The sequence below is a fragment of the Klebsiella sp. PK18 genome, from assembly GCF_057784655.1.
This window is the reverse complement of sequence record NZ_CM173493.1, coordinates 3,630,675-3,746,017: the sequence shown is the minus strand read 5'-3', so window position 1 is coordinate 3,746,017 and position 115,343 is coordinate 3,630,675. Positions and strand designations below refer to the sequence as shown.

The following is a 115,343-nucleotide window of genomic DNA, read 5'->3' as shown; positions in this document are numbered from 1 at the left end:
CATAGCGCCAGCGGGCACGAAGGGTTACAGCGTATGTTCGGTTCGGGCGATGATATCGTCCTGGGTATCCGGCGACAGGGCGGTGAAGAACGCCGAGTATCCGGCGACGCGGACCACTAAATCGCGGTACTGGTCAGGGTGTTTCTTCGCCTCCAGCAGCGTGTCGCGGGACACGATGTTGTACTGGATATGCCAGCCTTTGTGCACCTCGAAGAAGGTGCGCAGCAGCACCATCAGCTTCTGCTTGTCGGACTCATTCTCCAGGGTGGACGGATTCAGCTTCTGGTTAAGCAGCACGCCGCCGAGGATCGCGCCGGTGGGGAGTTTGCCCACCGAACTGATGACCGCTGTCGGCCCCAGATGGTCGGTACCGGAGGCCGGGCTGGCCCCTTCCGCCAGCGGGGTGTGCGCTTTACGGCCATCCGGTGTCGCCATCGTCTGGGCGCCGAACGGAACGTTGGCGGAGATAGACGACGTGCCAGCGTAATAGTTGCCGCCGATTGGGCCGCGGCCATAGCGCGGGTTGTGATACTGCTTCAGCTCGTCGATATAGGTCTGGTAGGCCCGCGCCAGCAACTCGTCGACGCTGTCATCATCGTTACCGTACTTCGGCGCGCCGTTGATCAACCGCTGGCGCAGTTGCTCGTGGGTCAGACCGTCGAAATCTTCCGCCAGCGCCTTCGCCAGTTCCTGCTGGCCGATGGCGCCCTGATCGAAGACCAGTTTTTTCACCGCCGCCAGGCTGTTGCCGAGGTTGGCGATACCCACCTGCAGGCCGGAAACCCAGTCATATTTCGCGCCGCCTTGCTTGATGCTTTTCGCCCGTTCGATACAGTCATCCACCAGCGCCGAACAGAGAATATCGTGGACGTTTTCCTCCAGCATGGTATCGACCACGTACTCAATCTCAATGGATTTACGGGTGTAGTAGCGGATCTGGTTATCCCAGTCTGCCAGCACCTGGTCGAAATTAGCGAAGTTGCCTTTCGACAGGGCATGCTCCTGGGGCAGGAATACCTGACCGCTGGTGGCATCGCGGCCACCTTCCAGCGTCGCCAGCATCACCCGCGCGAAGTTGATAAAGCTCATGCCGGTGCAGCGGTAGCCCCATTTGCCGCCAACCGCGGTTTCGATGCAGCCGATAGCGGCATAATCGTAGGCGTCCTGCGGCTCGATGCCGAGTTTGATAAATTCCGGGATGACGATTTCGTCGTTATTAAACGCCGGCATGCCGAAGCCGCAGCGGATCACCTGGACGCAGGCGTCGAGGAAGTCGTTGCTCATCCCGGCATGGTAACGCACGCTGAGGTTCGGCTGGGTAGAGCGCAGACGACCACAGGATTCCAGGATGGCATACGACAGCGGGTTGACGGCGTCCTGCGGCTGGCCGTCGACCAGGTTCTGGCCGCCAATGGTGACGTTCTGGTACAGCGGGCTGCCGGCAGAGGCCTTGGAGTGCGAGCCGGAGCGAATTTTGTTGACCTCCAGCAGCTTCAGCCAGCAGCTGTGCAGCAGCTCAATGGCCTGTTCGCGATCCAGCGACTGCTGCAGTTCAACGTCGCGACGGTAGTACGGATAGAGGTACTGGTCCATACGGCCAAAGGAGACCGAGTGGCCATTAGATTCAATCTGCAGGATTAGCTGAATGAAGTAGCACAGCTGCAGCGCCTGCCAGAAGGTTTTCGGCGGCTCATGGGCGATGATGTCGCAGTTTTCGGCTATCGTCAGCAGTTCGTGGCGGCGTGATTCACGGGATTCTGCTGTCGCCATCTCGCGCGCCAGCGCGGCGAAGCGTTTGCTGTGGTCGCTGACCGCTTCCAGAACGATATCAATCGCTTTCAGGAACTGCTCGCCGTGCAGATCTTCCAGCACCGTCAGGTTAATGCGCGACCGGCGTTCGGCGACCTTGGCGCGCATACCGTCGAGGCCTTTCTCCAGCAGCAGCGGGTAGTTGACCGCCAGGTGAGCGTCACCGGAAGTCATGTTGCCTTCCGCCTTGATAATACCGGTGGCGAGGAGCGCCTTCTGCTCATCGGTAAACATACCGTAGCAGCGGTCCTGTACGGTCTGCCCGCGCCACCATGGGCACACTTCATGCAGCACGCGTTTGTTCTCTTCGCTGACCGAGAAGCCGGCGCCGGGGCGGTCGGCAAGATCGTCGATCTCTTTCTCAATCCAGCTGACGGTGTATTCCGGGAAAATCGGCGCAGCGCGCACTTCGCTGGCCTGGTTGCCGACGATCAGTTCGTCGTGCTTGATCCAGATGGTGCGCTCGGCAAGGTGATGTGCCAGCGCCAGGGCGCGACGCACCGGGATTGGCTTATCAAGATGCTGCTGATACATCTCGGTGTAGTGGCGGGCGCGTTCGGTACAGACCGGCGGTTTGACAATATGCACCAGCGCCATTTTATGGGCCTGGATGCGGGCGCTGAGGGTATTGAGTTTGAGAGTCGTCATAAGGTTATCCTCGTAAGATCGCCGCTAGCCCCTTGCTCCGCGCATAATCCTGCGCGAAGGCGAGCAGCTCAGGAGCATCCAGCGGTTTGTCCGGTGCGGTGTAGGGCTGACTGAGTAACTGGTATTTGTTCATTCCCAGCGTGTGGTACGGCAGGAAATGGATCTCGCTGACCTGCAGGCGGTCGGCGGCAAAATCGGTGATCGCGGCAATGTCGGCTTCACTGGCGTTGAATCCCTGGATCAGCGGCACGCGAATAATCATTTTTTTCCCTGCCTGCGCCAGTCGCTGCAGGTTATCCAGCACCCGGCGGGCGCTGCCGTCGGTCCACTGCTGGAAAACGGCCTCGTCGACGTGTTTCAGGTCGGCGAGAAACAGGTCGACAAAGGGTAAAGCCGGTTCAATGTATTTCCACGGCACGTGCAGGCAGGTTTCCACGGCGGTGTGAATACCTGCCTGATGGCTGGCTTCGAAAAGCGCCTGCGCCAGCGTCGGGTTCATAAAGGGTTCGCCGCCGGAAAGGGTGATGCCGCCGCCGCTGCGATCGTAGAACGGTTTATCACGCAGCACCGTCGCCATGATCGCTTCGACGTTTTTCTCCTCGCCGCAGACCGTTAGCGCGGTGGTGGGGCAGCAGTCACGCAGCGCAGTAATATGCTTGTCGTTAACGTTTTGCCGATCAATGATCAAACCATCGAGGGTACGGGTGATAACCTCCGGCGCCGCCTGCTGGCACAGATCGCAGCCGGCCAGGCACAGCCGCGAGTCATACAGCAGATCTTCGCTGCGGGCGCGGCTTTCCGGGTTCTGGCACCAGCGGCAGCCCAGCGAGCAGCCTTTCAGGAAGACGACGGTACGGATCCCTGGGCCGTCATGGGTGGAGTAGCGCTGGATGTTGAAGATCATGGCTTATCCTCTTGTTTGCGTATGAATATAAAAACACCTTCGAATGAAGGTTATATTGACGCAAATCAACAAGCGGGATGGGGCTAAGCTCCTGGGGATAAAAAAACGAGAGAGGTCACAAAACCACCGACGACCCTCGTCGCCGGTGTGGGGGTTAGTGCGAGCCGCATACCTCGCACTGCGGATGACGCATCAGCTTCATTTCACGAAACTGGCAGGTCATGGCGTCGTACATCACGATTTTTCCGCTGGCAGGGGTGCCGTAGCCGGTCAGCAGTTTAATGGCCTCCATCGCCTGCAGCGAACCGATGGTGCCCACCAGCGGGGCCATTACCCCGGCTTCGACGCAGGTGAGGGCATTTTCGCCGAACAGACGGCTCAGGCAGCGGTAGCAGGGTTCGCCATCCTGATACGTGAAGACGCTGATTTGCCCCTCCATGCGGATCGCCGCCCCGGAGACCAGCGGGGTGGTGTGCTGGAAACAGCCGGCGTTGAGCTGGTTACGAATGGCGACGTTGTCGGTGCAGTCCAGCACCAGATCGTGATCGGCAATCTGCCCCGCCAGCGCGGTCTCATCCAGCAAGGCATTGAGCGGGACCAGCCGGACGTGCGGGTTAATGCGCGCCAGCGCCTCGCGGGCAGAATCCACCTTCGGTTGGCCGATGGTCGCGTCGCTGTGCAGCGTCTGGCGCTGGAGGTTGGACAGCGAGACGGTGTCGAAATCGAGCAGGGTGAGCTGACCCACGCCGGCCGCCGCCAGATATTGAGCGGCGGCGCAGCCGAGCCCGCCGAGGCCGACCACCAGTACGCGAGCGGCTTTTAGCCGCTCCTGACCGTCGAAATCAAAACCGCGCAAGATGATCTGCCGGTTATAGCGCAGCATCTCCTCGTCGCTCAGCTCAACGGCCATTACAGCCCCCCAAACAGATGATTAAAGGGCTCGACTTCGACCCATTCGCCCGCTTCGACGTGGCCGCGTTCGCGCTCCAGTACGATAAAGCAGTTACCGAGGCTGAATGAGCTGAAAATGTGCGAGCCCTGATGGCCGGTGGTGGTCACCACCAGCTCGCCGTCGGGGTTGCGCTGCAGAATACCGCGCTGGAAGTCGAGACGGCCCGGCGACTTCTTCAGTCGCGTGGCGGCGCGTACCCGCAGGCGGGTTGCCTGAAGCGGGCCGTGCTTGCCCGAGAGTTTCGCCAGCAGCGGCTGCACCAACTGACAGAAGGTGACGGTGGCGGAAACCGGGTTACCCGGCAGGCCGCAGAACCAGCTGCTACTGAGTTTGCCGAAGGCGAAGGGTTTCCCCGGCTTGATCGCCAGTTTCCAGAAGCCGATCTCCCCCAGCTCTTCAAGAATGGTTTTGGTGTAGTCGGCTTCGCCCACCGAGACGCCACCGGAGCTGATGACCACGTCGGCCTGCTGGTCGGCGGCGATAAACGCGTCACGCAGCTTCGCCGGGTCGTCAGGAATAATGCCGAGGTTAATGACCTCGTAGCCCAGCTGCTGCAGCATCAGGTGCACCGCCAGGCGGTTGGTATCGTAAATCTGGCCGTCGCCGAGCGGTTGACCCGGCAGCTGCAGCTCATCGCCGGTTGAGAAGACCGCGACGCGGACCTTGCGCACCACCTCGACCTCGGCAATGCCCAGCGAGGCCAGCACCGGCAGCTCGGCCACCGTCAGGGGCGTCCCCGCCGGGAAGACCACCGCGCCGTGGGCGATATCTTCTCCGCGACGGCGAATGTGCTGCCCGGCTTTCACCGGCGCGGTAAAGTGCACGCCGGCGTCGGTCTGTTCGGTCTCTTCCTGCATGACCACCGCGTCGCAGCCCGCAGGCACCGGCGCGCCGGTCATGATGCGGATACAGGTGCCGGTGGGCCAGGTCTCGTGAAACGGTTGGCCGGCAAAGGCCTTACCGGCGACCGGCAGCGCCGCGCCGTCGCGAAGGTCGCTTAGCCGGACGGCATAGCCATCCATCGCGGCGTTATCAAAGCCGGGCACATCCAGCGGGGAGACGATGTCATGGGCAGTCACACGCGAGAAGGCCTGCAACAGCGGTACAGTTTCCGTCGCGTTCAGCGGCGTAATACGATCGAGCATCTGGGCGAGGGCTGTGTCGAGCGGCATCAGTCCGGCGGTAAAATCCATGGGTCACTCCTGCGGGCAAAACAGCGAAAACGCCTATTATGGCAGAAAAGCGGCGCGGGCTGTATGCCACCTGGGTACGAGGCTTTACATCGCCCGCCGCTCTTTCTATATTCAAAAATTGTATAAGACATTCAGCAATATAATGATATCAATACCCTTATTCCTGACGTGACCGGCGCCGCGCCGCGGTACGACGGGGCAGGGGCGATCCACTTCATCGTTAAGGACTGGCGAAATGGGCAAGGCGGTTATAGCAATTCACGGCGGCGCAGGGGCGATTTCTCGCGCGCAGATGACGCCGGAGCGGGAGCGAGAGTATGCGGCGGCGCTGTCGACTATCGTCGAAAGCGGGCAGAAGATGTTGGCTGCGGGCGCCAGTGCGCTGGATACCGTAACCGAGGCCGTTCGGCTGCTGGAAGAGTGCCCGCTGTTTAACGCCGGGATGGGCGCGGTATTTACCCACGATCAAACCCATGAGCTGGACGCCTGCGTAATGGATGGCTACAGCCTGCAGGCGGGCGCGGTGGCCGGGGTCAAACATTTGCGTAATCCGGTGCTGGCGGCGCGTCTGGTACTGGAGGAGAGCCCGCACGTGCTGCTGATTGGCGAGGGCGCGGAAAATTTCGCCTTCTCCCGGGGGATGGAACGCGTGGAAAACGATCTCTTCTCCACGCCCGAGCGCCTGCTGCAGCTGCAGGAGGCGAAAGCGGGCGGGGAGATTATCCTCGACCACCACGCCGCCCCGCTCGATGAACGCCAGAAAATGGGCACCGTCGGCGCGGTGGCGCTCGACCTGGCTGGCAATTTGGCGGCGGCAACCTCCACCGGCGGCATGACCAACAAATTGCCCGGACGCGTCGGCGACAGCCCGCTGCCGGGCGCGGGATGCTATGCCAACAATGCCAGCGTGGCGGTCTCCTGCACCGGCACCGGCGAAGTCTTTATGCGCACCCTGGCGGCCTACGATATCGCCGCCTTAATGGAGTATGGTCAGTTGAGTCTCTACACCGCCTGCGAGCGGGTGGTGATGGAGAAACTGCCGGCTCTCGGCGGTAGCGGCGGGCTGATTGCCGTCGATCGCGAAGGTAACGTCGTTTTACCGTTTAACAGTGAAGGCATGTACCGCGCCTGGTGCTATGCCGGCGATACGCCGACCATTGGCATTTATCGCGAATAGAAGAAGGGAGAGGGAGAGTGTCGCAAACTCACGAAACCGATACCTGCGAAGTGCTGGTAGTGCGCAACCTGAACGTGGCCTTTCGCCAACAGGATGCGCCAGAGGTGCAGGCCGTGCGTCAGCTATCCTTCAGCCTGCGTCGCGGCGAGACGCTGGCGATAGTGGGTGAGTCCGGTTCGGGAAAATCGGTGACCGCGCTGGCGCTGATGCGTTTGCTTGACGCCGCCAGCAGCGAAGTGAGCAGCGAGGGGCTGTGGCTGCGGCGGCGTAACCGGCAGGTGATCGCGCTCAATGAGCAAACGGACGCCGAGATGCGCCGGGTGCGCGGCGCGGATCTGGCCATGATTTTTCAGGAGCCGATGACCTCGCTGAATCCGGTTTTTACCATCGGCGAACAAATCGCCGAATCCCTGCGCCTGCACCAGGGGCTGGGGCGCGAAGAGGCGCTGCGCGCGGCGAAAAAGATGCTCGACCAGGTGCGTATTCCCCAGGCGGAAGAGATGCTCTCACGCTATCCGCACCAGCTCTCCGGCGGCATGCGCCAGCGGGTGATGATCGCCATGGCGCTCTCCTGCCGGCCGGCGGTGTTGATAGCCGATGAGCCGACCACGGCCCTGGATGTCACCATCCAGGCGCAAATTTTGCAACTCATTGCCGTCCTGCAAAAGGAGATGGCGATGGGGGTGATCTTTATTACCCACGATATGGGCGTCGTGGCCGATATCGCCGATCGGGTGCTGGTGATGTATCGCGGTGAGGCGGTAGAGACCGGCAGCGTTGAGGAGATCTTTCGTTCGCCGCAGCACCCTTATACTCAGTCGCTGCTGGCGGCGGTTCCGCGGCTGGGGGAGATGCGGGGTCAGGATCTGCCGCGCCGTTTTTCGCTTCCCGGTCAGCCGCAGGCGGAGACCGAAACGCCAGACACGGTGGCGGCGGGGGAGCCTATCCTGCAGGTGCGCGACCTGGTGGCCCGTTTTCCGGTGCGCGGTGGGCTGCTCAATCGCGTGACGCGCGAAGTGCATGCGGTGGAGAAGATCAGTTTTGATCTCTGGCCGGGAGAGACCCTGTCGCTGGTGGGAGAGTCCGGCTGCGGCAAGTCGACCACCGGCCGGGCGCTGCTGAGACTGGTCGAAACCCAGGGTGGCACCATTACCTTCGACGGCCAACGGATTGATACGCTCTCCGGCAGCAAGCTGCAATCCCTGCGCCGTAATATTCAGTTTATTTTTCAGGATCCTTACGCTTCGCTTGACCCGCGTCAGACGGTCGGTGACTCGATCATGGAGCCGCTGCGGGTGCATGGCCTGCTGCATGGTGAAGCCGCGCGTGAGCGGGTTTCCTGGCTACTGAAGCGCGTGGGGCTTCAGCCGGAGCATGCCTGGCGTTACCCCCATGCCTTTTCCGGCGGCCAGCGGCAGCGGATCTGCATTGCCCGCGCGCTGGCGCTGAATCCGAAGGTGGTGATAGCCGATGAGTCGGTGTCGGCCCTGGATGTCTCCATTCGGGCGCAGATTATCAATCTGATGCTCGACCTGCAGCGCGAGATGGGTATCGCGTTTCTGTTTATTTCCCATGATATGGCGGTGGTGGAGCGCATCAGCCACCGCGTGGCGGTGATGTATCGCGGTCGCATTGTCGAAATAGGCCCGCGCCGTGCGGTGTTTGAAAACCCGCAGCACCCCTATACCCGTAAGCTAATGGCCGCCGTACCGGTGGCCGACCCGGCCTACCGTCATCCGCAGCGAGTCCTGCTGTCTGATGACGTCCCGGGCAATATCTATAAGCGGGGCGAGGAGATGGCCAGCGTGCCATTGCAGCAGGTTGGGCCGGACCACTTTGTCGCCCGCGAATCCGCCGATGTGCTGGGCAGAGCATAACAACACATAACGCACCTTTTCAGGAGAATACGATGACACAACCTGTTTCACGCAAATGGTGGCTGGCGCTGAGTATCGCGGCGGCCCTGGCGAGCGCCCCTGCCTTTGCCGCCAAAGATGTGGTCGTGGCGGTCGGGTCTAACTTTACGACGCTCGATCCCTATGATGCCAACGATACCCTGTCGCAGGCGGTGGCGAAGTCCTTTTATCAAGGCCTGTTCGGCCTTGATAAAGAGATGAAGCTACAAAATGTTCTTGCCGAGAGCTATACCGTGTCACCGGACGGCCTGGTGTACACCATCAAGCTGCACAGCGGGGTGAAATTCCAGGATGGCACCGACTTTAACGCCGAGGCGGTCAAGGCTAACCTCGACCGCGCGCGTAACCCGGATAACCATCTCAAGCGCTATAACCTGTATAAAAATATCGCCAGCACCGAGGCGGTCGATCCGACCACGGTCAAAATTACCCTGAAGCAGCCCTTCTCGGCGTTTATTAACATTCTCGCCCATCCGGCGACAGCGATGATTTCGCCGGCGGCGCTGAAAAAATATGGCAAGGATATTGGCTTCCATCCGGTGGGTACCGGGCCGTATAAGCTCGACACCTGGAACCAGACAGATTTCGTGAAGGTCAGCAAGTTCGATGGTTACTGGCAGCCAGGCCTGCCGAAGCTGGACTCCATCACCTGGCGTCCGGTGGTGGATAACAACACCCGGGCGGCGATGCTGCAGACCGGCGAAGCGCAGTTTGCTTTCCCGATCCCTTACGAACAGGCGCCGCTGCTGGCAAAAAACAGCAAACTGGAGCTGGTGGCCAGCCCGTCGATCATGCAGCGCTACATCAGCATGAACGTGACGCAGAAGCCGTTCGATAATCCGAAGGTGCGTGAAGCCATCAACTATGCGATTAACCGTCAGGCGCTGGTCAAGGTGGCGTTTGCCGGATACGCCACCCCGGCGACCGGGGTGGTGCCGCCGTCGATTGCCTACGCCCAGACTTACACCGCCTGGCCCTACGATCCGGCGAAAGCTCGCCAGTTGCTGAAAGAGGCTGGCTACCCTAACGGTTTCAGCACCACGCTGTGGTCATCACATAATCACAGCACCGCGCAGAAAGTACTGCAGTTCACCCAGCAGCAGCTGGCGCAGGTGGGGATTAAGGCGCAGGTGACGGCGATGGACGCTGGTCAGCGGGCGGCGGAAGTGGAAGGTAAAGGGCAGAAAGAGAGCGGGGTACGGATGTTCTATACCGGCTGGTCCGCCTCCACCGGTGAAGCCGACTGGGCGTTGTCGCCGCTGTTCGCCTCGCAAAACTGGCCGCCGACGCTGTTTAATACCGCGTTTTACAGCAACCCGCAGGTGGATAACGCGCTGAGCGAGGCGCTGAAAACCACCGACCCGCAAGAGAAAACCAAACTCTATAAAGAGGCGCAGGATATTATCTGGAAAGAGTCGCCGTGGGTACCGCTGGTGGTCGAGAAACTGGTCTCCGCCCACAGCAAGAACCTCACCGGTTTCTATATCCAGCCGGATACTGGCTTTAGTTTTGAACAGGCAGATTTAACACCGTGAAGGATGGGATGATGCTCTCCGGCGCCAGCGCGCGGGGGGCGGTTTTTCCGCGGGGCGGGTTGCGGAGGTATGATGCTCAACTATGTGATTAAGCGCCTGCTGGGGCTGATCCCCACCCTGCTTATCGTCGCAGTACTGGTGTTTCTGTTCGTCCATATGCTGCCCGGTGACCCGGCGCGGCTGATTGCCGGACCGGAGGCCGATGCCCAGGTGGTGGCGATGGTGCGCCAGCAGCTGGGGCTTGACCAGCCGCTGCATGTCCAGTTCTGGCACTACATCACCAACGTGCTGCGCGGCGATTTTGGCATTTCCATGGCCTCGCGGCGTCCCGTTTCCAGTGAAATAGCCAGCCGCTTTATGCCCACGCTGTGGCTGACGCTGGCCAGCATGAGCTGGGCGGTACTGTTCGGGATGGCGGCGGGGATCGCGGCCGCGGTGTGGCGCAATCGCTGGCCCGACCGTCTGGGAATGGCGCTGGCGGTGAGCGGCATTTCGTTTCCGGCTTTTGCTCTCGGCATGCTGCTGATGCAGGTGTTTTCGGTTGAGCTGGGCTGGCTGCCGACGGTGGGGGCCGACAGCTGGCGGCACTATATTTTGCCGTCGTTGACCCTTGGCGCGGCGGTAGCGGCGGTCATGGCGCGCTTTACCCGCGCGTCGTTCGTTGATGTGTTGCATGAAGACTATATGCGTACCGCGCGGGCGAAAGGGGTGAGCGAAACGTGGGTGGTGCTCAAGCATGGCCTGCGCAATGCGATGATCCCGGTGGTGACCATGATGGGGCTACAGTTCGGCTTTCTGCTCGGTGGGTCGATCGTCGTGGAAAAGGTGTTTAACTGGCCGGGACTTGGGCGCCTGTTGGTCGATTCGGTAGAGATGCGCGATTACCCGGTAATTCAGGCGGAAGTCCTGCTCTTTTCGCTGGAGTTTATTCTTATCAATTTAGTGGTGGATGTGCTGTACGCGGCCATTAACCCGGCTATCAGGTATAAGTAAGGTGCGATTGCTCAACTGGAGAAGGCAGGCGGCGCTGAACGCCATGCCGGGTATCAGACCCGGCGAGATCCATACCCCATGGCATGAGTTCTGGCGGCGCTTTCGTCGCCAGCCGGTGGCGATGGGCGCTGGTATTTTCGTGCTGTTGCTGATTGCGGTAGCCATCGTTGCGCCATGGATAGCGCCGTACGATGCGGAAAATTATTTCGATTATGACCGGCTTAACGAGGGGCCCTCGCTGGTGCACTGGTTCGGTGTCGACTCGCTGGGGCGCGATATTTTCAGCCGGGTGCTGGTCGGGGCGCAGATCTCGCTGGCTGCCGGGGTACTGGCGGTGCTGATTGGCGCGGCTATCGGCACGGTGCTTGGGCTGCTGGCCGGCTACTATGAGGGCTGGTGGGACCGGCTCATTATGCGACTTTGCGACGTGCTGTTCGCCTTTCCGGGGATCCTGCTGGCGATCGCGGTGGTCGCTGTCATGGGCAGCGGGATGGCCAACGTGATCATCGCCGTGGCGATCTTCTCGATCCCGGCGTTTGCTCGTCTGGTGCGCGGCAATACGCTGGTGTTAAAGCAGCAGACCTTTATTGAATCGGCGCGCAGCATCGGCGCCAGCGACGCCACCATTCTGTTCAACCACATCCTGCCGGGGACGGTGTCATCGATCGTGGTTTATTTCACCATGCGTATTGGGGTATCGATTATTTCGGCGGCCAGTCTGTCGTTTCTTGGCCTCGGCGCGCAGCCGCCCACCCCGGAGTGGGGCGCGATGCTCAACGAGGCGCGGGCGGATATGGTGATGTCCCCGCACGTAGCGCTGTTTCCGGCGGTGGCGATTTTCGTGACCGTGCTGGCGTTTAATCTGCTGGGCGATGGCCTGCGCGATGCGCTGGATCCGAAGTTAAAGGGGTAGGGTGAGGGAAAGCACCGCCGTGCGGTGCTTTATATTATTTGCGGCTTCAGCGCACATTGCGCTCCCGGTTAATCTTCTGCGTTATGTCTCTCATGGCGCAGGGAGCGGTGTGGAGCGAAACGACTGCCGGACGGTTCCCTCGCCCTCCGGGAGAGGGTTAGGGTGAGGGAAAGCTTCGCCGTGCGGTGCTTTATATTATTTGTGGCTTCAGTGCACATTGCGCTCCCGGTTAATCTTCTGGGTTATGTCTCTCATAGCGCAGGGAGCGGTGTGGGGCGAAACGACTGCCGGACGGTTCCCTCGCCCTCCGGGAGAGGGTTAGGGTGAGGGAAAGCTTCGCCGTGCGGTGCTTTATATTATTTGTGGCTTCAGCGCACATTGCGCTCCCGGTTAATCTTCTGCGTTATGTCTCTCATAGCGCAGGGAGCGCACAGGGGGCGGCCAGTCGCCGCCGCCCCCTGTACCCCCGGGCTCCGGCCAGCAACATCGCCACTGCGTGGTGCCTTCGACTTATCCCTGCAGGCTTCGGGTCGGGCCGAGGCAGCGTCCGTGCAAAACACGGCCCTCAGCCCGCATCCATGCGGGCTGCCCCGGCCTTCCGGGAACGTCTCAGCGATGTTGAGGCCGCCAGCACCGGCAGTTTCAGCGGCCCCATGTCCAGCGGCGATTCACATATTGGGACTGGACCCTGCAGGCCGGGTAAGCGTAGCGCCACCCGGCAAAATAACGGCGCAACAGGGCTGCCTGGAAGATAATCAATGCTTGCCCGGCGGCGCTGCGCTTGCGCGGACCTGGGGGGTGAGCCTACGGGAGGACCCCGTAGGCTGGGGAATGCGATAAGCCGCTATCCGGGAAGCTGGACTAGACCCGGGTACCCCACAGGTCGTATTCGTCGGCATGCTCGACTTTCACCCGCACCACGTCGCCCGGCTTAACGCGGGTTTCGCCGTTCAGGTAGACCGCGCCGTCGATTTCCGGGGCGTCGGCCATGCTGCGGCCAATGGCGCCTTCTTCGTCAACTTCATCCACCAGCACCAGGATTTCGCGGCCCACTTTCTCCTGCAGACGCTCGGCAGAGATCTGCTGCTGCAGCTGCATAAAGCGGTTCCAGCGCTCCTCTTTCACCTCTTCCGGCACCTGATCCGCCAGTTCGTTGGCGGTGGCGCCTTCAACCGGGCTGTACTTGAAGCAGCCGACGCGGTCGAGACGCGCCTCTTTCAGGAAGTCGAGCAGCATCTGGAAATCTTCTTCCGTTTCGCCCGGGAAGCCCACGATAAAGGTAGAGCGCAGGGTCAGATCCGGGCAAATTTCACGCCACTGCTTAATGCGCGCCAGCTGGCGGTCTGCAGAGCCAGGACGCTTCATCAGCTTCAGAATACGCGGGCTGGCGTGCTGCAGCGGAATATCGAGGTACGGCAGAATTTTGCCTTCCGCCATCAGCGGGATCACATCGTCGACGTGCGGATACGGGTAAACATAATGCAGGCGCACCCAGATGCCGAGCTTCGCCAGCTCTTCGCACAGGCTGACCATGCTGGTCTTCACCGGCATGCCGTTGTGGAAACCGGTACGGTGCTTGACATCGACGCCGTAGGCGGAGGTGTCCTGAGAAATCACCAGCAGCTCTTTTACGCCGGCGTCAGCGAGGCGTTTGGCTTCCGCCAGCACTTCGCCAATCGGACGGCTCACCAGATCGCCACGCATGGACGGGATGATGCAGAAGGTGCAGCGATGGTTGCAGCCTTCAGAAATTTTTAAGTAGGCGTAGTGACGCGGCGTCAGCTTAACGCCCTGTTCCGGCACCAGGCTGAGGAACGGGTTGTGCTTCGGCTTCGGCGAGTAGTGGTGGACGTGCTCCAGCACCTGCTCATAGCTGTGCGGGCCGGTGATCTCCAGCACCTTCGGGTGAACTTCGCGGATCTGATCCTCTTTCGCGCCGAGGCAGCCGGTGACGATCACCTTGCCGTTCTCTTTTAACGCTTCGCCGATCGCTTCCAGCGATTCCTGCACAGCGCTATCGATAAAGCCGCAGGTGTTAACGATGACCATATCGGCGTTGTCGTAGGTGGGGACGACGTCATAACCTTCGGTGCGCAGTTCGGTCAGGATACGCTCTGAGTCCACGAGATTTTTTGGGCACCCTAATGATATAAATCCAATCTTAGACATTTTTTTGTACAATCAGTTGCTCACAATGCCGGGGATTATATAGATGCCGCAACTTTATAGCTACATCAGGTGGTCAACAGATAGGCAGGATAAAGGGACTACCAGAACCAGACAGGTAGCGGCGGCGAAAGCCTGTGCTGAAGAAGCTGGCCTTGAAATGGTTGAAATTATCGAGCCTGGCGTAAGTGCTTTTCGCGGAAAGAACAGGGCGGGTAAGTTGGGCGACTTCATAGACGCCGTAAAAAACGCTGCTATACCGTCTGACTCATGGCTTTACTGTGAGAATCTTGACCGCCTTTCACGTGATCTGGTGGATGAAGTGTAAGCGCACCCGTTTTAGTTCCACGCACTTTTTGAGATTTCCGGAGTTTCAGCCATCATCCGGTATTCTTCCGGCGTCAGGTTATTCAGGGATTCATGGGGGCGCTCGCTGTTATATTCAGCCAGCCAGCGCTCTGTAATTTCACGTGCTTCGTTCAGTGTTCTGAACAGATAAAAATCCAGTATTTCTGTCCGGTACGTCCGGTTGAATGGTTCGATAAAGGCATTCTGTGTTGGCTTGCCGGGCCTGATAAATTTCAGCATCACACCATGCTCTTCTGCCCATTGTGCCAGCGTCAGCGAGACCAGCTCCGGACCGTTATCCATCCGCATCTTCAGCGGATATCCGCGGTTTGCCACGATCCTGTCCAGCACTCTGACAACCCGCTGCGCCGGGATATTCAGGTCAATTTCGATCGCCAGCGCTTCCCGGTTATAATCATCCACCACGTTGAAGGTCCGGAAGCGTCTGCCGCACACCAGCGCATCGTGCATAAAATCGATCGACCAGCTCTGGTTCATCGCCTCTGGTGTTGCCAGCGGAGCCGGATTGCGCACCGGCAGGCGCTGTTTTCCCTTACGGCGAAAATTCAGTTTCAGCAGGCAGTAAATCCGGTGAACGCGCTTATGGTTCCAGGCGTTGCCCTGCCTGCGAAGGACCTGAAAAAGCTTTTTAAATCCGTATCGTGGATAGCGTTCAGCCGCCACGGTCAGCGCCATAATTACCGGCTCATCCCGTCGCGTATCCGGCTGATAATGAAATACCGTCCTGCTCAGCGACAATGTCCTGCATGCCTGACGTAAGCTCATGGCAAACTGTGCGGTCAGATAGCTGACCAGCTCACGCTTTATCGCTGGTTTTAAAGCTTTTTTTCAATAACGTCTTTCAGGGCGCGGCACTCGAGGCTCAGGTCCGCAAACATCTGTTTCAACCGGCGGTTTTCATCTTCGAGGTCCTTCATCTTTTTGATATCAGAGGCTTCCATACCGCCGAACTTCGCTTTCCAGTTGTAGTACGAGGCCTCAGAAATCCCGGCTTCGCGGCACACATCTTTGACGGTGCGTCCGGCTTCGACGGACTTCAGAACGGCGATGATCTGGTGTTCGGTGAATCGGGCTTTGCGCATGGCGATCTCCTCCAGGAACATAATCAGTATGCAGGAAGATCTCTAAATGTGAATGGTCCGCTTTACCGGGATGCTTACAACCAAGAATAAAACCGAAGTTGAAAAATCTAAAGACGAACTTGAAACAGAAAAAACGAATGAAGCACAGGAAACAAACCGTGAAGAGATCAAAGCTGGTAGAGGCTGGAGATCATTCTTAGGTTATGCATGTACTATCATTATTACATACAACTACATTATAGTACCTCTTTTAGATTACTTTGGTATCGTTGTATTCTCGTTGCCACTATCTGACATTATCAGAATTCTAATTTTGCTACTTAGTGGTAACCAAATATAAAGCCCCATAAGGGCTTTTTTAAATTTTAAATGGGTTGCTTATGTTGTTTTTTAAATGTATAAAAGCAATTGGGTTGTTAATAATGTATGCAAAACAATTTCATTGGTTTATGAAGCAATTAATAAGAAATTATGCTATATAGTGTTAATTATTTTTATAAAACACTTGAAATTAAAAGCTCTTTGTTGATAACATTACATGTATTTTGTTGATCTAATGTTGATAAATCGACCGCACTTGAACATAAGTTAATATATTTTAGGGGCATTGGTTGTGAAATATATAATCTCCACGGCTGTGGTTCTGATTTTTACATTTTTGTTATTGTGCTCCCTGTTTGTTTTTAATCCTGCTCTATTCAAAGATGTTAAAATTACTGATTATATAAGTGCTATATCATCGATGGCATCGCTTTTAATAGCTTTTTATGCCTTCTATTTTGCAAAAGATTATTTAGGTCAGGAAAAAAGAAAGAATGCAGCAAAATTAGCTTTTGATATAATTCAAAAGGATTTGCCACAGATTTCACAATTAGATGAGGTTTTTGATAGCCTCTATGTTTTGGAGCATACTATAAAACGGTTTCATAAAAGTTTGCCCCCCGATGAAGAGCATTATTGTATTGAGGTTTTTATTAAGTATAATGAAAAATTAAGTGCTGTAGTTAAAGATTTACATAATAAAAATAACATATTAAAAACAAACTTGCTGAGTGCATCTATACTTGGTTGCAAAATTAGAGATGATGTTGATACTTTTGATAAAATTCTGAGAAATCACCAATTTTTGATGCTTAGTGTGATTGGTATTCGAGAAGTCCTTATAACTTCATTAGAATATGAAAATAATGAAGAACTTGGTCAGTTTGTTAACCCAGGTAAGGTAGAGTCACAACTTGACAAGCTCAATGACTCTATTACGCAATCCTTATACTATTACAAACAGTTCAATAATGAAGTCTCTAAAATACAAAGTGATACTGTCGATGTGGATAGTTTATTTGTTTTTAAATGATTAGATTAATTATTAGATGTTATAGATAATTATTTTAGGCTACATTAAATTGTAGCCCAAAAAATTTATTCACATTTCCAGATCGTATTCTGTACACCACTACCTTTAGGTAGATGTGGGTTCATATTGGCACTATGAACATATGTTGCCTTTTCCTTTCCATACTGCAGACATGCTTCATTTGCTGTTTTTTGTAAGCTATCTAAACCATACCAACCGTCAGACTGAATACTAACAGTTTTACCATCATTATATTGTACTGCTGCACATCCCGCTAATGTTAACGGGATAAGAATCATTATTAGGGATTTCATTATTATTTCCTAAATACCCGTACAACTACTGTACAAGGGGATCTTATGGCAAGAATTACTAAAAAGGAATCAGCATTACACATTCAGGTTATGGATCTCATCCACTCTGAGAAGCAACTCACACAAGACAATAAAGAGTTTATCTTCAATAACTACAAAGGCGATGGTATAGGGGCTACTGGTGCTTTCTTCACACCTGAAATGCTCGCGTGGGATTTCATACTTGATGCTGGTTATACTGGTCAATGTATTGAACTTTGTGCGGGTATAGGTCGCCTCAGCTACTACCAATACTTGAGAAACAACCCAACACACATTACCTGTGCTGAACTCAATCCAGAGTATGTAATGATCGGGAAGAGGTTGCTACCAGAGGCAGAATGGATCATTGGTGACGCTCTCCAGTACTCACCAGACCGTTTCTACGATGTTGCCTATGGCAATCCACCTTTCGGTAAGATCAGCACATCAGAAGCGTATACAGGTCGTTATACAGGCTCAGAGTTTGAATACAAGGTGATAGAACATGCAAGTACCTTATCCTCATATGGGATATGGATCGTACCGCAAGGTTCCGCAGGGTTTAAGTACTCAGGCCATAGGTACTATGACGCTTCAGTACAGACAGCTAAGTACCAGAAGTTCGTGAAAGAGACGGGGTACACGTTCCAGCCTGGTTGCGGTATCGACACCAGTATCTACAAAGATGAATGGAATGGCACGAATGTGATTTGCGAGGTGGTGACGGTTGATTATTAAAAATGTGATTTTAAGCAAGCGTAACGCAACATATAGTGCCTATATTTGCTTATTGCACCACATGGTGTATTTCACGCAGCAGGTAACTTGTATGGGTAAGAACCAACACGTAGTAACGCATTCTGATGGATGGGCTGTAAAAGGTGAAGGTAATGAACGAGCAACTTCTGTACATTCAACGCAAGCTGAAGCTATAGAAGCTGCTCGTGAGATTGCTCGACATCAACAAAGTGAATTGTTAATTCATGGACGTGATGGGCAGATTCGTTCTCGTGACTCATATGGCAACGATCCATATCCGCCTAAGGGATAAATTTTAGGAAAACAAAAGAGGCCAATGGCCTCTTTTTTTTGTCTTTTCAATAGAAAACGTTGAATGAATATTTATTAGGCTGATTTTATTTATTGATTGTTAGGGCAGCCCAGGGAGACGAAGCCGATTTTCGGCTGGTGCGTGACATTGCTCATAGCTTAAAAAGTGTTCAGTTATTGGAATGGTCAGGGCAGGAATTCTACAGATCTTTGCGAAAAAGAGTATAGCTCCGTCACGGTTAATGGTGAAAAAGCGCTCGGGTGAGGAGCGCGTGGGCTTCAGCACCGGGTCAAAACCGCCATTCCTGATAAAAACGCCCGTCATTTACGTTGTAATCTACAAAATGATAACAATTTCTTTACTAAATACCTCGATGACCGCGAGGAGAAGAGGCAAGGAAATGACACCAACAGGCTCCCCGGTGGCGATAGCCACCCTGCCATTCAGTAATCTGGAGATCCCCCCGCAACCGCCGCAGATCCAACACTCCCTTGAGCAGGGGAATGTGCTCTATCTGCCGCAGCTGGCGTTTTCATTAACCGCCACGGAGCAGGCATTGCTGACCCCTGAGCTGGTCGCGCCGCGGCGCAAGAATATCAGCTATCAACCCGACACCCGCACGCTCAGAGGCGTGGCGGATAAGCAGAAAACGGCTGCCATCGCCCGGTTGATGGCGCGTTACCACCAGATGACGCTGCAGCTGATCGACGCGTTATTGCCAGGCTATGGCGAGGCGCTGCACCATCCGCAAACCAGTCTGCGTCTGCATCCCATTACCGCCTGGCGTGAAACGACCTCCTGGCGCAAAGACGATTCGCGCCTGCATGTGGACGCATTCCCGTCGCGCCCGGTCAAGGGTGATCGTATTCTGCGCATCTTTTGCAATATTCATCCCCGCGGCGAACCGCGAACCTGGCGGACAGGGGAGCATTTCGATACCCTCGCGGCACGCTTTCTGCCGCGGCTGAAACCCTGGTCGCCGTCAGGCGCCTGGCTGCTGGCAGCGCTGGGGATCACCAAAAGTCGGCGTAGCCATTACGATCATCTGATGCTGGCCCTGCACGATGCGATGAAAAGCACCCCTGAGTACCAGCGACAGGGGGTGCAGCAGGAGATCGACTTTGCCGCCGGCAGTACCTGGATCTGCTTTTCCGATCAGACCCCGCACGCCGCGATGCGCGGCCAGTATCTGCTTGAGCAGACCTTTCTGTTGCCGGTGAAAGCGATGAGTCACCCGCAGCTCTCGCCGCTGCGGGTGCTGGAAACGCTCCTGCAAAAGCCGTTAGTCGCGCGCAACGTGTAGCGCCCGGCGTGGCTACCGGGCAGAGGATTATTGCGCCGGGGTAACGGCCCCGGAAGGCCTGGCGCTGGGCTTTTTCGGCTCGCGCTTATCCTTCAGGGTGAAAATGGAGATCAGCGTAAAGAGCCCGGCGATGCCGCCGAGGATCAGATAGGTGTCGGCGAAGCCAATGGTATCGTACAGATAGCCTGCCAGCGGAGAGTAGATGGCGGTGGCGATCGAGGCGACAAACAGCACCAGCAAATAGACCGTCGAAGAGAGCTTGTGGTCGAAGTTGGCAGCGATGAATTTAAAGACCGATACCAGAATTAACGGTTTCTCCAGGGCATGCATCATTTTCACCGCGCCAATCCACACCGGACCGAGGGGCACGGCTGACCCGACAATACGTACCGACATGATCAACCCGGCGATGATCAGCGCCCATTTGGCGCCGGTCCGGTTAACAAACCACGGCATCAGGCATAAGAACAGCGTTTCGCCGCACACCTGAATGGAGGCGAGGATCCCATACCAGCGGTTGCCTTCCTCCGGCGTCGGGAACTGCAGCGAGAAATACTGGGCAAACTGCTGATCGTAGGTGTCATAAATTTGCGTGACGAACAGGGTAAAGAGCAGCAGCATCCAGAACTGACCATTCTTCGCCAGCTCGAGGGCATGGGAGACCTTCAGCGATTCGCTTCGCGCCACATCGGCGTCGGTTAATTCAATTTTGGTCAGCATAAAGCAGATGGCGGCGATGACGATGGCAAGGCTGGCGAGCCAGAAGGCCAGATTAGGATTGCTGTCGATATATTTACCCACAATCCAGGCCGCCGCTGCCCAGCCTAACGAGCCCCACATCCGCACCCGACCGTATTCGAACTGGTAGCGACGGGAAATCTTATCGATGTAAGAGTCGATCACCCCGCAGCCGGAGTTAAAGATGATCCCCAGATAGATCCCCCCCAGCAGCGCGCCGAACCAGAAATTGTGCACCAGCAGCGGCGCGTAAACATAGATAAAGAAGGGGCCCACCGGCAGGAGCAGGGCGACCAGCAGCCAGATAAGCCGTTTTTTCAGGCCGAACTTGTCGGAGATAAAGCCGAAGAAAGGTTGCATCAGCAGGGCGATAAAAGCGTTGACCGAGTACAGCAGGCCAGTCTTCGTGGCGCTGATGCCAAGATGCTGGGTGGTCCAGATGACGAAGAAAGCCATGGTCGACGACCAGGCGAACAGGTAGAGGAAATCGAAAAGACTCAACAGGAGGTAGTTTCTTTTACCGGGCGTCATGTTTCAGTTCCTTGCAAACGGGCAGAGAGATTATCAGCGATCCGCGGGCAGCGTTCGCTGTTTTTATGAAATGTTATACGTATTACATTAATGATTTGTTATGGCATTCTGGCTGGCGATCGCGCAATAGCATTTGTGGTGTAGTGTGATCTTAGCAGCACTATTTCCGCCTTTTAATGGTAATAATCGCGAGTTGATTTCTTTTGAAATTAATTGTGATCGTATACCATTATATTTGGTATATATCCTACAAAGCGGTAAGGTTGTCACATTGTAAAGGGTGTTACAGGCTTGGGAATAATTGACCTGGCGCATCATTTTGCACAAAAAATAACCGCATCATGAGAAGGGTAAAGGACGACAGAGGAGGAACTGTGATGACCGTTGACAGACAATATCGCCACCTTTTGCAGAAGCTCATCAATGCCAATATCGATATTGATGCCTATCTGCAGCTGCGAAAGGCTAAAGGCTACATGTCAGTCAGCGAAAATGACCATCTGCGTGATAACTTGTTTGAGCTTTGCCGTGAAATGCGTGCGCAGGCCCCGCGCCTGCAGAATGTCGTTTCACCGGAGGAGAAGGAGGCCCTTCGCCTGGCGGGCGAGTCCCTCGCCGCCGCTGCAGTATGCCTGATGAGCGGGCATCATGATTGTCCGCTGTACATCGCTGTTAACGTAGAGAAGCTAGAACGCTGTCTGACAGGATTGACTTCAAATATTCATAAATTGAATAAATTGTCGCCAATCACTCATGCCTGATCGGCTGAAACTCAGGGGAAGTGGACGCTTCCCCTGTTAAAGGTTATGTAAAAATCCCCGCGCAAATTTCCCCGCTGGCTACCCTTTAGCGCAGAGCTGACTAAAGGAGAATGCCATGCGTCCGATCCCGCTGCTGTTGATATTGAGCGCCTTAGCGCTGCCAGCCCTGAGCCAGGCCGCGGTGCGGGTGGAGGTATTGCAAAACCGGCTGGCCCATCCGTGGGGCCTGGCGTTTCTCCCTGACGATCAGGGCATGTTGATTACTTTGCGCGGCGGCGAGCTCAAGCGCTGGCAGCCAGGTAAAGGCCTGTCGGCGCCGATATCCGGCGTGCCGCAGGTGTGGGCCAACGGCCAGGGCGGCTTACTGGATGTGGCGCTGGCGCCGGATTTTGCGCAGTCGCGGCGGGTTTGGCTGAGCTATGCGGAAAGCGACGCCAGCGGCAAAGCGGGCACCGCGGTAGGCTACGGGCGGTTAAGTGAGGATGCCACGCAGCTGTCGAACTTTACCGTGGTGTTTCGCCAGCAGCCGAAGCTCTCCGTGGGCAATCATTTCGGTGGCCGGCTGGTGTTCGACGGCAAAGGGTATCTGTTTATCGGTCTGGGAGAGAACAATCAGCGCGCCACCGCCCAGGAGCTCAGCAAGCTGCAGGGGAAAGTGGTCCGCCTGACGGAGAGCGGGGACGTTCCACCGGATAATCCCTTTGTCGGCCGGGCTGACGCCAGGCCAGAGATCTGGGCCTACGGTATTCGCAATCCGCAGGGCATGGCGATGAACCCATGGAGCGACGCGCTGTGGCTCAATGAGCACGGCCCCCGCGGCGGGGATGAAATTAACATCCCGCAGGCGGGGAAAAACTACGGCTGGCCGCTGGCGACGCATGGCATTAACTACAGCGGCCTGCCGATCCCGGAGGCCAAGGGCAAGACGGCCCCGGGTACCGAGCCTCCCCTGTATGTCTGGCCGGTCTCCCCAGGGGTGAGCGGGATGGCCTTTTACGCGGCGCAGACTTTTCCCCAGTGGCAGCATAAGCTGTTTATCGGCGCGCTGAAGGAGACGTCGCTTATTGTCTTATCGGTGGACGGTAATCAGGTCCGCGAGGAGGGGAGGTTACTGGAGGCGCGCGGGAAGCGTATCCGCGACGTCCGCGTGGGACCCGACGGCTATCTGTACGTATTAACCGACGAGTCTAACGGCGAACTGTTGCGCTTGAGTCCGGAGGGTTAACCTCAGGTGACCGGGATCTTCACGACCGCGTGCCAGGCGGGGCGCTGGCTAATCTGCTGATACCAGCGCTGCAGATGGGGCCGCGGTTGCCAGGTATCGAGGATCGTCAGCAGATTGTAGACGAAGGGGGCAACGGCAATATCGCCAAGGCCGAAGTGCTCGCCAGAGAGCCATGGCGTTTTCGCCAGTTCGTCATCAAGCATGGCAAACAGCGATTCACAGGCGCCGATCCCCGCGGCGATGACCGCCGGATCGCGCTGCTCCGGCGGCGTCCTGACCAGGCCCATTAACACCGGGCGATGGGCGGGAGAGAGCGTGCCGTTGGACCAGTCCATCCACTTTTCCCCTTGCGCGCGCTGCGCCGGTGCGGCCAGCCACAGGCGATCGACGCCGTACTGGGCGGCAAGGTAGCGAATAATGGTATTTGATTCCCACAACACCACCCCGGTAGCATCGTCTTTTAACAGCGGCACCAGCCCGTTCGGGTTCATCGCCAGATATTCCGGGTCATGATTGAGACCAAACTCCAGCCCGGCGAGGATCTGCTCATAAGGAAGATCCAACTCCTCCAGCACCCAGCGTACTTTCTTCACGTTGGTCGAGTTATTACGTCCCCACAGTGTAATCATTTTCGCTCCTGAGTTTGTTTCACTGCCGTTGCAGCGCGATCGGCGATCATGTTGGGATAAAGTTAATATTTAGGCAATCACGATCAAAAAAGTTGTTCTGATTAAAGCACAGCGGCACGTTATTGCGTAAACTTTAAAAACTTTACCAACTCGCTGTTTCTTTAAGGTCATTTGTACGCTTTACTCACCGGTTGCTGCGGCGCGGTCAGAGTGGTGCGGCATATTTTGTTTGGAAAGGATACTTGGGTGGCTCTTATGATGCATGACGCTTTTTCCCTTCGCGGCCTCGCTGCAGGTTGCGCGCTGTTATTTCTTGTCGCACCTGCGGTGCAGGCTGCAGAACAACTCCCCGACGCCCCTTCGATTGACGCTCGCGCCTGGATCCTGATGGACTACGCCAGCGGGAAGGTGCTCAGCGAAGGCAATGCCGATGAAAAACTCGACCCGGCCAGTCTGACGAAGATCATGACCAGCTACGTGGTGGGGCAGGCGATAAAAGCGGGAAAAATCAAGCTCACCGATATGGTGACCGTCGGACGTGATGCCTGGGCGACCGGCAACCCGGCGCTGCGCGGCTCATCGGTGATGTTCCTCAAGCCCGGCATGCAGGTCTCGGTGGAAGATCTGAATAAAGGGGTCATTATTCAGTCCGGTAACGACGCCAGCATTGCCATTGCCGACTACGTGGCGGGTAGCCAGGACGCATTCGTCAGCCTGATGAACGGCTATGCCAAAAAAATGGGGCTGACCAACACCACCTTTATGACCGTCCACGGCCTTGATGCGCCGGGTCAGTTCAGTACCGCCCGCGATATGGCGCTGCTGACCAAAGCGATGATCCACGATGTGCCGGAAGAGTACGCGGTACATAAAGAGAAAGAGTTCACCTTCAATAAAATTCGCCAGCCGAACCGCAACCGTCTGCTGTGGAGCACCAACCTCAACGCCGATGGTGTGAAAACCGGGACCACCGCCGGGGCCGGCTATAACCTGGTCTCCTCGGCCACCCAGGGTGATATGCGTCTGATCGCCGTGGTACTGGGGACCAAAACTGACCGCATTCGCTTTAACGAGTCAGAAAAACTGCTGACCTGGGGCTTCCGCTTCTATGAAACCGTGACGCCGATTAAACCGGATGCCACCTTCGTTACCCAGCGCGTGTGGTTTGGCGACAGCAGCGAAGCGAAACTGGGAGCCGGCGAGGCGGGCTCTATCACCCTGCCGAAGGGCCAGCTGAAAAACCTGAAAGCCAGCTACACCTTAAATCAGCCGCAGCTTACCGCGCCGCTGGAGAAGGGGCAGGTGGTCGGGACTATCGACTTTAAGCTGAATGATAAAACCATCGAGCAGCGCCCGCTGATCGTCATGGAGCCGGTGAAAGAGGGCGGTTTCTTCAGCCGGATGATCGACTTCGTACTGATGAAACTCCACGGCTGGTTCGGCAGCTGGTTCTCCTGATGCCATGACCGCGCCCGGCGGGGCGCGGTCAGTGACGCCTCAATACAGCAGGGAGATCTGCTGCGCCTTCGCCAGCGCGACCAGCTCATCATCCGGGCAGATATCGCTGGCGATCACGTCAAATTTCGCTAACGCCCCCATGCGCGCCGGACGCACTTTGCCAAACTTACTGTGGTCGACCACCAGCACATGGTAGCGCGCGTGACGCATCGCCCAGTGCTTGACCGGCAGCTCCTCCAGGTTATAGCAGGTCGCCCCCTGCTCGCAGTCAATGCCTGCCGCCGAGTAAAAGGCGATGTCGGGGCTCAGATGGCTGAGGGTATCCTCAAGGCTCAGCGGCATAAAAATCGCGTTGCTGGCGTGAAATTCCCCACCGCACAGGACCGCCCGGCACTGTGGTTTCTCCTGCAGGGCCAGGAAGGTATTCAGGGAGTAACAGACGCCGGTGAAGGGCAGGGCATCATCGATGGCGTCAATGATCCACGGCGTGGTGGTCCCGCAGTCGAAGAAAGCCATCTGATGGGCCTCCAGCAGCGCGGCCGCATGGCGAGCGGCGCGGCGCTTTTCCTCGACCAGCCGGGTTTTTTGATCGCTTAGCAGGTAATGGGTGGCGCTGCGCGGCTCCAGCACAATGTATCCGCCGAGCAGCACAACCGGGCCGCTGTGGCCATTGAGGTCGCGACGAATGGTCATTTCCGACACCCCAAGCAGGGAGGCGGCTTCTTTCAGATGTAGCTTATCGCTGCGTTTGAGTGCCTGAATGAGCTGACTGATACGTTCGTCACGGCGAGTTTCCATATTCCCTCTGCGCTAAAATCGCCCTGCGGGGGCAGGGCGTTAGCGGGATTTTACCTGTCGCTTACGGGTTAGTCACGCGGTGGCCGCAGCGACGGCTGGCGTTTAGCCGCGTACCCAGCCTTTGCGGATCGGCAGGGAGAAGCAGAGACGATACAGTCGCTGCAGCTGGCGATACAGCGCCGGGCCGAACGTATGCCAGATCAGCGCCGCGCCAAGGCAGTCGCACATTCCGGCCAGCAGACCACCGACCATATCCAGCGGCCAGTGCACGCCGAGATAGACGCGGGACCAGGCGATGGCGGCGGCGATGGCCATCAGCAGCGCGCCGGACCACAGGCGGTGCCAGAACAGAAAAGCCAGGGCAAAGGTAAAGCTGACGGTGCCATGATCGCTGGGGAAGGAGTCGTCCGCCGCGTGATGCAGGAAGTTATAGCCTACGCCGGCGACAAACGGCCGATCGTGCGGATAGAGGTGGCCGATCGCCCACGACACGGTCAGGCTAATTATCAGCGCCAGCATCAGCTTAAACACCATCTGCCGCTGGGCAGGCCCCCACAGCCATAATGTCACTACCAGCAAGGGCACGATCAGAATCAGATCTTTGGCGATCAGGATCGCCACCTCAATGGCCCACTGCGGCGAGGCCGGCGTCGCGTTGATCAGGGCGAACAGCGCGTAGTTAATATTTTCCAGCATAGACTTCCAGGCTCGTTGGTCCGATAGCAAATAAGCCGCCTACCCTAAAAAAAAGCGGTGTGGAGATAAAGCAGCATTGTCTTAAAGATCAGGTTGTTAAGAAATCTTGCAAATGGATTTCAATGCTAACCGCCTGAAAAGCGCCAGTATATCGTTTGTCACATTGCTGAAACATAAACGGAATATATACGCAGGCTGAATAGCAGGGGGAGAGTCTGGAGGGGGGGCGCAATTCGCAATATTGTGCGGTGTCACCCACAATTCACTATCTCCGCGCCGGGAGTTTCATTACACTTTGCGCGATTTTTGATAGATAAGAGATTTCATGCAAAATTATTCGCTTTCAGGCCGCCGCCTCGGAAGGCAGGCGTTGCTGTTCCCGCTATGTCTGGTGCTGTACGAGTTTTCCACCTATATTGGCAACGATATGATCCAGCCGGGTATGCTGGCCGTGGTTCAGGAGTTTCAGGTGGGCAACGAATGGGTACCTACCTCGATGACCGCCTATCTGGCCGGCGGCATGTTTTTACAGTGGCTGCTGGGGCCGCTGTCGGACCGTATTGGCCGCCGCCCGGTGATGTTGACCGGGGTGGTGTGGTTTATCGTCACCTGCCTGGCGACGCTGCTGGCGCAGACCATTGAGCAGTTTACCCTGCTGCGCTTCCTGCAGGGGATCAGCCTGTGCTTTATCGGCGCGGTAGGCTATGCGGCGATCCAGGAGTCTTTTGAGGAGGCGGTGTGTATCAAAATCACCGCCCTGATGGCCAACGTGGCGCTGATTGCTCCGCTGCTGGGGCCGCTGGTGGGCGCCGCCTGGGTGCACGTGCTGCCGTGGGAGATGATGTTCGTCCTGTTCGCCGTGCTGGCGGGCATCTCGTTCGTCGGGCTGCAGCGGGCGATGCCGGAAACTGCGACGCGGTTGGGCGAAAAGCTGTCGGTCAAAGAGCTGGGTCGTGACTATCGTCTGGTGCTGAAAAACCTGCGCTTCGTCGCCGGCGCGCTGGCGACAGGCTTTGTCAGCCTGCCGTTGCTGGCGTGGATTGCCCAGTCGCCGGTGATTATTATCAGCGGCGAACAGGCCACCAGCTATGAGTATGGCATGCTGCAGGTGCCGATTTTCGGCGCGCTGATTGCCGGTAACCTGGTGCTGGCGCGCCTCACTTCGCGCCGTACCGTGCGCTCGCTGATTATCATGGGCGGCTGGCCGATCATGTTTGGTCTGATCCTCTCCGCGGCGGCGACCGTGGTCTCTTCCCACGCTTATTTGTGGATGACCGCCGGCCTGAGCTTCTACGCCTTCGGAATTGGCCTCGCGAATGCCGGTCTGGTGCGCTTAACGCTGTTCGCCAGCGAGATGAGCAAAGGCACGGTCTCGGCGGCGATGGGAATGCTGCAGATGCTGATCTTCACCGTCGGCATCGAGCTCAGCAAACATGCTTATGAACTGGGGGGCAACGGCTTGTTCAGCCTGTTTAACCTGCTGGGCGGGGTACTGTGGCTGGGGCTGATGATCTACTTCCTGAAAGATAAAAGCGTCGGCAATTCGCAGCAGGCGTAACCGGTGGCAAACCCGGATGCACAAAGGCATCCGGGGTCTTATCAGGCGAACGGCGCTTCGCGATTTAACACCTTATCAATAATCTGCAGCACGCCTTCTTCGTTGTTGTGCGGCGCGTGATGGCTGGCGACAGCTTTGACGTCTTCCCGGGCGTTGGCCATGGCAAAGCCAAATCCGGCGTGCTGCAGCATCTCGATATCATTGCCGCTATCGCCGAACGCCACCACCTCATGATCCTCAATGCCCCAGCGCTGCTGCAAAATGCGCAAGCCGTTGGCTTTGTGCACCCCAGGCATAATTAAGTCAATACTGCCGTAGCCGGTGGCCACCGCGGTGACCATATCCCCCAGCGCCGCGTGCAGCTTCGGCTGAATTTCCGGGATCAGGCTGTCCGGTACGTTGAGACCAAATTTGAGGATCGCGTCATCAAGGTGGTTAAAATCATCCACCAGTTCGAGGCGGTGATAATACTTCGCCGCCACATTCTTCAGCGCGTCGTTATAGCGGTTGAGAGTGTAGGCGCTGCGCTTCCCGCAGGCGATGATTTCGATATTCGGCAGGGTCTGCAGATGATCGACCACGGCGTTGAAATGGTGGAGCGGCAGTTGGCAGTTGAAGACGTCTTCATTGCCGCTCACCACCCAGCCGCCGTTTTCCGCCACAAAGGCGATCTGATGGGCGATCTCCGGGAAAAAGGAGATCAGCTGATAATACTGGTTGCCGCTGGCGACCACGAAGCGAATATTCTGTTCACGCATTCGCTGGTACTGGGCGAGGAAGCGCGGCCGGTTGTAAGTTTTGGCATCGCTTAAAAAGGTGCCGTCCATATCCACCGCAATCAGTTTGATGCTCATTAGCTGTTCTCCATAACGGGTTCAGATTGTGGCTTAGCCACCGCGCGGGCGACCAGTGCCGCCACCATCACCAGACCCAGCACCACCATCATGGCGCTGCGCAGGCCGAAGTGTTCGCCGAGGAAGCCCAGCAGCGGCGGCCCGACGAGGAAAGCAAGATAACCGGTGATCGCCACCACGCTGACACGCTTGGGCGCGTCCGGCCCGGTATCGCTGGCGGCGGAGATGGTCAGCGGGAAGCCGAGCGAGGCGCCAATGCCCCACAGCAGTACCGAGATGCCCGCCACCCAGGGGTTATCGACGAAGATGATCAGGCCAATACCCAGGGCGCCCATCACCGCGCTGCCGCGGACCACCGTCACCCGGCTGTAGCGATCGATAAACCAGCCGCCGGTAAAGCGGCCCAGCGTCATGCCGAGGGTGAAGCCGGCATAGATCAGCGAGCCGGAGGTGGGGCTAAAGCCGTGGCCGTCCACCATCAGCAGCGGCAGCCAGTCGTTGGCCGAGCCTTCGGCAAAGGCCATCGCCAGGACGATGACCCCGATCAGCAGCAACTGCGCGTCGCGCCATACCGGCAGACCTTTCGCCTCTCCGTGGGCGGCTTCGGCGGCATTTTTACCGGTGCCATCGGGAATGGCGCGGATGGCAATGGCGATGGGCAGAATAGCCACCAGCGCGGCCGCCAGGATATGCGGGGCGGCAGGCAGGCCGAATCCGGTCACTGCCATGCCCACCCCGGCGCCGAACAGGGTGCCGAAACTGTAAAAGCCATGCATCATCGGCAGCACCGTTTTATTCATCTCTCGCTCGATGGCCGCGCCTTCGACGTTAATAGCGACTTCGGCGGAGCCAAAGCTGGCGCCAAAGATGGCCAGGCCGAAGGCGAACAGCGGGGCGGAAGAGACCCACAGGGCCAGGCTGAGCACCAGCATGCCGAGTACGGCGAAGGACATGGTGGTGCGGATAACCTTGCGGGTACCAAAGCGCTTCACCAGCCACGCTGAGCAGAGAATACCGCTCATCGACCCCACCGACAGACCAAACAGCACCACGCCCATTTCTGCCGTAGAAAGCATCAACTGATCGCGGATCGCCGGCGTGCGGGTGGCCCAGGAGGCCATTAATAAGCCGGGGATGAAAAAGAACATAAACAGCGCCCACAGCCGAAGCTGGAGCGCTCTGCGCGAGGTTTGCGTCGTCATCCGTAAACGCCTTAAAGGAGAAGAGTGAAGACAACAGTAGCAAGCATGTGTACATTTGTACATAAACCGGAAGAGGAAAATTATGGCCCGTAGACCGAACGATCCGCAGCGCCGCGAGCGCATCCTGCAGGCGACGCTGGACACCATCGCGGCGCACGGCGTCCAGGCGGTGACGCACCGCAAAATCGCCCTCTGCGCGAATGTGCCGCTGGGGTCGTTGACCTATTATTTCAGCGGCATCGAGGCGCTGGTTGAGGAGGCGTTCAGCCTGTTTACCGCCGAGATGTCGGCGCAGTATCAGCAATGCTTTGCCGGGGTAACGAACCGGGAACAAGCCTGCGATGCCATCGCGGAGCTGATCTTCAGCGCCCAGGTGACCACGGCGCGCAATATGGAGCTGATGTATCAGCTGTACGCGTTCTGCAGCAGTCAGCCGGCGCTAAAGGGGGTGATGCAGAACTGGATGCGGCGCAGCCAGCAGACGCTGGAGCAATGGTTCGCCCCCGATACCGCCCGCGGTCTCGACGCCTTTATTGAAGGGATGACCTTGCACTTTGTCACCGACCGCGCGCCGCTGTCGAAGGCGGCAATCCGGCTGCTGGTTGGGCAGCTGGCGGGGGAGAGGGCGCAGGAAGAGGGGCGCTGAGGCGGTGCGAGACATGCGTGAGGGATAAATTCAGGCAACAAAAAACCCATCAACCTTGAACCGAAGTGGCGGGGTTGATGGGCTCCACAAAATGGGGACATCAAAGAAAAGCAGTGGCATTACTTATGACTGATGCCCTGAGAAAAAGTTCTGCCTGTGACGGCTTTTTTCTCAAAAATTTATTGTAGCCCTGGCCAGATGATCACGATGAGCGTCCCGGCAAGGGTAAGCAGCACGTTGGCGATGGCGTAGGTGCCTGCGTAGCCGAGCGCCGGAATGTTGCTGCGCGCGGTATCGCTGATGATCTCCATTGCCGGGGCGCAGGTGCGGGCGCCCATCATGGCGCCAAACAGCATTGCCCGGTTCATGCGCAGCACATAGGCGCCGAACAGGAAGCAGATCACTACCGGCAACAGGCTGACAATAAGCCCTGCCGCCAGCATCTGACCGCCGACGGCGCCCAGACCGTTATTGATCCCGGCCCCGGCGCTGAGTCCGACCCCGGCCATAAACACCATCAGGCCAAACTCTTTCACCATGTTCAGCGCCCCCTGCGGGATATAGCCGAAGGTTGGGTGGTTGGCGCGCAGGAAGCCAAGCATAATGCCGGCGAACAGCAGGCCGGCGGCGTTGCCGATGCCGAAGCTAAAAGAGCTGAACTGGAAGGTGATCATGCCGATCATCAGGCCGACGATAAAGAAGGCGCAGAAGGCCAGCAGGTCGGTCACCTGGCTGTGAATGGAGATGAAGCCGATGCGGTCGGCCACGGTTTTTACGCGGCGGGCGTCGCCGCTGACCTGCAGCACGTCGCCTTTGTTCAGCACTACGTTATCGTCGATAGGCATTTCAATCTGGCTGCGGATCACCCGGTTTAAGAAGCAGCCGTGGTCGGTGAGTTTCAGCTGCGCCAGGCGGCGGCCGACGGCGTTGTGATTTTTGACCACAATCTCTTCGGTGACGATGCGCATGTCGAGCAGATCGCGGTCGAATACCTCTTTGCCGTTACGGAAGCTCGGGTCGAGGCGGGCGTGCGCGTCCGGATAGCCCACCAGCGCAATATCGTCGCCCATCTGCAGCACCGCGTCGCCGTCCGGGTTGGCCAGAATGCCGTTGCGGCGGATGCGTTCGATATAGCAGCCGGTCTGACGATAAATCCCCAGTTCGCGCAGATTTTTGCCATCCGCCCAGGCCACCAGCTCCGGGCCAACGCGGTAGGCGCGGATCACCGGCAGGTACACTTTACGTTTTGAATCGGTATCGAGGCCGCGCTCGCGGGCGATTTGCTGGGCGCTGGTCTGCAGATCCTGATGCTGCAGCTTGGGCATATAGCGGGCGCCGACGATCAGACTCACCAGGCCGACCAGGTAGGTCAGGGCATAGCCGAGGCTCAGATGATCAAGCGACTGCGCCAGCTGATCGCTGGGCAGGCCGAAATGGCGCAGGGTGTCGCCCGCGCCCACCAGCACCGGGGTGGAGGTCATGGCGCCCGCCAGCATACCGGCGGTAAGACCAATATCCCAGCCGAACACTTTGCCCAGCACGGTGGCGATCAGCATCGCGCTGCCGACCATCACCAGCGCCAGCATCAGGTAGTTTTTGCCGTCGCGGAAAAAAATGGAAAAAAAGTTGGGTCCGGCTTCCACGCCGACGCAAAAAATAAACAGCATAAAGCCGAGATTAAGGGCATCAGTGTTAATCGCGAAATGCTGCTGACCTAATAAGAGAGAAACGACTAAAACGCCAATGGAATTACCAAGTTGTACTGAGCCGAGACGCAGTTTTCCCAGGCATAGTCCTAATGCAAGTACAACGAATAATAACAGGATGTAATTCCCGTTTAACAAATCTGCGACGTTTATATTCACGAAAGCCAACTTCTCATTTACTAGTAAGTTGTTGAAGGAAATGGTTATTTGGTCTAAGGTTGCTCAGGCGTTCGCGTTGTGGCGAACCTATTCTGGCACCCTGTTATAACCAGCAAAAATATACCCGCTAGTTTAATCCTTCCTGGATGCGGCGGCTAGTGACAATCGTTTTTAGGCTGGTTGGGGAGTTATTGGCATGGATTGCCGAAATGCTTTATCTGACTGGGCGACGTGGACGTGAGTTAGAGGCAACATCAGGAGGATACGGTGAAGTCTGAGCGTAGTTGGGCCGGTATTATCTGCGGCTTCGTTCTGTTCATTGTGGTGTGCTTATCGCTGCTATTACATATGAAAGGGGCCTTTCGCGCCAGCGGCAACCCGGAGTTGGGCCTGCTCTTCTTTTTGCTGCCAGGGGCGGCGGCGAGCTGCCTCTCTCCCGGACAGCGGGTACTGCGTCCTTTGCTGGGTGCGATGCTGGCGGCGCCGGTCTGTATGGTGACGATGCGGCTGTTCTTCGTGACGCACAGAACGTTCTGGCAGGAGATGGCGTGGGTACTGAGCGCGGTGTTCTGGTGCGCGCTCGGGGCGTTGTGCTTTTTGTTTATCTGCGCCTGGCTTGATACCTGGCGCAGTCACTCATCGAGCAAATAAATTGACTCAGGCAAACAGGCCAAGGTTCTCTTTCGCCCAGGCTTCGAAATCGGTGCAACCGCCGATGTGTTTCTGGTCGACGAAGATCTGCGGCACGGTTTCAACCGGTTTGCCGACGGTCTTTTCCAGGTCAGCTTTGCTGATGCCTTCGGCGTGAATATCCACGTAACGGTAGTTAAAATCATCACGCTCGTTGGTCAGTTTTTCTGCCAGCTCTTTGGCGCGAACGCAGTAAGGGCAGCCTGGACGACCAAAAATAACGGTAAACATTGCTTCTCTCCTTAAACCTCAGCCGGATGGCGAATGGCGCTTATGATGCCTGCATTGACCGGTGAGGGAAAGAAGGTTCTGCCTTTTGCTTCGATGGTTTACGGCTATGTTTGATAAATGTCGTACTATCAAAACCCGTATACTGACCCGGCGGCGTAGTGAGATTGTCTGATGCGCCGCGCTTATCAACCGGAGAGGCGTGATGCGAAAATTTGCCCCGTTGCCGAAAAGCATTCTCCTGGTTGAGATCCTCGGGATGGGGCTGTTAACCCTCGCCTGGCTCTCGCTTAACCAGTATGTCCAGCTGCCTGCGCCCATTGCCAGCCCGACCGCGGCGCTGGTGATGCTCTTTGCCGGGATCGTGCTGATGATCCCCGCCGCCATCGTCGTTATGTGGCGGATGGCGCAGATCGTGGCCCCGCAGTTAACGCACTCTCCAAAGCCTGAATCCTTGTCTGACAGAGAAAAACGTAATGACGCCGACCATTGAGCTGCTGCGCAGCCACCGTTCCATCCGCCACTTCACCGATGCCCCCGTGAGCGACGAACAGCGCGCAGAGATTATCGCCAGCGCGCAAGCGGCATCTACCTCGAGTTTTTTACAGTGCACCTCCATCATCCGTATTACCGACCCCGCGCTGCGTGAGCAACTGGTCCCGCTGACCGGCGGCCAGCAGCACGTCGCCCAGGCGGCGGAGTTTTGGGTTTTCTGCGCCGACTTTAACCGCCACCTGCAGATTTGCCCACAGGCGCAGCTGGGGCTGGCTGAACAGCTGCTGATCGGCGTCGTCGATACGGCGCTGCTGGCGCAAAACGCGCTGATTGCCGCCGAGTCCCTCGGGCTGGGCGGCGTCTATATCGGCGGGTTGCGTAATAGCATCGAGGCGGTGACCGAGCTGCTGGCGCTGCCGCAGCACGTCCTGCCGCTGTTCGGTCTTTGCCTTGGCTGGCCGGCGGATAACCCGGACATCAAGCCGCGGATGCCGGCCGCCATGCTGGTGCATGAGAACCACTATCAGCCGCTGGATAACGCGCTGCTGGCGGACTATGACGACCAGCTGGCGCACTATTATCTGTCGCGCGGCAGCAACGCCCGCCGCGATACCTGGAGCGATCATATCCGTCGCACTATCGTGAAAGAGAGTCGTCCGTTTATTCTCGACTATCTGCATAAGCAGGGGTGGGCAACACGCTGATTACGTGTACACTGCTGCTCCGGCCAGGTGATCTCCGCCGCCGGCCGCAGGAAAGGTGAAAGTGTGTTCGATAGCTGAGGCCCGCCAGAGCGGGTCTTTTTGCAGAGGTGCAGGATGAAAATTGCCATATTATCCCGGGATGGAACGCTTTATTCATGTCGACGCCTGCGCGAAGCGGCGCAACAGCGCGGGCATCAGGTCGAGATCCTCGATCCGCTTTCCTGTTATATGAATGTCAGTCCGGTGGCATCGTCCATCCACTACAAAGGGCGTCAGCTACCGCATTTTGATGCGGTGATCCCGCGGATTGGCTCGGCGATCACCTACTATGGCACCGCGGCTTTGCGTCAGTTTGAACTATTGGGAAGCTATCCGCTGAATGAGTCGGTCGCCATCACCCGCGCTCGCGATAAGCTGCGCTCGCTGCAGCTGCTGGCGCGCCAGGGCATCGATTTGCCGCTGACCGGCATCGCTCACTCCCCCGATGACACCAGCGACCTGATCGCCATGGTGGGCGGGGCACCGCTGGTGGTGAAGCTGGTGGAAGGCACCCAGGGGATCGGCGTGGTGCTGGCGGAGACCCGTCAGGCGGCGGAGAGCGTGATCGACGCCTTTCGCGGGCTGAATGCGCATATTCTGGTGCAGGAATATATTGCCGAGGCGAAAGGCTGCGATATTCGCTGCCTGGTGGTCGGCAATGAGGTGGTGGCGGCGATCGAACGGCGGGCTAAAGAGGGCGACTTTCGTTCTAACCTGCACCGCGGCGGCATGGCCACGGTGGCGCAGATTAGCGACGAGGAGCGGGCGATTGCCATCAAGGCGACGCAAACCCTTGGGCTCGATGTCGCCGGTGTTGATATTTTACGCGCCACCCGCGGGCCGCTGGTGATGGAGGTGAATGCCTCGCCGGGGCTGGAAGGGGTGGAAACCACCACCGGCGTGGACATCGCCAGCCGGATGATCGCCTGGATCGAGCGCCAGGCGACGCCGGAATTCTGTTTGAAAATAGGCGGCTAGCCGCTGGATGCAAGTCTGTCATGGTATGCGGCGCTTTTTTTGCGTAAGCTATGGCGTCGTTTTTTCATTGTAAGGGGTCACAGGCACTATGGATTCACTGGTCGTTCCAGGTCTGGATACGCTACGCCGCTGGCTGGATGAGATCGGCATCAGCTTTTTTGAGTGCGATTCCTGCCAGGCATTGCATCTGCCGCATATGCAGAATTTCGACGGTATTTTTGATGCCAAAATTGACCTGGTAGACAACGTGGTGCTCTTTTCCGCCCTCGCGGAGGTGAAGCCGTCCGCTCTGCTGGCGCTGTCGGCGGATCTCTCGGCTATCAACGCCAGTTCGTTAACTGTGAAGGCGTTTATCGATATTCAGGACGATAACTTGCCCAAGCTGGTGGTCTGTCAGTCGTTGTCTATCGGCCCGGGGGTGACCATGGAGCAGTTCGCCTGGTTCTTCCGCCAAAGCGAAGAGCAGATCTCAATGGTGATCCTCGAAGCCGGCGCCAACCAGCTGCTGTACAAAGGCGAAGAAGAAGAGCCCGCGGCGGAAAACGTGCAATACCATTTTCTTCACTAAACCTGCCTAAAATTAGCGCAGCCACTACCGCAGCGGCTGCGTATTACCCGCTTTTATTCTGCGTTTATCCTTCTCTTAAAGCATTATTCACCGCCATTCAGGCCGTTTTGGCTTATCACGTAGACCGTTATTGCATAAAAATTTGATAAAAGGCGTTTTTTTACCTGGGCTATAGCCTCTTATTCTGGCTACAGTTATTCTGGCGATGCTTCCAGTTGCGAGCAACCACTCCGGGAGAGATCCGCTCTCCTTTTCTCAGGCAATGAAAAAATATGCATGATTCTTGCATGCGTTGAAATGCGTATATTTGAGCCCGTAAATTAACGGGCGTTGAGAAGGATAAGAGATATGACCGCCTTTGGTAAAAAATGGTTAACAGGTCTGGTTACGGGTGCGCTGATGGCCGTCTCTGCCGGTTCGCTCGCCGCCGAACAAAAAACCCTGCATGTTTATAACTGGTCTGATTATATTGCGCCGGACACGGTAGCGAATTTTGAAAAAGAGACCGGGATTAAAGTCGTGTATGACGTTTTTGATTCCAACGAAGTACTGGAAGGCAAATTAATGGCCGGCAGCACCGGTTTCGACCTGGTGGTACCGTCGGCAAGCTTCCTTGAGCGCCAGCTGGCGGCGGGCGTGTTCCAGCCGCTGGACAAGAGCAAGCTGCCCAACTGGAAGAACCTTGATCCCGAAGTGTTGAAGCTGGTCGCCAAGCATGACCCTGAGAATAAATACGCCATGCCTTACCTGTGGGCGACGACGGGCATTGGCTACAACGTGGATAAGGTGAAAGCCGTCCTCGGTAAAGATGCGCCGGTGGACAGCTGGGATCTGGTGCTGAAGCCGGAGAACCTTGAAAAACTGAAAAGCTGCGGCGTCTCCTTCCTCGACGCGCCGGAAGAGATTTTCGCCACCGTGCTGAACTACCTCGGCAAGGATCCGAACAGCAGCAAAGCGGATGATTACACCGGCCCGGCGACCGATCTGCTGCTGAAGCTGCGGCCGAACATTCGCTACTTCCACTCTTCGCAATATATTAATGACCTTGCCAACGGCGACATCTGCGTTGCGATCGGCTGGGCAGGGGATGTCTGGCAGGCGGCCAACCGCGCGAAAGAGGCGAAGAACGGCGTCAACGTCTCCTACTTTATTCCGAAAGAAGGCGCGCTGGCGTTCTTTGATGTCTTTGCCATGCCGGCCGACGCCAAGAATAAAGATGAAGCCTATCAGTTCCTTAACTATCTGATGCGCCCGGATGTGATCGCTAAAATCAGCGACCAGGTGTTCTACGCCAACGGCAACAAGGCCTCCACACCGCTGGTCAGCGAGACAATCCGTAACAACCCGGCGATTTATCCGCCAGCGGATGTGTTCGCCAAACTGTTCACGCTGAAGGTGCAGGATCCGAAGATTGACCGCGTGCGCACTCGCGCGTGGACCAAAGTGAAGAGCGGCAAATAATCTCTGACGGCCCGTCGAACACGGGCCGAATCAGATCTGCACTCGCCGGGAAATGGCAGCGCGCCCGGCGAGCAGAAGCACCAGGATGGTGCAATTGCACTGTTAAGCACGAAGTATGGCACCGGACCATATGGTGATCGTTTTTTTGCCGGAGAGCACCCGATTGAACGACGTAATGCCCCGCCCACAGGCGAAAGCCCCCAAAGCGCTGACCCCGCTACTGGAAATCCGTAACTTAACCAAGTCGTTTGATGGCCAGCACGCGGTCGACGACGTCAGTCTCACTATCTATAAAGGCGAAATTTTTGCTCTGCTGGGCGCATCAGGCTGCGGGAAATCGACCCTGCTGCGTATGCTGGCGGGCTTTGAACAACCGACCGCCGGGCAGATTATGCTCGACGGCGTGGATCTGGCGCGCGTGCCGCCCTATCAGCGGCCTATCAATATGATGTTCCAGTCCTACGCCCTGTTTCCCCATATGACCGTTGAGCAGAATATCGCCTTCGGTCTGAAGCAGGATCGTCTGCCTAAGGCGGAAATCACCGCCCGGGTGCAGGAGATGCTGGCTCTGGTGCATATGCAGGAATATGCCAAACGCAAGCCGCACCAGCTCTCTGGCGGCCAGCGCCAGCGCGTCGCGCTGGCGCGTAGCCTGGCGAAACGGCCGAAGCTGCTGCTGCTCGATGAGCCGATGGGCGCGCTGGACAAAAAGCTGCGCGATCGCATGCAGCTGGAGGTAGTGGATATTCTCGAACGCGTTGGCGTGACCTGCGTGATGGTGACTCACGACCAGGAAGAGGCGATGACCATGGCGGGCCGTATCGCCATCATGAACCGCGGCAAGTTTGTGCAGATTGGCGAACCGGAAGAGATTTACGAGCACCCGACCACCCGCTATAGCGCCGAGTTCATCGGCTCGGTAAACGTCTTTGAAGGGCTGGTGAAGGAGCGTCTGGAGGATGGCCTGGTGTTGAGTTCGCCAGGACTGGTGCACCCGCTGAAGGTCGACCCCGACGCGTCGGTGGTGGACAACGTGCCGGTCTGGGTGGCGCTGCGCCCGGAGAAGATCATGCTGTGCGATGAACCGCCGGCGGACGGCTACAATTTTGCCGTCGGCGAGGTGATTCATATCGCCTATCTCGGGGATCTCTCTATCTATCATGTGCGCCTGCAAAGCGGGCAGATGATCAGCGCCCAGTTGCAGAATGAACACCGCCATCGGAAAGGAACGCCCACCTGGGGTGACGAGGTGCGTTTATGCTGGGATGCGGATAGCTGCGTAGTGCTGACGGTGTAAGGAGAGGGCGATGAGTACCGTTGAATCCCCGTCAGGGGCGAAAAAACCGGGCGGCTTCGGGCTGTGGGCGGCGCGCCTGCAGATGGCGCATGGCCGCAAGCTGGTGATTGCGCTGCCCTATCTGTGGCTGATCCTGTTGTTCATGCTGCCGTTCCTGATCGTGTTCAAGATAAGTCTTGCCGAGATGGCGCGGGCGATCCCTCCCTACACCGAGCTGATGGAGTGGGCGGATGGCCAGCTGACGCTGACCCTCAACTTTGCCAACTTCCTGCAGTTGACTGACGATCCGCTCTATTTCGAAGCTTATCTCCAGTCGCTGCAGGTGGCGGGCATATCGACGATCTGCTGCCTGCTGCTGGGCTATCCGCTGGCCTGGGCGGTGGCGCACAGCAAGCCGTCGACGCGCAATATTCTGCTGCTGCTGGTGATCCTGCCGTCGTGGACGTCATTCTTAATCCGCGTCTATGCCTGGATGGGGCTGCTGAAAAGCAACGGGGTGTTGAATAACTTCCTGCTGTGGTTAGGGGTTATCGATCAGCCGCTGGAGATCCTGCACACCAACCTGGCGGTGTATATCGGTATTGTGTATGCCTATCTGCCGTTTATGGTGCTGCCGATCTACACCGCGCTGACCCGCATCGACTATTCGCTGGTGGAGGCCTCGCTGGATCTCGGTGCCCGGCCGCTGAAGACCTTCTTCCAGGTGATCGTCCCGCTCACCAAAGGCGGCATTATTGCCGGCTCCATGCTGGTGTTTATCCCGGCGGTGGGGGAGTTCGTGATCCCGGAACTGCTGGGCGGGCCGGACAGCATTATGATTGGCCGCGTGCTGTGGCAGGAGTTCTTTAACAACCGCGACTGGCCGGTCGCCTCGGCGGTGGCGATTGTCATGCTGCTGCTGCTGATCGTGCCGATCATGTGGTTCCACAAGCACCAGCAAAAACAGATGGGAGAGCAGGGATGAACGACTTGCCGGTAGTACGCTCGCCGTGGCGCATTCTGATCCTCGTGCTTGGGTTCACCTTCCTCTATGCCCCGATGCTGATGCTGGTGATCTACTCGTTCAACAGCTCGAAGCTGGTAACGGTCTGGGCCGGGTGGTCGACGCGCTGGTATAGCGAACTGTTCCACGATGATGCGATGATGAGCGCGGTAGGGTTGAGCCTGACCATCGCCGCCTGCGCGGCGACGGCGGCGGCGATCCTCGGTACCATCGCCGCGGTGGTGATGGTGCGTTTTGGACGCTTTCGCGGGTCTAATGGCTTCGCATTTATGATCACCGCGCCGCTGGTTATGCCGGACGTGATCACCGGTCTCTCGCTGCTGCTGCTGTTCGTGGCGCTGGGACATGCCATTGGCTGGCCGTCGGATCGCGGGATGTTGACCATCTGGCTGGCGCACGTCACCTTCTGTACCGCCTACGTGGCGGTGGTGATCTCCTCGCGGCTGCGTGAGCTGGACCACTCGATTGAAGAGGCGGCGATGGATCTGGGCGCCGCGCCGCTGAAGGTCTTTTTCGTCATCACGCTGCCGATGATTATGCCAGCGGTGATCTCCGGCTGGCTGCTGGCGTTCACGCTGTCGCTGGATGACCTGGTGATCGCCAGCTTTGTCTCCGGTCCCGGGGCTACGACGTTACCGATGCTGGTCTTCTCCAGCGTGCGCATGGGGGTCAACCCGGAGATTAACGCCCTGGCGACGCTCATCCTTGGCGTGGTCGGTATTGTTGGTTTTATCGCCTGGTATTTGATGGCCCGCGCAGAAAAGCAGCGAGTGCGCGATATCCAGCGTGCAAGACAAGGCTGAACCACCTAAAATCGGTACAGCAGCCTCCGGTCGGCGCCACCCTGTGGCGCCGTTTTCATGGAAGACATTACGTTGGGATTGTTTACGAAAACTCGCTCATCGCATGCCCGCCTTAACGTCCCTGCGCTGGTGCAGGTGGCGGCCTTTGCTATTATTTTGATTCGCGCTCTGGACCTGCTGATGATCCTCAATCTGTTGGGTCTGCAGGGGCTGAACGAATTCATTCACCGCAGCGTCCAGACCTGGAACCTGACGCTGGTCTTCCTCGGCAGCCTGGCGCTGGTATTTGTCGAAATCTGGTGTGCCTTCTCGCTGGTGAAAGGGCGCAACTGGGCGCGCTGGGTCTATCTGCTGACGCAGATTATCGCCGCCGGCTACCTGTGGGCGGCGTCGCTGGGCTATGGGTATCCGGAACTGTTCAGCATTCCCGGCGAATCCAAACGGGAGATCTTCCACTCGCTGGTGATGCAAAAACTGCCGGATCTGCTGGTTCTGACGCTGCTGTTTGTGCCGGCGAACTGCCGTCGGTTTTTCCGCCTGCAATAACGGTGATACAATCCCCGCCCCTGGATTTTTGAAGGTCAATTATGCATTGCGCACTCTACGACGCCGGCCGCTGCCGCTCCTGTCAATGGCTGGAGCGGCCGGTCCCGCAACAGCTCGCCGATAAAATGGCCGATCTGCGCACACTGCTGGCGGCGATCCCGGTCGCTGCCTGGGGCGAGCCGGTCAGCGGGCCAGAGACGGCCTTTCGTAACAAGGCCAAGATGGTGGTCAGCGGCAGCGTTGAGCGTCCGCTGCTGGGGATGCTGCATCGCGATGGCACCCCGGTGGATCTCACCGACTGCCCGCTCTATCCCGCCGAGTTTGCGCCGGTGTTTGCCGTCCTGAAGCCCTTTATCGCCCGCGCCGGGTTAACCCCCTATAACGTCGCGCGCAAGCGCGGGGAGCTGAAATATCTGCTGCTAACCGCCAGCCAGCAGGGGGAGATGATGCTGCGCTTCGTGCTGCGCTCAGAGGCCAAGGTGGCCCAGCTGCGCGCTGCGCTGCCGTGGCTGCAGGCGCAGCTCCCGCAGCTCAAGGTGATCACGGCGAATATCCAGCCGGTGCATATGGCAATCATGGAAGGCGAGCAGGAGATCTTCTTCACCGAACAGCAGGCGCTGGGGGAGGTCTTTAACGAGGTGCCGCTGTGGATCCGCCCGCAAAGTTTCTTTCAGACCAACCCGGCGGTAGCCAGTCGGCTGTATGCCACCGCCCGCGACTGGGTGCGCGCGCTGCCGGTCCAGCATATGTGGGATCTGTTTTGCGGCGTCGGGGGATTTGGCCTGCACTGCGCGACGCCGGCGATGCGCCTGACCGGTATCGAGATTGCCCCGGAAGCGATCGCCTGCGCCAGACAGTCAGCCGCGCAGCTGGGGCTCAGCAATCTGCATTTTCAGGCGCTGGACTCGACACAGTTCGCCACTCATGAAGACGATATCCCGCAGCTGGTGTTGGTCAACCCGCCGCGTCGCGGCATTGGCGCCGAACTGTGCGACTATTTAAGCCGCATGGCGCCGCCCTATATCATCTATTCCAGCTGTAACGCTCGCACCATGGCGACCGATATTGCCCGTCTTCGCGGCTATCGCGTCGAGCGGGTCCAGCTGTTTGATATGTTCCCTCACACCGCGCACTACGAAGTGCTGACCCTGCTGGTCCGCGAAGTTTAAACAAAATGTGAAGGCTTTGCGCCGCTGAAATCAGGTAAGCTTGGCGCTGCATGTTTTGTTATTGGTGGGGGGAATCTAATGGCCAAAACCATTCTGCTGGTGGAAGATGACGAGGATATTGCCACGCTGCTGCGGCTCAATCTTCAGGATGAGGGCTATCAGATTGTGCATGAAGCCGACGGCGACCAGGCCCTTGTCCAGCTGGAAAAGCAGGTCTGGGATGCGGTGATCCTTGATTTGATGCTGCCTGGCGTCGATGGCCTGGAGATCTGCCGGCGTATCCGTCAGATGACCCGTTACCTGCCAGTAATTATCATCAGCGCTCGCACCAGCGAAATGCACCGCGTGCTGGGCCTGGAGATGGGCGCCGATGATTATCTGGCGAAGCCCTTTTCACTGCTGGAGCTTATCGCCCGCGTCAAAGCGCTGTTTCGTCGCCAGGAGGCGATGGGGCAGAACCTGATGATGGACGCCGGGCGCCTGTCCTGCCATGGCCTGAGCATCGATCCGCTGTCGCGCGAAGTGAAGCTGCGCGGCGAGGTGGTGGACCTGACGCCGCGCGAATTCGATCTGCTCTATTACTTCGCCCGCCATCCCGGTGAGGTGTTTTCGCGGCTGGCGCTGCTGGAGCAGGTCTGGGGATATCAGCACGAGGGCTATGAGCACACGGTTAATACCCATATCAACCGCCTGCGCAGCAAAATCGAACGTGACCCGGCGGAGCCGGACATTATTCTTACCGTCTGGGGTAAAGGCTATAAATTCGCCCCGATGTCGCAAGAGGTCGCCCCGTGATCCGCCGCCTGAGCCTCAGCCAGCGGTTGGCGCTGGTGGTGGTCTCCCTGCTGATGCTGTGCGCGGCGGCGGTATGCGCCGTTCAGTTACACAGCAGCGCGCAGTATGGCAACGCCATGGTGCAGCGCCTCTCCGCCGGGCTGGCTCAGCAGATTGTCGCCCGCGAGCCGCTGCTGGACGCCCACGGCGGGGTCAACCGGCAAACCCTGAAGTCGTTGTTCGACCGCCTGATGACCTTTAACCCCAGCGTGGAGCTCTATCTGCTGTCGCCGGATGGCGACCTGCTGGCCGATGCGGCGCCGCCGGGACATATCCAGCGCCAGCGTATCGATATGGCGCCAGTGCAGGCTTTTCTCACCGGCAGTGCGTCGCCGGTGTATGGCGACGATCCACGTAGTCTCGACGGACGAAAAGTCTTCAGCGCCGCTCCGCTGCGCGTCGACGGGCAGCTGCGCGGCTACCTGTATATCATTTTGCAGGGAGAGACCTTTAATCAGCTGGCGGCCGACGCCTGGCAAAAAACGCTGTGGAGCATTGTTCTGTGGACGCTGCTGCTGGTGGCCCTGTTTGGCCTTCTGACAGGGGGGCTGGCATGGTTCTGGGTCACCCGGCCGGTCCGCCAGCTCACCGCCCAGGTCGCGGCGAGCGGCCAGGACAGCATCAGCGCCATCAAAACTCTGGCGGCCCGCACGCCGGAGCCCCTGCCTGGTAACGAGGTGGCGGTGCTCGAGAATCGCTTTATTGACCTTGCGCAGCAGATAGCCGGCCAGTGGGATCGGCTGGCCGACAGCGACCGCCAGCGCCGCGAATTTGTGGCCAATATCTCCCATGATTTGCGTACGCCGCTCACCTCGCTGCTGGGGTATCTGGAAACGCTGACGCTGAAGGATGAACGGCTGACCGCCGAGGAGCGCAGGCAATATCTCACCATCGCCCTGCGTCAGGGCAACAAAGTGCGCCATCTCTCGCAGCAGCTGTTTGAGCTGGCGCGACTGGAGCACGGGAGCATTAAGCCGCAGCGCGAGCGTTTTGCGATGGGGGAGCTGATCTCCGATGTCGCGCAGAAGTTTGAATTAACTGCCCGCACGCGCGAGGTGAACCTGCGTATTGATGTGCCGGGACCGCTGCCGCTGATTAACGCCGATGTGTCGATGATTGAGAGGGTGGTGACCAACCTGCTCGATAACGCGATGCGGCATACACCCGTCGGCGGGGAGATCCGTCTGGCGGTCTGGCAGGAGGATCAACAGCTCCAGGTGGAAGTGGCCGACAACGGAACGGGCGTCGATGCCGCGCTGCGCGACGATCTGTTCCAGCGGCCGTCGGCGTTGTCTACCCAGGCATCGCGGGAGGATCGCGGCGGGTTAGGGCTACTGATTGTGAAACGAATGCTGGAGTTGCACGGGGGCGGTATCAGACTGGTGGAGTCGGTAAGCGGGGCGCGGTTCAGGTTCTTCGTGCCACTTTAAGACATTGCCGGATGGCGGATACGCCTTACCCGGCTACGGGGAAAGAGTAGGCCGGGTAAGCGCAGTGCCACCCGGCAAAAAAGTTACTCCGGGAACCACTGATTGCTGATTTTCTGGTAGGTACCGTCGGCCTTAATCGCTTTCAGCGCGGCGTTCAGTTTCTCCAGCAGCGCCTTGTTATCCGGGCGCACGGCAATGCCGAGTCCGGTACCGAAGTATTGCGGATCCGTCACTTTCGGCGTGGCTGCGCCCAACTGCGGGTTGGTTTTCAGCCACTCGTTGACCACTGCGGTATCGCCGAACACGCCGTCGATACGGCCATTTTTCAGATCGATAATCGCATTCTGGTAGCTGTCATAGGCGACGGTCTTCACCTCAGGATGTTTATCCTGCAGATATTTCTGGTGGGTGGTGCCGTTTTCCATGCCGATCCGTTTGCCTTTCAGGTCATCGAAGGAATGGAACGCGTCTTTTTTGGCGATCACCAGCGCCGAGTTGGCGTAGTACGGGTCGGTGAAGGCGACCTGCTTGCTGCGTTCCGGCGTAATATCCATTCCGGAAATCACCGCATCATATTTCTTGAACTTCAGTGCCGGGATCAGGCTGTCAAAAGCGTGGTTGGTAAAGGTACATTCTGCCTGCATTTGTTTGCACAGCGCTTTGGCCAGGTCGAGATCGAAACCAACAATCTGATTATTGGCATCCATCGATTCAAACGGCGGATAGGTTGCGGACACGCCGAAGCTGATTTTCTCTGCGGCGGCAGCGCCGAAGGTGAACGTGGTGAGCAGTGCAGCCAGAACTAACTTTTTCATCGTGGAACTCCCGTCTGTCAATCTTATGATTATTCGCCGTGTCTGCGGCATAGAGTGACAATGCCATTAAATGAATTTATATGCAATAAATATGATTAAATATTTTTAATGCCATAAAAAAAGACGGACAGGTGTTAGACTTGTCCGTCTTGTTGTCTGCTTTTTATGCAATAAGGCTCAGGCGCTAGTTACGTCGCTCGAAGGCCAGCGCTTTACGTTCCACCAGGCGCATCAGCAGCGTCAGCAGTCCGTTGACGATGAGATAGATAATCCCGGCGGCGCCGAACACCATCACGTCGTAGGTGCGTCCGTACAGCAGCTGGCCGTGGCCCATTACTTCCATCAGGGTGATGGTGTAGGCCAGAGAGGTACTCTTGAAAACCAGCACCACTTCGTTGGAATAGGACGACAGCGCACGCTTAAAGGCATACGGCAGCAGGATCGCCAGGGTATCCTTTTTACTCATCCCCAGTGCGCTGCACGACTGCCATTGCCCGTCGGGGATCGCCCGGATGGCGCCATAAAACAACTGAGTGGTGTAGGCGGCGCTATTGAGCGACAGGGCGATCAGAGCGCACAGCCACGGTTCAGAGATAAGATGCCACAGCCACGGATAATCCTGCAGCGAAGGAAACTGTCCGGGGCCGTAGTAAATCAGGAAGATCTGCACCAGCAGCGGCGTACCGGTAAACAGGGTGATATAGCCGCGGACTATCCACACCAGCCCCGGCGTCTTCAGCGTCAGGATAATGGTAAAAATCAGCGACAGGATCAGCGCCACGATAATCGACGCCACGGTCAGCGTCAGGCTGGTATGAAGCCCTTTCAGCAGTTCGGGTAAGTAGTCGAGCATCAGCCTGGTCTCCGTTCGAAGCGCGTCGCACGCTGGTCAATCCGCTTAAGGATGTATTGACTCAACAGGGTGATGACGAGATAGATTGCCGCCGCAATGATATACCAGTTAAAGGGTTCCTGAGTGCGGGTGGCGATGCTTTTGGTCTGCAGCATCAGATCGTTGACGCTGATCAGGCTCACCAGCGCGGTGTCCTTCAGCAGCACCAGCCACTGGTTACCGAGGCCAGGCAGAGCATGGCGCCACATCTGCGGCATCACCAGACGGAAGAATATAGCCGCTTTCGACAGCCCCAGCGCCTGGCCGGACTCCCACTGACCCTGCGGAACGGCTTTCAGCGCGCCGCGCAGCGTTTGCGAGGCGTAGGCGGCATACAGCAGCGACAGGGCGATCGCCCCGCAGAGGAACGGACTGACGTCAAAGTTCTCAATCTGCATCTGCACCGGGATCTGCGTGAACCCGAGCGGGATGGTAAAACCGTCAGAGAGCGTCAGCAGCAGCTGGGAAGAGCCGAAATAGATAAACAGCACCACCAGAATTTCCGGTAGTCCGCGCAGGATGGTCACAATGCCGGTTGCAAGCCAGGCTACCGGGCGCCATTTCACTGACTCCAGTACCGCAAAGAGCATCGCCAGGACCAGGCCGATGACGAGCGCGCAAACGGCAAGGCCGACGGTCATCCCGGCGGCGCTTGCTAATGGAAAAATTTCGTTCATTCAGTCTTACTTCTGGAACCATTTGTTATAGATGGTCTGGTAAGTGCCGTCTTTCTTCACTTTTTCCAGCGCAGCGTTAAATTTCTGCTGCAGGTCGGTGTTGCCCTGACGTACGGCAATGCCCAGCCCGGTGCCGAAATAGGCTTTGTCGGTCACTTTATCGCCCACGGCCGCCAGCTTCGGATTGCTCTTCAGCCATTCGGTCACCACGGCGGTATCGCCAAAGACCGCGTCAATACGACCATTCTGCAGATCCAGCTTCGCATTCTGGTAGCTGTCGTAAGGAACGGTAGTGATTTCCGGATGTTTATCGGTGATGAATTTCTGGTGGGTGGTGCCGTTCTGCACGCCCACTTTTTTGCCCTTCAGCTGGTCAATGCTGGTGAACTTACCCTGCTGACCGACGAACAGCGCCGAGTTGTCATAATACGGGGTAGAGAACAGCACCTGCTTTTCACGCTCCGGCGTGATGTCCATCCCGGCCATGACCGCGTCGAAACGGCGGAATTTCAGTCCCGGGATCAGGCTGTCAAAGGCCTGGTTGGTAAAGGTACAAGTGGCATCGATCTCTTTACACAGCGCGTTCGCCAGATCGACATCGAAACCGACGATCTGGTTGTTGGCGTCCACCAGCTCAAACGGAGGGTAGGAGGCTTCGGTGGCGAAACGAATGGTCTGCGCGGCGGAAGCGGAGAGGCTCATGCCTGCGAGCAGGGCGGCAATCAGTACTTTTTTCATCGTCATTTCCCCGAAAAACATCAATGTGAAAGATAGTTTTTAAACGCGTCAGTTTGCGGATGCGTGAAGCAGGAGGCATCCCCTTGCTCGACGATATGGCCATTTTCCATATACACCACCCGGCTGGCCGTCTTGCGCGCCACTTCAACTTCGTGGGTGACGATAACCTGGGTGATGCCGGTTTCAGCCAGCTCGCGAATGATGCTGACGATCTGAGCCGTGATTTCCGGGTCAAGCGCCGCGGTAGGCTCATCGAACAGCAGGACCTGGGGCTCCATCATCAGCGCGCGGGCGATAGCCACACGCTGCTGCTGGCCGCCGGATAAATGCAGCGGGTAGCGATCGCTGTAAGGCTTCAGACGCAGACGCTCCAGCAGTTTCTCTGCGCGAGCCAGCGCCTGATCCTTGCTTAACCCCAGTACGCGGCAGGGGGCTTCGATCAGGTTCTGCTGTACCGTCAGGTGCGGCCACAGGTTGTATTGCTGGAAGACCATGCCGACGTTCTGACGCAGCTCGCGAATCGCTTTATCGGACGGCGCTTTGGTGAAGTCGAATTGGTTGCCGGCGATGGATAACGAACCGGACCGCGGCATCTCCAGCAGGTTGAGTACGCGCAGCAGCGAGCTCTTCCCGGCACCGCTGGGGCCGAGCAGCACCAGCGTTTCCCCCTGCGGGCAATCCAGCGTGATGTCGAACAGCGCCTGGTGTGCGCCGTAGAAGCAATTAATGCCGTTTAGTTTAATACTCATCTGGGCAGTCTGATACGAATAGCTATTGAGGCCGCAAATACTACCTTTGGCAGAATAGTTATGCAATATTTATGCGTTAAAAGTTAAATCTAAACCACGTTTAGCTTTAAAGTTAGCACAAAATATGGCCTGGTGGGTGAGGGGGGCGCAAATGTCGGCATTCCTGGGGCGAATACCGACATTTTACCGGGGTTATCGTTTCAGCGGGGTGGCTTCAACTCCGGAATCAGCGTTTCTCCAGACTCTGTCGCAGCGTCCCGGCTGGCGCATGGCTGTTGTTGCCGAGATAGCGGACGTCATCGACAGCCCAGCACTGGCCTTCCTGGATCATCAGCACTTCATCTTTCCAGCTCTGGGTGCCCTGTTTCAGTTCGACGCGCAGCGGAATATTGCGCGCATCACGGTTCGGGATGGTGGAGGCGCTGGCGACCACGGCGCTGTCCGCTGGGGTGCTGCTGCTGGAGAACGGGTTAGCCTGCAGCAGTTTGCTGTTGGCCGGATCCTGGCGGGCGTCATTGAGTAACTGCGCCAGTCCGTCGCTCAGATAGGGGCGCAGCGCCGCCGGATCCTGAGTGCGGTTCTGGATCTGAGTGTCATAGAATTTTTGCGCTACGTCGTCAGGGCCGCCTTCGACACAGGGGCCGCTGCGGGTACCATTATCTTTATAGGCCGGGGTGACGGTCGTACAGGCGCTGAGCGCCAGCGCGCAAGGGAGAAGTACAGCAAGAAGTTTGTAGCGCATGATGATTTCCTTATAAGCGAACTACGTTTTCAGTTTCCGTTAAAGCATAGCGTATAGCGTGCGGATTGTACTTGACGCAAAGAGCTAAGACCTTGATGTGACAACGGCCTTAGGGCAGGAAATCGACAATGAGCATCACCGAATGATATTCAGGCAGGAAAAACCAGGCGCCGTTTAAAAATAAACAGACTTTTTGGGCAAACAAGAAACATTACCCGGACAATAGGATAATGTTTCTTGAGATATAAGATTAATTACTTCTTCTTATAGATGTTAGCGGAGACGTGCAGTTTTTTATCGGTATTACCGGAAGAGAGCACGATAACGTCCGCGCCTTTTTCATCGGCCTTTTTAATCAGCTCTTCACGGGCATCGCTCGGCGCAGTCTGGCCGGTAGAGGAAATGGTGCCGATTTTGGTATATTGCGTATGGACCTTATTAAAGGCTTCTTTCGTTAAAATCTCAGCGGAGAAGGCGTTCGCCGTTAAAAACAATGCTGCACCTGCCACTAAAGCTGCATATTTCATATTTTTAGACTCCATTGTTTATTTTGCTATCATCATGCTCTTGTTTTAACTCACCAATGAGCGATTTCAGATTGTACTAACGCCGCTTTTTTTTCAAGCAAAATACTGCAATTTTATGACGATTAGTTAACGCTTTTTTAAAGAAAAGATGACGAGGTTCTCATTGATAATGCTTGCTTTTTTTTGCGGAATGAACATTGAGGCGACGCAAGACCTTTTTTTACTGTGGTTAGCTGAAAATTAGCTGAGGCGCACGCAGGAGAAGGGGCCGGGACGCTGAAAGACATTCCCGGTAACATGGTTTATCATATAGAACAGCAGGGGCTGCACCCATGGTCATGCAGGTCACCAGGGAGATAAGATGTTAACAAATAAGCGAGAGCAGGCCCGGCAGCAGCGAGCCGCGTTGTGGGCCACCAAAGATAATGTTCAGCGCCATGCGCTGTCCATGAGTATGCCCTGGCTGGCCTTTGTCAATATCGCTTTTGCGTTAATGATTTTCTTCCGCAATTTTATCTTTACCTATTTTGATAAGAAGTTACTGACGCACCGGGCGGTTATTCCTTATATCGAAGTGGCGCTGATCGCGGTTATTATTATTTCGGCCATTTTAGTGATTATTGCCGTCACGCCGCGGCTGGCGCAGGGGCGATATACGCTGAATATCATCACCGGGCTGCTGCTGGCGCTCAGCCTGTGCTGGTCCCTGAGTAATTACTGTTTTATCTTTTTCTGGACCTTGCCCTTCGCCTGGCCGCTGCTGGTGATTTTAATGACCACCGGCCTCACCGCGCTCTATCACCACTGGCCCGGCATTATCGCCTTTATGCTCCCAATGTGGGTGACCGCCTTGCTGGCAGGGGTGCAGATTCACTATGACGGTGAATTTCGTTTTTTGACCTTATGGGCTATTTTCACCGCGATTTTGCTTTATGGACGGCGTATTCTGCAGCGCTGGTATGATGAAGCCTGGGATACGCATCAGGAAAATATGCAGCTTATCCAGCGGCTGGAAAGTATCGCTAACCGGGATGCCTTAACCGGAACGGCCAATCGCCGGGCACTGAATGCTTTTCTGGCGCAGCTCTGGGAGCAAAAAGCGCCGTTAGCGCTGATCATGATCGATGTCGATTACTTTAAGCGTTATAACGACCATTACGGCCATCAGGCCGGCGATGACTGCTTATCGTCTGTCGCGCAGGTGCTTAAAATGGCGGTGCGGGCTGAGGACGATTTGGTGGCCCGCTACGGCGGCGAGGAGTTTGTCGTGTCGCTGCCGGGGGTTTCCTTAGCGCACGCCACCGTCATTGCCGAGCGCATTCAGCAGAAAATCCACGACGCGGCCTTGCCGCATGAAGCCTCTGCAGTGGCGGCGGTAGTGACCGTCAGCATGGGCGTGGTGGCTTCCGACGGCACGGTCCCGATGGAGACGCTGATCGCCCGGGCGGACAGTGCGTTGTATCAGGCTAAAAATAAAGGACGTAATCAATGGTCTTATTAACCCGGCTCCACTGCCGGGCGAGGGAAAGGGGATGAAACGGATTGCGCAGGTCGCCCTGCTGGCGCTGCTGTTAACCGGCTGTGCCGGGGAAAAGGGAATTATCGATCGCGATGGATACCAGCTGGACACTCGCCATCCGGCGCAGGCGGCCTATCCGCGAATAAAAGTGCTGGTGATCCACTATACGGCAGACAATTTTGATGTTTCTCTGGCGACGTTGACCGATAAAGAGGTCAGCTCCCACTATTTAATCCCCGAGCAGCCGCCGCGTTATCAGCATAAACCGCGGATCTGGCAGCTGGTGCCGGAAGAGGATTTAGCCTGGCACGCCGGGGTGAGCTACTGGCGCGGCAGTACGCGTATCAATGATACGTCCATCGGCATTGAGCTGGAGAACCGTGGCTGGCAGAAGACGGCGGGCGTCAAAAGCTTTACCCCCTTCCACCCGGAACAGATAGCGGCCCTGATCCCGCTGGCGCGCGATATTATCACCCGCTACCACATCGCGCCGCAGAACGTGGTGGCCCATGCCGATATCGCGCCGCAGCGTAAAGACGATCCGGGGCCGCTGTTTCCCTGGCAACAGCTGGCGCAGCAGGGGATTGGCGCCTGGCCTGACGAGCAGCGAGTGGCCTTTTATCTGAACGGACGGCCGGCCAGCGATCCCGTTGACCCAGAGGTGGTGCTGGATTTACTGGCGCGCTACGGCTATCAGGTGACGCCGGAGATGACCCCCGCGCAGAAGAAGCGGGTGATTATCGCCTTCCAGATGCACTTCCGTCCGCAGCGCTGGGATGGCGTAGCGGATGCGCAAACTGAAGCGATAGCCGAGGCGCTGTTAGAAAAATATGGCCAGGGTTAGCGGTGAAGTTTGCCGTGGTCGCGTAGCCAGGCGGCGGTACGCACAATGCCGTCGTCAAGCGTCACCACCGGCTGATAGCCCAGTTCATCCTGCGCGCGGGTGATGTCGAGCGTAAAATCAAAGTTAAGTTTGGAAACGCCGTAGTGGGTAAAGGCGGGCTCTTTGGCTGTTTTATCGCCAAAACGTTCCATGCTGCGGGCAATAATATCCAGCATCGGGTAGGGAACTGAGCGGATCCGGCACTTGATGCCCAGCTCGTCGATCAGTTTCTGCACGATGCTTCGCAAGGTGCGCGGTTCGCCGTTGCTGATATTCCACGCGCGGGCGGAAGGAAGATGATCGCAGGCCGACTGGCTCGCCAGCCACATCGCATGCACGGCGTTTTCATAATAGGTCATGTCGACCAGCGCGCTGCCGCCACGCGGCAACAGGACGCTGCCATAATGCTGCATCATTTGCGCCAGCCGGGGAATAAAGACTTTATCGTGCGGCCCGAACAAGCTCTGCGGACGCAGAATGGTAAAACGGGTGTGCGGGTTGGCCTGCGCCAGCAGGTTGATCACCTCCTCGCTGGCCGCCTTGCTGCGGGCAAACTCGTTGGCGAAGCGATGCGGGCGGAAATCTTCCTGGATATCGCGATGGTGGTGATAATCGAAATAGAGCGATGGCGAAGAGATATGGACGAAATTGCGCACCCCCCATGCCACAGACCATTCGCCCAGACGGCGGGTGGCGCGGACGTTAGCGAGATCGAAAGCCTGCTGGGTGCCCCAGGGCGAGGTAAAGCTGGAGCAGTGCCACAGGGTATCGATACCGGCGAGCATCACTTTAGCCTGCGAAGAGACCAGCTCGGTTAAATCGGCCGGGATGAATTCTGCCCCCATTTTGCTCAGAAGCTTACCCATCGCTTCGTTGCGCCCGGTGGCTCTCACGCTGATGCCCTTATTGCGCAGATATTCCACTGCGTTGCGGCCTAATCCGCTGGTCGCACCGGTAACCAGTACCTTCATATCACTCTACTGTCCCAGAAAAGAATTTCGTGCGCATTTTCCGTGATTCTCCCGACTATGCAATGAGAATCATGAAAGAATAATGCTTATCCTTGGTCTCTGCCTGAGATTTGTTCGGCCAGCCGGGCGATGCGTTGCGCCATACCGCGGAAAATAAACAGGTGCGCCGGGATCATCAGCAGCCAGTAGATCAGTCCGGGCATACCGTGCGGGTGCCACCAGGCGCGCACGTCCAGTTCGCGATGGTCGCCTTTATCGTTTATCGTAAAGCTTAACCGGCCCAGCCCCGGCGCTTTCATACCGAACAGCAGGGTGAGCTGTTTTTCTTCCTCCACGATAATTACCTTCCAGCTGTCGACCGTATCGCCGGTTTGCAGATAGTCGCGCTGCGGCCGTCCTTTGGCTAACCGATGGCCGACCAGCAGGTCCATCGCACCACGGGTTTTCCACAGCAGATTGCCGAAAAAATACCCCTCTTTACCACCGATTTGGTTAACGACCTGCCACAGGGCCTGGCGGTTCGCCTGGGTGGTGACGGTGCAGCCAGCCTGTTTCGGAAAGTAGCCGTACTCCGGTCGCCAGCGGGCGAAAGCCTGGGCGTCGTAGCCCCAGTCGCTGGAGTTTACCAGCTGCTCTTCTTCTTTCAGCGTGCGGCGAACCGCCTGATCGAAGGGGATCAGCGTTTGCGGGATCAGCGCTCGCAGCGCCCGGTCGTTGGCGATCAGATCGTGCTTCAGCCCCTGAATCAGCGCCCTGGCGATGGTAGGCGGCACCGAGGTGATAACGTTAAGAAACCACACTGAGATCCAGCGCGTCGGCAGGGGAATGGGAATGAGCGGGCGATGTTTACCGCTGACGGCCATAAAGTGGATAAACTGCTGCTGATAGCTTAACACCTCCGGACCGGCGGCTTCGAAGACGCGATGCGCGTTGGACGGATGATTCAGCAGCTCAACCAGGTCAAAGAGCAGATTTTCCAGGGCGACAGGGGTGGTACGCGAGCGTACCCAGCGCGGGGGAGTGAGCACTGGCAGGTTATAAACCATATCGCGCATCACCTCGAAGGCGGCAGAGCCGGCGCCGACGATAATCCCGGCCCGCAGTTCGGTCACCGGCACGCCCGACTCACGCAGGACCTCACCGGTCACCTGGCGGGCGCGCAGATGGTCAGATTGTTCCTGCGCCGGGGCCTGCAGCGAACTGAGAAATATCACCTGGCGCACTGACGACTGTCGCAGGGCATCGCGCACATGCGTGGCTACCCGGCGCTCATGGGCGATAAAATCGCCGCCTTCGCCCATGCCGTGGACCAGATAATAAAGGGTATCGATGCCGGCGAGCAGTGCAGGCAGAGCCTGCGGCTGATTAAGATCGACTGACCGGCAGGTAACGCCTGGCAAATCGAGTGTTTGCAGTCGGTCGATGTGGCGTGCCGCCGCCAGCACTGGATAACCCCGCGCGCTTAACTCGCGCACCAAATGCTGGCCAATATAGCCGCTGGCGCCGAGCACCAGAACCGATTGCGACACGCCTGACTCCTTAGCGCTGTAAAAAAGCCTGCCAGTGAGCGACCACCTCGCTCAGCTGCTGACGGTTGACATCCAGGTGAGTGACCAGACGGACAACAGGCGAGGCGTTAATCAACACGCCGCGCGCCTGCATAAACTCGCCGAGCGCCGGGGCCTGCGCTTCGCCAACGCGCACAAACAGCATGTTGGTATCATGGCGGGTGACGTCGGCGCCGATGGCGCGAAGCTGCTCCGCCATCCACGCGGCGTTGTCATGATCCTCCTGCAGGCGCTGTACGTTATTTTTCAGCGCGTACAGCCCGGCAGCGGCCAGTATGCCCGCCTGGCGCATGCCGCCGCCAACCATTTTCCGCCAGCGGACGGCACGGCGAATGTATGCCTCGCTGCCCAGCAATAGCGAGCCTACCGGGGCGCCAAGCCCCTTTGACAGGCAGATAGTGAAGGAGTCGCAGTATTGGGCAATATCACGCAGTTCGCAGCCGTAGGCCACTACGGCGTTAAAGATACGCGCGCCGTCGACGTGCAGCGCCAGGTCGCGCTGGCGGGTAAACGCCCAGGCTTCCTGCAGATAGTCGCGCGGCAGCACCTTACCGTTGTGGGTGTTTTCCAGGCTCAGCAGGCGAGTCGGGGCAAAATGGATATCGTCGGGTTTGATTTTCGCCGCCACTTTATCCAGCGGCAGCGAACCATCGGCTGCGGCGTCAATCGGCTGTGGCTGAATACTGCCGAGTACTGCCGCGCCGCCGGCTTCGTACAGATAGTTGTGCGCCCCCTGGCCGACGATATACTCTTCGCCGCGCTGACAGTGGCTGAGCAGGCCAACGAGGTTGGCCTGGGTGCCAGTGGGCAGAAACAGCGCCGCCTCTTTGCCCGCGAGGTCGGCGGCATAGCGCTGCAGTTCATTGACGGTAGGGTCGTCGCCATACACATCGTCCCCGACCGGGGCGGCCATCATGGCCTCCAGCATGGCGCGCCCGGGACGGGTAACGGTATCACTGCGTAAATCGATCACGGCTTTTCCTTGGTCTGGTTCAACGTATTGCTTCTGTTTTACCTGAGCCAGTTGGTTTTCGCCAGTTCGATGACCTCATCGCCGCGCCCGCTGATGATCGCCCGCAGCATATACAGGCTAAAGCCTTTCGCCTGCTCCAGCTTAATCTGCGGCGGGATAGCCAGCTCCTCTTTGGCGACCACGACGTCGACCAGCACCGGACCGTCGGTGCGGAAGGCGGTCTGCAGCGCTTCATCCACCTCGGAGGCTTTTTCAACGCGTATACCTTTGATACCGCAGGCCTCGGCGATGCGGGCGAAGTTGGTATCGTGGAGCTCCGTACCGTCGGTGAGATAGCCCCCGGCCTTCATCTCCATCGCCACGAAGCCCAGCACGCTGTTGTTAAAGATGACAATTTTCACCGGCAGCTTCATCTGCGCCAGCGACAGAAAATCGCCCATCAGCATGCTGAAGCCGCCGTCGCCGCACATGGCCACTACCTGCCGTTCCGGAGCGGTGGCCTGGGCGCCGATGGCCTGCGGCATGGCGTTGGCCATTGAGCCGTGGTTGAACGAGCCCAGCAGGCGGCGTTTGCCGTTCATTTTGAGATAGCGTGCCGCCCAGACGGTGGGGGTGCCGACATCGCAGGTGAAAATGGCGTCTTCATCGGCAAAATGACTGATCTGCTGCGCCAGATACTGCGGGTGAATGGCTTTATCGCTGGGCTTCGCCAGGTCGTCGAGTCCTTTTCGCGCGTCGCGATAGTGCTCCAGCGCTTTATCCAGGAAGTGGCGATCGGTTTTCTCTTCCAGCAGCGGCAGCAGCGCTTTTAGCGTCGATTTAATATCGCCCACCAGCGCCATATCGACCTTACTGTGGGCGCCGATGCTGCCGGGGTTAATGTCGATCTGAATAATTTTGGCGTCGGTTGGATAGAAGGCGCGATAGGGGAACTGGGTGCCCAGCAGGATCAGGGTATCGGCGTTCATCATGGTGTGGAAGCCAGAGGAGAAGCCAATCAGCCCGGTCATGCCGACATCGTACGGATTGTCGTACTCCACGTGCTCTTTGCCGCGCAGGGCGTGGACGATGGGGGCTTTAATTTTGGCCGCGAACTCCACCAGCTCCTGATGAGCGCCGGCGCAGCCGCTGCCGCACATGAGCGCGATATTGCTGGAGTAGCGAATAAGCTGCGCCAGCTTGCGCAGTTCTTCTTCCGCCGGAGTGACCGTCGGCAACGGCGCATGATACCAGTGGCTGCTGGCGCTCTCCGGGGCAGCCTTCAGCGCCACGTCGCCGGGCAGCACCACCACCGAGACGCCGCGGTTAATCACCGCTTTACGCATGGCGATGGCCAGCACCTGCGGAATCTGTTCCGGGGTGGAGACCAGCTCGCAGTAGTGGCTGCATTCGCGGAACAGCTCCTGGGGATGGGTCTCCTGAAAATAGCCGCTGCCGATTTCGCTGGAGGGGATGTGGGCGGCAATGGCCAGCACCGGCACATGGTTACGATGACAGTCAAACAGACCGTTAATCAGATGCAGGTTGCCCGGCCCGCAGGAGCCGGCGCAGACCGCCAGTTCGCCGGTCAGCTGCGCCTCGGCGCCAGCGGCGAAAGCAGCCACCTCTTCGTGCCGGGTGGGCATCCAGTCGATGGTGCCCATGCGGTTCAGACTATCGCTCAATCCATTGAGGGAATCTCCGGTGACGCCCCAGATACGTTTCACGCCGGCCTGTTCCAGCGTTTTGGCAATGTATGCGGCCACGGTTTGTTTCATGATCTCCATCTCCTTTTTGTGATAACGCCTTCAAGCTTAGATGAAACTGCAGGTTACGTTGCTGATTGTCCCTTATTTTTTGCTGGTTTTATTGCTGAAAAATTGTGCATACTCTGGGACCTCACAGGATGTAAAACAGGAAGCACATCAGATGGTTAAGGGAATGTTAAACGTAGTAAATAAAACGCTGTCGCATGACGACGCCGGTAAACTCTTGTTACGACTCGCTGTCGGCGGGTTAATGCTGTTTCACGGTCTGCACAAGCTGCTGGACGGCGTGGGCGGGATCAGCGGCATGCTGGTGGCGAAGGGGTTGCCGGGGTTCATCGCCTACGGTGTGCTGGTGGGGGAAGTGGTCGCTCCCTGCTTGTTAATTCTCGGCGTCCTGACCCGCCCGGCGGCGCTGGTGCTGGCGTTCACCATGGTGGTGGCGTGGCTGATGGTCGGTCTCGGCAAGACGTTTGCGCTTGATGCAGTGGGGGCGTGGGCCATTGAGAACCTGGTCTATTTCTTTGTTGGCGCGCTGGCGATTGCGCTACTCGGCGCAGGGCGTTATTCGCTGGCCGGCCAGTCGGCCTGGCGGTAAAAATGCCTCATTTGTCCTGGGGCGTAAAGTCGATACTGTTGCCGGTTTGCAACTTTTTCAGTCTGAGAAAATGTTTATCTCATGTCGCCTGAGCGTTTATTGTCGCCCGGGATTTTCCCGGAGTCGGCGCATTGCGCCTTCTCCGGGCTACCCAATCGCACAGCGCTGTAGCCCCGGTAAGCGGTAGCGCCACCGGGGATTTTGACCTCAGGCGAGAACCAGATCGCTCTGCGGATGGCAGGAGCAGGCCAGCACATAGCCGTCGGCGATTTCGGCGTCGGTTAACGTCATGGTGCTGGTGACGCTGTACTTCCCGGAAACCACTTTGGTTTTACAGCAGCCGCAGACGCCGGCGCGGCAGGCGACGGTCACCGGCACTTTATTGCTCTCTAGCGCATCAAGCAGTGTGGTGCCCACCGGCGCGTAAAACTCGCGCGCCGGCTGCAGTTTGGTAAATTTCAGTCCACTGGTCGCGGCTTCCGCCACCGGGGTGAAGAACTTCTCCTTAAAGAAGCGGGTGACGCCCAGGGCGGCAACATCCTGCTCGACCTTCTCCATATAAGGCGCCGGGCCGCAGGTCATCACGGTGCGGCTGGCTAAATCCGGCACGCTCTGCAGCAGCTCCCGGGTCAGACGGCCGGCGACAAAGCCATGAGTGGCATGGTGCTCTGCCACCAGGGTGACCGGATACTGGCGCCACTCCTCGGCAAAGATCACATCCTCCGGCGAACGCACGCAATAGATCACTTGCACGTCGGCCTGCGGTCGATACTTCGCCAGCCAGCGACGCATCGACATTATCGGCGTTACGCCGCAGCCGGCGGCCAGCAGCAGGAATTTATCTTCCGCTTTATCGTCGCAGGTAAACTCGCCCATCGCATCGGACAGCCAAAGGTAATCGCCGCGTTTGACCTCGCGGGTCAACCACTGCGAACCCGCGCCCTCGTCAATACGGCGAACGGTCAGCGTAATGTACTCGCTGACCCCCGGCGTGGAGGAAAGGGTATAGGCGCGCAGCGTTTCCGCCGAGTGACGCACGCTGACCAGGGCATACTGGCCGGCGCGGTACGGATAGTAATCGTGGCACAGCAGCGAAAGGGTCCACACGTCCGGGGTTTCCTGGTGAATGTGGTGAACCTGCATCCGCCACGGGCACTGGGAGGTTGGCATGGTCATCAGGGACTCCTTAAGCGCTCAGCAGCTGCTGCATATCTTGTTCCACGGTGGTCACGGAACGCAGTCCAAACTTCTCATTGAGGATCGCCAGCAGATCCGGGGTGAAGAAGCCAGGCGCCGTCGGGCCGGTGACGATGTTTTTCACCCCCAGCGACAGCAGCGTCAGCAGGATGACGATCGCTTTCTGTTCGAACCAGGAGAGCACCAGCGACAGCGGTAGGTCGTTAACACCGCAGCCCAGTTTTTCCGCCAGCGTAACCGCGAGAATAATTGCCGAGTAGGCATCGTTGCACTGCCCGGCGTCGACCAGACGCGGCAGACCTTCGATATCGCCGAAGTCCAGCTTGTTAAAGCGGTATTTACCGCAGGCCAGGGTCAGGATCAGGCAGTCATCCGGCACGCTGGTGGCGAAATCGGTGAAGTAGTTACGCTCCCCGCGGGCGCCGTCGCAGCCGCCGACGAGGAAGATATGGCGCAGTTTTTCACGGCTGACCAGATCGATCAGCGTATCCGCCGCGCCAAGCAGGGTCTGACGGCCAAAGCCGACGGTGATCAGATGCGGGATTTCGCTGTACGGGAAGCCCGCCATCTGCTGCGCCTGGGTGATAACCGGGGCGAAGTCTTCACCTTCCAGATGGTTCACGCCCGGCCAGCCGACGATGCTGCGGGTCCAGATGCGGTCGTCGTAGGCGCCGACGGTGGGGTCGATGATGCAGTTCGAGGTCATCACGATAGGGCCCGGGAAGCGGGCGAATTCCACTTGCTGGTTTTGCCAGCCGCTGCCGTAGTTGCCGATCAGATGTTTGAATTTACGCAGCTCCGGATAGCCGTGCGCCGGCAGCATTTCGCCGTGGGTATAGACGTTAACGCCGGTGCCTTCCGTCTGCTCAAGCAGGTTATACAGATCTTTCAGATCATGGCCGGAGATCAGGATGCACTTCCCTTCGGTGGCTTTAACGTTCACCTGAGTCGGCGTCGGGTGGCCATATTTAGTGGTTTCACCAGCGTCAAGGATGCTCATCACCTGGAAGTTCATCTGGCCGATTTCCATCGAACATTCCAGCAGCGCGTTCATATCCGCCGGCCAGGTTCCCAGCCATGCCATGATTTTATGGTACTGGGCATAAATCGCGTTGTCGTACTGGCCGAGTACGTGGGCGTGCTCCATATAGGCCGCCGCGCCTTTCAGGCCGTACAGGCACAGCAGACGCAGACCGAGAATATTCTCGCCGATGGCGGCTTTATCTTTATTTGGGGCATAGTCTGCCGCCTGACGCTGCAGGTCACCCAGATCGTCGCTGACCAAGTGTAAATCGGCTACCGGGTTATCAACCGCGGCGCTGGCGTCGAGGTTCTGGCACTGCGCTTTCAGCGCTTCACGCAGGGCAATCGCCTGGCGGGCGTAGCCGACGATACGCGGAGAATCGAAGTTCACATTGGTCAGGGTGGAGAAGAAGGCGCGGGGGGCAAAGCTGTCGACCTCATGATCGATAATGCCATATTCGCGGGCCTTGAGCGCCCAGGCGGACAGGCCTTGCAGTGATGCAATCAGCAGATCCTGCAGATCGGAGGTTTCCGCTGTTTTACCGCACATCCCCTGCGCGTAAGAGCAGCCGTTGCCGGCTGGGGTACGAATGGTTTGTTCACATTGCACACAAAACATGGTCACACCTTTAAAGTTATATTTAATATACATGTTTAAGGTTATGCCGCATGGCACAAGGTGAAAAGGCATTTCTGATACAACTTAAAGGGAGATTGATTTAGCGCAAATTTGGCGGCAGTAAGTCTGCCGCCAGCGGGTATTCAGGCGGTAAAAAAGGCGATCAGGATCGGGACCAGCAGGCTAAGCAGAAAACCGTGCACGATAGCGGCAGGAACAATCTCGACGCCGCCGGAACGCTGGAGTACCGGTAAGGTGAAGTCCATCGAAGTGGCGCCGCACAGCCCCAGCGCTGTGGAGCGGCTGCGGCGAACAAGGCCCGGAATTAACATGATAGCCAGCAGCTCGCGACACAGATCGTTAAAGAACGCCGCGCTGCCGATCACCGGGCCAAAGGATTCAGTGAGTAAAATACCGGAGAGCGAATACCAGCCGAAACCGCTCGCCATCGCCAGACCGGTCTTTAACGGCAGACCGAGAATAAAGGCGTTAAGTATCCCGCCAAGTAATGAACTGGCCATAACCACCATGGCGACGATCATTCCCCGACGGTTAAGGACTATTTGTCGCAGACTCATTCCATTATTGCGTAATTGAATACCGACGAGGAACAGGAGAAAGATCAGCGTATATTCGCTGGCTTCGGTCGCGTGCTGTAAAAAAGACAGGCCGGTCAGGCCGAGCAGAAAACCGAGCACGACCACGCCGCACAGCTGCAGCGATTCCAGGGCCATGGCCAGGCGCGAAGGTAATTTCTCCTGCCGATGCTGACTGCGCCATGGCATTTTACTTTCCAGCCACAACAGGGCGGCAATATTACACAGTAAAATGATGACCACGCTCACTGCAGCGTAATGCAATATGGCCAGCAGGTTGCTTGCCAGATTGTCGAGGAATGCCAGGCTGATCCCCATAAAGAAAAGGATGACATAGACAATCCAGCTGAGCATCCGGTTAATCAGTTTTAGCGCGGAGGGTTGACGAAGTGGCACCAGATAGCCGACAACCAGCGGCAACAGAATGATGAAGAGTCCCGATAACATGAACGATGCAGCCCTTGCATAATGAGAATAGCGCCCATGACACTACCCAAATCACCGGGCCGAGTAAAGCTGCCACCAGAAAGAAAAAGCCCGGAAACCCGGGCTTTACAAAGGATTAATCACGTTTTTCCAGCAGGGTGCGATACAGCACGCCGCCGAGGATCCCGCCGACGATCGGCATGACCCAGAACAGCCACAGCTGCTGCAGAGCCCAGCCGCCCTGGAAAATCGCTACCGCGGTGCTGCGCGCCGGGTTGACCGAGGTGTTGGTAACCGGAATGCTGATCAAATGGATGAGGGTCAGCGCCAGGCCGATAGCGATGGGGGCAAAGCCCGCCGGGGCATGTTTATCGGTCGCGCCATGAATAACCAGCAGGAAGCCGCAGGTCAGGACAATTTCAATGACGATAGCCGACAGCATGGAGAAGCCGCCCGGGGAGTGTTCGCCATAGCCATTGGAGGCAAATCCGCTGGCGGCGGCATCAAAGCCGGCTTTACCGCTGGCCACCACGTACAGCACCGCCGCGGCAATAATGCCGCCGACCACCTGAGCGATAATATAGCCAATGACTTCTTTCGCCGGGAAACGGCCGCCGGCCCACAGGCCCAGGGTCACCGCCGGGTTGAAATGCCCCCCGGAAATATGGCCGACCGCAAATGCCATGGTTAATACCGTTAAGCCAAATGCCAGCGCGACGCCGGCAAAACCAATACCGAGCTCAGGGAAGGCTGCGGCAAGCACGGCGCTACCGCAGCCACCAAATACAAGCCAGAAAGTGCCGAAGCATTCTGCTGCTAATTTTCTGAACATAACCACCTCAATTAAATTGTATACGCGCACGAGCGGACCGTGCCGGTCTTTATTTATCGTGATAAGGGATGACGATAAAAATAAAGCGGCGTTATTCTAGAGATAATCGCCATCCCAGAGCCAGTTAAATATATTGATATTATTTGATTTAGGGCAAGGTGAAGGGATTCCGTTTGCCAGTGTAGTCTTTCCTTTATCCGTGGAAGATTATCAATAGTGTAGATCATAACGCCTGAAATAAAACTATTTTGTTTGATGAATAATCAACAGCCGGTAATAGGCGATAAGTGAGTAATTTTATGAATATATTTAATCCGCTGAATATGAGCCACGGATGCGATTAAGCAGAGTGTCATCTTGCCGTCGCCCTCGCTATACTGTTGATTACTGAAGGAGAGTGGTGGTTTAGCGGAGGGGATATGCTTCTTGAGCGCGTAGAAATCGTCGGTTTTCGCGGTATCAATCGTTTGTCGTTGATGCTGGAGCAAAATAACGTCCTGATCGGGGAGAACGCGTGGGGGAAGTCCAGTCTGCTTGATGCGCTGACCCTGCTTTTGTCCCCTGAGTTCGATCTTTATCACTTTGTACGCGATGACTTCTGGTTTCCCCCGGGCGACATCCAGGGGCGCGAGCACCATTTGCATATTATCCTGACCTTCCGTGAAACCGAACCTGGGCGCCATCGGGTCCGGCGTTTTCGTCCGCTTCAGCGCTGCTGGGTACCTTGTGACGATGGTTATCATCGGGTGTTCTATCGTCTGGAAGGCGAGCTCGCCGATGACGACAGCGTGATGACCCTGCGGAGCTTTATCGATGGCGAAGGCGAAGCGCTGGCGGTTGAGGATATTGATGATCTGGCCAGACACCTGGTGCGTCTGATGCCGGTGCTGCGCCTGCGCGACGCGCGCTTTATGCGGCGTATCCATAACGGGACGGTACCGCATTCGCCGCAGATAGAGATCACCGCCCGCCAGCTCGATTTTCTCTCCCGGGAGCTGGTCAGCCATCCGCAAAATTTATCGGACGGTCAGATCCGCGAGGGGTTGTCGGCCATGGTGCAGCTGCTGGAGCATTACTTTGCCGAGCAAAGCAGCGCCCAGACGCGGCATCGTCTGATGCGGCGGCGCTCCCATGATGAGCAGCGCAGCTGGCGCTATCTGGATATTATCAACCGGATGATCGATAAACCCGGCGGGCGCAGCCATCGGGTGATTCTGCTGGGGCTGTTTTCCACCCTCCTGCAGGCAAAAGGGACGGTGCGCCTCGATCGCGACGCGCGGCCGCTGTTGCTGATTGAAGATCCGGAGACGCGTTTGCATCCGATTATGCTCTCTGTCGCCTGGCACCTGCTGAATTTATTGCCGCTGCAGCGCGTGACCACCACCAACTCCGGGGAGCTGTTGTCCCTGACGCCGGTGGAGCAGGTCTGTCGACTGGTTCGTGAGTCGTCGAGGGTGTCGGCATGGCGGCTGGGACCCGGCGGAATGAATGCCGAAGACAGCCGGCGTATCGCCTTCCATATTCGCTTCAATCGCGCCTCATCGCTCTTCGCCCGCTGTTGGCTGCTGGTGGAAGGGGAGACGGAGACCTGGGTTATCAACGAACTGGCCCGCCAGTGTGGCCATCATTTTGATGCCGAGGGCGTGAAGGTGATCGAGTTCGCCCAGTCAGGCCTTAAACCACTGATCAAATTTGCCCGCCGGATGGGGATCCAGTGGCACGTGCTGGTGGATGGCGATGAGGCGGGGAAAAAATATGCCGCCACCGTGCTCGGCCTGCTGAATAACGATCGCGAGCTGGAGCGTGACCATTTGACGAGCCTGCCCGCGATGGATATGGAGCACTTTATGTATCGCCAGGGATTTGATGACGTTTATCACCGGGTGGCGCAGATCCCGGATAATGTCCCTATGAATATGCGGCGGGTGATCACCAAGGCCATCCATCGTTCATCCAAGCCCGACCTGGCGATTGAGGTGGCGATGGAGGCCGGCCGACGCGGGGTGGACGCGGTGCCGACGCTGTTAAAGAAAATGTTCTCGCGGGTACTGTGGCTGGCTCGTGGTCGTGCAGATTAACCTGCGCCGTAGGGCTGGCGCAAAGCTCTCCGGTAGCTAAACAAAACGTAAGCAACGTTAAAAATGGGTGTTCTGTTGTCGACGGGTTTGGATAGAATCACCGTCTGGAGCGGCAGGGAAACAGCAGGAATCGGATAATGAAAGTGAAGGGAAAACGCAGGACAATCTGGTGGTTGTTAGCGATCGTTGTGCTGGGTCTGGCCGTCTGGGGATGGCGGATCCTGAATGCGCCGCTGCCGAACTACCAGACGCTGGTGGTGCGCAAAGGTGACCTCCAGCAGAGCGTGCTGGCCACCGGTAAGCTGGATGCCCTGCGGAAAGTTGACGTCGGCGCCCAGGTCAGCGGACAGCTGAAAACGCTGCACGTCAATATCGGCGATAAGGTCAAAAAGGACCAGTTGCTGGGGGTTATCGATCCGGAGCAGGCGCAAAACCAAATTAAAGAGGTTGAAGCGACGCTGATGGAACTGCGTGCCCAGCTCAATCAGGCGCGCGCGGAGAGCAAACTGGCGCAGGTGACTCTGGCCCGTCAGCAGCAGCTGGCGCAGCGCCAGCTGGTCTCGCGACAGGACCTTGATACCGCGGCCACCGATCTGGCGGTGAAACAAGCGCAGATCGGCACTATTGAAGCGCAAATTAAGCGTAACCAGGCGACGCTCGACACCGCGAAGACCAACCTCGACTACACGCGGATCCTGGCGCCGATGGCTGGCGAAGTGACGCAAATTACCACCCTGCAGGGACAGACGGTGATCGCCGCCCAGCAGGCGCCGAACATTCTGACGCTGGCGGATCTCAGCACCATGCTGGTCAAAGCGCAGGTCTCTGAGGCGGATGTCATCCACCTCAGACCGGGGCAAAAGGCGTGGTTTACCGTGCTGGGGGATCCGCTGACTCGCTATGAAGGCACGCTGAAAGACATTTTGCCGACGCCGGAAAAAGTCAATGACGCCATCTTCTACTATGCCCGCTTCGAGGTGCCGAATCCGGAGGGCATCCTGCGTCTCGACATGACCGCGCAGGTGCATATCCAGCTGGCCGAGGTGAAAAACGTGATTACCATCCCGCTGAGCGCCCTGGGTGACGCGGTGGGTGATAACCGCTATCACGTCCGGTTGTTGCGCACCGGCGAGGTAAAAGAGCGTGAGGTTGCCATTGGCGCCCGCAACGATACCGACGTCGCGGTGGTGCAGGGGCTGGATGAGGGAGATGAAGTGATCGTCGGCGAGAGCGCGAGCGGGGCGGCAAAATGACGGCGCTGCTTGAGCTGCGTGATATTCGTCGCAGCTACCCTTCCGGCGACGGCAGCGTTGAGGTACTGAAGGGGATCACCCTCAGCATCAATGCGGGGGAGATGGTGGCGATCGTGGGTGCCTCCGGCTCGGGCAAATCGACGCTGATGAATATTCTCGGCTGTCTCGACAAACCGACCAGCGGCACCTACCGGGTGGCGGGAACCGATATCGCGCAGTTGAATGGCGATGCGCTGGCTCGGCTGCGGCGGGAACACTTTGGTTTTATCTTTCAACGCTACCACTTGCTGTCACATCTTACCGCCGCGCAGAACGTTGAAGTGCCTGCGGTGTATGCCGGCAGCGAGCGACGGGCACGCCTGGCGCGCGCCCATGATCTGCTGGTGCGTCTGGGACTTGGCGATCGGGCTGACTATCAGCCGTCGCAACTGTCCGGCGGCCAGCAGCAGCGGGTGAGTATCGCCCGTGCGCTGATGAACGGCGGGGAAGTGATTCTGGCGGATGAACCGACCGGCGCGCTGGACAGCCATTCCGGCGAAGAGGTGATGGCGATCCTGCATCAGCTCAAAGCTCAGGGCCATACGGTCATCATTGTCACCCACGATCCGCAGGTCGCGGCCCAGGCGGAACGGATCATTGAGATCCGCGATGGCGAGATCGTCCGCAATCCGCCCGGCAGCCGCCAGGGCGGTGGGCTGCGCGCCCGTCAGCAGCCGGAACCCTCGGCGTGGCGTCAGTTTACCAGTGGCTTTCGCGAAGCGCTGGTTATGGCGTGGCGGGCGATGGCGGCGAATAAAATGCGTACCCTGCTGACTATGCTCGGCATTATTATCGGCATTGCGTCGGTGGTATCGATCGTGGTGGTCGGTGATGCCGCCAAACAGATGGTGCTGGCGGATATTCGCGCCATCGGCACCAATACCATCGATGTCTATCCCGGAAAGGATTTTGGCGATGACGACCCGCGTTATCAGCAGGCGCTGAAGTATGACGACTTGCTGGCGATCCAGAAACAGCCATGGGTGCGTTCCGCCACGCCGGCGGTATCGAAAAGCCTGCGCCTGCGCGCCAACAATATTGACGTTGCCGCCAGCGCGGAGGGGGTCGGGCCGCAGTACTTTAATGTTTACGGCATGACCTTCAGCGAAGGCAATACCTTTAATGAACTGCAGCTCAACAGTCGGGCGCAGGTGGTAGTGCTCGACAGCAATACCCGTCGCCAGCTGTTTCCCAATAAAGCGAAAGTGGTGGGCGAGGTGATTCTGGTGGGCAATATGCCGGCCACGGTGATCGGCGTCGCGGATGAAAAACAGTCAATGTTTGGCAGCAGTAAAATTCTCCGCGTCTGGTTGCCTTACACCACCATGGCGGGAAGAGTGATGGGCCAGTCGTGGCTGAACTCCATTACGGTACGCGTTCATGAAGGTTATGACAGTGAAACCGCGGAGAAACAGCTGCTGCGTCTACTGGAGCTGCGGCATGGTAAAAAAGATGTATTCACCTGGAATATGGACAGCATCTTGAAAACCGCAGAAAGGACCACACATACCTTACAGCTGTTCCTGACATTGGTGGCGGTGATTGCCCTGGTGGTTGGCGGTATTGGTGTAATGAATATTATGCTGGTGTCAGTGACCGAACGGACGCGCGAAATCGGCATCCGCATGGCGGTTGGCGCGCGGGCCAGCGATGTACTGCAGCAGTTTCTCATCGAAGCGGTGCTGGTTTGCCTGGTCGGTGGCGCGCTGGGGGTCACGTTATCGCTGATGATCGCATTTATTCTGCAGCTGTTTCTGCCCGGCTGGGAGATCGGTTTTTCCCCGCTGGCTCTGCTAACGGCTTTTCTCTGTTCGACGTTGACCGGGGTGCTGTTTGGTTGGCTGCCAGCGCGCAACGCGGCACGGCTCGATCCGGTGGATGCGCTGGCACGCGAATAGAAATAAAAATGCCAGTCAGAAGGACTGGCATTTTATTAGCAGGATGTACACAATGAAGCAAAAGAGTTATGCAGCCGTTTCCGCTTCCACAGGGACGATCACGCTGGCGTGGTTGCCTTTTGGCCCCTGGTGAACATCAAACCGAACGGCTTGTCCGGCTTTTAGCGTTCTGTAACCATCCATCTGGATGGTGGAGTAATGGGCGAAAATGTCTTCGCCGCCGCCCTCAGGGCAGATAAAACCGAACCCTTTGGCATTGTTGAACCACTTAACAGTACCCATTTCCATACTTCGACATCCTTCGTAAATCTTTATAAGTAAGATGGAATGAACCGGTGGTGGAGTGACGAGTTGTTCAATTGCTCGCCAACTCTCGCCACTACAATTTAGAGAAATACGAAAACGCGTCAAGCGATTGAGGAGGGGGAACGGCGAAAAATGCGTCAAAATTTGAAGCAGTTAACGCTATTGCCGGGGAATGTGACAGCCGTCGCGGATAGAAGCGATAGATGATAGTTATCTATGATCTGTTGTAGATTTGTGATGAGCATAACCTCTGGTCATCGACAGGCCTCCGCCTGTTGGCAACAGCAACCGATGATGAACACTGACGATGAGTAAGAGAGATTGGCTGGACTTCGAGCACCTGGTTGACGACGAAGTTCGTGATGCGATTAAACCGCCATCTATGTATAAAGTGATATTAGTCAATGATGACTACACTCCAATGGAGTTTGTTATTGACGTGTTACAAAAATTCTTTTCTTATGATGTTGAACGTGCAACGCAACTGATGCTCACGGTTCACTATGAAGGTAAGGCGATTTGTGGCGTGTTTACCGCGGAAGTGGCGGAGACCAAAGTCGCTATGGTGAATCAGTACGCGAGGGAGAACGAGCATCCATTGCTGTGTACGCTGGAAAAAGCCTGAATACAGGCATGAAAATTGGGGGAGGTGCCTATGCTCAATCAAGAACTGGAACTCAGTTTAAATATGGCTTTCGCCAGAGCGCGCGAGCACCGTCATGAGTTTATGACCGTCGAGCACTTGCTGCTGGCTCTGCTAAGCAACCCCTCGGCCCGTGAGGCCCTGGAAGCGTGTTCAGTGGACCTGGTGGCATTGCGTCAGGAACTTGAAGCCTTCATCGAACAAACCACACCCGTCCTGCCAGCCACGGAAGAAGAGCGCGACACCCAGCCGACGCTGAGCTTCCAGCGTGTGCTGCAGCGCGCCGTCTTCCACGTGCAATCTTCTGGCCGCAGCGAAGTGACCGGCGCCAACGTACTGGTGGCCATTTTCAGCGAGCAGGAGTCGCAGGCCGCTTACCTGCTGCGTAAACATGAAGTCAGCCGACTCGATGTGGTGAACTTCATTTCTCATGGTACACGCAAAGACGAGCCGAGCCAGTCTTCCGATAACAGCGGAAGCCAGCCTGGCAATGAAGAGCAAGCCGGCGGGGAGGAACGTATGGAAAACTTCACCACCAACCTCAATCAGCTTGCTCGCGTCGGCGGCATTGATCCCCTGATCGGCCGTGAAAAAGAGCTGGAGCGTGCGATTCAGGTCCTGTGCCGTCGCCGTAAAAATAACCCATTGCTGGTGGGTGAATCCGGCGTCGGTAAAACTGCGATCGCCGAAGGCCTTGCCTGGCGCATTGTGCAGGGCGATGTGCCGGAAGTGATGGCCGACTGCACCATCTACTCGCTCGACATTGGCTCTTTGCTGGCAGGGACCAAATATCGTGGCGATTTTGAAAAACGTTTCAAAGCGTTGCTCAAACAGCTGGAGCAGGATACCAACAGCATCCTGTTTATTGATGAAATCCACACCATTATCGGTGCGGGGGCGGCTTCTGGCGGCCAGGTCGATGCGGCTAACCTGATTAAACCGCTGCTTTCCAGCGGCAAGATCCGGGTGATCGGCTCCACCACCTACCAGGAGTTCAGCAACATCTTTGAGAAAGATCGTGCGCTGGCCCGTCGTTTCCAGAAGATCGATATCACCGAACCGTCGGTGGAAGAGACGGTGCAGATTATCAACGGCCTGAAGCCGAAGTACGAAGCGCACCATGACGTGCGTTATACCGCTAAGGCGGTGCGTGCGGCGGTTGAGCTGGCGGTAAAATACATTAACGATCGTCATCTGCCGGATAAGGCAATTGACGTCATTGACGAAGCGGGCGCGCGGGCGCGCTTAATGCCGGTCAGCAAGCGTAAGAAAACGGTCAATGTGGCGGATATCGAGTCAGTGGTGGCGCGGATTGCGCGGATCCCTGAGAAGAGCGTATCCCAGAGCGATCGCGATACGCTGAAAAACCTTGGCGACCGTCTGAAAATGCTGGTCTTCGGTCAGGATAAAGCCATTGAGGCGCTGACCGAAGCCATCAAAATGGCGCGCGCCGGGCTGGGCCATGAGCACAAGCCGGTTGGGTCATTCCTGTTCGCCGGGCCTACCGGGGTCGGGAAAACCGAAGTGACCGTGCAGCTGGCGAAGGCGCTGGGTATTGAGCTGCTGCGTTTTGACATGTCCGAATATATGGAACGTCATACCGTCAGCCGTTTAATCGGGGCGCCTCCGGGCTACGTTGGCTTCGATCAGGGCGGGCTGCTGACCGATGCGGTGATTAAACATCCGCACGCGGTGCTGCTGCTTGATGAGATCGAAAAAGCGCATCCGGATGTGTTCAACCTGCTGCTGCAGGTGATGGATAACGGTACGCTGACCGATAACAACGGGCGTAAAGCGGACTTCCGCAACGTGGTGCTGGTGATGACCACTAACGCCGGGGTGCGGGAAACTGAGCGTAAATCGATTGGCCTTATTCAGCAGGACAACAGTCCGGATGCAATGGATGAGATCAAGAAGATCTTTACGCCGGAGTTCCGTAACCGCCTCGACAACATTATCTGGTTCGATCATCTCTCTACCACGGTGATCCATCAGGTTGTCGACAAGTTTATCGTCGAGCTGCAGGTCCAGCTGGACCAGAAAGGCGTCTCCCTGGAAGTCAGTCAGGAAGCGCGCGACTGGCTGGCGGAGAAAGGTTACGACCGGGCGATGGGTGCACGTCCAATGGGACGCGTCATTCAGGACAACCTGAAAAAGCCGCTGGCGAACGAGCTGCTGTTCGGCTCGCTGGTCGATGGTGGCCAGGTGACAGTGTCTCTGGACAGCGCGAAGAATGCGCTGACCTACGATTTCCAGAGCGCGCAGAAGCACAAACCGGAAGCCGCCCACTAAAGCGATGTCTTCAACGTAAAAACCGGCCCTGGGCCGGTTTTTTTTTGCCGGCGGCAGATATGAAAAGACCGGGAATTATCCCGGCCTTCAGCATCTGACGCCTTAAGGGCGAAAACAATCAGCGACTACGGAAGACAATGCGGCCTTTGCTCAGGTCGTACGGGGTCAGCTCAACAGTCACTTTGTCGCCCGTCAGAATGCGGATGTAGTTTTTACGCATTTTACCGGAAATATGCGCAGTTACCACGTGACCGTTTTCCAGTTCTACGCGGAACATAGTGTTAGGCAACGTTTCAAGTACGGTGCCCTGCATTTCAATATTGTCTTCTTTGGCCATCTAGTCCTCTGGGGTATCACTACCGTAGTTTTGAACCGGCAAGATAATGCCGAAGTTCATCATGTAAGTAAAGTTTTACGTATCTACCCTGAATCATTCGCCTTGCCGCAAGGTGCGCAGTCAGCACACCGGCAACGGATATATGACAGGTATGAATCGCCGAAGTAGTTTTGGCGCATTGCCCGGAACACACACGGCTATGCCGCGTGACAGGCGCAAACGTAAAGGGGAGTGACAGAACGATGGGCGTTATCTGACTCTTATTATTCCCAAACGGCGGCGGGGCAACAGGCAGAAGCTACTCTACCGCGCAATTATACCATCCTGACGCAAAATGTGCTGAAAACATTTTTATTGCGCGCCCGGAAATAGCACCCGCGGCACCCAAAATAGCTCGGGCAGGCGGTAGCCGCGTAATACTGACAGGTAGTCAAGATAATCGCGGCGGGGAATATCCACCGCGCCTAATGAGGCGGTATGGTTGTTCAGTACCTGGCAGTCGATTAATTTACCACCACTCTGCGTAAAAGCCTGACAGAATACCAGCAGCGCGGTTTTGGAGGCATTTTCTGCCCGGCTGAACATCGATTCGCCGCAAAACAGCGCCCCCTGCGCCACGCCGTACATTCCACCTACCAGCGTATTCTCTTGCCAGACTTCAATGGAATGGGCATGGCCCAGCTCATGGAGTTGGTGATAGGCGCGAACGATACTGCTGGTTATCCAGGTGCCTTCGTCACGATCGCTGGCGCAGCCTTCAATGACCTCACCAAAGGCATGATTCAGCGTGACGCGATAAGGCGAACGCTGATGAAAACGCTTCATGCTGCGGCTGAGATGAAACTGTTCCGGCCAGAGCACCGCCCGGGGATCGGGCGACCACCAGAGGATCGGGTCGCCCGGAGAAAACCATGGAAAGATACCGCGCTGATAGGCCATCAGCAGACGTGCCGGGCTCAGATCGCCGCCGAGCGCCAGCAGGCCGTTAGGTTCACGCAGGGCGCCTTCCGGGGAAGGGAAGGCGATAGAATGCCGGGAGAGCTGAACCAGACGCATTTTAACCTCAATACGCATCAGCAAAAATTAGATAATAGCCTACAGACGCTGTTTAAACTGGAAGTACCGGCCCTGTTTAGCGAGCAGATCCGCGTGACTACCTTGCTCAATTATCTGGCCGTTGTCCATGACTATTATCTGATTAAAACGCGCCAGGCCCCGCAGGCGGTGAGTCACCATCAGCACGGTTTTCTCGCGCATCACTTCCGCCAGAAGATGCAGGATCTGGCTTTCGGTGGCCGCATCCAGGCCTTCTGTCGGCTCATCGAGCAGCATCAGCGGCGCATCGTGGAGCAGTGCGCGGGCAATCGCCAGCCGGCGCAGTTCGCCGCCGGATAGCTGGCGCCCGCCTTCCCCCAGCCAGCTGTTCAGTCCGCCATCTTCCAGCAGTTTTTCCAGCCCCACTTTCTCGAGGGTCGCGCAGAGCGCGGTATCGTCAGCGTCTGGCGCCGCCAGCAGCAGGTTGTCGCGCAGCGTAGCGCTGAACAGGTGCACGCGCTGCGGCACCACGCTCATCGCCTGACGCAGGGTGGCTTCGCTGAGCTGGGACAGCGGCTGGTCGTTGAGCAAAATCTCTCCCTGCGTTGGATCCCAGGCCCGGGTGAGGAGTTGCAACAGCGTCGACTTTCCGCAGCCGGTCCGGCCAAGAATGGCGATGTGCTCTCCGGCGGCAATCTGCAGGGAGATATTCTCCAGGGCGGGGGAGGGTTGGTGCGGGTAGCGGAAGGTAACCTGGGTGAAGGTTAAGGCCACCTGCGCAGGCACGCTGGCTTCACCCTCGACGAAAGTGACCTCCGGCTGCTGGTCGGTGATCTGCGAGATCCGCCGTGCGGAGGCGATCACCTGACCTAAATGCTGGAAAGCGCCAGTGACTGGCGCCAGGGCTTCGAAGGCCGCCAGGGCGCAGAAAACAAACAGCGCGATCAGCGCCCCTGGCTGGCTGTTACCCCCGATGCCGGCGGACGCCAGCCAGAGCATGGCCACCACGGCGATGCCGCCGATTAACAGCATTACTGCCTGCGAAAGCGCGGTCAGCTCGGCCTGACGGCGCTGTGCGTCCTGCCAGCTGAGCTCGGTCTTTTCCATTTGCGCGCGGTAGCGGTCGCTGGCGTTAAACACCATCAGCTCTGCCTGGCCCTGCAGCCAGGCAGTGAGCTGTTGGCGATACTGGCCGCGCAACTGCGTCATACTTTCGCCGGCTGGTTTACCTGCGCGATAGAACAGCGGCGGCATAACCAGCAGGGTGACCAGCATGATGCCGCCGAGCGTCAGCGCAAGGGTAACGTCGAGCAGGCTTAATCCGCAGGTGACCACTACAATCACCACCAGCGCGCCGACCAGCGGTGAAATCACCCGCAGGTAGAGATGATCCAGGGTATCGACATCGGCCACCACCCGGTTGAGCAGTTCACCCTGGCGAAAGCGCGCCAGCCCCGCGGGAGAGAGGGGGAGTAGTTTGCTGAAGGTGAAGACGCGCAGGTGCTGCAGCACGCGGAAGGTCGCGTCATGACTGACCAGACGCTCGAAGTAGCGCCCGGCGGTACGGATAATCGCCGCGCCGCGGACGCCCGCGGCAGGCAGCATATAGTTAAAACTGTAGATCCCGGCGACACCCACCACCGCTGAGGCGGAGAGGAACCAGCCGGAGAGCGTCAGCAGGCCGATGCTGGCCAGCAGAGTCACGATGGCCAGCACGACGCCGAGCAGCAGCATCCATTTATGGCGTTTATAGAGCGCCAGATAGGGTAAAAGTGCGCGCATTTAAATCTCCTCCTGACGATGGGCCAGCAGCGCCGAGAAGACCCCACCGGCACGGGCCAGCGTGGCGTAGTCGCCTTGTTCGATAATCTGTCCGTCCTGCATGACCCAGACGGCATCCCAGTCAGCCAGTCCCTCGAGCTGGTGGGTGACCAGCAGCGTGGTTTGCTCGGTGGAGGCATGGGTCAGGGCCTGCATCACCCGCTGTTCGCTATGGGCGTCGAGGCTGGCGGCGGGTTCATCCAGCAACAGCAGGCGGCAGGGCACCAACAGCGCGCGAGCAACAGCGATACGCTGCGCCTGTCCTACCGACAGGCGACCCGCCTGATCGCCCACGGCGGTATGGATCCCGTCCGGCAACAGGGCGATAAACTCACTGACCCAGGCTTTATCCAGCGCCAGCCGAAGCTGGGCATCGCTGGCTTCCGGCCACGCCAGCAGCACATTCTCCCGCAGCGTGGCGGCAGGTAGTTGAGGATTCTGTCCCACCCAGCTTAACAGGCGGCGCCAGCGATCGGCGTCCAGTTCGCGCAGCTCTGCGCCGTTCACCTTCAGCGAGCCCTCGTAGGGCAAAAAGCCGAGCAGTGTGTTCAGCAGCGAACTTTTCCCGGAGCCGCTCTGACCCACCAGCACAACGCGTGCGCCAGCAGGCAGTGAAAAGTTAAGCGGCCCGGCCAGGACTTTACCTTCCGGAGAGGTGATCACCAGATCGCGCGCTTCCACGCCAATCAGATCGTTATCATTTAAGGTTTTTTCGCCGCGCTCCAGCTGGGTCAATGGGGTTTCCATAAACGTTTTCAGGCTGTCTGCGGCGCCCACGGCCTGGGCTTTGGCATGGTAGAAAGTGCCCAGGTCACGTAACGGCTGGAAAAATTCCGGAGCGAGGATCAGCGTCAGGAAGCCTGCCATCAGCGTGACGCCCGCGCCATAGTGGCCGAAGTTCAGCTCGCCAAGGTAAGAGAAGCCAAAATAGACCGCCACCAGCGCAATGGAGAGGGAGGTGAAAAACTCCAGCACCCCGGAGGAGAGGAAGGCCAGACGCAGGACTTCCATGGTGCGTTGGCGAAAATCCTGCGAGGCGTCGCGAATATTATCGATTTCTGCCTGACCGCGGTGAAAAATACGCAGGGTTTCCATGCCGCGCAGGCGATCGAGGAAATGGCCGCTCAGGCGGGCCAGCGCCTGGAAGTTACGCCGGTTGGCATCGGCGGCGCCCATCCCGACCAGCGCCATGAAAAGCGGGATCAGCGGGGCGGTGCCGAGGAGGATCAATGCGGCGGCCCAGTTAATCGGGAAAATAGTGATAACGATCAGCAGCGGCACGCAGGCCGCCAGCGTCATCTGGGGCAGGTAGCGCGCATAATAATCGTGCATATCATCGATCTGCTCAAGGATAAGCGTTGCCCAACTGCCGGCCGGTTTGCCCTGGATCCAGGCGGGGCCCGCCTGCTGGAGGCGGTCGAGAACCTGACGGCGAATTTCATAGCGGATATGCTGCCCGGCCTGAAAACCAACCCGCTCACGCAGCCAGACCACCCAGGCGCGCAGCACAAAGACCAGTACCAGCAGCGTCAGCGGCAGCAGCAGGGCGGTTGCCGGAATATTTTCCATCACCATCCGGTGCAGGATCCGCGCCAGGAACCAGGCCTGCGCGACGATCAGCAGACCGCTTGCCACGCCAAGCAGGCGGGAAATCATCAACCAGCGACGGGAGATAATACTTTGCTGTTTTAACCAGCGGGTTAACTCTTGTTGACGGGTTTTATTCATTGCGCGCTTTGCAGGTATCGTTATGGGAATATTGGGCACGGCAATGTTACATCGCGGCAAAAATAAAGGCGACTTTTCGTCGCCTTCTTTACCTTTGTTACTGACTTGTAAAGATTATTTGCAAGCGTCGGCCAAACCGTCCAGGTAACGCTCGGCGTCCAGCGCCGCCATGCAGCCGGTGCCAGCGGAGGTGATCGCCTGACGATAGATATGGTCCATGACATCGCCAGCGGCAAATACGCCCGGGATACTGGTTTGCGTGGCGTTGCCGTGGATCCCGGACTGCACTTTGATATAGCCGTTTTCCAGTTCCAGCTGACCTTCAAAGATGGCGGTGTTCGGGCTGTGGCCAATGGCAACGAACAAGCCTGCCACTTCCAGAGACTCGACGTTGTCGCTGTTTTTGGTATCGCGCAGGCGCAGGCCGCTGACGCCCATCTGGTCGCCGGTCACCTCTTCGAGGGTGCGGTCGGTATGCAGCACGATGTTGCCGCTCGCCACTTTATCCATCAGACGTTTGATGAGGATTTTTTCCGCGCGGAAGGCGTCGCGGCGGTGGATCAGATGCACCTCAGAGGCAATATTGGACAGATACAGAGCCTCTTCAACCGCGGTGTTACCGCCGCCGATCACCGCCACTTTCTGATTGCGATAGAAGAATCCGTCGCAGGTGGCGCAAGCTGAAACGCCACGGCCTTTAAACGCCTCTTCCGATGGCAGACCGAGGTAGCGCGCCGATGCGCCGGTGGCAATGATCAGCGCATCACAGGTGTACTCACCGCTATCGCCTGTCAGACGGAACGGACGGTTTTGCAGATCGACGCGGCTGATGTGGTCGAAAATAATTTCCGTTTCAAATTTCGCGGCATGCTCGTGCATGCGCTCCATCAGCAGCGGGCCGGTGAGATCGTTAGGATCGCCCGGCCAGTTTTCCACTTCCGTCGTGGTGGTCAGCTGACCGCCTTTTTCCATCCCGGTGATCAGCACCGGCTGCAGGTTGGCGCGTGCGGCATAGACCGCCGCGGTGTATCCCGCAGGTCCAGAACCAAGGATAAGCAGTTTACTGTGTTTGGCTGTGCCCATGAGATCCCCATAATAATTGGCATACATTGGGCAGAGATTGTAGGGAATTTGTTGTCGTAAAAAAAGAGCGCAGCGATTTTGTTAACGATGTGTGTAATAGAAGCGACCGATGAATTGGCGATTTTACCGGCAAAGAATATAACTATTTCTACTGTCAGCGGGACAATTATAAGACGAAAAAATGAGAATCAACCAGGGGGGATGATGAATATCTGGCATCTTGTACTAAAAATCGATGTTTTGCTTTGACAATCCCCTGTGCTTTTGCGAAAACATTCATGGAAGAAGAAAAGCAGTATTTAGCGTGCGGCGAATTTTCATGCACGCAAATGCCATTTTTATCCGGGTTAACGAAATCTACGCATGGTGTGGACAGACGCCATGCGTGATGTCGGTGACTGCCGTCAGGCAACGGGCTTCTCACGTACCCCTGGGTTACCCATTGTCGTACGGGTAATAACAGGATGGGCTCTGGCAGTGAAGGCACAGAGCCGGAACAGGAGTAGGGAAGGAATACAGAGAGACAATAATAATGGTAGATAGCAAGAAGCGCCCTGGCAAAGATCTCGACCGCATTGATCGTAACATCCTGAATGAATTGCAAAAAGATGGGCGAATTTCTAACGTCGAGCTTTCTAAACGGGTGGGACTTTCTCCGACGCCTTGCCTTGAGCGCGTGCGTCGTCTTGAAAGACAGGGTTTTATTCAGGGCTATACGGCGCTGCTCAACCCGCATTATCTGGATGCATCACTTCTGGTATTTGTTGAGATTACTCTGAATCGTGGCGCACCGGATGTGTTTGAGCAATTTAACGCCGCAGTGCAAAAACTTGAAGAAATTCAAGAGTGTCATCTGGTTTCCGGTGATTTCGACTACCTGTTGAAAACCCGCGTACCGGATATGTCAGCGTATCGTAAATTACTGGGCGAGACCTTGCTGCGCCTGCCGGGCGTAAACGACACCCGTACCTACGTGGTGATGGAAGAAGTCAAGCAAAGTAATCGTCTGGTTATTAAGACGCGCTAACACGGAACAGGTGCAAAATCGACGTAGTTTGATTACACTCCTGTTAATCCATACAGCAACAGTGCCGGGGAGACCCGGCGCTGTTGTCCGTTTTAGCAGCAGGCAGGAAACAGCCTGATACCTGGAGAGCCTTTCTTGAGCCAGGAATACACCGAAGACAAAGAAGTCAAACTAACCAAACTCAGCAGCGGGCGCCGACTCCTTGAGGCGATGCTCATCCTTTGCTCCCTCTTCGCCATCTGGCTGATGGCGGCACTACTGAGCTTTAACCCCTCGGATCCAAGCTGGTCGCAGACGGCGTGGCATGAGCCTATTCATAATTTAGGCGGCGCCCCCGGTGCGTGGCTTGCCGATACCCTCTTTTTCATTTTTGGCGTCATGGCCTACACCATCCCGGTCATCATTATTGGCGGATGCTGGTTTGCCTGGCGGCATCAGGAAAACGACGAATACATTGATTATTTCGCCGTTTCCCTGCGCCTCATTGGCGCGTTAGCCCTGATCCTGACCTCCTGTGGTCTGGCAGCCATTAACGCCGATGATATCTGGTACTTTGCCTCGGGCGGAGTGATCGGCAGCCTGCTGAGCACCACGCTGCAACCGCTGCTGCACAGCAGCGGCGGCACCATCGCCCTGTTATGCATCTGGGCGGCCGGCCTGACGCTGTTCACCGGTTGGTCGTGGGTCAGCATTGCGGAAAAATTGGGCGGCGGGATCCTGTCGGTACTCACCTTTGCCAGCAACCGTACCCGTCGCGATGATACCTGGGTCGATGAAGGCGAATACGAAGATGACGATGAAGAGTACGACGACGAAGAGGCTGCAACCCCTCAGGAGTCGCGTCGTGCCCGTATTTTACGCAGCGCGCTGGCGCGACGTAAGCGTCTGGCCGAGAAGTTTACCAACCCCATGGGGCGTAAAACCGACGCGGCGCTTTTCTCCGGCAAACGGATGGATGACGGTGAAGAGGCGGTGCAATACAGCGCCAGCGGTGCGCCTGTCGCCGCCGACGATGTCCTGTTTTCCGGCGCCAGCGCGGCACGTCCCACAGAGGATGATGTGCTGTTCTCCGGCGCCAGCGCCGCGCGCCCTGGAGATTTCGACCCTTACGATCCGTTGCTGAATGGTCATAGTATCGCTGAGCCCGTGGGTGCAGCGGCGGCGGCCACTGCCGCGCCACAGGCGTGGGCTGAATCCGCGGCTGGCCATCAGGGCGCTGCGCCTGCTTATCAGCCGGAAGCGGGTTACCCGCCGCAGGCGTACCAGCCAGAGCCGGCGCCGTATCAGCAGCCGGTTTACGATCCGCATGCTGGTCAGCCGGCGCCGCAGGCGTACCAGCCAGAGCCGGCGCCGTATCAGCAGCCGGCTTATGCTTCGCATGCTGCTCAGCCTGCGCCGCAGGCGTATCAGCCAGAGCCGGCGCCGTATCAGCAGCCGACTTACGATCCGTATGCCGCTCAGCCTGCGCCGCAGGCGTACCAGCCAGAGTCGGCGCCGTATCAGCAGCCGGCTTATGCTCCGCATGCCGGTCAGCCGGCGCCGCAGGCGTATCAGCCAGAGCCGGCGCCGTATCAGCAGCCGACTTACGATCCGTATGCCGCTCAGCCTGCGCCGCAAGGGTATCAGCCAGAGCCGGCGCCGTATCAGCAGCCGACTTACGATCCGTATGCCGCTCAGCCTGCGCCGCAAGCGTATCAGCCAGAGCCGGCGCCGTATCAGCAGCCGACTTACGATCCGCATGCCGCTCAGCCTGCGCCGCAGGCGTATCAGCCGCAAAGCGCGCCAGTGCCGTCACCGGAGCCAGAACCAGAGGTTGCGCCGGAAGAGGTGAAACGTCCACCGCTCTATTACTTCGAAGAAGTCGAAGAGAAGCGGGCACGTGAACGCGAGCTGCTGGCCTCCTGGTATCAGCCAATTCCGGAGCCGGAAAGTCCGATTGCCACTAAACCGCTGACGCCGCCAGCCTCCTCGTCCAAACCGCCAGTGGAGACAACCGTGGTCTCTGCGGTCGCGGCAGGGGGGCATCAGGCAACGGCCGCCAGCGGCGGCGCGGCAGCGGCAACCTCGGCGACGGCCGCATCCGCTGCGGCTGCGCCATTGTTCAGCCCGGCATCCAGCGGACCGCGGGTCCAGGTGAAAGAAGGTATTGGTCCAAAACTACCGCGACCAAACCGCGTTCGTGTCCCGACGCGTCGGGAGCTGGCCTCTTACGGCATCAAGCTACCGTCGCAACGGGAGGCGGAACAGCGTGCGCGGCAGGCGGAGCGCGACCCCCATTATGACGATGAGCTGCTCTCGGATGAGGAAGCGGATGCTATGGAGCAGGATGAACTGGCTCGCCAGTTCGCCGCCACCCAGCAGCAGCGCTATGGCCATCGCTGGGAAGACGATAACGCGACTGATGACGATGACGCCGACACTGCGGCGGAAGCGGAGCTGGCGCGCCAGTTTGCCGCCACCCAGCAGCAGCGCTACGCCGCTGAGCAGCCGCCGGGCGCTAATCCGTTCTCGCCGGCGGATTATGAATTCTCGCCGATGAAAACGCTTGTCAATGAGGGGCCGAGCGAGCCGCTGTTTACGCCGACGCCGGAAGTCCAGCCGCAACAACCGGCCCCGCACTATCAACAACCGGCCGCCGCTCCGCAGCAGGGTTATCAACCTGCGCAGCACCAGCCGGTACACCCTCAGCCAGTGCCGCCGCAGCCTTACCAGACTGCACCGCAGCCCGTGCAGCAGCAACAGCCGGTTGCCCCGCAGGGGCATCAGCCTGCCGCGCCCGCGCCGCAGGAGAGCCTGATCCACCCGCTGCTGATGCGCAATGGCGATAGCCGTCCGCTGCAAAGACCGACCACGCCGTTGCCGTCGCTGGATCTGTTAACCCCACCACCCAGTGAAGTCGAGCCGGTGGATACCTTTGCTCTCGAGCAGATGGCGCGACTGGTGGAAGCACGTCTGGCCGATTTCCGCATTAAAGCGGATGTGGTGAACTACTCGCCGGGGCCGGTGATCACCCGCTTCGAACTGAATCTGGCGCCTGGCGTCAAAGCGGCGCGAATCTCTAACCTGTCACGCGATCTGGCGCGTTCGCTGTCGACGGTTGCCGTGCGCGTGGTGGAAGTGATCCCGGGTAAACCGTATGTCGGTCTTGAGCTGCCGAATAAAAAGCGTCAGACCGTCTATCTGCGTGAAGTGCTCGACAACGCCAAGTTCCGCGATAACCCATCGCCGCTGACCGTGGTGCTGGGTAAAGATATCGCTGGCGACCCGGTGGTAGCCGACCTGGCGAAAATGCCGCACCTGCTGGTTGCCGGTACTACCGGTTCCGGTAAGTCAGTCGGTGTGAACGCCATGATCCTCAGCATGCTCTACAAAGCGCAGCCGGAAGATGTGCGTTTCATCATGATCGACCCGAAAATGCTCGAGCTGTCGGTCTACGAAGGTATTCCGCATCTGCTGACGGAAGTGGTCACCGACATGAAAGACGCCGCCAATGCGCTGCGCTGGAGCGTCAACGAGATGGAGCGCCGCTACAAGCTGATGTCAGCGCTGGGCGTGCGTAACCTGGCGGGCTATAACGAGAAGATCGCCGAGGCCGCGCGCATGGGGCGTCCGATTCCGGATCCGTACTGGAAGCCGGGCGACAGCATGGATGCCGTTCATCCGGTGCTGGAAAAACTGCCGTATATCGTGGTGCTGGTGGACGAGTTCGCCGACCTGATGATGACCGTCGGTAAGAAGGTGGAAGAGCTGATTGCCCGTCTGGCGCAAAAAGCGCGTGCGGCGGGGATCCACCTGGTGCTGGCGACGCAGCGTCCGTCGGTAGATGTTATTACCGGCCTGATTAAGGCTAACATTCCGACGCGCATCGCCTTTACCGTGTCGAGTAAAATTGACTCGCGTACCATTCTCGATCAGGGCGGCGCGGAATCGCTGCTGGGTATGGGGGATATGCTTTACTCCGGACCGAACTCTACCACGCCGGTGCGCGTCCACGGGGCGTTTGTGCGCGACCAGGAAGTCCACGCTGTGGTTCAGGACTGGAAAGCCCGCGGCCGTCCGCAGTACGTCGATGGCATTACCTCCGACAGCGAAAGCGAAGGCGGCGGCGGTGGTTTCGACGGCGGTGAAGAGCTGGACCCGCTGTTCGATCAGGCGGTCAGTTTTGTGACTGAGAAGCGCAAAGCGTCGATTTCCGGGGTCCAGCGTCAGTTCCGCATTGGCTATAACCGGGCAGCACGCATTATCGAACAGATGGAAGCGCAGGGGATCGTCAGCGAACAGGGCCATAACGGTAACCGCGAAGTGCTGGCGCCGCCGCCCTTTGAATGAGTGCAAAGTTGGGTAAATAAGCGCAGAATCAGCCAATTCTTCTGTTCCGCCGCCGTCGGCGGTCCTACATTAGGGACAGAAGAGGCTCCCGCGTCGGGAGTGACGCACATTAAGGAATAACAATGAAAAAACTCGCAATCACCTGTGCATTACTGTCTGGTATGGTCGTCAGCCAGGTCTGGGCAGATGCGGCCAGTGACTTAAAAAGCCGTCTTGATAAAGTGAGCAGTTTCCATGCCAGCTTCACGCAGAAAGTCACCGACGGCAGCGGTAACGCCGTCCAGGACGGACAGGGCGACCTGTGGGTAAAACGTCCGAACCTGTTTAACTGGCATATGACCCAGCCAGATGAAAGCGTTCTTGTCTCGGATGGCAAAACGCTGTGGTTCTACAACCCGTTCGTTGAGCAGGCTACGGCGACCTGGCTGAAAGATGCTACCAGCAACACGCCGTTTATGCTGATTGCCCGCAACCAGTCCAGTGACTGGCAGCAGTACAATATCAAACAAAACGGCGATGATTTTGTGCTGACGCCGAAAAGCGGCAGCGGTAACCTGAAGCAGTTCACGATCAACGTCGGTCGGGACGGCACCATCCATCAGTTCAGCGCCGTCGAGCAGGATGACCAGCGCAGCAGCTATCAGCTGAAGTCGCAGCAGAACGGCGCCGTCGACGCATCTAAGTTCACCTTTACGCCGCCGAAAGGGGTGACGGTGGACGATCAACGTAAGTAGAGGCGAAAGTGAGCAATCTGTCGCTCGATTTTTCCGACAACGCGTTTCAACCTCTGGCCGCTCGCATGCGGCCAGAAAATTTAGCGCAGTATATTGGCCAGCAGCATCTGCTGGCGCCGGGTAAACCCCTGCCGCGGGCGATTGAAGCCGGGCATCTGCATTCAATGATCCTCTGGGGGCCGCCGGGCACCGGCAAGACCACCCTCGCGGAAGTGATTGCCCGCTACGCCAGCGCCGATGTCGAACGGATCTCGGCGGTGACCTCAGGGGTGAAAGAGATTCGCGAGGCTATTGAGCGCGCGCGGCAAAATCGCAACGCCGGCCGGCGGACCATCCTGTTTGTTGACGAAGTGCATCGCTTTAATAAAAGCCAGCAGGATGCCTTTCTGCCCCATATTGAAGACGGCACCATCACTTTTATTGGCGCGACCACCGAAAACCCCTCCTTTGAGCTTAATTCAGCGCTGCTCTCCCGCGCCCGCGTCTACTTACTGAAATCGCTGACCACCGACGATATCGAGCGGGTGCTTGACCAGGCGATGAACGATAAGTCCCGCGGCTACGGCGGGCAGGATATTATTCTGCCGGAAGAGACCCGCAAGGCCATCGCCGAACTGGTGAACGGCGACGCGAGGCGGGCGCTGAATACCCTGGAAATGATGGCTGATATGGCCGAGAGCGATGACTCGGGCAAGCGGGTGCTGAAGGCGGAACTGCTGACCGAGATCGCTGGCGAGCGCAGCGCGCGCTTTGATAACAAAGGCGACCGGTTCTACGATTTGATTTCTGCTCTGCATAAGTCGGTGCGCGGTAGCGCGCCGGATGCGGCACTTTACTGGTATGCGCGGATCATCACCGCTGGCGGCGATCCGCTGTACGTTGCCCGCCGCTGTCTGGCGATAGCCTCGGAAGATGTCGGCAACGCCGACCCACGGGCGATGCAGGTCGCCATTTCGGCGTGGGATTGCTTTACCCGCGTCGGGCCGGCGGAAGGCGAACGGGCGATTGCCCAGGCCATTGTCTATCTGGCCTGCGCGCCGAAAAGTAACGCCGTCTACACCGCCTTTAAAGCGGCGCTGTCCGACGCGCGGGATCGTCCTGACTACGACGTTCCGGTGCATCTGCGCAATGCGCCGACGAAGCTGATGAAAGAGATGGGTTACGGACAGGAGTATCGTTACGCTCATGACGAACCCAACGCCTACGCCGCCGGCGAGCAGTACTTCCCGCAGGAAATGGCGCAAACGCGCTATTATCACCCGACAAACCGGGGGCTTGAGGGCAAAATTGGCGAAAAGCTCGCCTGGCTCGCTGAACAGGATCAAAATAGCCCGATAAAACGCTACCGCTAATTGAGGCGTTGCGGTAAGGTTATTACTCTATTTCCGTGGTCGTAGTCTGCGGCCACTTTTCTTTATTTAATTCGATAAGCACAGGATAAGCATGCTCGATCCCAATCTGCTGCGTACCGAGCCAGACGCAGTCGCAGAAAAACTGGCACGCCGGGGCTTTAAGCTGGATGTAGATAAACTTCGCGCGCTTGAAGAGCGTCGTAAAGTTCTGCAGGTGCAAACGGAAAACCTGCAGGCGGAGCGTAACTCCCGATCGAAATCCATTGGCCAGGCGAAAGCGCGCGGGGAAGACATCGAGCCATTACGCCTGGAAGTGAACAAACTCGGCGAACAGTTGGATGCTGCAAAGTCCGAGCTGGAAACGCTGCTGGCGGAAATTCGCGATATCGCGCTGGCGATCCCGAATATTCCTCATGATGATGTGCCGGTTGGCCGTGACGAAAACGACAACGTTGAAGTCAGCCGCTGGGGCACGCCGCGCCAGTTCGATTTTGAAGTGCGCGATCACGTGACGCTGGGGGAAATGCACGGGGGGCTGGATTTTGCCGCCGCCGTTAAGCTGACTGGCTCGCGTTTTGTGGTGATGAAAGGCCAGCTGGCCCGTCTGCACCGCGCTCTGGCGCAGTTCATGCTGGATCTGCACACCGAACAGCATGGCTATAGCGAAAACTATGTCCCGTACCTGGTGAACCAGGACACGCTGTATGGCACCGGCCAGTTGCCGAAATTCGCTGGCGACCTGTTCCATACTCGTCCGCTGGAAGAAGAAGCCGACAGCAGCAACTACGCGCTGATCCCGACGGCGGAAGTGCCGCTGACCAACCTGGTACGCGATGAAATCATCGACGAAGACGACCTGCCGATCAAAATGACCGCCCATACGCCGTGCTTCCGCTCTGAAGCCGGTTCCTATGGTCGCGACACCCGCGGTCTGATCCGCATGCACCAGTTCGACAAAGTTGAAATGGTGCAGATCGTGCGTCCGGAAGACTCCATGGCCGCGCTGGAAGAGATGACCGGTCACGCCGAGAAAGTGCTGCAGCTGCTGGGTCTGCCGTACCGTAAGGTCGCGCTGTGCACCGGCGATATGGGCTTCAGCGCCTGCAAAACCTACGACCTGGAAGTGTGGGTTCCGGCGCAGAACACCTACCGTGAAATCTCTTCCTGCTCTAACGTCTGGGATTTCCAGGCACGTCGTATGCAGGCCCGCTGCCGCAGCAAGTCCGACAAGAAGACTCGCCTCGTTCATACTCTGAATGGTTCTGGTCTGGCGGTAGGTCGTACCCTGGTGGCGCTGATGGAAAACTATCAGCAGGCCGATGGCCGTATTGAGATCCCGGAAATTCTGCGCCCGTATATGCGTGGCCTCGAATATATCGGGTAATTTTTTCTTCCTCTCTTTTAAAAGCGCCTGCGGGCGCTTTTTTTACGTCCTTATTGATACCGGGCAATAATCCATTCTACGAATGCAGTGATACTCCCTTTGGATTAAATCAGCATAAAAAACCAATAATATTTCAAAGCAATATATATATGACTATATAGCGCTTGTCAGTTTATTGTGAGCAACCAAAGCGAGTATCCATGAAAATTAAAGCCCCCGATGCTTTACTGGCTGCTGAGGTAAGCCGCCGTGGTCTGATGAAAACCACGGCAATAGGCGGCCTGGCGCTGGCCAGCAACGCACTAACATTACCCTTTACCCGACTGGCGCATGCCGCCGATACGTCGGCACCCGCCAACGAGAAGGTGGTCTGGAGTGCCTGTACCGTCAACTGCGGCAGCCGCTGCCCGCTGCGCATGCACGTGGTGGACGGCGCGATTAAATACGTCGAAACCGATAATACCGGTGACGATAACTATGACGGTTTGCACCAGGTCCGCGCCTGCCTGCGCGGGCGTTCGATGCGCCGCCGCGTCTATAACCCGGATCGCCTGAAGTACCCGATGAAGCGCGTTGGCAAACGCGGGGAAGGGAAATTCGAGCAAATCAGCTGGGAAGAGGCGTTCGATACTATCGCCAGCAATATGCAGCGGCTGATTAAAGAATACGGCAACGAATCCATCTATCTGAACTACGGCACCGGTACGCTCGGCGGCACGCTGACTCGTTCCTGGCCGCCAGGAAAAACGCTGATTGCCCGTCTGATGAACTGCTGCGGCGGTTATCTGAACCACTATGGCGATTACTCTTCGGCGCAGATTGCCGAGGGCCTCAATTATACCTACGGCGGCTGGGCCGACGGCAATAGTCCATCGGATATTGAAAACAGCCAGCTGGTGGTGCTGTTCGGCAATAACCCCGGCGAAACGCGGATGAGCGGCGGCGGGGTGACATACTACCTTGAACAGGCGCGGCAGAAATCCAATGCCCGGATGATCATCATCGATCCGCGCTATACCGACACCGGCGCCGGGCGTGAAGATGAATGGATCCCGATTCGCCCCGGCACCGATGCGGCGCTGGTATCGGGTCTGGCGTGGGTGATGATCACCGAGAATCTGGTCGATCAGCCGTTCCTCGATAAATACTGCGTGGGATACGACGAGAAAACGCTGCCCGCCGGTGCGCCAGCCAATGGTCACTACAAAGCTTACATTCTTGGCCAGGGCACGGACGGTATCGCCAAAACGCCGGAGTGGGCCTCGACGATTACCGGTATTCCGCGCGAACGCATTGTTAAACTGGCGCGCGAAATTGCCACCGCCAAACCGGCCTATATCAGCCAGGGTTGGGGGCCGCAGCGTCACGCCAACGGCGAAATCGCCACCCGGGCTATCTCGATGCTCGCTATCCTGACGGGTAACGTCGGGATCAACGGCGGCAACAGCGGCGCGCGCGAGGGCTCTTACAGCCTGCCCTTTGAGCGCATGCCGACGCTGGAGAATCCGGTTCAGACCAGTATCTCGATGTTTATGTGGACCGACGCTATCGAGCGTGGTCCGGAAATGACCGCGCTGCGCGACGGCGTTCGTGGCAAAGATAAGCTCGACGTGCCGATCAAAATGATCTGGAACTATGCGGGCAATTGCCTGATTAACCAGCACTCAGAGATCAACCGTACCCACGAGATCCTGCAGGACGACAAGAAGTGCGAGATGATCGTAGTCATCGATTGCCATATGACCTCGTCCGCGAAATACGCCGATATTCTGCTGCCGGACTGCACCGCCTCCGAGCAGATGGATTTCGCGCTGGATGCCTCCTGCGGCAACATGTCCTACATCATCTTTGCCGATCAGGCCATCAAGCCGCGTTTCGAATGCAAAACCATCTATGAGATGACCACCGAGCTGGCAAAACGCCTCGGTGTGGAGCAGCAGTTTACCGAAGGCCGTACCCAGGAAGGCTGGATGCGCCATCTGTATGAACAGTCGCAGAAAGCGATTCCTGACCTACCAGATTTCGACACCTTCCGCCAGCAGGGCATTTATAAGCAGCGCGATCCGCAAGGACACCATGTGGCCTACAAAGCCTTCCGCGAGGATCCGCAGGCCAATCCGCTGACCACGCCGTCGGGCAAGATCGAAATCTACTCGCAGGCGCTGGCGAAAATCGCGGCTACCTGGGAACTCCCGGAAGGGGATGTTATCGATCCACTGCCGATCTACACCCCGGGCTTCGAAAACTACAACGATCCATTGACGGCGAAATACCCGCTACAGCTGACCGGCTTCCACTATAAATCGCGCGTTCACTCAACTTACGGCAACGTCGATGTACTGAAGGCCGCCTGTCGGCAGGAGATGTGGATTAACCCGATCGACGCGAAGCAACGCGGCATTGCCAACGGCGATCGCATTCGCATCTTCAACGACCGCGGAGAAGTGCATATTGAAGCGAAGGTGACGCCGCGCATGATGCCGGGCGTTGTCGCGCTGGGGGAAGGGGCCTGGTATAACCCGGACGCTTCACGGGTGGATCAGGCGGGCAGCATTAACGTGCTGACCACCCAGCGTCCGTCGCCGCTGGCGAAGGGGAACCCGTCGCATACCAACCTCGTCCAGGTTGAGAAGCTGTAAGGAGTAACCGATGACAACTCAGTATGGATTTTTTATTGATTCCGCCCGTTGCACCGGTTGCAAGACCTGCGAACTGGCCTGTAAGGATTACAAGAACCTGACCCCGGAGGTCAGCTTCCGCCGCATCTATGAGTATGCCGGTGGCGACTGGCAGGAGGATAACGGTGTCTGGAATCAGAACGTTTTTGCTTATTACCTCTCCATCGCCTGTAACCACTGCGAAGATCCGGCCTGCACCAAGGTCTGTCCGAGCGGGGCAATGCACAAGCGTGAAGATGGTTTTGTCGTGGTCAACGAAGAGGTGTGCATTGGCTGCCGTTACTGCCATATGGCCTGCCCGTACGGCGCCCCGCAGTACAACGCCGACAAGGGCCACATGACCAAGTGCGACGGTTGCCATGAGCGCGTCGCCGAGGGGAAAAAGCCGATCTGCGTCGAGTCCTGCCCGCTGCGGGCGCTTGATTTCGGGCCGATTGCCGAGCTGCGCGCTAAGCATGGCCAGCTGGCCGCGGTAGCCCCGCTGCCGTCGGCGCACTTTACCAGGCCGAGTATCGTTATTAAACCTAACGCCAATGCCCGGCCGTGTGGCGATACCACCGGTTACCTGGCGAATCCGAAGGAGGTGTGAGATGGGAAACGGATGGCATGAATGGCCGCTGATGATCTTTACTGTCTTCGGCCAGTGCGTCGCGGGCGGGTTTATCGTCATGGCCCTGGCGCTGATGACGGGCAATCTTTCTCGCGAGCAGGAGCAGCGCGTGGTTGGGAGTATGTTTGGCCTGTGGGTATTGATGGGGATCGGGTTTATCGCCTCGACAATGCACCTCGGTTCGCCGCTACGGGCCTTTAACTCGCTGAATCGCGTGGGAGCCTCGTCGCTGAGTAATGAGATAGCCAGCGGGGCGATCTTCTTCGCCGTCGGCGGGATTGGCTGGCTACTGGCCGTGTGTAAAAAACTGCCTGCCGGCCTGCGTAGCCTGTGGCTGATAGTCACCATGGTGCTGGGCGTGATCTTCGTCTGGATGATGGTGCGGGTATACAACACCATCGACACGGTGCCGACCTGGTACACCGTCTGGACGCCGCTGAGCTTCTTCCTGACGCTGTTTATCGGCGGTCCGCTGCTGGGCTACCTGCTGCTGCGCGTGGCAGGCGTTGACGGTTGGGCGCTGCGCTTGCTGCCGGTGGTTACTTTGTTGGCGCTGCTGGCGAGTATTGTCGTGGTCCTGATGCAGGGGAGTGAACTCGCCACTATCCGCAGTTCAATCCAGCAGGCCTCCGCTCTGGTGCCGGATTATGGGTTGCTTATGGCCTGGCGTATGGTGCTGCTGGCGCTGGCCCTGGCCTGCTGGTGCGTGCCGCAGATCCGCGGCCGCAAGCCGGCGGTCTCGCTGCTTAGCCTGGCGTTTGTTCTGGTGCTGGCGGGAGAGATGATTGGCCGCGGCGTATTCTATGGTCTGCATATGACCGTGGGGATGGCTATCGCCAGTTAATCGGCGTCATCATGCCGGCGGTCATACGCCGGCATGATGAAAACGTGCTGTCGATAGATGAAATTTTTCAACTGAAATCAACGTCGACATTTATTAATAAATTAAGAAAAACAACAGTGTATTATCTGTTGCCTCACCTTTACCCATTCTGTGGATAAAAAACTTCTATCGTAGCCTGCAAAACCGCATCACGCCTGATTTCAGGTGGATTGACAATGTTTTTAGCGGTGGCATGATGCGCTCGCGATCTGAACATTCCTCACGGTTTTTTACCCATGACCATCTACACCCGGCCAGTGCAAATGCTGCTCTGTGGCCTGCTTTTATTGACCCTGGCGATAGCGGTGCTGAATACGCTCGTCCCGCTCTGGCTCGCCCATGAAAATATGCCAACCTGGCAGGTCGGCATGGTGGGGTCATCCTATTTTACCGGCAACCTGGCCGGTACGTTGCTGGCTGGTTGGGTGATTAAGCGCCTTGGGTTTAACCGCAGCTATTATCTCGCGTCGTTAATTTTCGCCGTCGGCTGCGTAGGGCTGGGGATCACCGTTGGCTTCTGGACGTGGCTGAGCTGGCGGTTTATCGCTGGCGTAGGCTGCGCGATGATTTGGGTGGTGGTGGAAAGCGCGCTAGTCTGCAGCGGGACTTCCCGCAGCCGCGGCCGTCTGCTGGCGGCGTACATGATGGTCTATTATGTCGGTACCGTACTGGGCCAGCTGATGGTCAGTAAGTTACCTACCGATTTAATGAGCGTCCTGCCGTGGGTGACTGGCCTGGCGCTGGCGGCGATCCTGCCGCTGCTGTTCACCCGTATTATGGGACAGGCTGAAGAGCCGCACGAAACAGTTCGTATCTGGCCAATGCTGAAGCTGCGCCAGGCGCGCCACGGGGTCAATGGCTGTATTATCTCGGGGATTGTCCTCGGTTCGCTGTATGGCCTGATGCCGCTGTGGCTGAACCATCAGGGTGTGAGCGACTCCGGCATTGGCTTCTGGATGGCGGTGATGGTGAGCGCGGGGATCCTCGGCCAGTGGCCGGTAGGGCGCCTGGCTGACCGCTATGGCCGTCTGCTGGTGCTGCGGGTGCAGGTCTTTGTGGTCATTCTGGGCTGTATGGCGATGCTGAGTCAGGCGGCAATGGCCCCGGCGCTGTTTGTGCTTGGGGCATCCGGTTTCACGCTGTATCCGGTGGCGATGGCCTGGGCCTGCGAAAAAGTCGAACATCACCAACTGGTGGCGATGAATCAGGCGCTGCTGATGAGTTATACCATCGGCAGTCTGCTGGGCCCGACCCTGACAGCAATGCTGATGCAGAATTTCTCAGACAATCTGTTATTTATCATGATCGCCAGCGTGTCGTTTATCTATCTGCTGACCCTGCTGCGTAAAGCCGGGCATCATCCGACGCCGGTGGCGCACGCATAACCATTCTGACGTGCAGCGAAGGCTGCACGTCATCTGTTTCTATCGCATGTTTTCCACTGCAGAGAGACGGCATTGCGCTTTTCATGAGGATCAACGGCGGGGCTGGAATGATTTCCAGTGTCGCTTCGGGCCGGCGTAAGCGCACCACCGACCCTGATGAGGCTCTTAGTACATCACCTTGTGACCATACTGCTCAAGAATGCCTTTCACCCGCTCCATGGTCTCTTTTTTCGGCGGATGAACGCCGTCCAGCTTGTACTCTTCGCCCATCGCTACCCATTTGTGTTTGCCCAGCTCATGGTAGGGCAGCAGTTCAATTTTCTCGACGTTGCCCATATCGCGGGTAAATTCGCCCAGGCGGTGCGCGGAGTCATCATCGTCTGACCAGCCCGGAACCACGACGTAGCGGATCCAGACATTGATATTCTTTTTCGCCAGATACTGGGCAAACTCAAGGGTGCGGTGGTTGGAAACGCCGACCAGGTTCTGGTGGATCTCATCGTTCATCTGCTTAAGATCCAGCATGACCAGGTCAGTCACCTCCAGCAGTTCGTCGATAACCGGATCGTAGCGACGGACAAAGCCGTTGGTATCGAGACAGGTATGAATACCTTCCTTTTTACAGGCGCGGAACCAGTCGCGAACAAACTCCGCCTGCAGGATCGCTTCGCCGCCTGATGCCGTGACGCCGCCGCCGGAGGCATTCATAAAGTGACGATAGGTCACTACCTCTTTCATTAACTCTTCAACGGTGATTTCTTTGCCGCCGTGGGTATCCCAGGTGTCACGGTTATGGCAGTACAGGCAGCGCATCAGGCAGCCCTGGAAAAAGGTAATAAAGCGGATGCCCGGGCCATCAACGGTGCCACAGGATTCAAAGGAGTGAATGCGACCAATAACTGACATTGCGGTGTTTTCTCCAGATGTGGCCCATCCGGGGCCGTGTTGGTGCACAGCTCAGCGGCTGCGTCGAGTCTGTTTTGACAGGTACCCAAAGTATAGATAACTGGCAAAGCAGGCTGGGGCGGGGATCACTTGTTAAAAAGGCCCCACTGATGTGGGGCCTTTATTGTACGCTTTTTCAGTCAGACTGGGAATTACATGGTCTGAGTGAAGGTACGGGTAATAACGTCCTGCTGCTGTTCTTTGGTCAGGGAGTTAAAACGTACGGCGTAGCCAGATACGCGGATGGTCAGCTGCGGATATTTTTCCGGGTTTTCCATCGCGTCGAGCAGCATTTCGCGGTTCATGACGTTCACGTTCAGGTGCTGGCCACCTTCGATGGACGCTTCGTGGTGGAAGTAACCATCCATCAGACCGGCCAGGTTGGTCTTACGAACTTCGTCATCTTTACCCAGCGCGTTCGGCACGATAGAGAAGGTGTAAGAGATACCATCTTTCGCGTAAGCAAACGGCAGTTTAGCAACGGAAGTCAGTGAGGCAACAGCACCTTTCTGGTCACGACCGTGCATCGGGTTAGCACCTGGTCCGAACGGCGCGCCAGCGCGACGACCGTCTGGGGTGTTACCGGTTTTCTTACCATATACCACGTTAGAGGTGATGGTCAGAACAGACTGAGTCGGGATAGCGTTGCGGTAGGTGTGCAGTTTCTGAATTTTCTTCATGAAACGTTCAACCAGGTCAACGGCCATGTCATCGACGCGAGCATCGTTGTTACCAAACTGCGGGTATTCGCCTTCGATTTCGAAGTCGATAGCCAGACCGTCTTCGTCACGAATCGGTTTAACTTTCGCATATTTGATAGCAGACAGGGAGTCAGCAGCAACGGACAGACCAGCGATACCACACGCCATGGTGCGGATAACGTCACGGTCGTGCAGCGCCATCAGAGAGGCTTCGTAGCTGTACTTGTCGTGCATGTAGTGGATGATGTTCAGCGCGGTGACATACTGTTTCGCCAGCCAGTCCATGAAGTGATCCATGCGATCCATGACTTCGTCGAAGTTCAGGACGTCGCCTTTGATCGGTTCAGATTTCGGACCTACCTGCATTTTCAGTTTTTCATCCACGCCGCCGTTGATAGCGTACAGCATGGTTTTCGCGAGGTTAGCACGAGCACCGAAGAACTGCATTTGCTTACCAACAACCATCGGGCTTACGCAGCATGCGATAGCGTAGTCGTCGTTGTTGAAGTCCGGACGCATCAGGTCATCGTTCTCATACTGCAGAGAAGAGGTATCGATGGACACTTTAGCCGCGAATTTCTTGAAGCTCAGTGGCAGTTTTTCAGACCACAGGATAGTAATGTTCGGCTCCGGAGACGGCCCCATGGTGTACAGGGTGTTCAGGAAGCGGAAGCTGTTTTTGGTGACCAGAGTACGGCCGTCAACACCCATACCGCCGATGGATTCTGTTGCCCAAATCGGGTCGCCGGAGAACAGTTCATCATATTCCGGGGTACGCAGGAAGCGAACCATACGCAGTTTCATGACCAGGTGGTCAACCATTTCCTGCGCGTCTTGCTCGGTGATTTTACCGGCCTGCAGGTCACGTTCGATGTAGATATCCAGGAAGCTGGAGGTACGACCGAAGGACATTGCTGCGCCGTTCTGAGATTTCACGGCAGCCAGGTAACCGAAGTAGGTCCACTGGATAGCTTCCTGAGCAGTCGTTGCCGGACCGGAGATGTCGTAGCCATATTTAGCCGCCATCTCTTTGATCTGACCCAGTGCACGGTGTTGTTCAGAGATCTCTTCACGCAGACGGATGGTCGCTTCCAGATCTTCGCCGCTTTCCAGTTTTTCTTGCAGAGACTGGAACTGAGCGTATTTGTCTTTCATCAGGAAGTCGATACCGTACAGCGCAACGCGACGGTAGTCACCGATGATACGACCACGGCCGTAAGCATCCGGCAGACCGGTCAGCACGCCGGATTTACGGCAGTTCAGGATGTCTTTGGTGTAAACATCAAATACGCCCTGGTTGTGGGTTTTACGGTACTCGGTAAAGATTTTTTTCAGCATCGGATCCAGCTCGCGATTGTACGCTTTGCAGGAACCTTCAACCATTTTAATACCACCGAACGGGATGATCGCACGTTTCAGCGGCGCTTCGGTCTGCAGACCAACGATTTTTTCCAGACCTTTCTCGATATAGCCAGCGTCGTGAGAGGTGATGGTGGAAGCCAGGGCAGTGTCAAAATCAACAGGCGCGTGAGTGCGGTTTTCCTGTTTTACACCTTCCATTACGGTGTCCCACAGCTTGGTGGTCGCTTCAGTTGCGCCAGCCAGGAAGGATTCGTCGCCTTCATATGGGGTGTAGTTTTTCTGAATAAAGTCACGGACGTTGACTTCATTCTGCCAGTCACCTTTCGCAAAACCTTCCCAGGCTGTGGCTAACTTTTCATTAAGCTCGGACATGTAACACCTACCTTCTTAAGTGGATTTTTTATTTACTGCCTGAAACAACCCTTAGTGATGGTCGTTGCCACGCAGGTAAATGACCCAGTATGTCAACCCGACCAGCAAACCTCCGCCGATAATGTTCCCGATAGTCACCGGAATCAGGTTATCAGTGATGAAGTTCATAACGGTCAAGTGTGAGAAACTTTCCGGAGTTGAACCGATAGCGGTCCAGAATTCCGGGCTCGCAAAATTGCGGATTACGATACCCATCGGGATCATAAACATGTTGGCGATGCTGTGCTCAAAGCCGCTGGCAACAAACATCGCTACCGGCAGGACCATGATCATCGCTTTATCCATCAGGCTACGACCGGAATAGCTCATCCATACGGCGAGACAAACCATCAGGTTAGCGAGGATACCCAGGCTCACGGCCTCCACAAAAGTATGGTGCAATTTGTGGTCAGCGGTCTGCAGGACGTTTAGCCCCCAACCGCCGTTGGCAGTCATATATTCGCCTGATAACCACATCAGCAGCACAAACAGCAGTGCGCCCACCAGGTTACCAAAATAGACGTTGAGCCAGTTTTTTGCCAGTTGCCCCCAGGTGATTCGACCGCTGGCTTTCGCCACCACGATCAGCACAGTAGAGGTAAAGAGGTCAGCGCCGCAGATAACGCACAGAATCAGACCCAGGGAAAAACAGACCCCACCGATAAGCTTGGCAATCCCAAAAGGCATCGCGGCAGTGCCGGTGGTCGCGGTGATATAGAATACGAAAGCGATGGAGATGAAAACGCCAGCGGTGATCGCCAGATAAAAGGTCTTCATCGGATGCTTCGTTGCTTTATAGACACCTGCTTCTTCGGCGACTTTCGCCATCGCGGCAGGGAGCAAAAGATCAAAAGGGTTGTCAGCTTTCACACTAACTCTCTCTTTATATAAGTTGGCGGTGAGATACTAACAAAGCATTATAGAAGGGAAATTGATATAGATCATATCTCACCGGAACTATATGCCTTTTTAGTGTGTGGTTTTTGCTTGTTTGATGCTTAACTATTTGAATTTTTTATGGAAAATAAATTTTAAAATTTATAAGTTATGTTGAATTTTTTCGTTTTTGCCCCAGTATTTGAGTTAATTAAAATGGAGTATTTTATTTTAAATTAACAATTGGTAAATGATATAAGTGCGATATTTACTATTAATTAACTTTACAACTACAAACTATAGTGGCTCCCTCGCCAGGTTAAAATAACGGAGCCGCATCGGGCTCCGTTGTTGGCAAGCATGTTGGCGTAATGGGGGCTTATTTTGCCCAGAACGCCGCTTTCGCCCGCTGCAGCTTTTCATACGCTTTCAGCAGCGACTGATGAGCCGGGAAGGCTTGCAGATCGCTGTCGACAGCCTGAAGGCCATAGAACGGGGCTTCGCCGCTCAGCGCAGCGCTGGCGGCTTCGACCGCATCGGCGCCATACATACGGATGAAGGCGTTCAGATACTGCAGCGGCTGACGCTCCTCTTCCTGGCTCAGCAGCAGCAGGGTCTGCAGGCAGCGATAGTAGTTTGCGCGCTCAGGGCTGAAGACAGAGGCATTGAATTCCATGGTCCATTCGGTCCAGATCAGCGCCTGTTCCAGATCGCCGCCAGCCAGGGCCAGCATCGCTTTCAGCTCGCCGACGCGCAGGGTATACCAGCCGTTGTCTTTCCCGGTGGCAAGGCCCAGCGGTTCGCGAACGCGGGTGAAATCATCCAGGCCTTCGTCATCCATTTGTTCGATGAGCGCCAGATAATCTTCTTTTTCCCACTCGCTGCCCGGCAGAGACAGAATGGTGTCCCGCAGATGGGCGCCCATGCTGTTGTTTGCCAGCCACAGGTCTTCTGCCGGATAAATATCCGACATGCCCGGAACGATGATACGGCAGGCGTAAACGCCCAGATGCTCGTAGTCGGCAATGTACACTTCTTTATCTTCGGCCTTGAAGATGGCCATCAGGGTGGCGAACTCTTCTTCGGTGGTGCCGGAGAAACTCCAGTCAACGAACGGATAGTCGGCATCCTGCTTGAACATATCCCAGGAGATCAGGCCGCTGGAGTCGATGAAGTGGGTTTCGAGGTTCGCGTGCTCGGCGACTTCTTCGTCATCAAAGGTCGGCGGCGTAAAGACATCAAGGTCTTTCAGGCTGCGACCCTGCAGCAGTTCTGTGACCGTACGCTCCAGCGCCACGCCGAAGTCCGGGTGGGCGCCAAAGGAAGCGAAGCAGGTGCCGTTAGTCGGGTTAAACAGCACGACGCAGATAACCGGGTATTTGCCGCCCAGCGAACCATCGTAGGCGAAAATCGGGAAGCCTTCGGCTTCAAGTTTTGCGATCGACTCCACGACGCCAGGATAGCGCGCCATGACTTCCGCCGGGATCTCCGGCAGACTGATGCTCTCTGCGATGATGCGGTTTTTTATGTGACGTTCAAAGACCTCTGACAGGCCCTGCACACGTGCTTCATTCGGGGTATTCCCTGCAGACATACCGTTGGATACGTACAAGTTGCCAACGATATTCATCGGAATATAGACGGTTTCGCCGTCGGACTGGCGGGTAAAGGGCAGGCCGCATACGCCGCGCTCATCGTTCCCCGACTGCAGATCCACCAGCATGCTGGCGGTCAGCTGATCGTCCGGATCGTAGAACGCGAGCAGACGGGCATCCAGCAGACCTTCCGGGACATCGTCGTTTTCGGTCAGCGGGAACCACTTTTCGTTCGGGTAGTGAACAAACGGGCCATTAGCGATAGTGTCGCCTAACCAGAAGTCAGCGAAGAAATAGTTGGTGGACAGGCGCTCGAAATATTCGCCCAGCGCGGAGGCCAGGGCTGCCTTTTTGGTGGCGCCTTTACCATTGGTAAAGCACAGCGCGCATTCTTTATCGCGAATGTGAACGGACCACACGTGCGGCACCGGGTTCAGCCACGAGGCCTCTTCGATATCAAATCCGAGGTCGAGCAATTTCTGCTGGAAGCGAGCGATGGAATCTTCCAGGGCGGCATCTTTGCCGGGAATAAACGTTTGGGTCATGGCGATCACTTTTGTCGTACGGAAAGCGCGCAATGATACGGCTTTTATCTGACAGGTGCTATCTCCATCATCTGGCTATGCTTAGAGGCAACTTATGACCCACAGGGAGATGATAGATGAAAGCCTTTGACTGGCAGCGGATGGCGCTCGATAAAGTGCCGGTGGAGTTTCTTGCCGAGGTGGCGTTGCGCAGCCTCTATACCTTCGTTCTGGTCTTTATTTTCCTCAAGATTACCGGACGGCGCGGCGTGCGGCAGATGTCGCTGTTCGAGGTGTTGATTATTCTGACCCTCGGTTCGGCGGCAGGGGACGTGGCGTTTTATGACGATGTACCGCTACTGCCGGTGCTGGTGGTCTTCATCACGCTGGCGCTGCTGTATCGCGGCATCATGTGGCTGATGGGGCACAGCGAAAAGCTGGAGGATCTCCTGGAAGGTAAACCTATCGTGGTGGTCGAGGAGGGGCAGTTGGCGTGGGAGAAGCTGCATGCGGAAAACATGACCGAATTCGAATTCTTTATGGAGCTGCGGGTCAACAGCGTCGAGCAGCTTGGCCAGGTCCGGCTGGCGATCCTTGAAACCAACGGGCAGATCAGCGTGTTTTATTATCCGGATGAAGAGGTCAGAGCGGGGTTGTCTATCCTGCCTACCCACTGTACTGCGCGTTACACCACGATTCCGCAGGAGGGGATCTATGCCTGCGTACGCTGCAGCATCGTGATGGCGATGCAGGCGGGAGAAAAGCGAATATGTTCCCGCTGCGCAAATGCAGAATGGTCGAAGGCCAGCCGAGCGAAACGACTCACCTGACAGCAAATATGTCGGTTTTATTACGTCAAGCCGATAGATTCTGTTGTGTGACGGTGGCCGCGTTTTACCGTCGGCGAGTTTTAGCCATTGCGGACCGTGTCACTGAATGATAAAACCGATAGCCACAGGAATAACTTATGCCCGCGGCGGTTCGCGGGCAAAACAACATAGCAACGTGGTGAGGGGAAATGGCTCAGGTCTATAACTTCAGTTCGGGCCCGGCAATGCTGCCGGCGGAAGTACTCAAACTGGCTCAGCAAGAACTGTGCGACTGGCACGGTCTGGGTACGTCGGTCATGGAGATCAGTCACCGTGGTAAGGAGTTTATCCAGGTGGCAGAAGAGGCAGAACAGGACTTCCGCTCTCTGCTGAATATCCCTTCCAACTATAAAGTTTTGTTCTGCCACGGCGGCGGCCGCGGCCAGTTCGCGGGGATCCCGCTGAACATCCTCGGCGATAAAAACGTCGCTGACTATGTGGACGCCGGCTACTGGGCCGCCAGCGCGGTCAAAGAGGCGAAGAAATACTGCACGCCGAACGTTATCGACGCGAAAATCACTGTCGATGGCAAGCGAGCTGTTACGCCGATGAGCGAGTGGCAGCTGACGCCGGGCGCGGCCTATCTGCATTACTGCCCGAACGAAACCATTGACGGTATCGCGATTGATGATACGCCGAATTTCGGCGACGACGTCATCGTCGCTGCTGATTTCTCCTCCACCATTCTGTCCCGCGAAATTGACGTCAACCGCTTCGGTGTAATCTACGCCGGCGCGCAGAAAAATATTGGCCCGGCAGGGCTGACGCTGGTCATCGTGCGTGAAGATCTGCTGGGCAAAGCCAGCGTGGCCTGTCCGTCGATCCTCGACTATACCGTGTTAAGCGAGAACGACTCGATGTTTAACACGCCGCCGACGTTCGCCTGGTATCTGGCTGGTCTGGTGTTTAAGTGGCTGAAACAGCAGGGCGGCGTCGCTGCGATGGATAAAATCAACCAGCAGAAAGCCGAACTGCTTTATGGCGTTATCGATAACAGCGGGTTCTACCGTAACGATGTGGCGCAAGCCAACCGCTCACGCATGAACGTGCCGTTCCAGCTGGCGGACAGCGCACTGGACAAACTGTTCCTCGAAGAGTCGTTTGCCGCCGGGCTGCACGCGCTGAAGGGCCACCGCGTGGTGGGCGGCATGCGCGCCTCCATCTACAATGCGATGCCGCTGGACGGCGTGAAGGCGTTAACCGACTTTATGCTGGACTTCGAACGCCGCCACGGTTAATCGCCTGTTTCTTTCTTCCTCCCCGCGGCCTGTCTGCGGGGTTTTTATTCTGTTTGTTTGAGAGTGAAGTTTGATGGAATCCCTGACGTTACAACCCATCGCACGCGTAGAGGGCACCGTGAACCTGCCAGGTTCGAAAAGCGTCTCCAACCGCGCGCTGCTGCTGGCCGCTCTGGCCCGCGGCACGACGGTGCTGACCAACCTGCTGGACAGCGACGATGTGCGCCATATGCTGAATGCCCTGAGTGCGCTGGGGGTTCAATATACCCTGTCTGCCGACCGCACCCGCTGCGAAGTGACCGGCAACGGCGGCCCGCTGCGCGCTGCTGCGGCGCTGGAGCTATTCCTCGGCAACGCCGGAACCGCGATGCGTCCGCTGGCGGCGGCCCTGTGCCTTGGCAGCAACGATATTGTGCTGACCGGCGAACCGCGGATGAAAGAGCGCCCGATCGGCCATCTGGTGGATGCCCTGCGTCAGGGCGGCGCTCAGATCGACTATCTTGAGCAGGAAAATTATCCACCGCTGCGCCTGCGCGGCGGTTTTCAGGGCGGGAACGTCGAGGTTGACGGCAGCGTCTCCAGTCAGTTCCTGACCGCGCTGCTGATGACCGCGCCGCTGGCGCCGCAGGATACCGTGATCGCCATTAAGGGCGATCTGGTGTCGAAACCCTATATCGACATTACGCTGCACCTGATGAAAACCTTCGGCGTTGAGGTGGACAATCAGTCTTATCAGCGTTTTGTGGTGCGCGGCAAGCAGCAGTATCAGTCGCCAGGGGATTACCTGGTGGAAGGCGATGCTTCCTCGGCCTCGTATTTCCTCGCCGCTGGCGCCATTAAGGGCGGCACGGTAAAAGTCACCGGTATCGGCCGCGGCAGTGTGCAGGGCGATATCCGTTTCGCCGACGTCCTGGAGAAAATGGGCGCTACCGTGACCTGGGGCGACGATTTTATCGCCTGCACCCGCGGCGAGCTCAAGGCTATCGATATGGATATGAACCATATCCCGGACGCGGCGATGACCATCGCCACCGCCGCGCTGTTCGCGCAAGGGACCACTACGCTGCGCAATATCTACAACTGGCGGGTCAAAGAGACGGACCGTCTGTTCGCCATGGCGACCGAGTTGCGTAAAGTAGGCGCCGAGGTGGAAGAGGGTGAAGATTATATTCGCATCACCCCGCCGGCAAAGTTGAAATATGCTGAAATTGGCACCTATAACGACCACCGGATGGCGATGTGCTTCTCGCTGGTGGCGCTGTCTGATACGCCGGTGACCATCCTTGATCCCAAATGTACGGCCAAAACGTTCCCGGACTATTTTGAGCAACTGGCGCGGATCAGTACCCTCGCCTGAGTAAAACTTTGTCATCCCGCGGGCTGATGTCCTGTCAGCCCGCTATAATTGCGCAAAACTTCTGCTTTTCATTTCCTGTAGTCCGTAATTTACAAGCAATGCTCACTTTCCGGCGTATTGATGCGTATAATGCGCGGCGTTTATATTCCATGCGCCTTGCTGAAGGAGAAAAAGATGACGGCGAATATTCCGGTAATCACCATTGATGGGCCTGGCGGTGCGGGTAAAGGTACGTTGTGCAAGGCAATGGCGGAAGCGCTGGGCTGGCATCTGTTAGATTCAGGCGCGATCTACCGCGTTCTGGCGCTGGCGGCGCTGCATCATCATGTTGACGTAGAGTCCGAAGAGGCGCTGGTGCCCCTGGCGGCCCATCTTGACGTGCGCTTTATTTCTACTGACGGCACCCTGGAAGTGGTGCTGGAAGGGGAAGATGTCAGCGGCGAAATTCGCACTCAGGAGGTCGCCAATGCCGCCTCGAAAGTGGCCGCTTTCCCCCGCGTTCGCGAAGCGCTGCTGCGCCGCCAGCGTGCTTTCCGTGAACTGCCGGGGCTCATCGCCGACGGGCGCGATATGGGCACGGTGGTTTTCCCGGACGCGCCGGTGAAAATTTTCCTTGATGCCTCGGCCGATGAGCGGGCGCATCGCCGCATGCGGCAGTTGCAGGAAAAGGGCTTTGATGTTAACTTTGAACGTCTTTTGTCCGAGATAAAAGAGCGTGACGATCGCGACCGAAATCGCGCCGTGGCGCCGCTTGTCCCGGCTGCCGATGCATTAGTTCTCGATTCAACAGAACTAAACATTGAGCAAGTGATTGAAAAAGCGCTACAATATGCGCGCGAAAAATTGGCCGTTGCGTGAGCCTTAACCGGTAGCGCGCCGAAGCCTCCGAATTATAGCAGTACCCCGCGGCAATGGATGGTCAGCGGGTATGTGAAACAACCCCATCCGGCACGGAGCCAGGTGGACGTTAATATTAACCTGAAGATTAAACATGACTGAATCTTTTGCTCAACTGTTTGAAGAATCCTTAAAAGAAATCGAAACCCGCCCGGGTTCCATCGTTCGTGGTGTTGTTGTTGCTATCGACAAAGACGTAGTACTGGTTGACGCCGGTCTGAAATCTGAGTCCGCCATCCCGGCTGAGCAGTTCAAAAACGCCCAGGGCGAGCTGGAAATCCAGGTTGGTGACGAAGTTGACGTTGCTCTGGATGCAGTAGAAGACGGCTTCGGTGAAACTCTGCTGTCCCGTGAGAAAGCTAAACGTCACGAAGCTTGGATCACGCTGGAAAAAGCTTACGAAGACGCTGAAACTGTTACCGGTGTTATCAACGGCAAAGTTAAAGGTGGCTTCACTGTTGAGCTGAACGGTATTCGTGCGTTCCTGCCGGGTTCCCTGGTAGACGTTCGTCCGGTGCGCGACACGCTGCACCTGGAAGGCAAAGAGCTTGAGTTCAAAGTCATCAAGCTGGACCAGAAGCGTAACAACGTTGTTGTTTCTCGTCGTGCCGTTATCGAATCCGAAAACAGCGCAGAGCGCGATCAGCTGCTGGAAAACCTGCAGGAAGGCATGGAAGTCAAAGGTATCGTTAAGAACCTCACTGACTACGGTGCATTCGTTGATCTGGGCGGCGTTGACGGCCTGCTGCACATCACCGATATGGCCTGGAAACGCGTTAAGCATCCGAGCGAAATCGTAAACGTTGGCGACGAAATCACTGTTAAAGTGCTGAAGTTCGACCGCGAGCGTACCCGTGTATCCCTGGGCCTGAAACAGCTGGGCGAAGATCCATGGGTAGCTATCGCTAAACGTTATCCGGAAGGTACCAAACTGACCGGTCGCGTGACCAACCTGACCGACTACGGCTGCTTCGTTGAAATCGAAGAAGGCGTTGAAGGCCTGGTTCACGTTTCCGAAATGGATTGGACCAACAAAAACATCCACCCGTCCAAAGTTGTTAACGTTGGCGACGTTGTGGAAGTGATGGTTCTGGATATCGACGAAGAGCGTCGTCGTATCTCCCTGGGTCTGAAGCAGTGCAAATCTAACCCATGGCAGCAGTTCGCGGAAACCCACAACAAGGGCGACCGTGTTGAAGGTAAAATCAAGTCTATCACTGACTTCGGTATCTTCATCGGCCTGGACGGCGGCATCGACGGCCTGGTTCACCTGTCTGACATCTCCTGGAACGTTGCAGGCGAAGAAGCAGTTCGTGAATACAAAAAAGGCGACGAAATCGCAGCAGTTGTTCTGCAGGTTGACGCAGAGCGTGAGCGTATCTCCCTGGGCGTTAAACAGCTCGCGGAAGATCCGTTCAACAACTACGTTGCTCTGAACAAGAAAGGCGCTATCGTTGTTGGTAAAGTCACTGCAGTTGACGCTAAAGGCGCAACCGTAGAACTGGCTGACGGCGTAGAAGGTTACCTGCGTGCTTCTGAAGCATCCCGTGACCGCGTTGAAGACGCAACTCTGGTTCTGAGCGTTGGCGACGAAGTTGAAGCGAAATTCACCGGCGTGGATCGTAAGAACCGCGTAGTGAGCCTGTCTGTACGTGCGAAAGACGAAGCGGAAGAAAAAGACGCTATCGCTACCGTGAACAAGCAGGAAGACGCGAACTTCTCCAACAACGCTATGGCTGAAGCGTTCAAAGCAGCGAAAGGCGAGTAATCTTTGTCATTCAGGTAATAACAACCTGAATAGTGACGAGTTTACTTGACAGATTGCAGGATTCGTCCTGTAATCAAGCACAAAGGGCGGCTACGGCCGCCCTTGTTTAAGCTGTTAGCTAATTTTTGCCTTGAAGGAAACCGGAGGAATAATGACCAAGTCAGAATTGATTGAAAGACTTGCCAGCCAGCAATCTCACATTCCGGCGAAAGCGGTGGAAGATGCTGTTAAAGAAATGCTGGAACATATGGCCTCAACGCTTGCTCAAGGTGAGCGCATTGAAATCCGCGGTTTCGGCAGCTTCTCTCTGCACTATCGAGCACCTCGCACCGGACGTAACCCGAAAACTGGTGATAAAGTCGAACTGGAAGGTAAGTACGTTCCGCACTTTAAGCCCGGGAAAGAATTACGTGACCGCGCCAATATTTATGAAGAGTAAGTTGCACGACGTGCAACCTGCCTGATGATAAAAAAAGCACCTGCGGGTGCTTTTTTTGTGTCCGCGATTTACCTCCAGCTTCGCAAAAAAACTGTGCCTGACTGCAACAGATACGATTGTCTGGAAGGCGCTACGCACGCCTGAATTCGGCGGCGGGACGCCACCGTCGCTTTGCGTAACACTGCCTGCTCACAGGGAGGTGTTTATGCGTCTACCATGGCTTGCCGGATGCGCCATCATCGCGATGCTGCCGCTTCTCTGGCTACCCGTCTTGCCGGGCATGAGCAGTCTGGCGGGCGCGAGCGCATTGGCGCTGGCGCTGATTCGTCTGCGTGGAAGGGCCGTCGCCGGAGTGGCGATGACGCTTCTGCTGGTGGTCTGGGGAGTATTGAGCGCGCATCAGGCGCTGTGGCCGACCCGGCACCTTACCGGCGCCATCCGGCAGGCGGAAGTGATCCTCAGCGAGACGGATGGCCAGGCCCTGCACCGTGGTCAGATTGTGCGCCTGGCGGGCCACTACCTGTTTCCCCCGGTGGGCGTGACGCTGTACGGGGAACTTACACCTGCGCCCGCCTGTGCGGGTCAGCACTGGTTGATGACGCTGCGCCTGCGCCCGGTGCACGGGCAGCTCAACGACGGGGGCTTCGACAGCCAGCGTTATGCGCTGGCGCAGCACCGGCCGCTGAGCGGGGGAATTGTCGCAGCTTCCGCGCTGGATCCCCGCTGCAGCCTGCGCGCCCGCTATCTGGCGTCGCTGACCCGACGGCTGCAGACTTATCCCTGGCATCCGGTGATGCTGGGACTGGGGATGGGGGAGCGGCTGGCCCTGCCGACGGCGATTAAAGTACTGATGCAGAACACGGGCACCTCCCATCTGATGGCCATCTCTGGTCTCCATATCGCCCTCGCGGCTTCCCTTATCGTGCTCCTGCTGCGCGGCGTGCAGTATATTCTCCCGGGCCGCTGGATCGGCTGGCGGTTGCCGCTGCTGGCCGGGCTGGCCGGCGCCGTCTGCTATGCCTGGCTGACCGGCATGCAGCCGCCGGCGCTGCGCACCTGCGTAGGGTTGGGCGTGTGCTGCGCCTTACGCTTGTCGGGCCAGCGCTGGACGGCGTGGCAGGTGTGGCTCTGCTGTCTGGGGGCGATACTCGTTACCGACCCGCTGGCGGTGCTGTCGCAAAGCCTGTGGCTATCCGCTTTCGCCGTGGCGGGGCTGATCTTCTGGTTTCAGTGGGTACCGCTGCCTGCCGGTCGCTGGCGCTGGCCATGGAAGGCACTGTTCGCCCTCGTTCATTTGCAGGCTGGCGTGACGCTGTTGCTGATGCCGCTCCAGCTCCTGCTCTTCCATGGCGTCAGCCTGACGTCCATGGCCGCCAATTTGCTGGCGGTACCCTTAGTGACCCTGCTGGCGGTGCCGCTTATTCTCGGCGCGATGCTGCTGCATCTCACGGGACCGGGGATGGTGGAGTCGCTGCTCTGGCTGGCGGCCGATCGCGTGCTGGCGCTGCTGTTCTGGGCATTACGGCGTTTACCGGACGGCTGGCTGCCGCTGGACGCCCGCTGGCTCTGGATCAGTAGCCTGCCGTGGCTGCTGGTGATGGGCTGGCGCTTTCAGAGCTGGCGGCATTTCCCGGCCCTGTGTCTGAGCGTGCTGTTCCTGCTGATGCGGCCCTTCTGGAGGCCGTTTCCCGCGGACGAATGGCGGGTGACGATGCTGGATGTCGGGCAGGGGCTGGCGATGGTTATCGAACGTCACGGCAAGGCGCTCCTCTATGATACCGGGCCAGCATGGCCGCAGGGCGACAGCGGTCAGCAGGTGATTATCCCGTGGCTGCGCTGGCATCATCTGCAGCTGCAGGGCATTGTGCTAAGCCACGAGCATCTGGATCATCGCGGCGGCCTTAATTCAGTGCTACAGGCATGGCCGCAGGCGTGGGTGCGCAGCCCTTTAGGCTGGGCGCGTCATCTGCCGTGTCATCGCGGCGAGCGCTGGCAATGGCAGGGACTCAACTTCCAGGCCCTGTGGCCGCTGCCGGGCAGCACGGCAAAGGGTAATAATCACTCCTGCGTGGTGCGCATCGATGATGGTCGCTCCAGCATCCTGCTCACCGGCGATATAGAACGTCAGGCAGAGCAGGCGATGATCAGCCGTTACTGGCAGCATCTGACGTCTACACTTATCCAGGTTCCCCACCACGGTAGCAACACCTCCTCCAGCGAATTGCTGGTCCACCGGGTAGAGGGTGAGGCCGCGCTGGCATCCGCTTCGCGCTACAATGCGTGGCGGATGCCCTCGTACAAGGTGGTTCAGCGCTATCGCCAGCGGGGGTATCGCTGGTTCGCCACGCCGCAGCAGGGACAGATAACGGTGGTTTTTTCCGCAGAAGGGTGGCAAATCCATAGCTTACGGGATCAAGTTTTACCACGTTGGTATCATCAGTGGTTTGGCGCGCCCGCCGATAACGGGTAGAATATGCGGCTATTTCAACACAAGCTGGTTTATTGAATGCAGAACGATAAAGATCTCTCCACGTGGCAGACCTTCCGCCGACTTTGGCCGATTATTGCACCGTTTAAAGCCGGGCTAATCGTCGCGGCGGTGGCGTTAGTGCTTAACGCGGGCAGTGACACCTTCATGTTATCGCTTCTTAAACCGTTATTGGATGATGGTTTTGGTAAAACGGATCGCTCAGTGCTGCTATGGATGCCGCTGGTGGTTATCGGGCTGATGGTGCTGCGTGGGATCACCAGCTACATCTCGAGCTATTGTATCTCCTGGGTTTCCGGCAAAGTCGTGATGACCATGCGTCGTCGCCTGTTCGGCCACATGATGGGCATGCCGGTGGCCTTCTTTGACAAGCAGTCTACCGGGACGCTGCTGTCACGCATTACCTATGATTCTGAGCAGGTCGCCTCATCTTCCTCCAGCGCGCTGATCACCGTGGTCCGCGAAGGTGCATCGATTATCGGCCTGTTCGTGATGATGTTCTATTACAGCTGGCAGCTGTCGCTGATCCTGATCGTACTGGCGCCGATCGTGTCGGTAGCAATCCGCGTGGTCTCCAAGCGTTTTCGTAATATCAGTAAGAATATGCAGAACACGATGGGGCAGGTCACCACCAGCGCTGAGCAGATGCTGAAAGGGCATAAAGAGGTGCTGATGTTTGGTGGCCAGGAGGTGGAAACCAAACGTTTTGATAAGGTCAGCAATAAAATGCGTCTGCAGGGGATGAAGATGGTTTCTGCCTCGTCTATCTCCGACCCGATCATTCAGCTTATCGCGTCGCTGGCGCTGGCCTTTGTCCTGTATGCCGCCAGCTTCCCGAGCGTAATGGACACCCTGACCGCCGGGACCATTACCGTGGTCTTCTCCTCAATGATTGCGCTGATGCGCCCGCTGAAGTCGCTGACCAACGTCAATGCCCAGTTCCAGCGTGGGATGGCGGCGTGCCAGACGCTGTTTGCGATCCTCGATTCCGAGCAGGAAAAAGACGAAGGTACGCGGGTCATTGAGCGGGCCAAAGGCAATCTCAAGTTTGAGAACGTCACGTTCACCTATCCGGGCCGCGAAGTGGCCGCGCTGCGCAATATCAATCTCGATATCCCGGAAGGGAAAACCGTCGCGCTGGTGGGGCGCTCAGGGTCGGGTAAATCGACCATTGCCAGCCTGATCACCCGCTTCTACGATGTTGACGACGGCCAGATCCTGCTGGATGGTCACGACCTGCGCGAGTACAAGCTGAGCTCGCTGCGCGACCAGGTGGCACTCGTTTCACAGAACGTGCATCTGTTCAACGATACTGTCGCCAACAACATCGCCTATGCCCGTACCGAAGAGTACAGCCGCGAGCAGATTGAAGAGGCCGCGCGAATGGCCTACGCCATGGATTTCATCAACAAGATGGACAATGGTCTGGATACGATCATTGGTGAAAATGGCGTAATGCTGTCCGGTGGCCAGCGCCAGCGTATTGCTATCGCCCGTGCGCTGCTGCGTAACAGCCCGATCCTGATCCTTGATGAAGCCACCTCGGCGCTGGATACTGAGTCCGAGCGAGCCATTCAGGCGGCGCTGGATGAGCTGCAGAAAAACCGCACCTCGCTGGTTATCGCCCACCGTCTGTCGACCATTGAGCAGGCTGATGAAATCGTGGTGGTTGAAGATGGGCGGATCGTGGAACGCGGAACGCACCACGATCTGCTGGAGCATAAGGGCGTGTACGCCCAGCTGCATAAGATGCAATTCGGCGAATGATCGCGCGCATCTGGTCCGGGGAATCGCCGCTGTGGCGCCTGCTGCTGCCGCTCTCCTGGCTGTATGGCCTGGTGAGCGCGGTGATTCGCCTCAGCTATCAGCTGGGGTGGCAAAAAGCCTGGCGCGCGCCGGTGCCGGTGGTGGTGGTCGGTAACCTGACCGCCGGCGGCAATGGTAAAACGCCGGTGGTGATCTGGCTGGTGGAGCAGCTGCAGCAGCGCGGTATTCGCGTGGGGGTGGTCTCTCGCGGCTACGGCGGTAAAGCCGACCGCTACCCACTGGTATTAACTGACCGGACCAGTACGGCGCAGGCGGGTGATGAGCCGGTGTTAATTCATCAGCGTACCGGCGCGCCGGTGGCGGTTTCTCCGCTGCGCAGCGACGCGGTGAAAGCGCTGCTCAGCGCGCACGATCTGCAGATTATCGTGACCGACGACGGGTTGCAGCACTATAAGCTGGCGCGGGACAGAGAAATTGTCGTTATCGACGGCGTGCGCCGCTTTGGCAACGGCTGGTGGCTGCCTGCCGGGCCGATGCGCGAGCGGGCGTCGCGCTTGCAAAGCGTTGATGCGGTTATCGTCAACGGCGGCGTGGCGCGTCCGGGGGAGATCCCGATGCAACTGCGTCCAGGGATGGCGGTTAACCTGCTTACCGGCGAACGTCGCGATGTCTCGACTTTCACGAACGTAGTGGCGATGGCCGGCATCGGCCATCCGCCGCGCTTTTTCGCCACCCTTGAAAGCTGTGGCGTCCAGCCGGTCAAAACCGTGGCGCTGGCAGACCATCAGGCGCTGAGCCAGGCCGATGTCGCCGCCCTGGTAACCACCGGGCAGACGCTGCTAATGACCGAGAAAGACGCGGTGAAATGTCGCGATTTCGCCGCCGCAAACTGGTGGTATTTACCGGTCGACGCCATAATGGCCGATGAACGCGCACAGCGGTTGCTTGCGGACTTAGCGACGTTGGCGCAACGTTAACTGACGCGCCGGCTTTGCTCGCCGCTGTGCTGGAATTCCTGACGGAGAACCTGCATGTCGGTATTGCAATTATCGCTTAACGAGGCGCGCCACCTCCATCTCGCGGCGCAGGGGTTGTTAAAGAAGCCCCGACGTCGCGCTCGCCCGAAAGACATTCTTTCCACCATCCAGCAGATGTCGCTGCTGCAAATCGATACCATCAACGTGGTGGCCCGCAGCCCCTATCTGGTGCTGTTCAGCCGCCTCGGCAGCTATCCGCAGCACTGGCTGGATGAGTCGTTGCGCAGCGGCGAGCTAATGGAATACTGGGCGCATGAAGCCTGCTTTCTACCGCGCAGCGATTTCGCCCTGGTGCGCCATCGCATGTTGAATCCCGACAATATGGGCTGGAAATACCATCGCGCGTGGATGGAGGAGCATGCCGGGAGTATTGCAGAGCTGCTGGCGCATATCGGGCAAAACGGCCCGGTTCGCTCGGCGGATTTTATCCACCCGCGCAAAGGCGCCAGCGGCTGGTGGGAGTGGAAACCGCATAAGCGCCATCTGGAAGGGCTGTTTACCGCCGGCGAAGTGATGGTGGTGGAACGACGCAATTTTCACCGCGTGTATGATTTAACCCAGCGGGTGATGCCGGACTGGGATGACGAACGCGACGCGCTGTCCCGCGAAGACGCAGAGGCCATCATGCTGCGCAACAGCGCCCGCAGCCTCGGTATCTTTCGTCCCCAGTGGCTGGCCGATTACTATCGCTTGCGCCAGCCGTCGCTACCGGGTCTGCTGGCTGCCTGGCAGGAAGAGGGCCTGGTGGTGCCGGTTAACGTGGAAGCACTCGGCGAGATGTGGTTGCATCGCGACGCGCTGGCGCAGCTTGAGTCAGCGCCTGGCGGTAAGCTGATCGCCAGCCATAGCGCCGTGCTCTCTCCTTTTGACCCGGTGGTCTGGGATCGGAAACGCGCGGAGCAACTCTTCAACTTCAGCTATCGCCTGGAGTGCTATACCCCAGCGCCGAAGCGGCAGTATGGCTACTTCGTACTGCCCCTGCTGCACCAGGGAAAACTGGTTGGGCGGATGGACAGTAAAATACATCGCAAAAGCCAGGAGCTGGAGATCTTCTCCCTGTGGCTGGAGGAGGGGGTGAAGATCACCCGTGGCCTTGAGCAGGGGCTGCGCCGGGCGATTAACGACTTCGCGCGATGGCAATCGGCGGAGCGGATCCTGTGCCGACGCTTGCCGGAAGGGCTGTTTGTCGGCCAGGAGCAGGGGTGGGAAATCAACGCCGATTGATCCCGGCGCCGACCTTCCTGTGATATGCTGCTGTGAAATCTATCCGGTCCATCAGGAGGAAACATGGATCACCGTTTACTTGAAATCATCGCCTGCCCGGTCTGTAACGGTAAGCTGTATTACAGTCAGGATAAGCAAGAACTTATTTGCAAACTTGATAGTCTGGCGTTTCCGCTGCGCGATGGTATTCCTGTGCTGCTGGAGACAGAGGCCCGAGCGCTAACGGTTGAAGAGAGTCACTCATGAGTTTCGTGGTTATTATTCCTGCGCGTTTCGCCTCTACGCGCCTGCCGGGAAAACCACTGCAGGACATTAACGGCAAACCGATGATTGTCCACGTGCTGGAGCGCGCGCGCGAATCCGGCGCGGATCGCATTATTGTCGCCACCGATCATCCGGACGTAGCCAGCGCCGTTGAAGCGGCGGGTGGTGAAGTGTGCATGACCCGCGCCGATCACCAGTCCGGCACCGAACGGCTGGCGGAAGTGGTGGAGAAGTGCGCGTTCAGCGATGACACTATTATCGTCAATATTCAGGGCGATGAGCCGATGATCCCCCCGGCGATCGTCCGCCAGGTGGCGGAGAATCTGGCGTCCAGCAGCAGTGGAATGGCGACGCTGGCGGTACCGATCCACGATGCGGAAGAGGCGTTTAATCCAAATGCGGTGAAAGTGGTGATGGATGCGCAAGGTTATGCGCTTTATTTCTCCCGTGCCACCATACCCTGGGATCGCGATCGCTTTGCTCACTCCCGCGAGACCATCGGTGATTCCCTGCTGCGTCACATCGGCATTTATGGCTACCGCGCTGGCTTTATTCGCCGCTATGTTAGCTGGGCGCCGAGCCCGCTGGAGCAGATTGAAATGCTCGAGCAGCTGCGGGTGCTGTGGTATGGCGAGAAAATCCATGTTGCCGTGGCGGCAGAAGTGCCCGGCACCGGTGTGGATACCCCGGAAGATCTGGAGCGCGTCCGCGCTGAACTGCGTTAATCCCCTGTCCCCTCCTTGCAGGGGGGGATATCCCCGCCGGTTTTTCGCTTTTTTTGTCCCTTTTTGATCTTATTCGATGACAACCCAGGTGCGGGCGCTCATTATGAAACCAGTAGTGTTCATAGGGGTAATCGACAATGGAACAGTTGCGAACCGAACTCAGTCACCTGCTTGGCGAAAAGCTGAGCCGGGTGGAGTGTGTCAGTGAAAAACCCGCTACGGCGCTGTGGTCCCTGTACGACGCGCAGGGAAACCCGATGCCGCTGCTGGCGCGCAGTTTCACCACGCCCGGTGTGGCGCGGCAACTGGCATGGAAGATCTCCACCCTCGCGCGCAGTGGTACAGTGCGCATGCCGGTGGTTTACGGCGTGATGACGCATGAAGAGCATCCCGGGCCGGATGTGCTGCTGCTTGAGCGCTTGCGCGGCGTTCCGGTGGAGGCCCCCACGCGCACACCAGCGCGCTGGGAGCAACTGCAGGAGCAAATCGTCGAGGCGCTGCTCGCCTGGCATCGTCAGGACAGCGGCGGCTGCGTAGGAATGGTCGACAATACCCAGGACAATCTGTGGTCGAACTGGTACCGCCAGCGGGTAGAGATGCTGTGGAGCACCCTGAACCTGTATCAGGATACCGGCCTGACGATGCAGGATAAGCGTATTTTGTTCCGCTCCCGCGAGTGCCTTCCGGAGCTGTTTCGCGATTTCAATGACAATGCCGTGCTGGTACACGGTAATTTCACCTTGCGCAGTATGCTGAAAGACCCACGCAGCGATCAGCTGCTGGCGATGGTGGGCCCGGGGATGATGCTGTGGGCGCCACGCGAGTATGAACTGTTCCGCCTTGCAGAAGGCGGCCAGGCGGAACAGTTGCTGTGGCGCTACCTGCAGCAGGCGCCAGTTTCCGAGGCCTTTGTCTGGCGGCGCTGGCTCTATCTGCTGTGGGATGAGGTGGATAATCTGGTCAATACCGGGCGCTTTGACCGCGCCCGTTTCGACCTCGCGACAAAATCACTCCTGCCCTGGCTCGCCTGAGCCACCTTTCAGCCATTGCCAGACGCGACCGAGGGTTTCATAGCCGACCCGGTCGCTGTGCATCAGCCATACCGGGGAGGGGATGGCTCGCTCCCACGGATTAAGCGGCGAGGTCACCGCTAACTGATTTGCCGGCGCGGGCAGGGGATCCAGACCGGCATGACGAAAGAAAATCATCGCCCGTGGCAGGTGTGACGCCGAAGTGACCAGCAGGAAGGGCGCATCGCCGATGGCGCGCTTCACCGCCTGCGCTTCCTCTTCTGTATCTTTCGGCCGATCGAGCACGATGATATCGCTGCGTGGTACGCCGAGGCTCTCCGCGACTCTCGCCCCGGCCTCCGCCGTGCTGACGGGGTTGGTTTTTGCCGCCGCGCCGGTGAAGATCATTTTCGATCCGGGATTCGCCTGCCACAGGCGAATGCCCTCCGTCAGGCGCGGCAGGCTGTTATTGATAAGATTAGAGCTTGGCGCCCACTCCGGATTCCAGGTATAGCCGCCGCCCAACACCACCACGTAGCTCACCGGCTGCTCGCCGCGCCAGGTGGGGTAGCTATCTTCAATCGGTTTCAACAGGCTGTCGGCCACCGGTTGCAGGCTCAGCAGCGCCAGCAGCAGCCAGCCGAGGCTCACGCATAGCTTGCCGGTACGTTGAAAGCGGCTGAACCATAACAGCGCGATCCCGATCCCGATCAGCAACAGCAGGGCGGGAAGCGGCAACAGCAGACCGCCGACGATCTTTTTTAGCGTGAAAAGCATGCCAGATGGTTCCTTTTTTAACCATATAACCAAAGTTATGTTCGGATCTTATAACAGATCGCTTCATTCTCGGCGTGGGTATGACAAAATAGCGGTTTTGTGTTGGCTTGTGGAGTCGCCCGTGCAGGATCGCAATTTCGATGACATTGCTGAAAAGTTTTCGCGCAATATTTACGGCACCACAAAAGGTCAGCTGCGCCAGGCGATCCTCTGGCAGGATCTGGAACCGCTGCTGGCGCAGCTGGGGCCGGGACCGCTGAGGGTGCTGGATGCCGGCGGCGGCGAAGGGCAAACGGCCATTAAAGTGGCGCAACTGGGCCATCACGTGACGCTGTGCGATCTCTCCGCTGAAATGGTGGCGCGCGCCCGCCAGGCGGCCGTCGATAAAGGTGTGATCGACAACATGCATTTTGTACAATGCGCGGCTCAGGATATTGCGCAGCATTTGGAAAGCCCGGTTGATCTGGTACTGTTTCATGCGGTGCTGGAGTGGGTGGCGGAGCCCCAGGAGGTGCTGCGTACGCTGTGGTCGACACTGCGTCCTGGCGGTGGGCTGTCGTTGATGTTCTACAATGCTAACGGCCTGCTGATGCACAATATGGTGGCCGGTAATTTCGATTACGTACAATTGGGCATGCCAAAAAAGAAAAAACGCACGCTGTCGCCGGATTATCCGCGTGAGCCGCAGCAGGTTTATCACTGGCTGGAAGAGATTGGCTGGCAGATTGTCAGCAAAACCGGCGTGCGGGTGTTTCATGATTATCTGCGTGAAAAACGCCAACAGCATGACAGCTATGCGGCGCTGCTGGAGCTGGAAACGCGCTACTGTCGTCAGGAGCCGTATCTCAGCCTGGGCCGTTATATTCATGTCACCGCGCTTAAGAGCCAGGCTCATAGCCGCAGATGCAAGGATAAAGTATGAGTGAATTTTCCCAGACAGTCCCCGAACTGGTTGCCTGGGCCAGGAAAAATGATTTTTCTATCTCGCTGCCGGTCGACAGACTCTCTTTTCTGCTGGCGGTCGCCACGCTGAACGGCGAACGGCTGGAAGGGGAAATGAGCGAGGGAGAACTGGTGGATGCGTTCCGCCACGTCAGTGATGCGTTTGAGCAGACCAGCGAAACCATCAGCCAGCGCGCCAATAATGCGATCAACGATTTGGTGCGCCAGCGTCTGCT

General features: G+C 57.4%; 102 protein-coding genes (1 of these 102 only partly in view). 61 read left to right on the top strand and 41 right to left on the bottom strand.

Annotation, left to right across the window (positions count from 1 at the left end; all coding sequences use genetic code 11):
- Positions 1-24: 24 nt before the first annotated feature.
- From AC3EMD_RS18300 to moeA, 4 genes are all read right to left on the bottom strand, one after another.
- Positions 25-2,457, bottom strand: a complete 2,433-nt coding sequence (locus AC3EMD_RS18300) for a formate C-acetyltransferase/glycerol dehydratase family glycyl radical enzyme (RefSeq protein WP_012542364.1) — start codon at positions 2,455-2,457, stop codon at positions 25-27.
- Positions 2,458-2,461: 4 nt separating this feature from the next.
- Positions 2,462-3,361: a glycyl-radical enzyme activating protein gene (locus AC3EMD_RS18295; RefSeq protein ID WP_302073633.1), complete on the bottom strand. Its 900-nt coding sequence runs from the start codon at positions 3,359-3,361 to the stop codon at positions 2,462-2,464.
- A gap of 154 nt (positions 3,362-3,515) precedes the next feature.
- Entirely contained in the window at positions 3,516-4,271 is a 756-nt protein-coding gene (moeB, locus tag AC3EMD_RS18290; RefSeq protein WP_012968648.1) for a molybdopterin-synthase adenylyltransferase MoeB, read from the bottom strand.
- Positions 4,271-5,506, bottom strand: a complete 1,236-nt coding sequence (gene moeA / locus AC3EMD_RS18285) for a molybdopterin molybdotransferase MoeA (protein ID WP_012542361.1) — start codon at positions 5,504-5,506, stop codon at positions 4,271-4,273. Before moeA ends, moeB begins: the two co-directional genes overlap by 1 nt.
- Before the next feature lie 235 nt (positions 5,507-5,741).
- Here moeA and iaaA point away from each other — a divergent pair, with 235 nt between their 5' ends.
- The 5 genes from iaaA to gsiD all read left to right on the top strand — a co-directional run bounded on the left by iaaA (position 5,742) and on the right by gsiD (position 12,040).
- Entirely contained in the window at positions 5,742-6,683 is a 942-nt protein-coding gene (iaaA, locus tag AC3EMD_RS18280) for a beta-aspartyl-peptidase (RefSeq protein WP_116696193.1), read from the top strand.
- Between the two features lie 17 nt (positions 6,684-6,700).
- A complete protein-coding gene (gene gsiA, locus AC3EMD_RS18275; protein ID WP_008805797.1) occupies positions 6,701-8,560 on the top strand; it encodes a glutathione ABC transporter ATP-binding protein GsiA in 1,860 nt (619 codons plus the stop codon).
- 32 nt (positions 8,561-8,592) lie between these two features.
- A complete protein-coding gene (gsiB, locus tag AC3EMD_RS18270) occupies positions 8,593-10,134 on the top strand; it encodes a glutathione ABC transporter substrate-binding protein GsiB (protein WP_012968646.1) in 1,542 nt (513 codons plus the stop codon).
- A gap of 72 nt (positions 10,135-10,206) precedes the next feature.
- A complete protein-coding gene (gene gsiC, locus AC3EMD_RS18265) occupies positions 10,207-11,127 on the top strand; it encodes a glutathione ABC transporter permease GsiC (protein ID WP_008805798.1) in 921 nt (306 codons plus the stop codon).
- A 1-nt stretch (position 11,128) separates the two neighbouring features.
- Complete coding sequence (gene gsiD / locus AC3EMD_RS18260; protein ID WP_004147729.1) at positions 11,129-12,040, top strand: glutathione ABC transporter permease GsiD; 912 nt, start codon at positions 11,129-11,131, stop codon at positions 12,038-12,040.
- Positions 12,041-12,901: 861 nt separating this feature from the next.
- Here gsiD and rimO read toward each other — a convergent pair.
- Positions 12,902-14,209 carry a 30S ribosomal protein S12 methylthiotransferase RimO gene (gene rimO / locus AC3EMD_RS18255; protein ID WP_032753919.1) on the bottom strand — a complete coding sequence of 436 codons (1,308 nt, stop codon included), beginning with the start codon at positions 14,207-14,209 and terminating at the stop codon, positions 12,902-12,904.
- Between the two features lie 43 nt (positions 14,210-14,252).
- On the opposite strand from rimO, the gene AC3EMD_RS18250 reads away from it, so the two are divergent.
- On the top strand, positions 14,253-14,534 hold the full coding sequence (locus tag AC3EMD_RS18250) for a recombinase family protein (RefSeq protein ID WP_233432804.1): 282 nt from the start codon (positions 14,253-14,255) through the stop codon (positions 14,532-14,534).
- A gap of 11 nt (positions 14,535-14,545) precedes the next feature.
- Here AC3EMD_RS18250 and AC3EMD_RS18245 read toward each other — a convergent pair.
- A protein-coding gene (locus tag AC3EMD_RS18245; protein WP_110210922.1) for an IS3 family transposase occupies positions 14,546-15,657 on the bottom strand; the annotation gives its coding sequence in 2 pieces (ribosomal slippage) (positions 14,546-15,396 and positions 15,396-15,657; 1,113 coding nt in all).
- Between the two features lie 52 nt (positions 15,658-15,709).
- Between AC3EMD_RS18245 and AC3EMD_RS18240 the strand changes: the two genes are divergently transcribed.
- Positions 15,710-15,997, top strand: coding sequence for a hypothetical protein (locus AC3EMD_RS18240; RefSeq protein ID WP_181402792.1), 288 nt, complete (start codon positions 15,710-15,712; stop codon positions 15,995-15,997).
- 273 nt (positions 15,998-16,270) lie between these two features.
- Entirely contained in the window at positions 16,271-17,011 is a 741-nt protein-coding gene (locus tag AC3EMD_RS18235) for a hypothetical protein (protein WP_110210923.1), read from the top strand.
- A 65-nt stretch (positions 17,012-17,076) separates the two neighbouring features.
- Here AC3EMD_RS18235 and AC3EMD_RS18230 read toward each other — a convergent pair whose 3' ends face one another.
- On the bottom strand, positions 17,077-17,325 hold the full coding sequence (locus AC3EMD_RS18230) for a hypothetical protein (protein ID WP_110210924.1): 249 nt from the start codon (positions 17,323-17,325) through the stop codon (positions 17,077-17,079).
- A gap of 45 nt (positions 17,326-17,370) precedes the next feature.
- Here AC3EMD_RS18230 and AC3EMD_RS18225 point away from each other — a divergent pair, with 45 nt between their 5' ends.
- The 3 genes from AC3EMD_RS18225 to kdoO all read left to right on the top strand — a co-directional run bounded on the left by AC3EMD_RS18225 (position 17,371) and on the right by kdoO (position 19,700).
- Positions 17,371-18,084: a class I SAM-dependent methyltransferase gene (locus AC3EMD_RS18225; RefSeq protein WP_110210925.1), complete on the top strand. Its 714-nt coding sequence runs from the start codon at positions 17,371-17,373 to the stop codon at positions 18,082-18,084.
- Positions 18,074-18,397: a DUF2188 domain-containing protein gene (locus AC3EMD_RS18220; RefSeq protein ID WP_436799137.1), complete on the top strand. Its 324-nt coding sequence runs from the start codon at positions 18,074-18,076 to the stop codon at positions 18,395-18,397. Before AC3EMD_RS18225 ends, AC3EMD_RS18220 begins: the two co-directional genes overlap by 11 nt.
- Before the next feature lie 400 nt (positions 18,398-18,797).
- A complete protein-coding gene (kdoO, locus tag AC3EMD_RS18215; protein WP_022065299.1) occupies positions 18,798-19,700 on the top strand; it encodes a Kdo hydroxylase KdoO in 903 nt (300 codons plus the stop codon).
- 27 nt (positions 19,701-19,727) lie between these two features.
- Here the strand turns inward: kdoO and AC3EMD_RS18210 are convergent, their stop codons facing one another.
- Positions 19,728-20,969, bottom strand: a complete 1,242-nt coding sequence (locus AC3EMD_RS18210; protein ID WP_012968644.1) for an oligosaccharide MFS transporter — start codon at positions 20,967-20,969, stop codon at positions 19,728-19,730.
- Between the two features lie 377 nt (positions 20,970-21,346).
- Here AC3EMD_RS18210 and bssR point away from each other — a divergent pair, with 377 nt between their 5' ends.
- Together bssR and AC3EMD_RS18200 are read left to right on the top strand one after the other, a co-directional pair.
- On the top strand, positions 21,347-21,730 hold the full coding sequence (gene bssR, locus AC3EMD_RS18205; protein WP_012968643.1) for a biofilm formation regulator BssR: 384 nt from the start codon (positions 21,347-21,349) through the stop codon (positions 21,728-21,730).
- A gap of 115 nt (positions 21,731-21,845) precedes the next feature.
- Positions 21,846-22,955, top strand: coding sequence for a PQQ-dependent sugar dehydrogenase (locus tag AC3EMD_RS18200; protein WP_012542355.1), 1,110 nt, complete (start codon positions 21,846-21,848; stop codon positions 22,953-22,955).
- Between the two features lie 2 nt (positions 22,956-22,957).
- On the opposite strand, the gene AC3EMD_RS18195 is transcribed toward AC3EMD_RS18200, so the two are convergent.
- The gene (locus AC3EMD_RS18195; RefSeq protein WP_008805804.1) at positions 22,958-23,584 is read right to left on the bottom strand and encodes a glutathione S-transferase family protein; all 627 of its coding nucleotides are present in this window, start codon (positions 23,582-23,584) and stop codon (positions 22,958-22,960) included.
- A 255-nt stretch (positions 23,585-23,839) separates the two neighbouring features.
- On the opposite strand from AC3EMD_RS18195, the gene dacC reads away from it, so the two are divergent.
- A complete protein-coding gene (dacC, locus tag AC3EMD_RS18190) occupies positions 23,840-25,042 on the top strand; it encodes a serine-type D-Ala-D-Ala carboxypeptidase (RefSeq protein ID WP_004201290.1) in 1,203 nt (400 codons plus the stop codon).
- A 39-nt stretch (positions 25,043-25,081) separates the two neighbouring features.
- Here dacC and deoR read toward each other — a convergent pair whose 3' ends face one another.
- Both deoR and ybjG read right to left on the bottom strand, forming a co-directional pair.
- The gene (deoR, locus tag AC3EMD_RS18185; protein ID WP_004151717.1) at positions 25,082-25,840 is read right to left on the bottom strand and encodes a DNA-binding transcriptional repressor DeoR; all 759 of its coding nucleotides are present in this window, start codon (positions 25,838-25,840) and stop codon (positions 25,082-25,084) included.
- A gap of 102 nt (positions 25,841-25,942) precedes the next feature.
- Positions 25,943-26,536 carry an undecaprenyl-diphosphate phosphatase gene (gene ybjG, locus AC3EMD_RS18180; RefSeq protein ID WP_302073632.1) on the bottom strand — a complete coding sequence of 198 codons (594 nt, stop codon included), beginning with the start codon at positions 26,534-26,536 and terminating at the stop codon, positions 25,943-25,945.
- A 325-nt stretch (positions 26,537-26,861) separates the two neighbouring features.
- Between ybjG and kdeA the strand changes: the two genes are divergently transcribed.
- On the top strand, positions 26,862-28,094 hold the full coding sequence (kdeA, locus tag AC3EMD_RS18175; protein WP_032732730.1) for a multidrug efflux MFS transporter KdeA: 1,233 nt from the start codon (positions 26,862-26,864) through the stop codon (positions 28,092-28,094).
- 41 nt (positions 28,095-28,135) lie between these two features.
- Here the strand turns inward: kdeA and AC3EMD_RS18170 are convergent, their stop codons facing one another.
- Positions 28,136-28,948, bottom strand: a complete 813-nt coding sequence (locus AC3EMD_RS18170; RefSeq protein ID WP_012968637.1) for a Cof-type HAD-IIB family hydrolase — start codon at positions 28,946-28,948, stop codon at positions 28,136-28,138.
- Positions 28,948-30,150, bottom strand: a complete 1,203-nt coding sequence (locus AC3EMD_RS18165) for an MFS transporter (RefSeq protein WP_008805808.1) — start codon at positions 30,148-30,150, stop codon at positions 28,948-28,950. The genes AC3EMD_RS18170 and AC3EMD_RS18165 overlap by 1 nt, the downstream gene beginning before the upstream one ends.
- Positions 30,151-30,232: 82 nt before the next feature.
- On the opposite strand from AC3EMD_RS18165, the gene AC3EMD_RS18160 reads away from it, so the two are divergent.
- Positions 30,233-30,796: a TetR/AcrR family transcriptional regulator gene (locus AC3EMD_RS18160; RefSeq protein ID WP_012542353.1), complete on the top strand. Its 564-nt coding sequence runs from the start codon at positions 30,233-30,235 to the stop codon at positions 30,794-30,796.
- A 179-nt stretch (positions 30,797-30,975) separates the two neighbouring features.
- Here the strand turns inward: AC3EMD_RS18160 and AC3EMD_RS18155 are convergent, their stop codons facing one another.
- The gene (locus AC3EMD_RS18155; RefSeq protein ID WP_008805810.1) at positions 30,976-32,661 is read right to left on the bottom strand and encodes an aspartate:alanine antiporter; all 1,686 of its coding nucleotides are present in this window, start codon (positions 32,659-32,661) and stop codon (positions 30,976-30,978) included.
- Between the two features lie 267 nt (positions 32,662-32,928).
- Here AC3EMD_RS18155 and ybjM point away from each other — a divergent pair, with 267 nt between their 5' ends.
- Positions 32,929-33,312 carry an inner membrane protein YbjM gene (ybjM, locus tag AC3EMD_RS18150; protein WP_008805811.1) on the top strand — a complete coding sequence of 128 codons (384 nt, stop codon included), beginning with the start codon at positions 32,929-32,931 and terminating at the stop codon, positions 33,310-33,312.
- 6 nt (positions 33,313-33,318) lie between these two features.
- On the opposite strand, the gene AC3EMD_RS18145 is transcribed toward ybjM, so the two are convergent.
- Positions 33,319-33,582 (bottom strand): GrxA family glutaredoxin, encoded by a 264-nt coding sequence (locus tag AC3EMD_RS18145; RefSeq protein WP_002896352.1) that lies wholly within the window; start codon positions 33,580-33,582, stop codon positions 33,319-33,321.
- Between the two features lie 202 nt (positions 33,583-33,784).
- Here AC3EMD_RS18145 and AC3EMD_RS18140 point away from each other — a divergent pair, with 202 nt between their 5' ends.
- The 12 genes from AC3EMD_RS18140 (at position 33,785) to AC3EMD_RS18085 (ending at position 44,906) form a co-directional block, all read left to right on the top strand.
- Positions 33,785-34,072: a YbjC family protein gene (locus AC3EMD_RS18140; RefSeq protein WP_008805812.1), complete on the top strand. Its 288-nt coding sequence runs from the start codon at positions 33,785-33,787 to the stop codon at positions 34,070-34,072.
- Positions 34,056-34,778: a nitroreductase NfsA gene (nfsA, locus tag AC3EMD_RS18135; RefSeq protein WP_012542350.1), complete on the top strand. Its 723-nt coding sequence runs from the start codon at positions 34,056-34,058 to the stop codon at positions 34,776-34,778. Before AC3EMD_RS18140 ends, nfsA begins: the two co-directional genes overlap by 17 nt.
- Positions 34,779-34,892: 114 nt before the next feature.
- Positions 34,893-35,795 (top strand): 30S ribosomal protein S6--L-glutamate ligase, encoded by a 903-nt coding sequence (rimK, locus tag AC3EMD_RS18130; RefSeq protein WP_012542349.1) that lies wholly within the window; start codon positions 34,893-34,895, stop codon positions 35,793-35,795.
- An 88-nt stretch (positions 35,796-35,883) separates the two neighbouring features.
- Positions 35,884-36,363, top strand: a complete 480-nt coding sequence (locus AC3EMD_RS18125) for a type III secretion system chaperone family protein (RefSeq protein ID WP_002896365.1) — start codon at positions 35,884-35,886, stop codon at positions 36,361-36,363.
- Between the two features lie 348 nt (positions 36,364-36,711).
- A complete protein-coding gene (gene potF / locus AC3EMD_RS18120) occupies positions 36,712-37,824 on the top strand; it encodes a spermidine/putrescine ABC transporter substrate-binding protein PotF (protein ID WP_002896368.1) in 1,113 nt (370 codons plus the stop codon).
- A gap of 163 nt (positions 37,825-37,987) precedes the next feature.
- Positions 37,988-39,121: a putrescine ABC transporter ATP-binding subunit PotG gene (gene potG / locus AC3EMD_RS18115; RefSeq protein WP_012542348.1), complete on the top strand. Its 1,134-nt coding sequence runs from the start codon at positions 37,988-37,990 to the stop codon at positions 39,119-39,121.
- Positions 39,122-39,131: 10 nt separating this feature from the next.
- Positions 39,132-40,085 (top strand): putrescine ABC transporter permease PotH, encoded by a 954-nt coding sequence (gene potH / locus AC3EMD_RS18110; protein WP_008805816.1) that lies wholly within the window; start codon positions 39,132-39,134, stop codon positions 40,083-40,085.
- Positions 40,082-40,927, top strand: coding sequence for a putrescine ABC transporter permease PotI (potI, locus tag AC3EMD_RS18105; protein ID WP_002896372.1), 846 nt, complete (start codon positions 40,082-40,084; stop codon positions 40,925-40,927). The genes potH and potI overlap by 4 nt, the downstream gene beginning before the upstream one ends.
- Before the next feature lie 57 nt (positions 40,928-40,984).
- Positions 40,985-41,473: a YbjO family protein gene (locus AC3EMD_RS18100; RefSeq protein WP_008805817.1), complete on the top strand. Its 489-nt coding sequence runs from the start codon at positions 40,985-40,987 to the stop codon at positions 41,471-41,473.
- A 41-nt stretch (positions 41,474-41,514) separates the two neighbouring features.
- A complete protein-coding gene (gene rlmC, locus AC3EMD_RS18095; RefSeq protein WP_032735126.1) occupies positions 41,515-42,642 on the top strand; it encodes a 23S rRNA (uracil(747)-C(5))-methyltransferase RlmC in 1,128 nt (375 codons plus the stop codon).
- A gap of 78 nt (positions 42,643-42,720) precedes the next feature.
- Positions 42,721-43,437: a response regulator transcription factor gene (locus AC3EMD_RS18090; protein WP_302073631.1), complete on the top strand. Its 717-nt coding sequence runs from the start codon at positions 42,721-42,723 to the stop codon at positions 43,435-43,437.
- Complete coding sequence (locus AC3EMD_RS18085) at positions 43,434-44,906, top strand: sensor histidine kinase (RefSeq protein WP_012542344.1); 1,473 nt, start codon at positions 43,434-43,436, stop codon at positions 44,904-44,906. The genes AC3EMD_RS18090 and AC3EMD_RS18085 overlap by 4 nt, the downstream gene beginning before the upstream one ends.
- Positions 44,907-44,989: 83 nt before the next feature.
- Here the strand turns inward: AC3EMD_RS18085 and artJ are convergent, their stop codons facing one another.
- From artJ to yahO, 7 genes are all read right to left on the bottom strand, one after another.
- Positions 44,990-45,721 carry an arginine ABC transporter substrate-binding protein ArtJ gene (gene artJ, locus AC3EMD_RS18080; protein ID WP_008805821.1) on the bottom strand — a complete coding sequence of 244 codons (732 nt, stop codon included), beginning with the start codon at positions 45,719-45,721 and terminating at the stop codon, positions 44,990-44,992.
- Between the two features lie 184 nt (positions 45,722-45,905).
- Complete coding sequence (gene artM, locus AC3EMD_RS18075) at positions 45,906-46,574, bottom strand: arginine ABC transporter permease ArtM (RefSeq protein WP_008805822.1); 669 nt, start codon at positions 46,572-46,574, stop codon at positions 45,906-45,908.
- The gene (artQ, locus tag AC3EMD_RS18070) at positions 46,574-47,290 is read right to left on the bottom strand and encodes an arginine ABC transporter permease ArtQ (RefSeq protein ID WP_002896386.1); all 717 of its coding nucleotides are present in this window, start codon (positions 47,288-47,290) and stop codon (positions 46,574-46,576) included. The genes artM and artQ overlap by 1 nt, the downstream gene beginning before the upstream one ends.
- Before the next feature lie 6 nt (positions 47,291-47,296).
- Positions 47,297-48,028, bottom strand: a complete 732-nt coding sequence (artI, locus tag AC3EMD_RS18065; protein WP_002896390.1) for an arginine ABC transporter substrate-binding protein ArtI — start codon at positions 48,026-48,028, stop codon at positions 47,297-47,299.
- Positions 48,029-48,048: 20 nt separating this feature from the next.
- Positions 48,049-48,777, bottom strand: coding sequence for an arginine ABC transporter ATP-binding protein ArtP (gene artP / locus AC3EMD_RS18060; protein WP_012968630.1), 729 nt, complete (start codon positions 48,775-48,777; stop codon positions 48,049-48,051).
- A 226-nt stretch (positions 48,778-49,003) separates the two neighbouring features.
- Positions 49,004-49,519: a lipoprotein gene (locus AC3EMD_RS18055; protein ID WP_012968629.1), complete on the bottom strand. Its 516-nt coding sequence runs from the start codon at positions 49,517-49,519 to the stop codon at positions 49,004-49,006.
- 254 nt (positions 49,520-49,773) lie between these two features.
- Positions 49,774-50,046, bottom strand: coding sequence for a DUF1471 family periplasmic protein YahO (gene yahO, locus AC3EMD_RS18050; protein ID WP_008805825.1), 273 nt, complete (start codon positions 50,044-50,046; stop codon positions 49,774-49,776).
- 361 nt (positions 50,047-50,407) lie between these two features.
- Here yahO and AC3EMD_RS18045 point away from each other — a divergent pair, with 361 nt between their 5' ends.
- Both AC3EMD_RS18045 and AC3EMD_RS18040 read left to right on the top strand, forming a co-directional pair.
- Positions 50,408-51,547 (top strand): GGDEF domain-containing protein, encoded by a 1,140-nt coding sequence (locus AC3EMD_RS18045; RefSeq protein ID WP_016160551.1) that lies wholly within the window; start codon positions 50,408-50,410, stop codon positions 51,545-51,547.
- 31 nt (positions 51,548-51,578) lie between these two features.
- Positions 51,579-52,409: an N-acetylmuramoyl-L-alanine amidase gene (locus AC3EMD_RS18040; RefSeq protein ID WP_008805827.1), complete on the top strand. Its 831-nt coding sequence runs from the start codon at positions 51,579-51,581 to the stop codon at positions 52,407-52,409.
- Here AC3EMD_RS18040 and AC3EMD_RS18035 read toward each other — a convergent pair.
- From AC3EMD_RS18035 to poxB, 4 genes are all read right to left on the bottom strand, one after another.
- Complete coding sequence (locus AC3EMD_RS18035; RefSeq protein ID WP_008805828.1) at positions 52,406-53,419, bottom strand: NAD-dependent epimerase/dehydratase family protein; 1,014 nt, start codon at positions 53,417-53,419, stop codon at positions 52,406-52,408. The two genes, AC3EMD_RS18040 and AC3EMD_RS18035, sit on opposite strands and share 4 nt — an antisense overlap.
- Before the next feature lie 86 nt (positions 53,420-53,505).
- Positions 53,506-54,948, bottom strand: a complete 1,443-nt coding sequence (locus tag AC3EMD_RS18030; RefSeq protein WP_302073630.1) for an SDR family oxidoreductase — start codon at positions 54,946-54,948, stop codon at positions 53,506-53,508.
- 10 nt (positions 54,949-54,958) lie between these two features.
- Positions 54,959-55,960: a low-specificity L-threonine aldolase gene (gene ltaE, locus AC3EMD_RS18025; RefSeq protein ID WP_117143255.1), complete on the bottom strand. Its 1,002-nt coding sequence runs from the start codon at positions 55,958-55,960 to the stop codon at positions 54,959-54,961.
- Between the two features lie 38 nt (positions 55,961-55,998).
- Positions 55,999-57,717, bottom strand: a complete 1,719-nt coding sequence (poxB, locus tag AC3EMD_RS18020) for a ubiquinone-dependent pyruvate dehydrogenase (protein ID WP_008805831.1) — start codon at positions 57,715-57,717, stop codon at positions 55,999-56,001.
- 151 nt (positions 57,718-57,868) lie between these two features.
- Here poxB and AC3EMD_RS18015 point away from each other — a divergent pair, with 151 nt between their 5' ends.
- A complete protein-coding gene (locus AC3EMD_RS18015; protein ID WP_008805832.1) occupies positions 57,869-58,303 on the top strand; it encodes a DoxX family protein in 435 nt (144 codons plus the stop codon).
- Positions 58,304-58,510: 207 nt separating this feature from the next.
- Here the strand turns inward: AC3EMD_RS18015 and hcr are convergent, their stop codons facing one another.
- The 4 genes from hcr to aqpZ all read right to left on the bottom strand — a co-directional run bounded on the left by hcr (position 58,511) and on the right by aqpZ (position 62,996).
- Positions 58,511-59,479 carry an NADH oxidoreductase gene (gene hcr, locus AC3EMD_RS18010; protein WP_049162167.1) on the bottom strand — a complete coding sequence of 323 codons (969 nt, stop codon included), beginning with the start codon at positions 59,477-59,479 and terminating at the stop codon, positions 58,511-58,513.
- A 10-nt stretch (positions 59,480-59,489) separates the two neighbouring features.
- Entirely contained in the window at positions 59,490-61,142 is a 1,653-nt protein-coding gene (hcp, locus tag AC3EMD_RS18005) for a hydroxylamine reductase (RefSeq protein ID WP_012968625.1), read from the bottom strand.
- A 143-nt stretch (positions 61,143-61,285) separates the two neighbouring features.
- Positions 61,286-62,185 carry a LysO family transporter gene (locus AC3EMD_RS18000; protein WP_008805835.1) on the bottom strand — a complete coding sequence of 300 codons (900 nt, stop codon included), beginning with the start codon at positions 62,183-62,185 and terminating at the stop codon, positions 61,286-61,288.
- A 115-nt stretch (positions 62,186-62,300) separates the two neighbouring features.
- A complete protein-coding gene (aqpZ, locus tag AC3EMD_RS17995) occupies positions 62,301-62,996 on the bottom strand; it encodes an aquaporin Z (protein ID WP_002896434.1) in 696 nt (231 codons plus the stop codon).
- Between the two features lie 419 nt (positions 62,997-63,415).
- On the opposite strand from aqpZ, the gene AC3EMD_RS17990 reads away from it, so the two are divergent.
- The 3 genes from AC3EMD_RS17990 (at position 63,416) to macB (ending at position 68,264) form a co-directional block, all read left to right on the top strand.
- Positions 63,416-65,074 carry an ATP-dependent endonuclease gene (locus AC3EMD_RS17990; protein ID WP_008805837.1) on the top strand — a complete coding sequence of 553 codons (1,659 nt, stop codon included), beginning with the start codon at positions 63,416-63,418 and terminating at the stop codon, positions 65,072-65,074.
- Positions 65,075-65,211: 137 nt separating this feature from the next.
- Entirely contained in the window at positions 65,212-66,327 is a 1,116-nt protein-coding gene (macA, locus tag AC3EMD_RS17985; RefSeq protein ID WP_302073629.1) for a macrolide transporter subunit MacA, read from the top strand.
- On the top strand, positions 66,324-68,264 hold the full coding sequence (macB, locus tag AC3EMD_RS17980) for a macrolide ABC transporter ATP-binding protein/permease MacB (RefSeq protein ID WP_008805839.1): 1,941 nt from the start codon (positions 66,324-66,326) through the stop codon (positions 68,262-68,264). Before macA ends, macB begins: the two co-directional genes overlap by 4 nt.
- A gap of 66 nt (positions 68,265-68,330) precedes the next feature.
- Here the strand turns inward: macB and cspD are convergent, their stop codons facing one another.
- On the bottom strand, positions 68,331-68,552 hold the full coding sequence (gene cspD, locus AC3EMD_RS17975) for a cold shock-like protein CspD (RefSeq protein WP_002896516.1): 222 nt from the start codon (positions 68,550-68,552) through the stop codon (positions 68,331-68,333).
- A 325-nt stretch (positions 68,553-68,877) separates the two neighbouring features.
- On the opposite strand from cspD, the gene clpS reads away from it, so the two are divergent.
- Positions 68,878-69,195: an ATP-dependent Clp protease adapter ClpS gene (clpS, locus tag AC3EMD_RS17970; RefSeq protein WP_002896520.1), complete on the top strand. Its 318-nt coding sequence runs from the start codon at positions 68,878-68,880 to the stop codon at positions 69,193-69,195.
- Positions 69,196-69,225: 30 nt separating this feature from the next.
- A complete protein-coding gene (clpA, locus tag AC3EMD_RS17965) occupies positions 69,226-71,505 on the top strand; it encodes an ATP-dependent Clp protease ATP-binding subunit ClpA (RefSeq protein ID WP_012542332.1) in 2,280 nt (759 codons plus the stop codon).
- 118 nt (positions 71,506-71,623) lie between these two features.
- Here the strand turns inward: clpA and infA are convergent, their stop codons facing one another.
- From infA to trxB, 5 genes are all read right to left on the bottom strand, one after another.
- A complete protein-coding gene (gene infA / locus AC3EMD_RS17960) occupies positions 71,624-71,842 on the bottom strand; it encodes a translation initiation factor IF-1 (protein ID WP_001040187.1) in 219 nt (72 codons plus the stop codon).
- Between the two features lie 351 nt (positions 71,843-72,193).
- Complete coding sequence (gene aat, locus AC3EMD_RS17955) at positions 72,194-72,898, bottom strand: leucyl/phenylalanyl-tRNA--protein transferase (protein WP_008805841.1); 705 nt, start codon at positions 72,896-72,898, stop codon at positions 72,194-72,196.
- A gap of 39 nt (positions 72,899-72,937) precedes the next feature.
- On the bottom strand, positions 72,938-74,659 hold the full coding sequence (gene cydC, locus AC3EMD_RS17950; protein WP_023322275.1) for a heme ABC transporter ATP-binding protein/permease CydC: 1,722 nt from the start codon (positions 74,657-74,659) through the stop codon (positions 72,938-72,940).
- Positions 74,660-76,426 (bottom strand): heme ABC transporter permease/ATP-binding protein CydD, encoded by a 1,767-nt coding sequence (gene cydD / locus AC3EMD_RS17945; RefSeq protein ID WP_049138940.1) that lies wholly within the window; start codon positions 76,424-76,426, stop codon positions 74,660-74,662.
- A gap of 114 nt (positions 76,427-76,540) precedes the next feature.
- Entirely contained in the window at positions 76,541-77,509 is a 969-nt protein-coding gene (trxB, locus tag AC3EMD_RS17940; RefSeq protein WP_012542328.1) for a thioredoxin-disulfide reductase, read from the bottom strand.
- Positions 77,510-78,041: 532 nt separating this feature from the next.
- Between trxB and lrp the strand changes: the two genes are divergently transcribed.
- The 9 genes from lrp to AC3EMD_RS17895 all read left to right on the top strand — a co-directional run bounded on the left by lrp (position 78,042) and on the right by AC3EMD_RS17895 (position 91,891).
- Positions 78,042-78,536 carry a leucine-responsive transcriptional regulator Lrp gene (gene lrp, locus AC3EMD_RS17935; protein ID WP_000228469.1) on the top strand — a complete coding sequence of 165 codons (495 nt, stop codon included), beginning with the start codon at positions 78,042-78,044 and terminating at the stop codon, positions 78,534-78,536.
- Positions 78,537-78,671: 135 nt separating this feature from the next.
- Positions 78,672-82,865 (top strand): DNA translocase FtsK, encoded by a 4,194-nt coding sequence (gene ftsK / locus AC3EMD_RS17930; protein ID WP_302073628.1) that lies wholly within the window; start codon positions 78,672-78,674, stop codon positions 82,863-82,865.
- A 122-nt stretch (positions 82,866-82,987) separates the two neighbouring features.
- Entirely contained in the window at positions 82,988-83,599 is a 612-nt protein-coding gene (lolA, locus tag AC3EMD_RS17925) for an outer membrane lipoprotein periplasmic chaperone LolA (RefSeq protein WP_004201368.1), read from the top strand.
- Between the two features lie 8 nt (positions 83,600-83,607).
- Positions 83,608-84,951 carry a replication-associated recombination protein RarA gene (rarA, locus tag AC3EMD_RS17920; RefSeq protein ID WP_012542326.1) on the top strand — a complete coding sequence of 448 codons (1,344 nt, stop codon included), beginning with the start codon at positions 83,608-83,610 and terminating at the stop codon, positions 84,949-84,951.
- Positions 84,952-85,042: 91 nt separating this feature from the next.
- Positions 85,043-86,335 carry a serine--tRNA ligase gene (gene serS, locus AC3EMD_RS17915; RefSeq protein WP_008805848.1) on the top strand — a complete coding sequence of 431 codons (1,293 nt, stop codon included), beginning with the start codon at positions 85,043-85,045 and terminating at the stop codon, positions 86,333-86,335.
- Between the two features lie 200 nt (positions 86,336-86,535).
- Entirely contained in the window at positions 86,536-88,974 is a 2,439-nt protein-coding gene (gene dmsA / locus AC3EMD_RS17910; protein WP_302073627.1) for a dimethylsulfoxide reductase subunit A, read from the top strand.
- 10 nt (positions 88,975-88,984) lie between these two features.
- A complete protein-coding gene (locus AC3EMD_RS17905; protein WP_004201375.1) occupies positions 88,985-89,602 on the top strand; it encodes a DMSO/selenate family reductase complex B subunit in 618 nt (205 codons plus the stop codon).
- A gap of 1 nt (position 89,603) precedes the next feature.
- Positions 89,604-90,467, top strand: a complete 864-nt coding sequence (locus AC3EMD_RS17900) for a dimethyl sulfoxide reductase anchor subunit family protein (protein ID WP_022066091.1) — start codon at positions 89,604-89,606, stop codon at positions 90,465-90,467.
- 275 nt (positions 90,468-90,742) lie between these two features.
- On the top strand, positions 90,743-91,891 hold the full coding sequence (locus tag AC3EMD_RS17895) for an MFS transporter (RefSeq protein ID WP_023322277.1): 1,149 nt from the start codon (positions 90,743-90,745) through the stop codon (positions 91,889-91,891).
- Between the two features lie 165 nt (positions 91,892-92,056).
- Here the strand turns inward: AC3EMD_RS17895 and pflA are convergent, their stop codons facing one another.
- The 4 genes from pflA to ycaO all read right to left on the bottom strand — a co-directional run bounded on the left by pflA (position 92,057) and on the right by ycaO (position 98,326).
- Positions 92,057-92,797 (bottom strand): pyruvate formate lyase 1-activating protein, encoded by a 741-nt coding sequence (gene pflA, locus AC3EMD_RS17890; protein ID WP_002898145.1) that lies wholly within the window; start codon positions 92,795-92,797, stop codon positions 92,057-92,059.
- 191 nt (positions 92,798-92,988) lie between these two features.
- Complete coding sequence (pflB, locus tag AC3EMD_RS17885; protein WP_008805852.1) at positions 92,989-95,271, bottom strand: formate C-acetyltransferase; 2,283 nt, start codon at positions 95,269-95,271, stop codon at positions 92,989-92,991.
- Positions 95,272-95,322: 51 nt separating this feature from the next.
- The gene (gene focA / locus AC3EMD_RS17880; RefSeq protein WP_008805853.1) at positions 95,323-96,180 is read right to left on the bottom strand and encodes a formate transporter FocA; all 858 of its coding nucleotides are present in this window, start codon (positions 96,178-96,180) and stop codon (positions 95,323-95,325) included.
- Between the two features lie 385 nt (positions 96,181-96,565).
- The gene (gene ycaO / locus AC3EMD_RS17875; RefSeq protein WP_302073626.1) at positions 96,566-98,326 is read right to left on the bottom strand and encodes a 30S ribosomal protein S12 methylthiotransferase accessory factor YcaO; all 1,761 of its coding nucleotides are present in this window, start codon (positions 98,324-98,326) and stop codon (positions 96,566-96,568) included.
- A 116-nt stretch (positions 98,327-98,442) separates the two neighbouring features.
- Between ycaO and AC3EMD_RS17870 the strand changes: the two genes are divergently transcribed.
- The 13 genes from AC3EMD_RS17870 to AC3EMD_RS17810 all read left to right on the top strand — a co-directional run bounded on the left by AC3EMD_RS17870 (position 98,443) and on the right by AC3EMD_RS17810 (position 113,409).
- Complete coding sequence (locus tag AC3EMD_RS17870) at positions 98,443-99,135, top strand: DUF421 domain-containing protein (RefSeq protein WP_012542321.1); 693 nt, start codon at positions 98,443-98,445, stop codon at positions 99,133-99,135.
- A gap of 188 nt (positions 99,136-99,323) precedes the next feature.
- A complete protein-coding gene (serC, locus tag AC3EMD_RS17865) occupies positions 99,324-100,412 on the top strand; it encodes a 3-phosphoserine/phosphohydroxythreonine transaminase (RefSeq protein WP_008805856.1) in 1,089 nt (362 codons plus the stop codon).
- A gap of 73 nt (positions 100,413-100,485) precedes the next feature.
- Positions 100,486-101,769 carry a 3-phosphoshikimate 1-carboxyvinyltransferase gene (aroA, locus tag AC3EMD_RS17860; protein WP_008805857.1) on the top strand — a complete coding sequence of 428 codons (1,284 nt, stop codon included), beginning with the start codon at positions 100,486-100,488 and terminating at the stop codon, positions 101,767-101,769.
- Positions 101,770-101,943: 174 nt separating this feature from the next.
- Positions 101,944-102,627, top strand: coding sequence for a (d)CMP kinase (gene cmk / locus AC3EMD_RS17855; protein ID WP_012542319.1), 684 nt, complete (start codon positions 101,944-101,946; stop codon positions 102,625-102,627).
- A 133-nt stretch (positions 102,628-102,760) separates the two neighbouring features.
- Entirely contained in the window at positions 102,761-104,434 is a 1,674-nt protein-coding gene (gene rpsA / locus AC3EMD_RS17850; RefSeq protein WP_002898162.1) for a 30S ribosomal protein S1, read from the top strand.
- Positions 104,435-104,585: 151 nt separating this feature from the next.
- A complete protein-coding gene (gene ihfB / locus AC3EMD_RS17845) occupies positions 104,586-104,873 on the top strand; it encodes an integration host factor subunit beta (RefSeq protein WP_004100704.1) in 288 nt (95 codons plus the stop codon).
- Positions 104,874-105,078: 205 nt separating this feature from the next.
- A complete protein-coding gene (locus AC3EMD_RS17840; RefSeq protein WP_039103036.1) occupies positions 105,079-107,343 on the top strand; it encodes a ComEC family protein in 2,265 nt (754 codons plus the stop codon).
- 36 nt (positions 107,344-107,379) lie between these two features.
- Positions 107,380-109,128 (top strand): lipid A ABC transporter ATP-binding protein/permease MsbA, encoded by a 1,749-nt coding sequence (msbA, locus tag AC3EMD_RS17835; RefSeq protein ID WP_004201387.1) that lies wholly within the window; start codon positions 107,380-107,382, stop codon positions 109,126-109,128.
- Positions 109,125-110,105 carry a tetraacyldisaccharide 4'-kinase gene (lpxK, locus tag AC3EMD_RS17830; RefSeq protein WP_016160566.1) on the top strand — a complete coding sequence of 327 codons (981 nt, stop codon included), beginning with the start codon at positions 109,125-109,127 and terminating at the stop codon, positions 110,103-110,105. Before msbA ends, lpxK begins: the two co-directional genes overlap by 4 nt.
- A 54-nt stretch (positions 110,106-110,159) precedes the next feature.
- Positions 110,160-111,389, top strand: a complete 1,230-nt coding sequence (locus AC3EMD_RS17825) for a winged helix-turn-helix domain-containing protein (RefSeq protein WP_012542317.1) — start codon at positions 110,160-110,162, stop codon at positions 111,387-111,389.
- A gap of 63 nt (positions 111,390-111,452) precedes the next feature.
- Positions 111,453-111,635: a protein YcaR gene (gene ycaR / locus AC3EMD_RS17820; RefSeq protein ID WP_012542316.1), complete on the top strand. Its 183-nt coding sequence runs from the start codon at positions 111,453-111,455 to the stop codon at positions 111,633-111,635.
- Positions 111,632-112,378 carry a 3-deoxy-manno-octulosonate cytidylyltransferase gene (gene kdsB, locus AC3EMD_RS17815; RefSeq protein WP_012542315.1) on the top strand — a complete coding sequence of 249 codons (747 nt, stop codon included), beginning with the start codon at positions 111,632-111,634 and terminating at the stop codon, positions 112,376-112,378. Before ycaR ends, kdsB begins: the two co-directional genes overlap by 4 nt.
- Before the next feature lie 137 nt (positions 112,379-112,515).
- Positions 112,516-113,409 carry a YcbJ family phosphotransferase gene (locus AC3EMD_RS17810; RefSeq protein WP_008805863.1) on the top strand — a complete coding sequence of 298 codons (894 nt, stop codon included), beginning with the start codon at positions 112,516-112,518 and terminating at the stop codon, positions 113,407-113,409.
- On the opposite strand, the gene elyC is transcribed toward AC3EMD_RS17810, so the two are convergent.
- Positions 113,386-114,165, bottom strand: coding sequence for an envelope biogenesis factor ElyC (gene elyC, locus AC3EMD_RS17805; RefSeq protein WP_008805864.1), 780 nt, complete (start codon positions 114,163-114,165; stop codon positions 113,386-113,388). The two genes, AC3EMD_RS17810 and elyC, sit on opposite strands and share 24 nt — an antisense overlap.
- Positions 114,166-114,286: 121 nt before the next feature.
- Between elyC and cmoM the strand changes: the two genes are divergently transcribed.
- Both cmoM and mukF read left to right on the top strand, forming a co-directional pair.
- Positions 114,287-115,087, top strand: a complete 801-nt coding sequence (cmoM, locus tag AC3EMD_RS17800; RefSeq protein ID WP_016160569.1) for a tRNA uridine 5-oxyacetic acid(34) methyltransferase CmoM — start codon at positions 114,287-114,289, stop codon at positions 115,085-115,087.
- Positions 115,084-115,343, top strand: the 5' portion of a protein-coding gene (mukF, locus tag AC3EMD_RS17795) for a chromosome partition protein MukF (protein ID WP_008805866.1). Its footprint extends 1,063 nt past the window's final position; the window shows 260 of its 1,323 coding nt (coding positions 1-260); its start codon is at positions 115,084-115,086; its stop codon lies beyond the right edge, outside the window. Before cmoM ends, mukF begins: the two co-directional genes overlap by 4 nt.

Coding starts and splice junctions, on each gene's coding strand:
- trxB (WP_012542328.1), bottom strand. CDS start 77,509: ATGGGCACAGCCAAACACAGTAAACTGCTTATCCTTGGTTCTGGACCT.
- AC3EMD_RS18210 (WP_012968644.1), bottom strand. CDS start 20,969: ATGACGCCCGGTAAAAGAAACTACCTCCTGTTGAGTCTTTTCGATTTC.
- AC3EMD_RS18230 (WP_110210924.1), bottom strand. CDS start 17,325: ATGAAATCCCTAATAATGATTCTTATCCCGTTAACATTAGCGGGATGT.
- AC3EMD_RS18250 (WP_233432804.1), top strand. CDS start 14,253: ATGCCGCAACTTTATAGCTACATCAGGTGGTCAACAGATAGGCAGGAT.
- lrp (WP_000228469.1), top strand. CDS start 78,042: ATGGTAGATAGCAAGAAGCGCCCTGGCAAAGATCTCGACCGCATTGAT.
- rimO (WP_032753919.1), bottom strand. CDS start 14,209: ATGTCTAAGATTGGATTTATATCATTAGGGTGCCCAAAAAATCTCGTG.
- kdeA (WP_032732730.1), top strand. CDS start 26,862: ATGCAAAATTATTCGCTTTCAGGCCGCCGCCTCGGAAGGCAGGCGTTG.
- AC3EMD_RS18125 (WP_002896365.1), top strand. CDS start 35,884: ATGGATTCACTGGTCGTTCCAGGTCTGGATACGCTACGCCGCTGGCTG.
- yahO (WP_008805825.1), bottom strand. CDS start 50,046: ATGAAATATGCAGCTTTAGTGGCAGGTGCAGCATTGTTTTTAACGGCG.
- rpsA (WP_002898162.1), top strand. CDS start 102,761: ATGACTGAATCTTTTGCTCAACTGTTTGAAGAATCCTTAAAAGAAATC.
- AC3EMD_RS17825 (WP_012542317.1), top strand. CDS start 110,160: ATGTCGGTATTGCAATTATCGCTTAACGAGGCGCGCCACCTCCATCTC.
- potH (WP_008805816.1), top strand. CDS start 39,132: ATGAGTACCGTTGAATCCCCGTCAGGGGCGAAAAAACCGGGCGGCTTC.
- moeA (WP_012542361.1), bottom strand. CDS start 5,506: ATGGATTTTACCGCCGGACTGATGCCGCTCGACACAGCCCTCGCCCAG.
- pflB (WP_008805852.1), bottom strand. CDS start 95,271: ATGTCCGAGCTTAATGAAAAGTTAGCCACAGCCTGGGAAGGTTTTGCG.
- poxB (WP_008805831.1), bottom strand. CDS start 57,717: ATGAAACAAACCGTGGCCGCATACATTGCCAAAACGCTGGAACAGGCC.
- pflA (WP_002898145.1), bottom strand. CDS start 92,797: ATGTCAGTTATTGGTCGCATTCACTCCTTTGAATCCTGTGGCACCGTT.
- artJ (WP_008805821.1), bottom strand. CDS start 45,721: ATGAAAAAGTTAGTTCTGGCTGCACTGCTCACCACGTTCACCTTCGGC.
- aroA (WP_008805857.1), top strand. CDS start 100,486: ATGGAATCCCTGACGTTACAACCCATCGCACGCGTAGAGGGCACCGTG.
- macA (WP_302073629.1), top strand. CDS start 65,212: ATGAAAGTGAAGGGAAAACGCAGGACAATCTGGTGGTTGTTAGCGATC.
- AC3EMD_RS18225 (WP_110210925.1), top strand. CDS start 17,371: ATGGCAAGAATTACTAAAAAGGAATCAGCATTACACATTCAGGTTATG.
- AC3EMD_RS17895 (WP_023322277.1), top strand. CDS start 90,743: ATGACCATCTACACCCGGCCAGTGCAAATGCTGCTCTGTGGCCTGCTT.
- AC3EMD_RS18200 (WP_012542355.1), top strand. CDS start 21,846: ATGCGTCCGATCCCGCTGCTGTTGATATTGAGCGCCTTAGCGCTGCCA.
- AC3EMD_RS18240 (WP_181402792.1), top strand. CDS start 15,710: ATGGTCCGCTTTACCGGGATGCTTACAACCAAGAATAAAACCGAAGTT.
- ybjG (WP_302073632.1), bottom strand. CDS start 26,536: ATGCTGGAAAATATTAACTACGCGCTGTTCGCCCTGATCAACGCGACG.
- cydC (WP_023322275.1), bottom strand. CDS start 74,659: ATGCGCGCACTTTTACCCTATCTGGCGCTCTATAAACGCCATAAATGG.
- lolA (WP_004201368.1), top strand. CDS start 82,988: ATGAAAAAACTCGCAATCACCTGTGCATTACTGTCTGGTATGGTCGTC.
- iaaA (WP_116696193.1), top strand. CDS start 5,742: ATGGGCAAGGCGGTTATAGCAATTCACGGCGGCGCAGGGGCGATTTCT.
- elyC (WP_008805864.1), bottom strand. CDS start 114,165: ATGCTTTTCACGCTAAAAAAGATCGTCGGCGGTCTGCTGTTGCCGCTT.
- AC3EMD_RS18040 (WP_008805827.1), top strand. CDS start 51,579: ATGAAACGGATTGCGCAGGTCGCCCTGCTGGCGCTGCTGTTAACCGGC.
- cspD (WP_002896516.1), bottom strand. CDS start 68,552: ATGGAAATGGGTACTGTTAAGTGGTTCAACAATGCCAAAGGGTTCGGT.
- serS (WP_008805848.1), top strand. CDS start 85,043: ATGCTCGATCCCAATCTGCTGCGTACCGAGCCAGACGCAGTCGCAGAA.
- potF (WP_002896368.1), top strand. CDS start 36,712: ATGACCGCCTTTGGTAAAAAATGGTTAACAGGTCTGGTTACGGGTGCG.
- AC3EMD_RS18090 (WP_302073631.1), top strand. CDS start 42,721: ATGGCCAAAACCATTCTGCTGGTGGAAGATGACGAGGATATTGCCACG.
- AC3EMD_RS17840 (WP_039103036.1), top strand. CDS start 105,079: ATGCGTCTACCATGGCTTGCCGGATGCGCCATCATCGCGATGCTGCCG.
- hcr (WP_049162167.1), bottom strand. CDS start 59,479: ATGACCATGCCAACCTCCCAGTGCCCGTGGCGGATGCAGGTTCACCAC.
- artI (WP_002896390.1), bottom strand. CDS start 48,028: ATGAAAAAAGTACTGATTGCCGCCCTGCTCGCAGGCATGAGCCTCTCC.
- moeB (WP_012968648.1), bottom strand. CDS start 4,271: ATGGCCGTTGAGCTGAGCGACGAGGAGATGCTGCGCTATAACCGGCAG.
- dmsA (WP_302073627.1), top strand. CDS start 86,536: ATGAAAATTAAAGCCCCCGATGCTTTACTGGCTGCTGAGGTAAGCCGC.
- AC3EMD_RS17905 (WP_004201375.1), top strand. CDS start 88,985: ATGACAACTCAGTATGGATTTTTTATTGATTCCGCCCGTTGCACCGGT.
- AC3EMD_RS17990 (WP_008805837.1), top strand. CDS start 63,416: ATGCTTCTTGAGCGCGTAGAAATCGTCGGTTTTCGCGGTATCAATCGT.
- gsiB (WP_012968646.1), top strand. CDS start 8,593: ATGACACAACCTGTTTCACGCAAATGGTGGCTGGCGCTGAGTATCGCG.
- aat (WP_008805841.1), bottom strand. CDS start 72,898: ATGCGTCTGGTTCAGCTCTCCCGGCATTCTATCGCCTTCCCTTCCCCG.
- AC3EMD_RS18035 (WP_008805828.1), bottom strand. CDS start 53,419: ATGAAGGTACTGGTTACCGGTGCGACCAGCGGATTAGGCCGCAACGCA.
- AC3EMD_RS18195 (WP_008805804.1), bottom strand. CDS start 23,584: ATGATTACACTGTGGGGACGTAATAACTCGACCAACGTGAAGAAAGTA.
- AC3EMD_RS18295 (WP_302073633.1), bottom strand. CDS start 3,361: ATGATCTTCAACATCCAGCGCTACTCCACCCATGACGGCCCAGGGATC.
- AC3EMD_RS18100 (WP_008805817.1), top strand. CDS start 40,985: ATGGAAGACATTACGTTGGGATTGTTTACGAAAACTCGCTCATCGCAT.
- artP (WP_012968630.1), bottom strand. CDS start 48,777: ATGAGTATTAAACTAAACGGCATTAATTGCTTCTACGGCGCACACCAG.
- bssR (WP_012968643.1), top strand. CDS start 21,347: ATGACCGTTGACAGACAATATCGCCACCTTTTGCAGAAGCTCATCAAT.
- artQ (WP_002896386.1), bottom strand. CDS start 47,290: ATGAACGAAATTTTTCCATTAGCAAGCGCCGCCGGGATGACCGTCGGC.
- kdoO (WP_022065299.1), top strand. CDS start 18,798: ATGACACCAACAGGCTCCCCGGTGGCGATAGCCACCCTGCCATTCAGT.
- kdsB (WP_012542315.1), top strand. CDS start 111,632: ATGAGTTTCGTGGTTATTATTCCTGCGCGTTTCGCCTCTACGCGCCTG.
- gsiC (WP_008805798.1), top strand. CDS start 10,207: ATGCTCAACTATGTGATTAAGCGCCTGCTGGGGCTGATCCCCACCCTG.
- cmk (WP_012542319.1), top strand. CDS start 101,944: ATGACGGCGAATATTCCGGTAATCACCATTGATGGGCCTGGCGGTGCG.
- ihfB (WP_004100704.1), top strand. CDS start 104,586: ATGACCAAGTCAGAATTGATTGAAAGACTTGCCAGCCAGCAATCTCAC.
- nfsA (WP_012542350.1), top strand. CDS start 34,056: ATGACGCCGACCATTGAGCTGCTGCGCAGCCACCGTTCCATCCGCCAC.
- AC3EMD_RS18015 (WP_008805832.1), top strand. CDS start 57,869: ATGGTTAAGGGAATGTTAAACGTAGTAAATAAAACGCTGTCGCATGAC.
- clpA (WP_012542332.1), top strand. CDS start 69,226: ATGCTCAATCAAGAACTGGAACTCAGTTTAAATATGGCTTTCGCCAGA.
- AC3EMD_RS17810 (WP_008805863.1), top strand. CDS start 112,516: ATGGAACAGTTGCGAACCGAACTCAGTCACCTGCTTGGCGAAAAGCTG.
- AC3EMD_RS18140 (WP_008805812.1), top strand. CDS start 33,785: ATGCGAAAATTTGCCCCGTTGCCGAAAAGCATTCTCCTGGTTGAGATC.
- clpS (WP_002896520.1), top strand. CDS start 68,878: ATGAGTAAGAGAGATTGGCTGGACTTCGAGCACCTGGTTGACGACGAA.
- serC (WP_008805856.1), top strand. CDS start 99,324: ATGGCTCAGGTCTATAACTTCAGTTCGGGCCCGGCAATGCTGCCGGCG.
- aqpZ (WP_002896434.1), bottom strand. CDS start 62,996: ATGTTCAGAAAATTAGCAGCAGAATGCTTCGGCACTTTCTGGCTTGTA.
- AC3EMD_RS18300 (WP_012542364.1), bottom strand. CDS start 2,457: ATGACGACTCTCAAACTCAATACCCTCAGCGCCCGCATCCAGGCCCAT.
- AC3EMD_RS18170 (WP_012968637.1), bottom strand. CDS start 28,948: ATGAGCATCAAACTGATTGCGGTGGATATGGACGGCACCTTTTTAAGC.
- AC3EMD_RS18055 (WP_012968629.1), bottom strand. CDS start 49,519: ATGCGCTACAAACTTCTTGCTGTACTTCTCCCTTGCGCGCTGGCGCTC.
- potI (WP_002896372.1), top strand. CDS start 40,082: ATGAACGACTTGCCGGTAGTACGCTCGCCGTGGCGCATTCTGATCCTC.
- AC3EMD_RS18000 (WP_008805835.1), bottom strand. CDS start 62,185: ATGTTATCGGGACTCTTCATCATTCTGTTGCCGCTGGTTGTCGGCTAT.
- AC3EMD_RS18045 (WP_016160551.1), top strand. CDS start 50,408: ATGTTAACAAATAAGCGAGAGCAGGCCCGGCAGCAGCGAGCCGCGTTG.
- AC3EMD_RS18145 (WP_002896352.1), bottom strand. CDS start 33,582: ATGTTTACCGTTATTTTTGGTCGTCCAGGCTGCCCTTACTGCGTTCGC.
- msbA (WP_004201387.1), top strand. CDS start 107,380: ATGCAGAACGATAAAGATCTCTCCACGTGGCAGACCTTCCGCCGACTT.
- AC3EMD_RS17870 (WP_012542321.1), top strand. CDS start 98,443: ATGAAAGCCTTTGACTGGCAGCGGATGGCGCTCGATAAAGTGCCGGTG.
- cydD (WP_049138940.1), bottom strand. CDS start 76,426: ATGAATAAAACCCGTCAACAAGAGTTAACCCGCTGGTTAAAACAGCAA.
- AC3EMD_RS17900 (WP_022066091.1), top strand. CDS start 89,604: ATGGGAAACGGATGGCATGAATGGCCGCTGATGATCTTTACTGTCTTC.
- deoR (WP_004151717.1), bottom strand. CDS start 25,840: ATGGAAACTCGCCGTGACGAACGTATCAGTCAGCTCATTCAGGCACTC.
- ycaR (WP_012542316.1), top strand. CDS start 111,453: ATGGATCACCGTTTACTTGAAATCATCGCCTGCCCGGTCTGTAACGGT.
- artM (WP_008805822.1), bottom strand. CDS start 46,574: ATGCTCGACTACTTACCCGAACTGCTGAAAGGGCTTCATACCAGCCTG.
- macB (WP_008805839.1), top strand. CDS start 66,324: ATGACGGCGCTGCTTGAGCTGCGTGATATTCGTCGCAGCTACCCTTCC.
- ycaO (WP_302073626.1), bottom strand. CDS start 98,326: ATGACCCAAACGTTTATTCCCGGCAAAGATGCCGCCCTGGAAGATTCC.
- rimK (WP_012542349.1), top strand. CDS start 34,893: ATGAAAATTGCCATATTATCCCGGGATGGAACGCTTTATTCATGTCGA.
- AC3EMD_RS18160 (WP_012542353.1), top strand. CDS start 30,233: ATGGCCCGTAGACCGAACGATCCGCAGCGCCGCGAGCGCATCCTGCAG.
- rlmC (WP_032735126.1), top strand. CDS start 41,515: ATGCATTGCGCACTCTACGACGCCGGCCGCTGCCGCTCCTGTCAATGG.
- AC3EMD_RS18165 (WP_008805808.1), bottom strand. CDS start 30,150: ATGACGACGCAAACCTCGCGCAGAGCGCTCCAGCTTCGGCTGTGGGCG.
- dacC (WP_004201290.1), top strand. CDS start 23,840: ATGATGCATGACGCTTTTTCCCTTCGCGGCCTCGCTGCAGGTTGCGCG.
- hcp (WP_012968625.1), bottom strand. CDS start 61,142: ATGTTTTGTGTGCAATGTGAACAAACCATTCGTACCCCAGCCGGCAAC.
- lpxK (WP_016160566.1), top strand. CDS start 109,125: ATGATCGCGCGCATCTGGTCCGGGGAATCGCCGCTGTGGCGCCTGCTG.
- infA (WP_001040187.1), bottom strand. CDS start 71,842: ATGGCCAAAGAAGACAATATTGAAATGCAGGGCACCGTACTTGAAACG.